102 protein-coding genes, 2 tRNA genes and 1 pseudogene (2 of these 105 cut by a window edge) are annotated in these 115343 nt (G+C 66.1%); 48 read left to right on the top strand and 57 right to left on the bottom strand.

Going from position 1 to position 115343, the window contains the following annotated elements; genetic code table 11:
• From cydB to A7D17_RS19945, 4 genes are all read left to right on the top strand, one after another.
• Positions 1–344 carry the end of a cytochrome d ubiquinol oxidase subunit II gene (gene cydB, locus A7D17_RS19960; protein WP_064510696.1) on the top strand. The gene continues 808 nt to the left of window position 1, outside the view, so only the last 344 of its 1152 coding nucleotides appear in the window; its start codon lies off the left edge, out of view; it ends in the stop codon at positions 342–344.
• 79 nt (positions 345–423) lie between these two features.
• Complete coding sequence (gene cydX / locus A7D17_RS19955) at positions 424–534, top strand: cytochrome bd-I oxidase subunit CydX (protein WP_064510695.1); 111 nt, start codon at positions 424–426, stop codon at positions 532–534.
• A 61-nt stretch (positions 535–595) separates the two neighbouring features.
• Positions 596–672, top strand: a tRNA-Pro gene (locus tag A7D17_RS19950).
• Between the two features lie 85 nt (positions 673–757).
• Positions 758–2023, top strand: coding sequence for an MFS transporter (locus A7D17_RS19945; protein ID WP_082862181.1), 1266 nt, complete (start codon positions 758–760; stop codon positions 2021–2023).
• Here the strand turns inward: A7D17_RS19945 and A7D17_RS19940 are convergent.
• The 13 genes from A7D17_RS19940 to A7D17_RS19880 form a co-directional block, all read right to left on the bottom strand.
• On the bottom strand, positions 2004–3917 hold the full coding sequence (locus A7D17_RS19940; protein ID WP_064510694.1) for a CocE/NonD family hydrolase: 1914 nt from the start codon (positions 3915–3917) through the stop codon (positions 2004–2006). The genes A7D17_RS19945 and A7D17_RS19940 overlap by 20 nt on opposite strands.
• A gap of 403 nt (positions 3918–4320) precedes the next feature.
• Positions 4321–5565, bottom strand: a complete 1245-nt coding sequence (locus A7D17_RS19935; protein ID WP_064510693.1) for a glutamate-5-semialdehyde dehydrogenase — start codon at positions 5563–5565, stop codon at positions 4321–4323.
• 131 nt (positions 5566–5696) lie between these two features.
• Positions 5697–6848, bottom strand: a complete 1152-nt coding sequence (gene proB, locus A7D17_RS19930; RefSeq protein WP_064510692.1) for a glutamate 5-kinase — start codon at positions 6846–6848, stop codon at positions 5697–5699.
• 13 nt (positions 6849–6861) lie between these two features.
• Positions 6862–7122, bottom strand: coding sequence for a YciI family protein (locus A7D17_RS19925; RefSeq protein WP_064510691.1), 261 nt, complete (start codon positions 7120–7122; stop codon positions 6862–6864).
• Positions 7122–7475, bottom strand: a complete 354-nt coding sequence (locus A7D17_RS19920) for a cupin domain-containing protein (protein WP_064510690.1) — start codon at positions 7473–7475, stop codon at positions 7122–7124. Before A7D17_RS19920 ends, A7D17_RS19925 begins: the two co-directional genes overlap by 1 nt.
• Positions 7475–8770 (bottom strand): argininosuccinate lyase, encoded by a 1296-nt coding sequence (locus A7D17_RS19915; protein ID WP_064510689.1) that lies wholly within the window; start codon positions 8768–8770, stop codon positions 7475–7477. The genes A7D17_RS19920 and A7D17_RS19915 overlap by 1 nt, the downstream gene beginning before the upstream one ends.
• Before the next feature lie 76 nt (positions 8771–8846).
• Positions 8847–9800 carry an N-acetyl-gamma-glutamyl-phosphate reductase gene (argC, locus tag A7D17_RS19910; protein WP_064510688.1) on the bottom strand — a complete coding sequence of 318 codons (954 nt, stop codon included), beginning with the start codon at positions 9798–9800 and terminating at the stop codon, positions 8847–8849.
• Entirely contained in the window at positions 9797–10408 is a 612-nt protein-coding gene (locus A7D17_RS19905; protein WP_064510687.1) for a GNAT family N-acetyltransferase, read from the bottom strand. Before A7D17_RS19905 ends, argC begins: the two co-directional genes overlap by 4 nt.
• 5 nt (positions 10409–10413) lie before the next feature.
• Positions 10414–11757, bottom strand: a complete 1344-nt coding sequence (locus A7D17_RS19900) for an acetylglutamate kinase (RefSeq protein ID WP_064510686.1) — start codon at positions 11755–11757, stop codon at positions 10414–10416.
• A 45-nt stretch (positions 11758–11802) separates the two neighbouring features.
• A complete protein-coding gene (locus A7D17_RS19895) occupies positions 11803–12903 on the bottom strand; it encodes an acetylornithine deacetylase (RefSeq protein ID WP_064510685.1) in 1101 nt (366 codons plus the stop codon).
• Positions 12904–13826: 923 nt separating this feature from the next.
• A complete protein-coding gene (locus A7D17_RS19890) occupies positions 13827–15068 on the bottom strand; it encodes an argininosuccinate synthase (RefSeq protein ID WP_425479647.1) in 1242 nt (413 codons plus the stop codon).
• Between the two features lie 52 nt (positions 15069–15120).
• Positions 15121–16152 carry an N-acetylornithine carbamoyltransferase gene (locus tag A7D17_RS19885; RefSeq protein WP_064510683.1) on the bottom strand — a complete coding sequence of 344 codons (1032 nt, stop codon included), beginning with the start codon at positions 16150–16152 and terminating at the stop codon, positions 15121–15123.
• Positions 16153–16462: 310 nt separating this feature from the next.
• On the bottom strand, positions 16463–16975 hold the full coding sequence (locus A7D17_RS19880; RefSeq protein ID WP_064510682.1) for a hypothetical protein: 513 nt from the start codon (positions 16973–16975) through the stop codon (positions 16463–16465).
• A gap of 155 nt (positions 16976–17130) precedes the next feature.
• On the opposite strand from A7D17_RS19880, the gene cysS reads away from it, so the two are divergent.
• The 3 genes from cysS to A7D17_RS19865 all read left to right on the top strand — a co-directional run bounded on the left by cysS (position 17131) and on the right by A7D17_RS19865 (position 20471).
• The gene (gene cysS / locus A7D17_RS19875) at positions 17131–18555 is read left to right on the top strand and encodes a cysteine--tRNA ligase (protein ID WP_064510681.1); all 1425 of its coding nucleotides are present in this window, start codon (positions 17131–17133) and stop codon (positions 18553–18555) included.
• 231 nt (positions 18556–18786) lie between these two features.
• Positions 18787–19224, top strand: a complete 438-nt coding sequence (locus tag A7D17_RS19870) for a SufE family protein (RefSeq protein ID WP_064510680.1) — start codon at positions 18787–18789, stop codon at positions 19222–19224.
• A complete protein-coding gene (locus A7D17_RS19865) occupies positions 19221–20471 on the top strand; it encodes an MFS transporter (protein WP_064510679.1) in 1251 nt (416 codons plus the stop codon). The genes A7D17_RS19870 and A7D17_RS19865 overlap by 4 nt, the downstream gene beginning before the upstream one ends.
• A gap of 101 nt (positions 20472–20572) precedes the next feature.
• On the opposite strand, the gene A7D17_RS19860 is transcribed toward A7D17_RS19865, so the two are convergent.
• Both A7D17_RS19860 and dksA read right to left on the bottom strand, forming a co-directional pair.
• Positions 20573–21595: a S41 family peptidase gene (locus A7D17_RS19860; protein WP_239692257.1), complete on the bottom strand. Its 1023-nt coding sequence runs from the start codon at positions 21593–21595 to the stop codon at positions 20573–20575.
• 151 nt (positions 21596–21746) lie between these two features.
• A complete protein-coding gene (gene dksA / locus A7D17_RS19855) occupies positions 21747–22775 on the bottom strand; it encodes an RNA polymerase-binding protein DksA (protein WP_064510678.1) in 1029 nt (342 codons plus the stop codon).
• Positions 22776–22859: 84 nt separating this feature from the next.
• Between dksA and yidD the strand changes: the two genes are divergently transcribed.
• The 7 genes from yidD (at position 22860) to eutC (ending at position 29966) form a co-directional block, all read left to right on the top strand.
• Positions 22860–23159, top strand: a complete 300-nt coding sequence (yidD, locus tag A7D17_RS19850; RefSeq protein WP_064510677.1) for a membrane protein insertion efficiency factor YidD — start codon at positions 22860–22862, stop codon at positions 23157–23159.
• Positions 23156–24505, top strand: a complete 1350-nt coding sequence (locus A7D17_RS19845; protein ID WP_064510676.1) for a dihydroorotase — start codon at positions 23156–23158, stop codon at positions 24503–24505. The genes yidD and A7D17_RS19845 overlap by 4 nt, the downstream gene beginning before the upstream one ends.
• A complete protein-coding gene (locus A7D17_RS19840; RefSeq protein ID WP_064510675.1) occupies positions 24505–25344 on the top strand; it encodes a M23 family metallopeptidase in 840 nt (279 codons plus the stop codon). Before A7D17_RS19845 ends, A7D17_RS19840 begins: the two co-directional genes overlap by 1 nt.
• A 173-nt stretch (positions 25345–25517) precedes the next feature.
• Positions 25518–25961 (top strand): VOC family protein, encoded by a 444-nt coding sequence (locus A7D17_RS19835; RefSeq protein ID WP_064510674.1) that lies wholly within the window; start codon positions 25518–25520, stop codon positions 25959–25961.
• Between the two features lie 413 nt (positions 25962–26374).
• Complete coding sequence (eat, locus tag A7D17_RS19830; RefSeq protein ID WP_064510673.1) at positions 26375–27739, top strand: ethanolamine permease; 1365 nt, start codon at positions 26375–26377, stop codon at positions 27737–27739.
• Positions 27736–29148, top strand: coding sequence for an ethanolamine ammonia-lyase subunit EutB (locus tag A7D17_RS19825; RefSeq protein WP_064510762.1), 1413 nt, complete (start codon positions 27736–27738; stop codon positions 29146–29148). Before eat ends, A7D17_RS19825 begins: the two co-directional genes overlap by 4 nt.
• Positions 29145–29966 carry an ethanolamine ammonia-lyase subunit EutC gene (gene eutC, locus A7D17_RS19820; RefSeq protein WP_064510672.1) on the top strand — a complete coding sequence of 274 codons (822 nt, stop codon included), beginning with the start codon at positions 29145–29147 and terminating at the stop codon, positions 29964–29966. Before A7D17_RS19825 ends, eutC begins: the two co-directional genes overlap by 4 nt.
• A 195-nt stretch (positions 29967–30161) precedes the next feature.
• Here the strand turns inward: eutC and A7D17_RS19815 are convergent, their stop codons facing one another.
• Complete coding sequence (locus A7D17_RS19815) at positions 30162–30452, bottom strand: hypothetical protein (RefSeq protein WP_064510761.1); 291 nt, start codon at positions 30450–30452, stop codon at positions 30162–30164.
• A gap of 277 nt (positions 30453–30729) precedes the next feature.
• Positions 30730–31233: a pyridoxamine 5'-phosphate oxidase family protein gene (locus tag A7D17_RS19810; protein ID WP_193395371.1), complete on the bottom strand. Its 504-nt coding sequence runs from the start codon at positions 31231–31233 to the stop codon at positions 30730–30732.
• 355 nt (positions 31234–31588) lie between these two features.
• Here A7D17_RS19810 and A7D17_RS19805 point away from each other — a divergent pair, with 355 nt between their 5' ends.
• Positions 31589–32770, top strand: coding sequence for a putative acyl-CoA thioester hydrolase (locus A7D17_RS19805; RefSeq protein ID WP_064510670.1), 1182 nt, complete (start codon positions 31589–31591; stop codon positions 32768–32770).
• Positions 32771–33267: 497 nt separating this feature from the next.
• On the top strand, positions 33268–34938 hold the full coding sequence (locus A7D17_RS19800) for a glycoside hydrolase family 28 protein (protein WP_064510669.1): 1671 nt from the start codon (positions 33268–33270) through the stop codon (positions 34936–34938).
• Between the two features lie 184 nt (positions 34939–35122).
• Here the strand turns inward: A7D17_RS19800 and A7D17_RS19795 are convergent, their stop codons facing one another.
• The 6 genes from A7D17_RS19795 to efp all read right to left on the bottom strand — a co-directional run bounded on the left by A7D17_RS19795 (position 35123) and on the right by efp (position 40188).
• Positions 35123–35812, bottom strand: a complete 690-nt coding sequence (locus A7D17_RS19795) for an isoprenoid biosynthesis enzyme family protein (RefSeq protein ID WP_064510668.1) — start codon at positions 35810–35812, stop codon at positions 35123–35125.
• Positions 35813–35840: 28 nt separating this feature from the next.
• A complete protein-coding gene (locus tag A7D17_RS19790; protein ID WP_064510667.1) occupies positions 35841–36530 on the bottom strand; it encodes a phosphoglycolate phosphatase in 690 nt (229 codons plus the stop codon).
• 88 nt (positions 36531–36618) lie between these two features.
• Positions 36619–37338, bottom strand: a complete 720-nt coding sequence (gene ubiG, locus A7D17_RS19785; RefSeq protein WP_064510666.1) for a bifunctional 2-polyprenyl-6-hydroxyphenol methylase/3-demethylubiquinol 3-O-methyltransferase UbiG — start codon at positions 37336–37338, stop codon at positions 36619–36621.
• 29 nt (positions 37339–37367) lie between these two features.
• Positions 37368–38705 carry a TRZ/ATZ family hydrolase gene (locus A7D17_RS19780; RefSeq protein WP_064510759.1) on the bottom strand — a complete coding sequence of 446 codons (1338 nt, stop codon included), beginning with the start codon at positions 38703–38705 and terminating at the stop codon, positions 37368–37370.
• Positions 38706–38722: 17 nt separating this feature from the next.
• Complete coding sequence (locus tag A7D17_RS19775; RefSeq protein ID WP_161946561.1) at positions 38723–39565, bottom strand: PA3715 family protein; 843 nt, start codon at positions 39563–39565, stop codon at positions 38723–38725.
• 56 nt (positions 39566–39621) lie between these two features.
• Positions 39622–40188 (bottom strand): elongation factor P, encoded by a 567-nt coding sequence (gene efp, locus A7D17_RS19770; protein WP_039407624.1) that lies wholly within the window; start codon positions 40186–40188, stop codon positions 39622–39624.
• A gap of 101 nt (positions 40189–40289) precedes the next feature.
• On the opposite strand from efp, the gene epmB reads away from it, so the two are divergent.
• Positions 40290–41318: an EF-P beta-lysylation protein EpmB gene (gene epmB, locus A7D17_RS19765; RefSeq protein WP_064510665.1), complete on the top strand. Its 1029-nt coding sequence runs from the start codon at positions 40290–40292 to the stop codon at positions 41316–41318.
• Between the two features lie 213 nt (positions 41319–41531).
• Here epmB and A7D17_RS19760 read toward each other — a convergent pair whose 3' ends face one another.
• Genes A7D17_RS19760 through A7D17_RS19750 form a run of 3 tightly spaced genes read right to left on the bottom strand, consistent with a single transcriptional unit; the run spans position 41532 to position 45391 of the window.
• Positions 41532–43649: a putative bifunctional diguanylate cyclase/phosphodiesterase gene (locus A7D17_RS19760; protein WP_064510664.1), complete on the bottom strand. Its 2118-nt coding sequence runs from the start codon at positions 43647–43649 to the stop codon at positions 41532–41534.
• The gene (locus A7D17_RS19755) at positions 43646–44575 is read right to left on the bottom strand and encodes a phosphate/phosphite/phosphonate ABC transporter substrate-binding protein (RefSeq protein ID WP_064510663.1); all 930 of its coding nucleotides are present in this window, start codon (positions 44573–44575) and stop codon (positions 43646–43648) included. The genes A7D17_RS19760 and A7D17_RS19755 overlap by 4 nt, the downstream gene beginning before the upstream one ends.
• Positions 44576–44626: 51 nt before the next feature.
• Positions 44627–45391 carry an RNA methyltransferase gene (locus tag A7D17_RS19750; protein ID WP_064510662.1) on the bottom strand — a complete coding sequence of 255 codons (765 nt, stop codon included), beginning with the start codon at positions 45389–45391 and terminating at the stop codon, positions 44627–44629.
• A 116-nt stretch (positions 45392–45507) separates the two neighbouring features.
• On the opposite strand from A7D17_RS19750, the gene A7D17_RS19745 reads away from it, so the two are divergent.
• Positions 45508–46341, top strand: a complete 834-nt coding sequence (locus tag A7D17_RS19745; RefSeq protein ID WP_005913068.1) for an inositol monophosphatase family protein — start codon at positions 45508–45510, stop codon at positions 46339–46341.
• Positions 46342–46738: 397 nt separating this feature from the next.
• On the opposite strand, the gene A7D17_RS19740 is transcribed toward A7D17_RS19745, so the two are convergent.
• Complete coding sequence (locus A7D17_RS19740) at positions 46739–47350, bottom strand: superoxide dismutase (RefSeq protein WP_064510661.1); 612 nt, start codon at positions 47348–47350, stop codon at positions 46739–46741.
• A 259-nt stretch (positions 47351–47609) separates the two neighbouring features.
• Between A7D17_RS19740 and A7D17_RS19735 the strand changes: the two genes are divergently transcribed.
• Both A7D17_RS19735 and A7D17_RS19730 read left to right on the top strand, forming a co-directional pair.
• Positions 47610–48050: a ribonuclease gene (locus A7D17_RS19735; protein WP_064510660.1), complete on the top strand. Its 441-nt coding sequence runs from the start codon at positions 47610–47612 to the stop codon at positions 48048–48050.
• Positions 48047–48472, top strand: a complete 426-nt coding sequence (locus A7D17_RS19730) for a barstar family protein (RefSeq protein WP_064510659.1) — start codon at positions 48047–48049, stop codon at positions 48470–48472. The genes A7D17_RS19735 and A7D17_RS19730 overlap by 4 nt, the downstream gene beginning before the upstream one ends.
• 495 nt (positions 48473–48967) lie before the next feature.
• Here the strand turns inward: A7D17_RS19730 and A7D17_RS19725 are convergent, their stop codons facing one another.
• Entirely contained in the window at positions 48968–50863 is a 1896-nt protein-coding gene (locus tag A7D17_RS19725) for an ATP-binding cassette domain-containing protein (protein WP_064510658.1), read from the bottom strand.
• Between the two features lie 103 nt (positions 50864–50966).
• Here A7D17_RS19725 and dbpA point away from each other — a divergent pair, with 103 nt between their 5' ends.
• Positions 50967–52343, top strand: a complete 1377-nt coding sequence (dbpA, locus tag A7D17_RS19720; RefSeq protein ID WP_064510657.1) for an ATP-dependent RNA helicase DbpA — start codon at positions 50967–50969, stop codon at positions 52341–52343.
• 131 nt (positions 52344–52474) lie between these two features.
• Here the strand turns inward: dbpA and A7D17_RS19715 are convergent, their stop codons facing one another.
• Together A7D17_RS19715 and A7D17_RS19710 are read right to left on the bottom strand one after the other, a co-directional pair.
• Positions 52475–53035 (bottom strand): adenine phosphoribosyltransferase, encoded by a 561-nt coding sequence (locus A7D17_RS19715; RefSeq protein WP_064510656.1) that lies wholly within the window; start codon positions 53033–53035, stop codon positions 52475–52477.
• Positions 53036–53129: 94 nt separating this feature from the next.
• Positions 53130–54686 carry a protein adenylyltransferase SelO gene (locus tag A7D17_RS19710; protein ID WP_064510655.1) on the bottom strand — a complete coding sequence of 519 codons (1557 nt, stop codon included), beginning with the start codon at positions 54684–54686 and terminating at the stop codon, positions 53130–53132.
• Positions 54687–54954: 268 nt separating this feature from the next.
• On the opposite strand from A7D17_RS19710, the gene A7D17_RS19705 reads away from it, so the two are divergent.
• Complete coding sequence (locus A7D17_RS19705) at positions 54955–55830, top strand: alpha/beta hydrolase (RefSeq protein ID WP_064510654.1); 876 nt, start codon at positions 54955–54957, stop codon at positions 55828–55830.
• A gap of 264 nt (positions 55831–56094) precedes the next feature.
• Here A7D17_RS19705 and A7D17_RS19700 read toward each other — a convergent pair whose 3' ends face one another.
• Both A7D17_RS19700 and A7D17_RS19695 read right to left on the bottom strand, forming a co-directional pair.
• Entirely contained in the window at positions 56095–56793 is a 699-nt protein-coding gene (locus tag A7D17_RS19700; RefSeq protein WP_064510653.1) for a glutathione S-transferase family protein, read from the bottom strand.
• 385 nt (positions 56794–57178) lie between these two features.
• On the bottom strand, positions 57179–57388 hold the full coding sequence (locus tag A7D17_RS19695) for a cold-shock protein (RefSeq protein ID WP_011037431.1): 210 nt from the start codon (positions 57386–57388) through the stop codon (positions 57179–57181).
• Between the two features lie 268 nt (positions 57389–57656).
• On the opposite strand from A7D17_RS19695, the gene A7D17_RS19690 reads away from it, so the two are divergent.
• The 4 genes from A7D17_RS19690 to A7D17_RS19675 all read left to right on the top strand — a co-directional run bounded on the left by A7D17_RS19690 (position 57657) and on the right by A7D17_RS19675 (position 62219).
• Positions 57657–58139, top strand: a complete 483-nt coding sequence (locus tag A7D17_RS19690; RefSeq protein ID WP_064510652.1) for a YaiI/YqxD family protein — start codon at positions 57657–57659, stop codon at positions 58137–58139.
• Between the two features lie 56 nt (positions 58140–58195).
• Entirely contained in the window at positions 58196–58744 is a 549-nt protein-coding gene (locus tag A7D17_RS19685; protein WP_064510651.1) for a YaeQ family protein, read from the top strand.
• Entirely contained in the window at positions 58741–59922 is a 1182-nt protein-coding gene (locus A7D17_RS19680) for a BaiN/RdsA family NAD(P)/FAD-dependent oxidoreductase (protein ID WP_064510650.1), read from the top strand. The genes A7D17_RS19685 and A7D17_RS19680 overlap by 4 nt, the downstream gene beginning before the upstream one ends.
• Before the next feature lie 227 nt (positions 59923–60149).
• Positions 60150–62219, top strand: a complete 2070-nt coding sequence (locus A7D17_RS19675; protein WP_064510649.1) for an EAL domain-containing response regulator — start codon at positions 60150–60152, stop codon at positions 62217–62219.
• Positions 62220–62441: 222 nt separating this feature from the next.
• On the opposite strand, the gene htpX is transcribed toward A7D17_RS19675, so the two are convergent.
• A complete protein-coding gene (gene htpX, locus A7D17_RS19670; protein WP_064510758.1) occupies positions 62442–63320 on the bottom strand; it encodes a protease HtpX in 879 nt (292 codons plus the stop codon).
• A 97-nt stretch (positions 63321–63417) separates the two neighbouring features.
• Between htpX and gluQRS the strand changes: the two genes are divergently transcribed.
• The 3 genes from gluQRS (at position 63418) to phaR (ending at position 65879) form a co-directional block, all read left to right on the top strand.
• Positions 63418–64317: a tRNA glutamyl-Q(34) synthetase GluQRS gene (gene gluQRS, locus A7D17_RS19665; RefSeq protein ID WP_064510648.1), complete on the top strand. Its 900-nt coding sequence runs from the start codon at positions 63418–63420 to the stop codon at positions 64315–64317.
• Positions 64318–64403: 86 nt separating this feature from the next.
• On the top strand, positions 64404–65144 hold the full coding sequence (gene phbB / locus A7D17_RS19660; protein ID WP_064510647.1) for a beta-ketoacyl-ACP reductase: 741 nt from the start codon (positions 64404–64406) through the stop codon (positions 65142–65144).
• Positions 65145–65303: 159 nt separating this feature from the next.
• A complete protein-coding gene (gene phaR / locus A7D17_RS19655) occupies positions 65304–65879 on the top strand; it encodes a polyhydroxyalkanoate synthesis repressor PhaR (protein ID WP_064510646.1) in 576 nt (191 codons plus the stop codon).
• A gap of 43 nt (positions 65880–65922) precedes the next feature.
• Here phaR and A7D17_RS19650 read toward each other — a convergent pair whose 3' ends face one another.
• The 6 genes from A7D17_RS19650 to A7D17_RS19625 all read right to left on the bottom strand — a co-directional run bounded on the left by A7D17_RS19650 (position 65923) and on the right by A7D17_RS19625 (position 73592).
• Positions 65923–66885, bottom strand: coding sequence for a TraB/GumN family protein (locus A7D17_RS19650; RefSeq protein WP_064510645.1), 963 nt, complete (start codon positions 66883–66885; stop codon positions 65923–65925).
• A 33-nt stretch (positions 66886–66918) separates the two neighbouring features.
• Positions 66919–67854: a DUF1684 domain-containing protein gene (locus tag A7D17_RS19645; protein WP_064510644.1), complete on the bottom strand. Its 936-nt coding sequence runs from the start codon at positions 67852–67854 to the stop codon at positions 66919–66921.
• Positions 67854–69728, bottom strand: coding sequence for a DNA mismatch repair endonuclease MutL (gene mutL, locus A7D17_RS19640; RefSeq protein ID WP_064510643.1), 1875 nt, complete (start codon positions 69726–69728; stop codon positions 67854–67856). Before mutL ends, A7D17_RS19645 begins: the two co-directional genes overlap by 1 nt.
• Before the next feature lie 138 nt (positions 69729–69866).
• Entirely contained in the window at positions 69867–71537 is a 1671-nt protein-coding gene (locus A7D17_RS19635) for an N-acetylmuramoyl-L-alanine amidase (RefSeq protein ID WP_064510757.1), read from the bottom strand.
• Positions 71538–71607: 70 nt separating this feature from the next.
• Positions 71608–72108, bottom strand: coding sequence for a tRNA (adenosine(37)-N6)-threonylcarbamoyltransferase complex ATPase subunit type 1 TsaE (gene tsaE / locus A7D17_RS19630; protein ID WP_064510642.1), 501 nt, complete (start codon positions 72106–72108; stop codon positions 71608–71610).
• Entirely contained in the window at positions 72105–73592 is a 1488-nt protein-coding gene (locus A7D17_RS19625; RefSeq protein WP_064510641.1) for a bifunctional ADP-dependent NAD(P)H-hydrate dehydratase/NAD(P)H-hydrate epimerase, read from the bottom strand. The genes tsaE and A7D17_RS19625 overlap by 4 nt, the downstream gene beginning before the upstream one ends.
• A gap of 24 nt (positions 73593–73616) precedes the next feature.
• On the opposite strand from A7D17_RS19625, the gene queG reads away from it, so the two are divergent.
• On the top strand, positions 73617–74684 hold the full coding sequence (gene queG / locus A7D17_RS19620) for a tRNA epoxyqueuosine(34) reductase QueG (protein ID WP_064510640.1): 1068 nt from the start codon (positions 73617–73619) through the stop codon (positions 74682–74684).
• 147 nt (positions 74685–74831) lie between these two features.
• Complete coding sequence (gene xseA / locus A7D17_RS19615) at positions 74832–76169, top strand: exodeoxyribonuclease VII large subunit (RefSeq protein WP_064510639.1); 1338 nt, start codon at positions 74832–74834, stop codon at positions 76167–76169.
• 393 nt (positions 76170–76562) lie between these two features.
• Here the strand turns inward: xseA and A7D17_RS19610 are convergent, their stop codons facing one another.
• Together A7D17_RS19610 and A7D17_RS19605 are read right to left on the bottom strand one after the other, a co-directional pair.
• Positions 76563–77810 carry an AcvB/VirJ family lysyl-phosphatidylglycerol hydrolase gene (locus A7D17_RS19610; RefSeq protein ID WP_064510638.1) on the bottom strand — a complete coding sequence of 416 codons (1248 nt, stop codon included), beginning with the start codon at positions 77808–77810 and terminating at the stop codon, positions 76563–76565.
• 468 nt (positions 77811–78278) lie between these two features.
• Positions 78279–80096 (bottom strand): SUMF1/EgtB/PvdO family nonheme iron enzyme, encoded by a 1818-nt coding sequence (locus A7D17_RS19605; protein ID WP_095522636.1) that lies wholly within the window; start codon positions 80094–80096, stop codon positions 78279–78281.
• Positions 80097–80244: 148 nt separating this feature from the next.
• On the opposite strand from A7D17_RS19605, the gene rnd reads away from it, so the two are divergent.
• A complete protein-coding gene (gene rnd / locus A7D17_RS19600; protein ID WP_064510637.1) occupies positions 80245–81339 on the top strand; it encodes a ribonuclease D in 1095 nt (364 codons plus the stop codon).
• Positions 81340–81617: 278 nt separating this feature from the next.
• Here the strand turns inward: rnd and A7D17_RS19595 are convergent.
• Positions 81618–81863, bottom strand: a pseudogene (locus A7D17_RS19595) (DNA polymerase ligase N-terminal domain-containing protein); the annotation flags it as partial.
• Positions 81864–82271: 408 nt separating this feature from the next.
• Here A7D17_RS19595 and A7D17_RS19590 point away from each other — a divergent pair.
• The 4 genes from A7D17_RS19590 to A7D17_RS19575 all read left to right on the top strand — a co-directional run bounded on the left by A7D17_RS19590 (position 82272) and on the right by A7D17_RS19575 (position 84453).
• A complete protein-coding gene (locus tag A7D17_RS19590) occupies positions 82272–82673 on the top strand; it encodes an H-NS histone family protein (RefSeq protein ID WP_003485983.1) in 402 nt (133 codons plus the stop codon).
• 87 nt (positions 82674–82760) lie between these two features.
• Positions 82761–82836 (top strand) — tRNA-Ala (locus A7D17_RS19585).
• Positions 82837–83011: 175 nt separating this feature from the next.
• A complete protein-coding gene (locus A7D17_RS24645) occupies positions 83012–83188 on the top strand; it encodes a hypothetical protein (RefSeq protein ID WP_064510635.1) in 177 nt (58 codons plus the stop codon).
• A 191-nt stretch (positions 83189–83379) separates the two neighbouring features.
• On the top strand, positions 83380–84453 hold the full coding sequence (locus A7D17_RS19575) for a GGDEF domain-containing protein (protein ID WP_064510634.1): 1074 nt from the start codon (positions 83380–83382) through the stop codon (positions 84451–84453).
• 416 nt (positions 84454–84869) lie between these two features.
• On the opposite strand, the gene A7D17_RS19570 is transcribed toward A7D17_RS19575, so the two are convergent.
• On the bottom strand, positions 84870–85379 hold the full coding sequence (locus tag A7D17_RS19570) for a chemotaxis protein CheW (RefSeq protein WP_064510633.1): 510 nt from the start codon (positions 85377–85379) through the stop codon (positions 84870–84872).
• A gap of 11 nt (positions 85380–85390) precedes the next feature.
• Positions 85391–87049, bottom strand: a complete 1659-nt coding sequence (locus A7D17_RS19565) for a methyl-accepting chemotaxis protein (protein WP_064510632.1) — start codon at positions 87047–87049, stop codon at positions 85391–85393.
• Between the two features lie 300 nt (positions 87050–87349).
• Between A7D17_RS19565 and A7D17_RS19560 the strand changes: the two genes are divergently transcribed.
• A complete protein-coding gene (locus tag A7D17_RS19560) occupies positions 87350–87970 on the top strand; it encodes a DNA-3-methyladenine glycosylase (protein ID WP_064510631.1) in 621 nt (206 codons plus the stop codon).
• On the opposite strand, the gene A7D17_RS19555 is transcribed toward A7D17_RS19560, so the two are convergent.
• Complete coding sequence (locus A7D17_RS19555; RefSeq protein ID WP_064510630.1) at positions 87910–92304, bottom strand: DEAD/DEAH box helicase; 4395 nt, start codon at positions 92302–92304, stop codon at positions 87910–87912. The two genes, A7D17_RS19560 and A7D17_RS19555, sit on opposite strands and share 61 nt — an antisense overlap.
• 362 nt (positions 92305–92666) lie before the next feature.
• Between A7D17_RS19555 and A7D17_RS19550 the strand changes: the two genes are divergently transcribed.
• On the top strand, positions 92667–93011 hold the full coding sequence (locus A7D17_RS19550; RefSeq protein WP_064510629.1) for a DUF3301 domain-containing protein: 345 nt from the start codon (positions 92667–92669) through the stop codon (positions 93009–93011).
• Between the two features lie 235 nt (positions 93012–93246).
• Here the strand turns inward: A7D17_RS19550 and A7D17_RS19545 are convergent, their stop codons facing one another.
• The 8 genes from A7D17_RS19545 to A7D17_RS19510 form a co-directional block, all read right to left on the bottom strand.
• Positions 93247–93579 carry a hypothetical protein gene (locus A7D17_RS19545; RefSeq protein ID WP_064510755.1) on the bottom strand — a complete coding sequence of 111 codons (333 nt, stop codon included), beginning with the start codon at positions 93577–93579 and terminating at the stop codon, positions 93247–93249.
• Between the two features lie 31 nt (positions 93580–93610).
• The gene (locus tag A7D17_RS19540; RefSeq protein ID WP_064510628.1) at positions 93611–94051 is read right to left on the bottom strand and encodes a ClpXP protease specificity-enhancing factor; all 441 of its coding nucleotides are present in this window, start codon (positions 94049–94051) and stop codon (positions 93611–93613) included.
• 78 nt (positions 94052–94129) lie between these two features.
• Positions 94130–94765, bottom strand: a complete 636-nt coding sequence (locus tag A7D17_RS19535) for a glutathione S-transferase N-terminal domain-containing protein (protein ID WP_064510627.1) — start codon at positions 94763–94765, stop codon at positions 94130–94132.
• Between the two features lie 700 nt (positions 94766–95465).
• Positions 95466–96224, bottom strand: a complete 759-nt coding sequence (locus A7D17_RS19530; protein ID WP_064510626.1) for a cytochrome c1 — start codon at positions 96222–96224, stop codon at positions 95466–95468.
• Entirely contained in the window at positions 96217–97476 is a 1260-nt protein-coding gene (locus tag A7D17_RS19525; protein ID WP_064510625.1) for a cytochrome b, read from the bottom strand. The genes A7D17_RS19530 and A7D17_RS19525 overlap by 8 nt, the downstream gene beginning before the upstream one ends.
• Complete coding sequence (gene petA / locus A7D17_RS19520; RefSeq protein WP_064510624.1) at positions 97476–98120, bottom strand: ubiquinol-cytochrome c reductase iron-sulfur subunit; 645 nt, start codon at positions 98118–98120, stop codon at positions 97476–97478. The genes A7D17_RS19525 and petA overlap by 1 nt, the downstream gene beginning before the upstream one ends.
• A 366-nt stretch (positions 98121–98486) precedes the next feature.
• The gene (locus A7D17_RS19515; RefSeq protein WP_064510623.1) at positions 98487–99467 is read right to left on the bottom strand and encodes a lytic transglycosylase domain-containing protein; all 981 of its coding nucleotides are present in this window, start codon (positions 99465–99467) and stop codon (positions 98487–98489) included.
• Positions 99468–99516: 49 nt separating this feature from the next.
• Positions 99517–100482 (bottom strand): helix-turn-helix transcriptional regulator, encoded by a 966-nt coding sequence (locus tag A7D17_RS19510; RefSeq protein WP_064510622.1) that lies wholly within the window; start codon positions 100480–100482, stop codon positions 99517–99519.
• Positions 100483–100587: 105 nt separating this feature from the next.
• On the opposite strand from A7D17_RS19510, the gene A7D17_RS19505 reads away from it, so the two are divergent.
• The 9 genes from A7D17_RS19505 to A7D17_RS19465 all read left to right on the top strand — a co-directional run bounded on the left by A7D17_RS19505 (position 100588) and on the right by A7D17_RS19465 (position 109771).
• Positions 100588–101229, top strand: coding sequence for a glutathione S-transferase family protein (locus A7D17_RS19505; protein ID WP_064510621.1), 642 nt, complete (start codon positions 100588–100590; stop codon positions 101227–101229).
• Positions 101230–101269: 40 nt separating this feature from the next.
• Positions 101270–102724 (top strand): tRNA (N6-isopentenyl adenosine(37)-C2)-methylthiotransferase MiaB, encoded by a 1455-nt coding sequence (gene miaB, locus A7D17_RS19500; RefSeq protein WP_064510620.1) that lies wholly within the window; start codon positions 101270–101272, stop codon positions 102722–102724.
• 654 nt (positions 102725–103378) lie between these two features.
• On the top strand, positions 103379–104365 hold the full coding sequence (locus A7D17_RS19495; protein WP_064510619.1) for a PhoH family protein: 987 nt from the start codon (positions 103379–103381) through the stop codon (positions 104363–104365).
• Between the two features lie 412 nt (positions 104366–104777).
• Positions 104778–105440 (top strand): hypothetical protein, encoded by a 663-nt coding sequence (locus A7D17_RS25140; protein WP_064510618.1) that lies wholly within the window; start codon positions 104778–104780, stop codon positions 105438–105440.
• Positions 105441–105494: 54 nt separating this feature from the next.
• Entirely contained in the window at positions 105495–105980 is a 486-nt protein-coding gene (gene ybeY, locus A7D17_RS19485) for an rRNA maturation RNase YbeY (RefSeq protein ID WP_064510617.1), read from the top strand.
• Positions 105980–106498 (top strand): hypothetical protein, encoded by a 519-nt coding sequence (locus A7D17_RS19480; protein WP_064510616.1) that lies wholly within the window; start codon positions 105980–105982, stop codon positions 106496–106498. The genes ybeY and A7D17_RS19480 overlap by 1 nt, the downstream gene beginning before the upstream one ends.
• 94 nt (positions 106499–106592) lie before the next feature.
• Complete coding sequence (locus A7D17_RS19475; protein WP_064510615.1) at positions 106593–107471, top strand: CorC family transporter; 879 nt, start codon at positions 106593–106595, stop codon at positions 107469–107471.
• Positions 107468–108754, top strand: a complete 1287-nt coding sequence (locus tag A7D17_RS19470) for a lipoprotein N-acyltransferase Lnb domain-containing protein (protein ID WP_064510614.1) — start codon at positions 107468–107470, stop codon at positions 108752–108754. Before A7D17_RS19475 ends, A7D17_RS19470 begins: the two co-directional genes overlap by 4 nt.
• A 15-nt stretch (positions 108755–108769) precedes the next feature.
• The gene (locus tag A7D17_RS19465; RefSeq protein ID WP_064510613.1) at positions 108770–109771 is read left to right on the top strand and encodes a magnesium and cobalt transport protein CorA; all 1002 of its coding nucleotides are present in this window, start codon (positions 108770–108772) and stop codon (positions 109769–109771) included.
• A 565-nt stretch (positions 109772–110336) separates the two neighbouring features.
• Here A7D17_RS19465 and A7D17_RS19460 read toward each other — a convergent pair.
• Complete coding sequence (locus A7D17_RS19460) at positions 110337–111701, bottom strand: NAD-dependent succinate-semialdehyde dehydrogenase (RefSeq protein ID WP_064510754.1); 1365 nt, start codon at positions 111699–111701, stop codon at positions 110337–110339.
• Positions 111702–111963: 262 nt separating this feature from the next.
• Here A7D17_RS19460 and A7D17_RS19455 point away from each other — a divergent pair, with 262 nt between their 5' ends.
• Positions 111964–112374 (top strand): hypothetical protein, encoded by a 411-nt coding sequence (locus tag A7D17_RS19455; RefSeq protein WP_064510612.1) that lies wholly within the window; start codon positions 111964–111966, stop codon positions 112372–112374.
• Positions 112375–112530: 156 nt separating this feature from the next.
• Here the strand turns inward: A7D17_RS19455 and A7D17_RS19450 are convergent, their stop codons facing one another.
• The 3 genes in view from A7D17_RS19450 to A7D17_RS19440 are tightly spaced (each overlapping or abutting the next) and all read right to left on the bottom strand, a layout consistent with a single transcriptional unit that may run on beyond the window.
• Entirely contained in the window at positions 112531–113379 is an 849-nt protein-coding gene (locus A7D17_RS19450; RefSeq protein ID WP_064510611.1) for an ABC transporter permease subunit, read from the bottom strand.
• Positions 113376–114287 (bottom strand): ABC transporter permease subunit, encoded by a 912-nt coding sequence (locus A7D17_RS19445; protein WP_064510610.1) that lies wholly within the window; start codon positions 114285–114287, stop codon positions 113376–113378. The genes A7D17_RS19450 and A7D17_RS19445 overlap by 4 nt, the downstream gene beginning before the upstream one ends.
• Positions 114284–115343 carry the 3' portion of an ABC transporter ATP-binding protein gene (locus tag A7D17_RS19440; RefSeq protein WP_064510609.1) on the bottom strand. It continues 71 nt past the right edge of the window, so the window shows 1060 of its 1131 coding nt (coding positions 72–1131); its start codon lies off the right edge, out of view; its stop codon occupies positions 114284–114286. The genes A7D17_RS19445 and A7D17_RS19440 overlap by 4 nt, the downstream gene beginning before the upstream one ends.

Below are 115343 nucleotides of genomic sequence, written 5' to 3'. Positions count from 1 at the left end.
CATTGCTGGCGCCACTGGTGGGCCTGCTCGGCCTGGCGATGAGCGCAGTGTTGTTGCGCGCCCGCCGCGGCGGCCTGGCATTCATCGCCTCCGGCAGCGCCATCGTCGGCATCATCTTCACCGTGGGCTTTGCGCTGTTTCCGTTTCTGCTGCCCTCCTCCACCGTCCCAAGCGCAAGCCTGACGCTGTGGGATGCCTCCAGCAGCCGGCTCACGTTATGGATCATGCTGCTGGCCACTACCGTGTTCATGCCGATCATCCTGGCCTATACCGCATGGGTGTACCGCGTGCTGCGCGGCAAGGTCACTGCCGACGAAGTGTCGGCCAATCCCAACGCGTACTGAGTCGCGCCGCTGCGGCACTGCGCGTGCGTTGCCGCGGCGGCTCGCCATCCCGCTTTCATCGACTTCAAGGAGCACACCGATGTGGTATTTCGCCTGGATTCTTGGCACCGGACTGGCTGCACTGGCCGCCGTGCTCAACGGCATGTGGTTCGAGGCACGCGAGCCGGAGCGCAGCCAACCGCCGCATTGAAAAATAGTTGCGGCAGATGCTTGTCGATTCCGCATTCCCTGTGTAACATACGCGGCTCCTTCGGGGTGTAGCTCAGTCTGGTAGAGCGCTACGTTCGGGACGTAGAGGTCGCAGGTTCGAATCCTGTCTCCCCGACCAGTTTCAAAACACAAAACCGGCCTCGCGCCGGTTTTGTGTTTTCAGGCGCCGCTGCACGGATGTGCACGGTGCGGATGGTCCTTGCATGTCTGTTGTCACTGCCACCGCCTCCCCGTCCGCCCAGTTGCGTGGTCGCGGCCTGGTGCTGGCTGCCATTCTGCTTTCTGCGTTCAACCTGCGCACCGCGGTGACCTCGCTGACGCCGCTGCTGGAACGCATCGCCGATGAGTACGCCTTCGGTGCGCCGACCATGGGCGCGCTGGGCATGTTGCCCACCGCTGCGTTTGCGTTGACCGGCGTCGCCACCCCTGCGGTCCTGCGCCGCCTCGGACTAGTACGTACCGCGCTGCTGTCGATGGCCTTGGCCACGCTTGGGCTGGTGCTGCGCCCGCTGTTGCCGGGCACCGGCGGGTTACTGTCAGGTTCGCTGGTGGCGCTGGCCGGCATGGGCATGGGCAATGTGGTGCTGCCGCCGCTGGTGAAACGCTATTTCGGCGAACGCGTGGGCCGGGTCAGCACGCTCTACATCACCGTGTTGCAGGTGGGCACCCTGCTGCCGGCGTTGCTGGCGGTGCCGGTGGCCGATGCGCTGGGCTGGCGCAGCTCGATGGTGGTGTGGGTGTTGCCGGCGTTGCTGGCGCTGGCCGCCTGGGCGCTGGTGCAGACCCATTCGGGACGCCTGCGCGCCACCGGCCCGGCTCCGGTCACCCCGACCCCCGAAGCCGAAGGACGGGTCGCGCGCACCGCGCTTGGCTGGAGCATGGCGGTGACCTTCGGCATGACCTCGCTGGTGACCTATTCGATGTTCACCTGGCTGCCCACGCTGCTGCGCGAGGCCGGTGCCTCGCCCGCCTTCGGCGGCACCATGGTTGCGCTGTTTTCGGCATTGGGCATGGTCGGCGCGTTGACCATGCCGGCGCTGGCGGTGCGCATGCGCAACCCGTTCCCGATCGTGCTGGTGTGTGCGGCCTGCCATCTGCTCGCGTTCGCGGGCCTGTGGTGGGCACCGCTGGCGGCGCCGGTGCTGTGGGTCACCTTGCTCGGATTGGGGCCCAGCACCTTCCCGCTGGCGCTGGTGCTGGTGAACCAACGCAGCCGCACCGCCGCCGGCTCGGCTGCGCTGTCCGGGTTCTCGCAGGGCATGGGGTATGCGATGAGCTGCCTGGGGCCGTTCCTGTTCGGCTGGCTGCATGCGCACCGCGGCGGCTGGACCTCGCCGTTCGTGTTCCTGGTGATCTGCATCCTGATCCAGCTGGTGGCGGCCTGGGTGGCCTGCCGCCCACAGTTGCTGGAAGACAGCTGGGCGCCGCCGGTACGCGGCGCCCGTGCGGTCAGCGCACCGGCAGAGTGATGTAGCTGGGCTGCTCGGGCGTCACGTAGACCCGCTGGGTGGCCTTCTGGTAGTCGCCCGGCTTGGCGAAGAAAATGTTCGGCACGTAGGTCTGCGGGTTGCGGTCGTAGAGCGGGAACAGGCTGGACTGCACCTGCACCATCACCCGGTGACCGGGCTGGAAGGTGTGGTTGGCGGTGGGCAGGCCGAACTCGAACGCCAGCGGCTGATTGGCCGCCAGCGGCTTGGGCGCGCTGAAACTCTCGCGGTAGCGCCCGCGGAAGATCGCCAGCGACACCGGCAACTCGTAGCCACCCATCTTGGGACTGGATGCCATCTCGTCCGGGTACACATCGATCAGCTTCACCACCCAGTCGCTGTCGCTACCGCTGGTGGAGGCCTGCAGATGCACTTCCGGTGCGCCGGCGATCTGCAGGGGTTCGGTCAGCGGCTCGGTGACGAAGGTCAGCACATCCGGGCGCCCGTCCACAAAACGCTGGTCGTGCACCAGCCAGGTGGTCCACATGCTGCGGTCGCCAAAATCCACCGGGCGCGGCACGAACGGCACCGGCTTGGCGGGGTCGGACACGTACTCTTCAAACGCGCTCTGCCCTGCAGCGGGCTTGTCGAACGACAGCTTGCCGCCGGCCTGCAGATACAGCGGTTTGCTCGGCGACGCACAGCCCTTGGCGCAACTGCGCGGCCAGGACTGCAGGCGATCCCAGCGGTTCTCGCCGGTGTCGTAGATGAACACCGGCGGCGTGCTCGCCTTGGGCGCGCCATCCACCAGGTAGTGGTCGAAGAACGGGCGCAAGACATCGCGGCGAAACTGACGCGCGGTGTCGCCATCGAAGTTCAAAGCGCCCAGGGAGCTGCCATCGTAGTTCACCTGGCTATGCCGCCACGGGCCCATCACCAGATAGTTGAGCGTATTGCTTTTGTCGCGCGGCTCCATCGCCGCATAGCTGTGGATCGCGCCCCACATGTCTTCCTGGTCCCACAGCCCCTGCAGCCACATCGTGGGCACCTTCAGCGGCGTGCGCGCCATCACCTTGTCCAGCGCCTGCTCCTGCCAGAACGCATCGTAGGCGGCGTGTTCGGTGAGCTTGTGCCACCACGGCAACTGCTCCAGGCCGGCGGCCTTGGCGAAGTCGCCGGCCGAGCCGGCACGCAGGAAGTTGCTGTAGTCGTCGTGGCCCTGCCGCGGAATGCCGACGCCCTTGCCGCGCTTGCTGAGCTGGCCGGTGAAGTAGTCGAAGTTGACCTGGCGGAAGGCGCCGTAATTGAACCAGTCGTCGCCCATCCAGCCATCGATCATCGGGCTTTCCGGCGCCGCCACCTTCAACGCCGGATGCGGGTTGGTCAGCGCCATCACCACGGTGAAGCCTTCGTAGGACGAGCCGATCATGCCGACCTTGCCGTTGGATTCGGCAACGTTCTTGACCAGCCAGTCGATGGTGTCCCACGCATCGGTGGCATGGTCCACCTCGCTGGGATTGAGCGCGCCACGCAGCGGGCGGGTCATCACGTAGTCGCCCTCGGAGCCGTACTTGCCGCGCACGTCCTGGAACACGCGGATGTAGCCGCCCTCCACGAAGATGTCGTCGCCGGGCGGCAGCAGATCCTTCATATGCGGCGAGGCCAGGCGCTCGCTACGGCCACTGGCGTCGTAGGGCGTGCGCGTCAGCACCATCGGTGCATGGCGTGCGCCCTTGGGCAGCACGATCACGGTGTGCAGCTTCACCCCATCGCGCATCGGGATCATCACCTCGCGCTTGATGTAGTCGTTGGCCGCGTCGGGCGCCACGAAGGGCTTGCCGGTGATGTCCGGCGTCATCGCCGAGGTCTGGGCGAAGGCACTGCCGGTGGCGGCGGCAATGGCAGTGGCGAGCAGGCAGGCGGCAAGACGGCGCATCGACAGACTCCAGATAGCACGGGGGCAACTGCCGACTGTAGGCAGGGGCCGGGCCGCCAGGGGAGTGTCAAAGGTCGTGGTTACGGCGTGCAGCGGCATGACTGACGCAGTGCTTGACTGACGGCCAGGCGGCGCTACCGGCGACTGCCCCCTGTCCTGCGGTGGTGGCGAGCTCCACGGACCTGGAACGTGCGGCGCACACGCCAATCATTGCGATGCGCATTGCAGCGGCCGTGCTACCGCTAGCTGTTTGGGTATCTGCGGCTCCGCTGCGGCTCCGTGTCGCGGTAGCTGCGGCCAACCACCTCCGTAGGGAGCTAACCGCAGCGCCTAACCCCAGCAATGCGCACGGACCTGCCTACCGGCGCAGACGAGCGCCACGCCAACGCCACCGCCGACGGCGTCAGTGCCGCACTTGCCCCTCGCCACGCACCACGAAACGCTCCACGGTGAGGGCCTCCAGGCCCATCGGCCCATACGCATGCAGGCGCGTGGTGGAAATGCCGATCTCCGCGCCCAGGCCAAGTTCGCCACCATCGGAAAACCGCGAGGAGGCATTGACCATCACCACCGCCGAGCGCAGCGACTGTACGAACCTACTGGCGTTGGCGGCGTCCTGGGTGGCGATCACTTCGGTGTGATCCGAACCGTGCCGGCGGATGTGCGCCAGCGCGGTGTCCAGGTCCGGCACCACGCGGATAGCCAGGATCAGATCCAGAAATTCGGCGGCGTAATCGTCTTCGGTGGCGAGCGCTATCTCCGGCAGCACTGCGCGTGTTGCTGCATCGCCACGCAGTTCGACGTTGCGCGCGCGCAACGCGGCGGCGGCGGCAGGCAGGAAGCGCTCGGCGATATCCGCGTGCACCAGCAGGGTTTCCAGCGCGTTGCAGGCCGACGGGCGACTTGCCTTGCCATCGACCAGCAGGCGCACCGCCAGCTCCAGGTCGGCCGAAGCGTCTACGAACAGATGGCAGACGCCCTTGTAGTGCTTGATCACCGGCACGCGTGCGTGCTCGGCAACGAAGCGGATCAGGCCCTCGCCACCGCGCGGGATCGCCAGGTCGACGATGTCGCTGAGCTGCAGCAGCTCCAGCATGGTCTCGCGGCGCAGATCCTGTACCAGCGTCAATGCTGCTTCAGGGACATCGGCCGCACGCAAGGCATGCTGCAACGCCTGCGCGATCGCGGTGTTGGAATGGATCGCTTCCGAACCACCCCGCAGGATCACGCCGTTGCCGGCCTTGATGCACAGCGCCGCCGCATCGGCAGTCACATTGGGGCGCGCTTCGTAGATCATCGCGATCACGCCCAGCGGCACGCGCACCTTTTGCACGCGGATGCCGTTGGGGCGGATGTCGTCGCGGGTGACCTGGCCGACCGGATCAGGCAGTTGCGCCACCTCACGCAGCGCGGCAGCGATGCCGGCCAGGCGGGTGTCGTCCAGTGCCAGCCGATCCAGCATGGCCGTGCCAGTGCCCTTGGCGCGGGCAGCCTCAAGATCGCGCGCGTTTGCGGCAAGGATCAACACCGCATCGGTTTCCAGCGCGGCAGCCATCGCCTCGAGCAGATCCTGCTTGGCCTGCGCGGAAAGCTGCGAAAGCACCTGTGCGGCATCACGACATTGCAGGGCGAGGGATTTGATGGTCATTGGGGGAATCGGGAGTGGGAAATCGGGAAGGGTAAAAGCGGGCGCCACCACTTTACTGCGACGACATCGGCAGCGGGAAAGTCAGCTGGAAACGTTGTTGCGATTCCCAACTCCCGATTCTCGATTCCCCGCTACAACAGCACCAGGTCGTCGCGGTGCACCACGTTCTCGCCGTAGCTGTATCCCAGCACGCTGTCGATCTCGCGCGAATGGCGGCCGGCGATGCGACGGATGTCCAGCGCCGAGTATTGGCTGACCCCGCGCGCCAGACAGTGCTCCCCACCGGCATCGCGCAGGCGGATCTCCACCATGTCGCCGCGACGGAAATCGCCTTGCGCACCGGCTACGCCGCCCGGCAGCAGCGAGGCGCCCTTGTCGCTGAGTGCGGTGGCCGCACCCGCATCGATCAGGATCGCGCCGGCTTCCACCGGTGCGTGCCGCAGCCAGTACTTGCGTGCGGCAATGCGCGTGCGCGCGGCGTGGATGCGGGTGCCGCGCAGGCGGTCCTGTGCCAGCCCGCGCACCACCTCGCCACTGCGTCCATTGAACAGATAGGTTTCGATACCGGCCGCGCCGGCCTTGGCGGCGGCTTCCAGCTTGGTGCGCATGCCACCGGTGCCCACGCTGCTGCCGCTGCCGCCAGCCATCGCCAATACCTCGGGCGTGAGGTCGGGCACCTCGTCGAGCGCGCGCGCCAACGGGTTGCTGCGCGGGTCGGCGCTGTATAGCCCGTCGATATCGGTAGCGATGAACAAGGCATCGGCATCGACCAGCGCAGCGACGATCGCGGCCAGGTTGTCGTTATCGCCCAGCTTGAGCTCGTCCACCGACACGGTGTCGTTCTCGTTGATCACCGGCAGCGCACCCAACCGCAGCAGCTCGCCCAGGGTGGCGCGCGCATTGAGGTAACGGCGGCGATTACGCAGGTCGTCGTGGGTGAGCAACACCTGCGCCACCGGGCGTTCGAAAAAACGCTGCCACAGTGCGATCAGTTGCGCCTGCCCGAGCGCGGCCAGCGCCTGCCGCGCGGCGATCGGCGCACCGATCTCGGCGGCCTTCGGCAGGATTGCGCGGCCGGCGGCCACCGCGCCGGAGGACACGATCACCAGTTCACGCCCGGCTGCCAGATTGGCCGAGACGAACTGCGCCAGCCCCAACGCAAAGCGCGGCGACAGACCGCCGCCATCGGCGGCGAGCAGGCTACTGCCGACCTTGAGCACTGCGCGTCGCCATGGCGGCAGCGCTTGCTCGATAAACGGCGAGGTGGTGGCAGGCGTGGTCATCGTGGCGAGAGGCTCAGTGCGTTTTCCATTCGTGGACGGTGAGCGTGGAGGCATCGCGCAGCACCAGTGGATCGCGCGCCACGATCTGCTGCGCCTGCTTTAGGCTGTCCACGTTGACCAGCACGTAGGCGCCGCCGCTGCCATCGCTGAAACCACCGGTCAGCTCCAGCTGCCCGGCCTCCCGCAGCGCCTGGAGAAATGCGCGATGCGGCTCCACCACATCCGCCGGGAACTGCGGCTTGCGCATCGCCAGCACCAGATACCGCATGGACATCAGCCAGCCTCCTTGTCGGGTGTTGCCTCGCTGCGACCGAACGGCGTGGAAATCACCAGAAAGCGCGCCTGTTCGTCGGAGAGATTGTGCATCTGGTGGGTGGAACCGGGCGGCACATGCAGGCTCTGTCCCGCGCGCAACACATGCTGCTCGCCGTCCAGCTGCAGCATCACTTCGCCAGCCAGCACATAGACAAAGTGCCGCGCGCGGCTGTGCCGGTGACGCAGTTCGGCTGCGCCGGGCGGCATGTGCTCTTCGAGCACGCTCAGGTTGGGGTCGCGCAACAGGTGCCAACCGTCGCTGGCTTCCCCCCAGGGGTAATGCTCGGCGGTGTCGGTGCTGATCATGGCCATCAGACCAGCGCCTGCCAGCGGGCCCGCAACACATCCAGCTTCAGGTCCGCCGCCGCACCGGGCGAGACACGCGCAGCCAGGCTGCCTTCCGGCGTGCGCCCCTGCCCTGCAGTGTCCGAGGCTTCGGCGGCCGCCTTGTAGGCATCGCGGAACGGCACCCCGGCCACGGCGGCTTCCACCGCCACATCGGTGGCGTACATGCCGGAATCGATCGCTGCCTGCAGCTTGTCCGGGCGCCATTCCAGGTTGGCCAGCAGGGCCGGCAGCAATTCCAGCGCGGCCAGGCCGCGGCCGAAACCGTGCACGATGGCGCCCTTGCTGCTCTGCAGATCGCGGTGATAACCGGACGGCAGCGACAGCAGTTGTTCGATCTCGGTTCGTGAGGCCGCCACACTGGCGTGGGTGGCCCGCATCAATTCGATGACATCGGGGTTGCGCTTGTTGGGCATGATCGAGCTGCCGGTGGTGTACTGCGCCGGCAACGCGACAAACGCGAACTCGCCACTGGTGAACAACGACAGGTCCCAGGCGATGCGCCGCAAGTCCAGGGTGGCGCTGCCCAGCGCCTCGAGCGCGGCCAGCTCGTACTTGCCCCGCGAGAGCTGCGCATAGATCGGCGAGACCTGCAGCCGCGCGAAGCCCAACGCGGCCGTGGTGTGCGCGCGGTCCAGCGGCAGATTGACGCCGTAACCGGCCGCGGTACCGAGCGGATTACTGTCCACCAGCTGCAAGGTGTCATTGGCGCGCACCGCGTTGTCGATGAAGGCCTCGGCCCAGCCGGCCCACCACATCCCCGCCGAAGACACCACCGCCCGCTGGATATGCGTGTAACCGGGCACCGGCAACGCCGCCTCGGCCTGGGCGCGGTCCAGCGCCACCTTGGCGATCTCGCTACTGAGCTCGGCCACGCGCTGCAACTTGTCCTTCAACCACAACCGCGTGGCCACCAGGATCTGGTCGTTGCGGCTGCGCCCGGTATGGATCTTGCGGCCGGCATCGCCCAGGCGCTCGGTCAGGCGCGCCTCGATGGCCGAATGGCAATCTTCGTACTGCTCGTCCAGCACGAATGCACCGCTGCGGAAATCATCGGCCAACACCGCCAGCTCGCGCTGCAGACCGGCCAGCTCGTCGGCGCCCAGAATGCCGATGTGCTGCAGGCCTTGCGCATGCGCCGTGCTGGCAGCGATGTCGTACAGGAAGAACTCGCGGTCCAGGATCACGTCGTCGCCGGCCAGGAAGGCCTGGATCTTGGCGTCCACCGCCACACCGGGTTTTTGCCACAACAGATTGGTCATTGGAAAGCGTCTCAAGATACATCGTCTGATTTAAAACCCCGCACATGGATGAGCGGGCTCTTGCGAGGGACTGGCATCAACGAATTGCAGTCAGCTCGTCCCAGCCCAGCGCACGATTGAGGTTCTGCATCGCCTGCGTCGCCGCGCCCTTGAGCAGGTTGTCCAGCGTCGCCACCACCACCACCCGCTTGTTACCGGGCGCCAGGGTGATGCCGCCGATCTGCACGCCGTGCCGGCCGGCGATGCGGCTGACCCAGGGCGCTTCGTCCACCGGCTCGATCAGCGGCTCATCGGCGTAGCGCTGCGCGTAGCGCGCCGCCAGCTGCTCGCGCGTCAGCGGCTGCTGCAGCCAGGCATTGACGGTCATGGTGATACCACGGAAATGCGGCGCCACATGCGGCATGAATTCCACCGGCACGCCGAGCTGCGCGGAGACTTCGCGCTCGTGCATGTGGTTGGTCAGTGCATACGGCATCAAGTTGTCGGCCAGCAGCTCGGGGTTGTTCTTGTCAGAGGGCGTGGTGCCGGCGCCGGAATAACCGGACACGCCGAAGCATTGCGGCGGGCCGGCCAGCTGATCCAGCAGCGGTGCGATCACCAGCTGCATGGCAGTGGCGTAGCACCCCGGGTTGCTGATGCGCCGTTGCCCGGCATAACGCGTACGGGTGAGTTCGGGCAGGCCGTAATACCAGGCCGGATCGAAGCGATAGTCGGCGGATAGATCGATCACCAGCGTCTGCGGCCTGGACGCATCGATCGCGGCCACGAACGGTTCGGCCTTGCCATTGGGCAGTGCCAGAATCACCACGTCGGCCGCCTTGGCGGCCACCGCGTCGGCGTCCAGACTTTCGAACCGCAGATCGCCGCGATAGCCGTCGTTGTGGTCGGCCACCGCCTGCCCGGCCAGTTCACGCGAGGACACGAAGACCAGCTGCAGATGCGGATGCGCCGCCACCAGCTTGATCAATTCCGAACCGGTATGCCCGCGGGCACCGACAATGCCGATGGTGGTGGTTGCTTGAACACTCATGCGTTTGCTTCCAGGCGGAACTGCAGGTGGCGTTTGACCCCGGCCCATTCCGTATCGATGATGGAGAACACCACGGTATCGCGCGGCGTGCCGTCGGCGTGGCGGGCGTGATTGCGCAGCACCCCGTCCTGCTTTGCACCGAGCCGCGCAATGGCCGCGCGCGAGGGATGGTTGAACCAGCTGGTCTCGAACACCACGCTCAGGCAATCCAGCGTTTCGAAGGCATGCTGCAGCAGCATCAGCTTGGTTTCAGTGTTGACGCCGGTGCGCTGCACACGCGGGGCGTACCAGGTGTAGCCGATCGACAGCCTGGGCACCGTCACGTCCAGCCCGTAGTAGCGGGTGCAGCCGACGATCTCGCCTGCCGCATTGCGCACCACGAAGGGCAGCATCCTGCCTTCGGCCTGCGCTGCCAACGCGGCGGCCAGGTAGTCGTCCAACTGCGCCGGTGCCGGCACGGCGGTGTACCACAGCCGCGACAACGCATCGTCTTCCAGCGCGGCACGCAGGCCGTCGACGTGCGCTGCCTGCAAGGGCTCCAGCGTCGCATGCTGCCCGCGCAGCGTGGGCAGCTCGCGCCACAGCAAGGGCAATTGGCTCCAGGTCATCGCGCTCAGCCCAGCAAGGTCGGCTGACGGGTGGCGCAATGCGCCACGCAGTGCTGGATCTGCTCGAAGTTCTCCAGCCCGTACCAGAACACCTTCCACTTCTCCTGCTTGATGCAGCCGTCGGATTCGGCGTAGTAGAAGATGTTGACCTGGTTGTTGTGACGCGAGCGCCAGAACAGCTGCGGGGTTTCCTCGCGCATCACGTTCCACACTGCCCGGCCCAGACCTTCGCCCTGCGCGTCGTCGAGGACGGCGAACTTGTCCAGATAGGTCAGCCGGCCTTCGCCGAGCTGGCCTTCGTCGGTGAGGATGACCGCGGCGCGATAGTTCTCGCTGACGTAGGCACGCAATAGCGTGGTGTTGGAAAAATAGTCCGGCACCAGGGTACGGCCGAAGCTGGATTCGATCAGCGATTTGAGCCGCGGCAGATCCAGCTCGTCCCAGGACGTGGCGCGCAGCACGCGCTCGCCCCGCCGCACCAGCGTGCCGGAGCCCTTGTGGGTGAACAGTTCCTTGGCCAGATCCGCCGGCCGGGTGATCGACACCGACGACTCCAGTGGCAGCCGGTCGAGCAGATCCTTGATCTGTTCGATCTTCACCCGCATGCCGCCGTTGATCCACGGCTGCTGCATCAGATGATCGTACTCGGTGGACAGGTTGATCGAATCGATCAGCTTGCCATCGGCATCCAGCAGGCCGCCGGTGCCGGTGAGAAAGATGATCTTGTACGGCTGCAGCTCCTGCACCAGTTCGTTGGCGGCAAAGTCCGCATTGACGTTGAGGATCTGCCCGCTGGGCGTTTCGCCCAGGCTGGTGATCACCGGGATCGAACCGGCCTGCAGGCTGGCTTCGATCGGTGCCAGATTCACCGCCTTGACCTCACCCACCAGGCCATAGGTCTGGCGATCCAGGTAGTGGGCTTCGAACACGCCGCCGGTGATGGAAGTAGCGCGCGCGCCGTTTTGCTGCAGCGCTTCCACCAGCTTGAGGTTGGACGCCTGGAACACCTTGCGCACGATCGCCAGCGCTTCGGGCGAGGTCACCCGCAAGCCGTTGACGGTCTGCTTTTCGATGCCGGCGGCCGACAGTTCGGCGTCCAGCTGCGGGCCCGCGCCGTGCAGCACGATCGGGGTCAGCCCCACTTCCTGCAGGAACGACAGCGACGACGTCAGTGCCTCCAGATCGTCGCGCAACACCGCGCCGCCAACCTTGACCACCGCAAAGCGTTTGGCGTCGAGCTGCGAAAACCGCTTGAGGTACTGGCTGATTTCCTTCGCGCTGGCCATGCTCGAAAGCAGGCGCACGATGGTTTGACGGGTCTGTTTGTGGGGCTGTGCTGGGAGGGACATTGCCGTGATCGAAAGAGGAAGGAAGCGCCAGGCGCAAAGGTTGGTTTAGCAGGAACCGTTGATGATGCGATGCACCGATTCGGTATAACGCTGCAGTTGTTCCAGCGTCACGAACTCATCGGCGGTGTGCGCCTGGGCGATGTCGCCCGGGCCGTAGACCAACGCGGTATAGCCGCCGGCCGAAAACAGCGAGGCTTCGGTCCAGAAATCCACCGCGTTGCCGATCGGCAGGTCCAGCGCATCGGCCACATCGCGCGCGGCCAGGCGACGCTCTTCGGCACGCGCAATGTCGCCGGACGGCAGGCTCGGGCCGCGAAAGGTTTCTTCGAACTGTGCCGCTGCCGGATCGGCAAAACCGGCGAAGGTCGCCAGCAGGTCGTCCACATCCATCGACGGCAGCGGTCGGAAACCGAAGCGCAGCTCGGCCGCCGGCGCGATCATGTTGGCCTTGATGCCACCGTCGACGCGGCCGATGTTGAAGCGCAGGCCGGTCAGCCCGCCGAAGCGTGCATGTGCCAGTGCCTCGACATGATCCAGCGCCTTGCCGCCCCAGCGCATCGCCTGATGCAAGGCGCTTGCCGAAGGGTCCTGCTTGCCCGACGCATGCCCGGCGCGGCCGGCAAAGCGCATCAGCACCGAACTGATGCCGCGATGCGCCAGCACCGCTTCGCTCATGGTCGGCTCGGCGACCAGCACCGCTTCATACGGCAATCCACGCGCCAGAAACGCCGCGATACAGCGCGGATCGTTGGCCTCTTCGTCGGAGGAAAACAGGAACGCCGCATCGCCGTCGCCGGCATTGGCCGCTGCCACCAACGCCGCCGCTGCGCCCTTGATGTCGCAGACACCCAGGCCGATCACGCGATCGTCGGTGCGCCGCATCACGTGTGGGTCGGCGCTCCAGTGTGGCGAATCCGGGACGGTGTCCAGATGCACGTTGAACAGATACGTTGGAGTTCCACGCACCGCATACAAGCTCACCGCCCCGGCGCCGTGGTCGATCACCTCGACCTGGAAACCGGGCAGCTGCGCGCGCAGGTAGTCAAAGATGCCGCCTTCGGCAGCGATCGCGCGAGGCGGATTGCGGGTGTCGAAGGACACCAGTGCCTGTAGATGCGTCAGTGTGTTGTCGAGCAGTGTGGTCATTGATCGCGTCTTATTGCGTCGGCAGCGTGGGTGGACTTTTTGATTGCGTCAGACAGCGTGTGGTTTGTCTTTCTAAAGCCATCTGCCCCTTCCCCCGCCTGCGGGGGAAGGGGCCCGACAGGGCGGATGGGGGCATGCAGCTCGTCGCCCTCATCCGGCGCTGTGCGCCACCTTCTCCCGCACGCGGGAGAAGGAAGATGCGTCAGTGTGTTGTCGAGCAGCGTGGTCATTGATCGCGTCTTATTGCGTCGGCAGCGTGTGGGTGGACTTTTTGATTGCGTCAGGCAGCGTGTGGTTTGTCTTTCTAGAGCCATCCGCCCTTTCCCCCGCCTGCGGGGGAAGGGGCCCGACAGGGCGGATGGGGGCATGCAGCTCGTCGCCCTCATCCGGCGCTGTGCGCCACCTTCTCCCGCACGCGGGAGAAGGAAGATGCGTCAGTGTGTTGTCGAGCAGTGTGGTCATTGATCGCGTCTTATTGCGTCGGCAGCGTGTGGGTGGACTTTTTGATTGCGTCAGGCAGCGTGTGGTTTGTCTTTCTAGAGCCATCTGCCCCTTCCCCCGCCTGCGGGGGAAGGGGCCCGACAGGGCGGATGGCGACATGCAGCTCGTCGCCCTCATCCGGCGCTGTGCGCCACCTTCTCCCGCACGCGGGAGAAGGAAGATGCGTCAGTGTGTTGTCGAGCAGCGTGGTCATTGATCGCGTCTTATTGCGTCGGCAGCGTGTGGGTGGACTTTTTGATTGCGTCAGACAGCGTGTGGTTTGTCGTTCTAACGCGCATCCATTTGACCCTTCCCCCGCCTGCGGGGGAAGGTGCCCGACAGGGCGGATGGGGGCATGCAGCTCGTCGCCCTCATCCGGCGCAATGCGCCACCTTCACCCGCACGCGGGAGAAGGAAGATGCGGGCTGCCTGCGCAGGTCACCTCAGCGGTTGACCTGCGCGTACAGCGTGGAGCTCATGCCGAACAGCTTGATGAAGCCCTCCGCCTCTTCCACGCCCCAATCCGCCGACTGCGCGTAGGTCGCGCCCTTGGTGTTGAGCAGGTGCGGCGAGCGCACCGCCACCGCATCGACGCGGCCACCGCGGGTTTCCAGCACCACTTCGCCGTTGACCTTGGACTGCGAGGACTTCAGGAATGCCTCGATGTCGGTCTTGAGCGGGTCGTGATAGAAGCCTTCGTACACCAGCTCCACCCACTTGCGCGCCACGTCCGGCTTGAAGCGGTTCTGCTGCTTGGTCAGCACCGCATCTTCCAGCGCACGGTGCGCGGTGAGCAGCGAGATCAGGCCCGGCGCTTCGAACACGATGCGGCCCTTCAAGCCAATGACGGTGTCACCGGTGTACACGCCGCGGCCCACGCCGTACTGCGCAAACAAGCTGTTGAGCTTGGCCAGGATCTTGGCGCCCGGCAGCGGCTTGCCGTCCAGCTCCACCGCTTCGCCTTCGACGAACTTCAAGGTCACCGTCAATGCGTCGGTCGGCCACGCACTGCGCGGCGCACACCAGCCACGCGCGCCCTCGCCCGGGGCCTCCCACCGATCGATCTCGCCGCCGGACATGGTCAGGCCCAGCAGGTTCTCATTGATGGTGTAGGCCTGCTGCTTGGCACGCACGCCGAAACCGCGCTCTTCCAGATACTTCTGCTCGTAGGCGCGGGTCTGGGTGTGTTCCTTCTGGATCTCGCGGATCGGCGCGACGATCTGGTAGTCGCCCAGCGCCTTCACCGCCAGGTCGAAACGCACCTGGTCGTTGCCCATGCCGGTGCAGCCGTGCGCGATGATGCGCGTGCCCAGTTCTTCGGCGCGCTTGAGCGCGGCATCGACGATCAGGTAGCGGTCCGACACCAGCAACGGATACTGGCCCTGGTAGCCCTCGCCCGCCCACACGAACGGCTTGACGAAGCCTTCCCAGATTGCCGGGCCACCATCGACAGTGACATGGCTGGCCGCACCCAGCTCGGCGGCGCGCTTCTCGATGAACTCACGTTCTTCGGCATCCACGCCACCGGTATCGGCAAACACGGTATGCACGGCGTAGCCGCGCTCCTGCAGATACGGGATGCAGAAGCTGGTGTCCAGGCCACCGGAGAACGCCAGGACGATGTCCTTGGTGCTGCCGGGAATCGGGAGTTGGGAATCGGGAATGGTGGAAGCAGTGCTCATCATCGTTTCCTTGGTACGTAAAAGTGGGGGTCAACGTTCTTGCTGTTGCGATTCTCTATTCCCGATTCCCGATTCCCGCTTGCGAAGCAAGCGCAGCCATGATCGCCTTCTGCACATGCAGGCGATTCTCTGCCTCATCGATGGCAATGCAGTTGGGCGAATCCATCACCGCGTCGGTGGCCTTGACGTTGCGACGCAGTGGCAGGCAATGCGAGAACACGCCGTTATTGGTCAGCGCCATCTTGCGCTCGTCAACGATGAAGTGCTGGTACTGGTCGCGGATCGGCTTTTCCGGTTCCCAGTTGCCGAAGAACGGCAGCGCGCCCCAGCTCTTGGCATACACCACGTCGGCACCGGCGTAGGCGCTGTCGATATCGTGGCTCACCTGCAGCGAGCCACCGCTTTCGGCCACGTTCTGCGCCGCCCAGCCCATGTAGCGCTCGTCCAGGATGTAGTCCGGCGTCGGGCACAGCAGAGTCACGTCCATCCCTAAGCGGGTGGCAATGGTCAGCGCGGAGTTGGCCACTGCGGTGTTGAGCGGCTTGGGGTGGTAGGTCCAGGTCAGCACGTACTTCTTGCCACGCAGATCGCTGGTACCGAAGTGTTCCTGCAGCGCCAGCGCATGCGCCAGCTCCTGGCACGGGTGGGTGATGGTCTCCATGTTGATCACCGGCACCGGCGAATACCTGGCAAAGCTCTTGAGCACCTGGTCCTCGCGGTCCTTGGACCAGTCGACGAACTTCGGAAACGCGCGCACGCCGATCAGGTCGACATACCGACCGAGCACGCGCGCCACTTCGGCGATGTGCTCTTCGGTGTCGCCATCCATCACCGTGCCCAGGTTGAACTCGATCGGCCACGCATCCTTGCCCGGCTGCAGCACCACCGCATGCCCGCCCAGCTGGAACGCGCCCAGCTCGAAGCTGGTGCGGGTGCGCATGGACGGGTTAAAGAACACCAGCGCGATCGACTTGCCCTTCAGCTCGCTTCCCAGCTTGTTGCGTTTGAACAGCGCGGCCTGGGTCAACAGCGCGTCCAGTTCGGCGCGGCTCCAGTCCTGGGTGTTCAAGAAGTGCTTCAGTGACATCGATCGATCCTTTGCTGCGTGCTGCTGCTGCGTGGTCCGTCAGGAGCGACGGGGTGCGCGACATGCGCGTTTCTTGCGGTTGAAACTTTTGTGACGCCAAAACGAAAAAACCCAGCCTGGGGGCTGGGTTTTCGAAAACAGGCAGCAAAACGCTCCGGTTACCCAGCGAAAATGTGGGATTCCGGTCGGCGGGCACGCGAAGTCATGCCGGAAGCCATCCGGGCGGCGCTGGTGTCGTGCTGAAAGGCGTTTGCTTGCATAGGGCGCGAATCCTCGCATGCATGCGGGCACCGCGCAACCGCTGGGCCACTCACCGCGGCGGGGCAACGATGGCGTCGGGGATATAGGGGGTCACCGAGACGCGGATCCGCAGCCGGTTACCTGGGTCCTCCGGCAGCCGCGAGCGGTATTTGGTGCCCTTGTAGACGTAGTCCACGTCGAACGCGATCGGCCGGCGGAACTCACGCGGCACTTCCACCACCTTGCAGTTGCGGCGCGTGCTGGTCGGCGGCACCGCGACCGGCGCGGCCGGCTCGGGGCGACGCGAGAACATTTCCTTGACCGAATCCACCATGCGGTTGATGCGCCCCTCGTCCTCGGCCGGCGCCACCGCAACCTGGGCGGCCTGCTCGGCCTCGCACTGCTCCTCGATCCGGGTGGCGCGCAAGGTCTGGTACACCGGCTCCACGTTCAATACCTGGGCGTAGTCGAGCTTGACGTTTTCGATCACGACGACCCGGTTTTTGACCTCGGGATCTGCCGCATGTGCCGGCATTATCTGCCAGGCCAGCACGCACAGCACGGAGAACGGGAAAAGTCGCATCAGGAGCAAGGTGGCGAAGCCAGGCAATACGTAAGTGTATGGAGCTTGTGATCTCCGGGGCTGAACGCAGCCCATCCGGTTGCCGGGCCACCCAACCGGTTCGCCGCACTGCTGCGACCGGCTAGAATCGCGAGGTTGCCCCTTTCAAGATGCCGATGAGCCTGCGCCTGCACAACAACCTGACGCGGCGGGTCGAACCGTTCGCGCCGCTCGATCCCGCCAGCCCCACCCTGTACGTGTGCGGCCCCACCGTCTACAACTACGCGCATATCGGCAACGCCCGCGGTCCGGTGGTGTTCGATGTGCTGGCCGCGCTGTTGCGGCGGCGCTATGGCGCGCTGCGCTACGCACGCAACATCACCGACGTGGACGACAAGATCAACGCTGCCGCGCAGGCGCAAGGCGTGCCGATCTCCGTCATCACCGACCGTTTCGCCGCCATCTATCGCCAGGACATGGCCGCGCTCGGTGTAGTGCCGCCGGACATCGAACCGGAAGCCACCGCGCATATCCCGCAGATCGTGGCGATGATCGAGCAGCTGATCGAGAGCGGACATGCCTACGCCGCCGAAGGCCATGTGCTGTTTGCGGTGGCCAGCTTCGATGGCTACGGCAAGCTGTCGCGGCGCGACCCGGACGAGATGCTGGCCGGCGCCCGCGTGGACGTGGCGCCGTACAAGCGCGACCCCGGCGACTTCGTGCTGTGGAAGCCGTCCAGCGACGAGCTGCCCGGCTGGGAGTCGCCGTGGGGCCGCGGCCGCCCCGGCTGGCATATCGAATGCTCGGCGATGGCCGCCGCCCACCTGGGCCCCACCATCGACATCCATGCCGGCGGCGTGGACCTGCAGTTCCCGCACCACGAAAACGAAATCGCGCAGAGCGAGTGCGCGCATGGCGGCGCCACCTTCGCGCGGTTCTGGCTGCACAACGGCATGCTCAATTTCAGCGGCGCCAAGATGAGCAAGTCGCTGGGCAACATCGAGACCGTGCACGACCTGATCGCCAGGCATCCGCCCGAAGCGCTGCGTTACGCTTTGCTGAGCGCGCACTACCGGCAGCCGCTGGATTGGTCGGACGGCTTGATCGAACAGGCCAAGAACACGTTGGACCGGTTGTACGGGACGTTGCGGGACGTGACCGCGCTGGACGCAGGCGACGCACCGGGCGGGAGCGCGTCACCGGCGATTCCCACCGAGGTGGAGGCTGCACTGGATGACGACCTCAACACGCCGCAGGCCTTGTCGATCATCGCCAGCATCGCCGCAGAAGCGCGTGCACTGCGTAGTCAGCTGGCACAGGACGCAGACGCCTCCGCGCGTCGCGCCGACTTGCGTGAGATCAAAACCCGGTTGCTGGGCGCAGGCCTGGCACTCGGGCTGCTCCAGCAGGACCCGGCTGCCTGGTTCTCGCGCGGCACCGATGCCGGCGACGATGCCCGCATCACCACCCTGGTCGAAGAGCGCAGCGCCGCGAAGAAGGCCAGGGATTTCGCCCGTGCCGATGCCATCCGCAAGCAACTCGCCGACGAGGGCATCGTCCTGGAAGACACCCCGCAAGGCGTACGCTGGAAACGCGCCTGACCGCTTGCCTGCGTCCTTCAGATCCTTCTCCCGCGCGCGGGAGAAGGTGCCCCGAAGGGGCGGATGAGGGTACGGGCGAAGCCACATGCATCGCTTTTTTTGAGATGGGCGAAGCCACCCGCATCGAATTCCGGCGAGGCTTCGCCCGTACCCTCACCCCACCCCTCTCCCGGCGGGAGAGGGGCCTTGACCGAACGCCCCCGGATTTTTGCGAACGATTCTGGAACCTTGATGACCAACTCCCCCTTCCCGCTCGAACCCACTGCCACCGAGGCGCAGGCCGCCATTGCAGAGGAGTTTTCCTTCTTCGGCGATTGGTCCGAGCGCTACCAATACCTGATCGACCTGGGTCGCAAGCTGCCCGCCTTCCCGGAGCAGTGGAAGACTGAAGAGCATCGCCTGCACGGCTGCCAATCGATGGTGTGGATCGTGCCCGAGGGCAGCGCCGAGCGGCTGGATTTCCATGCCGTCAGCGATTCGGCGATCGTGTCCGGCCTGATCTATCTCGCGCTACGGGTGTACTCCGGACGTAGCGCGCAGGACATCCTGGCGACCGAGCCGGACTACATCGCCGGCATCGGCCTGGCCAAGCACCTGTCGCCGACCCGCAGCAACGGCGTGGCCGCCATGCTGGCCTTCATCCGCGACACCGCACGCGCGCAACAGTGAGCGCGCCCGCACCCTCGCCCGCCGATTCGCTGCGCACGCTGTTTGCACATCCCGGCTTCGGCCTGGTCCTGCTGTATCGCGTCGCGGCGATGCTGTCGTACCAGATCGTGGCGGTCACGGTCGGCTGGCATATCTACGAGATCACCCGCAACCCGCTGTCGCTGGGCCTGATCGGGCTGGCGGAAATCCTGCCGTTCTTCTGCATCGCGCCATTTGCCGGTTACCTGGTCGATCACCTGCCACGGCGGCGGCTCGGCATGCTGGCGGTGCTGGGCCTGGTCAGCACCGCGCTGCTGTTGCTGGCGATCACGCATGGATGGCTGCCGGCGCAAGGCGTGTGGCCGATCTATGCGGCCATTGCGCTGACCGGGGCGGCACGCTCGTTCCTGTCACCGGTCTATAACGCCTTGTTCGCACGCGCGCTGCCACGCGAGGCCTACGCACGCGGCGCCAGCATCGGCAGCGTCACCTTCCAGGCCGGCATGGTGATCGGCCCGGCACTGGGCGGGGTGCTGGTTGGCTGGGGCGGCAAGGGCCTGGCCTACGGAGTGGCCGCCAGCGTGGCTCTGTTGGCGATCCTGGCACTGGCGCTGTTGCGCGTGGAAGAACCGATCAACGACGGCCCACGTGCGCCGATCTTCCGCAGCATCGCCGAAGGCGCACAGTTCGTACTCTCCAATCAGATCATGCTGGGCGCGATGGCGCTGGACATGTTTTCGGTGCTGCTGGGCGGCGCGGTGTCGATGCTGCCGGCCTTCATCCACGACATCCTGCACTACGGACCGGAAGGCTTGGGCATTCTGCGCGGCGCGCCGGCGCTGGGGTCGATCGTGGTGGGCGTCTGGCTGGCGCGACACCCGCTGCAACGCAATGCCGGACGGGTGCTGATGCTGTCGGTGGCCGGCTTCGGGCTCTGCACCATCGCCTTTGGCCTGTCCCGCCATTTCTGGCTGTCGGCCGCCATCCTGCTGGTGTACGGCATGTGCGACGGCGTCTCGGTGGTGGTGCGCCAGACCATCCTGCAACTGGCCACCCCGGATGCGATGCGCGGGCGGGTGTCGTCGATCAACGGCATCTTCATCGGCTCGTCCAACGAGCTGGGTGCCTTCTACGACGGGGTGATGGCGCGTCTGGTCGGACTGGTACCGGCCGTGGTCATCGGCGGCTGCGTCACGCTGGGCGTGGTGGCGACCACCGCCTGGAAGGCGCCGCGCCTGCGCAAACTGGACCTGCGCGAGCTGCAATAGGCGATGCTGCCTGGCGTGCGGTTACCCACGCGGCTCCAATGCATATCCTTTCCGATCCGCTACACGCCGCTCTGCACACACTGCAAGGCAACCGACACGCGCTAGTCCTGCCTTCTGCCGGGCTCCAGCAAGGCACGTAGCCCTGCAACTTCGTCGGGATTGGAGCTGGCCGCGATCAATCGCTCGATGCTCAGGCGGTAAGCGGTGTCCTGCGCCTGTGCGGCCGATACCGTGACGTCAGGCACCACGCCGCTGCCTTCCCAGTTGGTATGGGTGATCGGGCTGACCGACCTGGCGTAAGGCACCACCGCCACGAAATGCGCGCTGACCTTGAAACCGCGGCTTGGGTGCGCGCCGCCGCCGGTGCTCTCGCCGACAATGGTGGCGCGGCCCAGCGTCTGCAGCGCGTAGGCGAAATCCTCTGCGGCAGAAAAGGTCTGGCGGCTGGTCAGGATGTACAGCGGCTTGCGCCCGCCGAAAGCGCGGCCCGGCAGGCCGGGCGTGGTCCAGTATTGCTCGCTGCTGCCACTGCTGCGGCTGTAGATATCGTTCAGGCGCACGCGTTCGTCGAACAGATAGCTGGCCAGGTAGGCCACCATCGCCGGGTCGCCCCCGGCGTTGTCACGTAGATCGATGATCAGGGCATCGCTGTGAGCAACGAAATCCATCGCCGAACTGGCCGTGGCTGCGGCCAGATAGGGGTAGGCGAAGATGCGGAACTTCAGATAGCCGATATTGCCGGCCAGCCGCTCGACCTTGTCGAAGGCGAAGTTGTCGCGCGCTACTGCCGGCCGCGCGGCATCGAGTTCGGCGCGGCTGGGGGTTAACGGTTCGTCGCGCGCGGCCTCGGGGTGGTATTCCAGCCACAGATGGCCGTCGTGGCTGACCGCACGCAGGTCGTCGGTGAGCCGCTTGGCCAGCGCCGCCGGATCGGCGATGGCCGCATAATCGCCACGCGCCGCGTGTTGCCGCAAGGCCTGGCGCATGCGCTTGGCCAGGCCCGGGTCGATGTACTGTGCATCGAGCGCGTCGGCCACCGCTTGGGGGAGTGCACGCTGCTCGTTCTGGTCCAGCACCGGCGCCGCCTGCGCGACGCTGAAGGCCAGCGCGCAGGTTATCCCCATCAAGGTCGCTGCTCGCTGCATGTTGTCCGGCTCCTGCCACAGTTCCCGCGTCTCGGCACCGCTCTGTAGCCACCATACGCCACCTGGGCGCACCCGGCGACCCACAAAAAAGCCCCGCACGTGGCGGGGCTTTGGTCAGCCGGCAGGACGATCAGTCGCCCTGCTGCTTCTGCAGATGCTCCCAACGCTCCTGGGCGTCGATGGTGCGTTCGGCGGTCAGACGCGCTTCCAGGCGATCCAGGCCGATTTCTTCGCCGGTGTCGACACAGAAGCCGTAATCGCCGGCCTCCAGACGCTTGAGCGTGCTATCGATCTTGCCGATCAGCTTGCGATAACGGTCGCGGGTACGCAGTTCCAGCGAGTTCTCGGTTTCGCGAGTGGCACGCTCGGCTTCGTCGCCGATATCGCGCACTTCTTCGCGCAGGTTTTCGATGGTCTGCTTGGATTCTTCGACCAGGTCGTTGCGCCAGCTCTGCAGCCGCTGACGGAAGTATTCCTGCTGCAGCGTGCTCATGTACTCCTCGTCCGCCGCAGGCTTGTAGCCCTTGGGCAGGATCGGGCGACCAGTGGCCTCGTCGGTCTTGTAATCGACCACCTTGTACTTGGTCTTGGCCGCCGGGCTGGCCGGCTTGGAGGTCACGGCCACGGCCACCTTGCCGACCGGACGGGTCGCAGCGGGCTTGGCGGGGGATTCGGTTTTGGTTGGCGTTTTTGCGGAAGATTTCGAAACGGGCACGGGATTCTTAGGTGACGGGGTCGCAGGCTTTGCCGGCTTCGCAGGGACGGCCTTGGGGGCCGGTGCGGGCGCGGGCTTTTCAGCCTTGACCGGGACTGACTTGGCCGGAGCCGGCTTGGCGGCCGGCTTCGGTACGGACTTGGACGCCACCGGCTTGGCGGCCGGCTTGGCGGCAGCAGGCGCTGCCTTGGTCGCCGCCGGCTTGGCAGCGGTCGTCTTGGCGACAGGTTTCACGGGCTTGGTGGCTGCGGGCTTGGCGGCCGGCGCCTTCTTGGCAACGGCCTTGGTCGCAGGTGCCTTCTTGGCAGCAGGCTGCTTGGTCACCGGCGTGGCCTTCTTGGAGGCCGGTTTTGCAGCAGCAGGCGCCGCTGCCTTCTTCGCAACGGGTTTGGCGGACTTCTTGGCGGCCTGGACGGCCTTTTTTGCAGGTTTTTTAGCAGCCACGAAACGCTCTTCCTTGGTTCCCCCGGGGCCCGGGAAAGCGGGCCTTTATAACGTACCCCGCGGACCCCCGGCAACCACCTATTAATGCAACTGGCATATCATTGGCAAGTGATCTCACGCCTGCTCATTGCGCTGTTGCGCTTCTACAAGCTGTTCATCAGCCCGCTGCTCGGGCCGCGCTGCCGCTTTGCGCCCAGCTGCTCGGAGTATGCAATGACCGCCATCGGCCGCTTCGGCCCGCTGCGCGGATGCTGGCTGGCCGCACGCCGGCTCGGCCGCTGCCATCCGTTCCATCCCGGCGGTTTCGATCCGGTGCCCGACGCGCCCACGCCTTCTTCCTCGCCCCCGCCCTCTTCCTGCAGCTGCAAAGGACCTCATCCATGAGCCGAACCCTCATCATCAACGCCCGTCTGGTCAATGAAGGCAAGGAGTTCGACGCCGATCTCCTGATCGAGAGCGGCCGCATCGCCAGGATCGACAGCAAGATCTCCCCTGCTCCCGGCGACACCGTCGTGGACGCAGCCGGGCGCTGGGTATTGCCGGGCATGATCGACGACCAGGTGCACTTCCGTGAGCCGGGCCTGACCCACAAGGGCGACATCGCCACCGAATCCGGCGCCGCCGTGGCCGGTGGCCTGACCAGCTTCATGGACATGCCCAATACCAACCCGCCGACCCTGGACGCGGCCGCGCTGCAGTCCAAGTACGACGCGGCCGCCGGGCGCGCCTGGGCCAACTACGGCTTCTACATGGGCGCCAGCAACGACAACCTGGCCGCGATCCAGTCGCTGGACCCCAAGACCGCGCCGGGCATCAAGGTGTTCATGGGCGCCTCCACCGGCAACATGCTGGTCGACAACCCCGAGACGCTGGACGCGATCTTCCGCGACGCGCCGACACCGATCATCACCCACTGCGAAGACACCCCGACCATCGATGCGACGATGGCGCAGTACAAGGAAAAGTACGGCGATGCGCTGACGCCGGACATGCACCCGGACATCCGCTCGCGGCAGGCCTGCCTGAAGTCCTCGCAGCTGGCGGTGTCGCTGGCACGCAAGCACAACACCCGCCTGCACGTGCTGCACATCTCCACCGCCGACGAGCTGGGGTTGTTCGAGGCCGGCCCGCTGGTCGATGCCGACGGCAAGCTGCGCAAGCGCATCACCGCCGAGACCTGCATCCACTTCCTGCGCTTTGATCGCAGCGATTACGCGCGGCTGGGCAACCTGATCAAGTGCAATCCCGCGATCAAGGATCCCGAGGACCGCCTGGCGCTGATCCAGGCGCTGGCCGACGACGTGATCGACGTGCTCGCCACCGACCACGCCCCGCACACCTGGGAAGAAAAGCAGAAGCCGTACGCACAGGCGCCTTCAGGCCTACCGCTGGTGCAGTACGCGCTGGTCGCCGCGCTGGAGCTGGTGCATGAAGGCAAGCTGCCGATTACCCGCATCGTGCAGAAGTTCGCGCACGCGCCGGCGCAGCTGTTCGATGTGGAACAGCGCGGCTTCCTGCGCGAGGGCTACTTCGCTGATCTGGTGATGATCGACAACACGCCATTCACCGTGAAGCGCGAGCAGGTGTTGTCCAAGTGCGGCTGGTCGCCGTTCGAGGGCACCACGTTCCGTTCGCGCATCGCCGCAACCTGGGTCAACGGGCAACTGGTGTGGGACGGCGAGCAATTGGTCGGCAGCGCCGCCGGCCAGCGCCTGACCTTCGACCGCTGATGCGTGCAGTCGTGCTTGGCGCATGGCTGGCGCTTGCGCCGGCCGTGCTCGGCGCAGCCACTGCGCAAGCGCAGGCTGCCGACGAAGCCGGTGTGGTGTTCCCGGCCAGCGCCTCGCAGGGCGCGATGGTGATCGGCAAGGTGCCGGCCGGCAGCAAGGTGCAGTATGCCGGCCGTCACCTGCGAGTCAGCGGCTATGGCAGCGTGGTGTTTGGTATCGGCCGCGATGCCACTGGCCCGTTGCAGGTGCAGGTCACCCTGCCCGACGGCAGCCAGCGCACGGCCAGCGTGGCAGTGACGCCGCGCGATTGGCCCACCGAGCGCGTCAATGGCGTGCCGCCCAAAACGGTCAACCCGCCAGCGGCGATCGCCGAGCGCATCAAGCGCGAGCAGGCGCAGGTGACCGCGGCCCGCGATCGCGACGATGCACGCCCGGATTTCGCGCAGCCGTTCATCTGGCCCGTGCAGGGCCGGATCAGCGGCCGCTTTGGCAACGCGCGGGTCTACAACGGCCAGCCTGGCGCCGGCCATTCCGGCATGGACATTGCCGTGCCGACCGGCACGCCGGTCAAGGCGCCGGCTGCCGGCGTGGTGACCTTTGCTGCACCGGATCTCTATCTGACCGGTGGCACGGTGCTGCTCGATCACGGTTTCGGTATCAGCTCCAATTTCCTGCATCTGTCGCGGATCGACGTCAAGGTCGGGGACTGCGTGGAACAAGGCCAGGTGATTGCCGCAGTGGGGGCGACCGGGCGCGCGACCGGGCCGCATCTGCATTGGGGGATGAATTGGTTCGACACCCGCATCGATCCGTTGCTGGTGCTTGAGCGGGCGAAGTAGAGCGTTCGAAAGATCGCCTCTTGACGTGCGGTGGCATTGAAGACGCTGTTTTACGTTTTCTACAAGAGCCTACTTGGCCAACCCGGTCTTCTGCTGACTTGAGTTTCCTCACACAAATTATCGCGTCTCGGACGTACTGAAACGGAGCCGCAACAGTGGATAGCACTGCAGGCGTGGCCAACGTTGATCACATCGGGTTTGCCGTTTCATCTCTTGACGAGGCTATCCGGTTCTGGACCGAGGCCCTGGGGTTTACGCTCGAACGACAGGCAGAGATGGGCGGCGATTTCCTGCATCAGGTCACAGGCGTGGATGATCCGAGCGTGCGAACGGCAATCGTGAAGGCTCCGGACGGATTCATCGTCGAGTTGCTGCAATATTCCAAAGGTCGTCGGAATGGGCAGTCGCCGGACAGCGCGGGTGCGATCGGGGCCGCCCATCTGGCGCTGACCGTCCGGGACATCCATGCGGCCATCTGCCGTGTCGAGGCGGCCGGATGGAAGGCGAAGGGCAAGCCGCTGCCGATTCCGGGAGGTCCGAGAGCAGGAACGCTCACCGCCTACGTGTCTGGTCCCGACCATATTTCCATCGAGTTCATGCAGCCCGCTGGACCGTGACAGAACCGGCGCGCCCCAACTAGCGGCGCAGTCGTCAGCGGGATGACACCGAATGGTCGCATCCCCGCCGTTGATGGACCATGATCCCGATCCGCCTTCGCGTGCGGCTGCAGAGTCACTCTGCGACGACCCCACTATTTGATGCATCGCGACCACTGGATCAGGCCCCCTTAATTTAACAACGGGCCATACCCTGCGGCGCCAGAAGAAAAACGCAAACCACGACCATTGCGCCGGAACGCGACACACCCGGTCGGCGGCGACCTACCCGTTGTGCTTGTGTTCTCCAGCGGGCTTTACGGTATAACCGAAACGACCGTCGCGTCGCTGCAGGTGGACGCTTGAGTTGCTGACGGTCGGTCCATCGCTTCGGCGTCGGGCGTGCTTCGTCTCCCCTCCCCCAACTGCAGGAGATGTGCGACATGCGCAACGAGCAACTCAAGCCCACACTCGGCACTTGGCAGCTGTGGGGAATTGCGGTGGGCCTGGTGATTTCCGGCGAATACTTCGGCTGGAGCTATGGCTGGGGCACGGCTGGCACGCTCGGCTTCCTGGTCACCACCCTGCTGGTGGCGGTGATGTACACCTGTTTCATCTTCAGTTTCACCGAGCTGACCACGGCCATTCCCAATGCCGGTGGACCGTTCGCCTATAGCCTGCGCGCGTTTGGCACCTACGGTGGCATGCTCGCCGGCCTGGCCACGCTGATCGAATTCGTGTTCGCGCCACCGGCCATCGCAATGGCGATCGGTGCGTACTTGAATGTGCAATACCCCACGCTGGATCCGCGTGTGGCCGCCATTTGCGCGTATCTGGTCTTCATGAGCTTGAACATCGTCGGCGTTGCGATCGCGGCCACCTTTGAGCTGATCGTGACGTTGCTGGCAGTGATCGAACTATTGGTCTTCATGGGCGTGGTGGCACCGGGCTTCAGCGTGGCGCGCTTCGCCGCCAATGGCTGGGCCGGCAGCGACGTGTTCGGCCCGGCGGCGATTTCCGGCATCTTTGCGGCGATTCCGTTCGCGATCTGGTTCTTCCTGGCGATCGAAGGCGCGGCGATGGCCGCAGAGGAAGCCAAGGACCCCAGGCGCACCATCCCGCGTGCCTACATCGCCGGCATTCTCACCCTGGTGGTGCTGGCGCTGGGGGTGATGGTGTTTGCCGGCGGCGTGGGCGACTGGCGCCAGCTGTCCAACATCAACGACCCGCTGCCGCAGGCGATGAAGGCGGTGGTCGGCAATAGCTCGACCTGGCTGCACATGCTGGTGTGGATCGGTCTGTTCGGGCTGGTGGCCAGTTTCCACGGCATCATCCTGGGCTACTCGCGGCAATTCTTCGCACTGGCCCGCGCCGGCTTCCTGCCGCACGGGTTGGCCACGCTGTCGCGCTTCCGCACTCCGCACCGGGCGATCCTGGCCGGCGGCGTCATCGGCATTGCCGCAATCTGCAGCGACAGCGTGATCAAGATCCAGGGCATGTCGCTGACCGCGGCAATGATCACCATGTCGGTGTTCGGCGCCATCGTGATGTATGTGATGAGCATGCTGAGCCTGTTCAAGCTAAGACGCAGCGAACCGGGGCTGGAGCGCAGCTTCCGCGCACCGGTGTATCCGGTGGTGCCCGCGATCGCGTTGCTGCTGGCGCTGGTGTGCCTGGTCGCCATGGTTTGGTTCAACCCGATTGTGGCGCTGATCTTCGTTGGTCTGCTGCTGTTTGGCGCAGCGTGCTGCGTGCTGAGCCTGCGCGGCCAGGCCTCCGCGACGGCCAGCAGCAGATGAGCGGCTTTGCGTTCACGGCTGGCGGCGAGCAGTTCCGGTTTGCCGACCTCAAGACCTTGTTGGCCAAGGCCACGCCGGCGCGCTCGGGCGATCGGTTGGCCGGGCTGGCAGCCGAGTCGGGGCTGCAGCGCGTGGCAGCGCAGATGGCGCTGGCCGATCTGCCGCTGCGGCATTTCCTCGACGAAGCTGTGGTGCCTTATGAATCGGACGAAGTCACCCGGCTGATCGTCGACCAGCACGATGCGGCGGCGTTCGCTGCTGTCGCGCATCTCACCGTTGGCGGCTTCCGCGACTGGTTGTTGAGCGCGCAGGCCGACGAAGCCGCGCTGACCGCACTCGCCCCCGGGCTGACGCCGGAGATGGTGGCCGCGGTATCCAAGCTGATGCGGGTGCAGGACCTGATCCTGGTGGCACAGAAAACCCGCGTGGTCACTGCCTTTCGCAATACGCTTGGACTGCGCGGGCGCCTGTCCACCCGCCTGCAGCCCAACCATCCCACCGACGATGCCACCGGCATCGCCGCCAGCGTGCTGGATGGTCTGTTGTATGGCAACGGCGATGCAGTGATCGGCATCAATCCGGCCAGCGACAGTCTGGCCGCCACCAGCGCCTTGCTGCGCATGCTCGACGCGGTGATCACCGGCTACCAGATCCCCACCCAGTCGTGCGTGCTGGCGCACATCACCACCACCATCGAGGCGATCAACCGCGGCGTACCGGTGGATCTGGTATTCCAGTCCATCGCCGGTACCGAAGCCGCCAATGCCAGCTTCGGCATCAATCTGGCGCTATTGCGCGAGGGGTACCAGGCGGGTCTGTCGCTACGCCGCGGCAGCGTGGGCGACAACGTGATGTATTTCGAAACCGGCCAGGGCAGCGCGCTGTCGGCCAACGCGCATCACGGTGTGGATCAGCAAACCTGCGAAGTGCGCGCCTATGCAGTGGCGCGACAATTCAAGCCATTGCTGGTCAACACCGTGGTTGGCTTCATCGGCCCGGAGTATCTCTACGACGGCAAACAGATCATCCGTGCGGGGCTGGAGGATCATTTCTGCGGCAAATTGCTCGGTGTGCCGATGGGTTGCGATATCTGCTACACCAACCATGCCGAAGCCGACCAGGACGATATGGATGTCTTGCTGACCCTGCTCGGCACTGCCGGCATCAACTTCATCATGGGCATTCCCGGCTCGGACGATGTGATGCTGAACTACCAGACCACGTCATTTCACGATGCGCTGTATGCGCGTCAGGCGCTCGGTCTGCGGGCGGCGCCCGAATTCGAGCAATGGCTGGAACGGCAGGGCATCCTGCGACTGCAGCAGGACGGGCGGTTTGTACTCGGCAGCGAGGTGCCTGCAGCGTTTCGCCGTGCACTGTCGCATTTCCCCAGCGGATCACCGCAATGAGCGACCCCACAAGAGTTCCGCGCGATGCCTGGGCGCAACTGCGTCGGCTCACTCCTGCGCGCATCGCACTCGGACGGGTCGGTACCAGCCTGCCTACCGCAGCCCATCTGGATTTTCAGCTCGCCCATGCGCAGGCGCGCGATGCGGTGCATCTGGCGTTCGACCCGGCGCCACTGCAGGCCACGCTGGACCAACGCGGGCGCGCCAGCATCTTGCTGCACAGCGCTGCGATGGATCGACACGCCTATTTGCAACGCCCGGACCTGGGCCGTCGCCTGGCCGACGATGCTGCCACGCACCTGCGCGGGCTTACCGCCGTCCATGGCGGCGGGCAGGATGTCGTGGTGGTGGTCGCTGACGGGCTGTCTGCGCTTGCCGTGCATCGGCATGCGGCGACCATGCTCGAACAGATCGATGCCCTGGCTGCGCATGAGAATTGGTCGTTGGCGCCGGTGGTGCTGGTTGCACAAGGACGCGTCGCGATTGGCGACGAGGTTGGCGAATTGCTCCAGGCACGCGCGGTGATCGTGTTGATCGGCGAACGGCCGGGCTTGAGCTCGCCCGACAGTCTTGGCCTGTATCTCACCTACACGCCACGCGTCGGCTTGACCGATGCCGCGCGCAATTGCATCTCCAACATCCGCGCCGAAGGACTGAGTTACGCCGACGCCACACACAAACTTGCATTTCTGCTGCGCGAATCGTTCCGCCGCAAGTTGTCCGGTGTGCAACTCAAGGATGAAGCAGAACAACCGGCGTTGCCATCGGACGGGCCTGCCGATGCGGTGCCACGTACATTTTTGTTGCCGGACGCGTAAGGACCTGACCAGATAGGCTTGGGATCGATCTTGAGCAAGGTCGCTAGCAGCCATGCCATGTATGACATCCGTGCCAAACCAACGAAGGCGCAAGGCAAGGCGCATTGCGCACACCTTTACCACCGTGCCTTCATGAACACCCCTCATGAACACCCCTGGCGTGCACCGTGACGTGATGATGCCCGCCAATGGCCGCTACCGCAGCGCGCCATCCTGCGGGTTGCTTGCGGCATAGGTGCTGGTCCGCAGTTCGCTGTCATGCACATGACGCAATGCATTGCGCACGTCCTCGGGCAGTCGATCGACATCCAATAACACCTTGCCGGAATGCACGTCGCGCACCGCCGATACCGGCAGGACGAAATCGCCCCCATTTTCGATATTGATCACCAACTCGGTACCGTCGTTGCGAAGATCGCGCACCGCGCCAACGCCAATTTCGCCATCGCGTAAAAATACCATCTGGCCGATTTCAATCTGCTGCATGTCCGTCTCCTCGTTGAGCACTGCGACATAAGCGCGCCGTGCCTTGGCACACGATGATTGCGCCGCCCGGTGTTCTGAGCTGGTGAAGCACCGATCAGTGTCGCGTGGGCAAGTTCAACAAGGCGGCGATTGACACGGGTGCGGACAACCACGCCAAGGGCTCATGCACTGGCACGCGCTGCAAGCGGCACTCCTGCCCTCGGCGCGTGCAGATGACAAGTGCAGAGACACCATCGTGCATACGCGGCCGTTCCAGCCGCGTATGCGTGCGTGAACATCAGCGCAGTGGAACGTCCGCCACCTTGTCCTGATAGTCCTTCTTGGGGTCGATACCAAGCAGCACCTTGATACCGGCCAGCAGGCTGGACCCGTTGAGCCAGATTTGCGCATGATCGGGATCCAGGCGCAGCAGCGCCAGCTTGGGATCGTCCTTGCCGCCTTCGTACCAGGCAGCCACATGCGGATTCCAGAGGCGATCGATCACCGCTCGGTCGGTGTTTTCGCGCAACGAACCACTGATGCTGGCGAACAGATCATGTCCCTTGCTGCTGAAAGCGCCGATCACCCGCCGCCCCTGCCCCAGCATCGCAATCAATGCATTGTCCTTGGAGGTGAAAAACCAGATCGGGCCGCCGCTGTCGCCTTCGATCTGCGCGGTCATCGGACGTGCATGACCGTCTTCCACACCATCCAGGCCCAGCATCACGGTGCGATCGGCTTTCAAGGCTTTCCAGAATTTATCCTGCAGCTCTTTTGGATCGGTCATTTGCATTCCTGACATGCGCGTCTTACGCGGGTGATTGAGTCTGGAAGGCCGCGTGCCCACGGCATGTGATGACCAGCGCGTTGCATCGCCGCATCGACGCACGTGGGTACGCATGCGCTGGTATGCACGTTGCGACCTGGTCCTGATTCAAAGCGTGACCACCCAGCAAATCCTGCACATTGCTTCGCCCGGCCCGCCGCCAACAAGCGACCCCGGCAGTACCATCGCCCTGCCCCACAGGTGGCGACGTGTTTCAGCTCCCGTCCAACGACGACTGGCAACACATCCCATCTGACCGGTGGCTCACGCTGTGGCCAGCAACCGCTGGCAACCAACATGCATGCGTCCCTTTCCAAGAGAGCGCCACACCATGTCCGTCTCGCACGTTCGTACGACCTGCATTGCCGCTGCACTGCTGACGCTGGTCAGCGTCGATGCGGTGGCACTCACCGGCACCGCCACGCGGCCGCAGCTCACCAGCAGCGAAGCAAGCACCTATACGATCACCAGGGCGCTGGCCAAGGCCGGCCCGATCAACGCCCTGGTCACCGATAACTGGAATCCCACCGCAGGCGTTGCCCTGCTCAGTGCGGACTATGCCGTGGCAGCGGATGGCTCGACGCGTTACCGCAGCCTGCAGTCGGCCATCGATGCGGCAGTGGCGGCAGGTGGCAGCACCCGTCGCTACATCAGCATCAAGGCGGGCACCTATACCGAACTGGTGTGCGTGCCTGCCAATGCACCGCCATTGACGGTGTTCGGGCTTGGCACGTCCGCTGGCGATACCGTCATCCGTTTCAACAACGCCAACCCCACGCCCAAGCCGGCCGGCACGGCGAGCCATGCCTGTGCCAGCAATGCGTCGGCCACCACCGTAGGCACTTCCAACAGCGCGACGGTAACGGTACGCGCCGCCGACTTCCAGGCACGCCATTTGCGCATCGACAACAACTATGTCGAAGGGACTTACACCGACAACAACCAGTCGGCAGTCGCATTGGCGGTACGCGGCGACAAGGCCAGTTTCGAGGACGTGACGATCACCGGCAACCAGGACACCTTGTTGATCAGCGCGACCAACGCGGCCAACATAAATCGTGCGTATTTCAAGAACAGCACGATCGATGGCGATGTGGACTTCATCTTCGGCTCGGGTATCGGCGTGTTCGACACCGCCACCATCCGCTCCATCGGTGCGCGCCTGGGCAGCAGCCGTGGCGGCTACATCTTTGCGCCCAGCACGCGGCCAGGCACCACTTACGGCTTCCTGGCCATCAACAGCAGTTTTGTTGCCGTCTCCGGCTCACCCGACAACCAGACCTACCTGGGTCGTGCCTGGGATGAAGGCGTCAGCAGCCTGAGCGCGTACGTCAACGGTACATCGCCCAATGGCCAGGTCACCGTACGCGACTCCACCCTGGGCAGTCACATCCGCAAGACCGCACCCTGGAATGCTTCCACGGCAAGCCGGCCGTTCTGCATCAGCAGTTGCAGCAACTCGCCCAACCGCTTCTACGAGTACAGCAACAGCGGAGCCGGCGCCGCCAACTAGCAGTGGCGAACAACACCTAGCAAGCGGTGTCAGGCGGGTGTGGATGGCGCGCTTAAAACCCTGGTGTTCAAGGGGTACACCGATACCGAATAACGGTCATCCCGCCTGGCAACTGCGTAAGGCAAGTGACAGGCAGTCCGCCAGCGTGCCGGTAGGAGCAACGCAGTTTGAGGACCTGGACATAGCGCCTGTTTGCACCCGCGTGATGCAGTGTGCAAACAGGCGTTTTTTCAAGACATCGCCTTTCGCCGGCACGCAAACGGCCCGCCGTGAGACAACCATTTTCTTCGGGCGCGCGGCGCTGGATTCGCTCCACCGCCATCGGCGAACGCGCCAAGGCGCCACGCTGGCGCCTCATCGTGACCGCTCACGCGACACCATCGACACCATATTGCATGTAGCGCGACGACCGGCCAATGGTCACGCCACTGTCATGCATCGGGTTGATCCCGTGTCGAGATCGGGCACCGCCGTTCGTCCCGTTGGAGCACTCCCCCATGCACCCACCATCCACCATCCCCGCCTTGGCTCCACTGTCCCTGGCGCTGTTTGGCCTTGCAAGTTTTCAGGCATCTGCCAAGGGCCCCTCATCACAGGACCTGCCGGAGACCGCACACAGCATCTCGACCCGCTGGGGCGTTGTGCAGCAACCCACGCTGCCCAGACAGGTCTGCGCCACGCTCAAGGCCGCCCTGGTACCGGTCGCTGGCTCGCTCGATGCGCTGGACCAGGATCCCAGCCAATCCAGGCGCGATACGGCGCGCCTGCAGGCGGCCATCGACGATTGCCCCGCCGGCAGTGCGGTGCACCTGGTTCCCGGCGATGCCGGACAATCCGGCGTGTTGAGCGGCCCGCTCACCCTCAAAAGCGGCGTGACGCTGTGGCTCGACCGTAATGTCACCTTGTTCGCGTCACGCAATCCGCAGGACTACGACAACGGCCTGGGCACCTGCGGCACTGCCACCAACGACAAGGCCAAATCGTGTAATCCACTGATCCACGTGACCGGCGCAGCCGGCAGCGGCATCGTCGGCGCAGGCAAGATCGACGGCCGCGGCGGCAGCACACTCACCGCCGGCCCCAACGCCGGCAAAGCCAGTTGGTGGGACCTGGCCTATCTCAATGTCAGCAAGGGCCTCAGCCAGCATGTGCCCCGGCTGCTGCAGATCGACAACAGTACCGACGTCACCTTGTACGACATCACCCTGGAAAACTCGCCGAACTTCCACGTCATCAGCGACAACGTGGTGGGCCTGACCGCCTGGGGCATCAAGATTCTGGCGCCCAGCCTGGTGTATTCGCGCCCGGGCTATCACTGCCCGGCGGGGAGCACGCCCGACGTCAATCCGCATGCCACCTGCTTCACCCCGGAAACTGCCAAGAACACCGATGGATTCGACCCGGGGCAATCGAAGAATGTACTGCTGGCGTACTCGTATATCAGCACCGGCGACGACGGCGTGGCGATCAAGGCGGCCGCCAAGGCCAGCCGTGTCATCGCGTCGGAGAACATGCTCTTTGCGCACAACCAGTTTTATTACACGCACGGATTCTCGCTTGGCAGCGAAACCGACGCAGGCATGCGCCACATTGCGGTGCGTGACTTGAGCATCGACGGCTTCAATGCCAACGACGTCCTGCGCGACCCTTATGCGGCCAATGGCCTACGCATCAAGTCCGACGCCTCACGCGGCGGCCACGTGGACGACATCAGCTTCGAAAACATCTGCATGCGCGGCGTTGCCCGTCCGCTGGTGTTCGATGCCAATTACGCCAACCCGGCCACGCGCACCAAGCTCCCGCAGTTCACCGGCATTTCGCTCAGCAACGTGCACTCGCTGGGGTCGACGACGCTGGGTGGCGGCGAACTGAGTTTCTACGGATACCGCGACGCCAGCACCACCTTGCCGATCACCATCAGCCTGGACAACGTAGTGCTGGAAGGCGGCAAAATCACCTTTGCGCAACCGCATTTCGGTGGGCCGGCCAGCAATCCCGGGGCAACGCACTTTACCTTCAACGGTGGCCCGGTGAGTTTCTACGATCAGCTGACGTCATCGATGCCCAACGATGTGCAGCTGCAGGGCACGCCCGGGCCAGGCGCGCCACTGCAATGCAATGGCGCCTTCATTGCCCTGCATTCGGTGCTGCCGGATTCGCCGATCTAATGGCGTGTTCTGCGTATCGATGACCGCGTCTGCAGGTGATACGTGCTTGCTGTGGCCTGCCGGCCGCAGCAAGCAATCTGCCCCTGGTCTAAAACCTGGCGAACTCTGACCTTGCCCGCGGGCAGCACACGCTTACCCACTTGCACGATCGCCTCAGGCGACGCGCTGGCGGCCCCGCTCGCGCTCAGTCCGCACCGCTGGCGGCGCGCCAGCTATGCCACAACTGCTGGACCGGCGGCGGATAGGCAGGCTTGCCGGCCAGCTCGCGCTGCAGGCGCACGCGCGCCAGCCGCGACCACACCCGATGCGGGCGAGCCAGCGCCGGCTTGCGTGGCCAGGCCCGCAACAACTGCGTGCGCCAGGCCACGGCACTGACGCCGCCAGGTGCTGCGCTATCGCCAGCCACGCGCTGGCGCGCGTCCAGCCACTGCACTGCCACGGCCGTGGCATCGCTAGGCTGCGCACGCGTAAACAGCACCGCTTCGGCGGCCACTACCGCCTCGGCGAAGCCACGCAGTTGCTCCAGCGCCTGCGCAAGCGATGCGGGCTGCACCCGTGCGGCCTGCATCGCCGGCAAGCTATCGGCCAACTGTGCCCACGGCGCACGCACCGGCTCCAGCACGCGTCCCAGCGGATGCCGCGACCGTTGCTCGGACCAATCGCGCAGTTCCTGTTGCCACCACGCCAGCTTGGCATCGGCCGGCAATGGGTCGCCGGCGATGTTCATGATGTCTTCCCACTCCTGCAGCAAGGCGAACCAGGCGGCAGTCACGCGTCGCTGCGGTTCGGGAATGAAGGGTTCGGCGACCGACCATTCCGGCCAGCGGGTTCGCCACTTGTCGAGAAAACTGTCGAGGGCGCTGGATTGGCTCATGGCGGGTCCGGACAAAAACAAAAAAGGATCAGGTCTGCGGCCACGTCGCCGGGTCCCACAGCAACTGCGGCGTATCGACCAGCACATCGGCCTGCCAGCGCGCCGGCTCATCGTCGTGCAGGCGGTAGCCCCACAACACGGCAACCGACGGCATGACAGCCGCGCGTGCGGCGATGATGTCGCGCTCGTCATCGCCCACATAGACGCATTGCGCCGGCGCAACGCCGATGTGCTGCGCGGCGGTCAGCAGCGGCAACGGATGGGGCTTGCGCTCGGCCAGCGTATCGCCGCCGATCAACACGGCGCAGCGCTGCTGCCAACCCAGTTGCGGCAGGATCAGGCGGGCCAGGTATTCGGGCTTGTTGGTGACAATGCCCCAGAGGCAGCCGGCGCTTTCCAGTCGCGCCAGCAGGTCTTCGACGCCATCGAACAGCTGCGATTGCGTGCCGATCAAGGCTTCATAGCGGCTCAGGAATTCCGGCACCAGCACCGCACGCGCCTGCTCATCGAGCTCGGCAAAGGCTATGCCCAGCATCGCGCGCGCGCCCTTGGACACCACTGGCCGCAGCTGCTCCAACGTCACCGGCGCACGCTCGCGCGCCGCCAGCATCGCGTTGACGGTCGCCAGCATGTCCGGCGCACTGTCCAGCAAGGTGCCATCCAGGTCGAACAACACCGCCCGCGGAAATCTCACAGAACCACCGCCATGCCAGCGCAATCAGTCATCAGCGCGGAACCAGGAACTTTGAATCCACCGGCCAACCGCGGTTGCGATTCCCGACTCCCGACTCCCGATTCCCCACCTGTCACGGCCTCACCGCATACGCCAGATAATTGACCTCGGTACGCGAAGACAGCCGCGCGCGATTGCGCCACGGCTCGTACAGCATGCCGCTGACGTCCTCCAGCTGCAGCTCGGCTGCGCGCAACCACGCCGCCAGCTCGGACGGCTTGATGAAGTCCTTGTAGTGATGCGTGCCCTTGGGCAATAGCCGCGCGATGTACTCGGCACCGACCACCGCCAGCGCAAACGCGGCCGGGGTGCGATTGAGCGTGGACAGGAACAGCTTGCCGCCCGGCTTGAGCAGGCTGGCGCAGGCGCGAATGATCGCAGTGGGGTCCGGCACGTGTTCGAGCATCTCCATGCAGGTCACCGCATCGAAACTGCCGGGCTGTTCGGCCGCCAGGTCTTCGACCGACTGCACGCGATAGTCCACTTGTACGCCCGACTCCAGGCTGTGCAAGCGGGCGACTTTCACCAGCTCCGGTGCCAGATCGATCGCGGTCACCTGCGCGCCCAGGCGCGCCATCGACTCGCTGAGCAGGCCGCCACCGCAGCCCACGTCGAGCACGCGCGCGCCGGCCAGCTCCTGGCGCGCGGACACGTACTGCAGGCGCACCGGATTGAGCGCATGCAGCGGCTTCTGCGGGCCGTCGGCGTCCCACCAGCGGTTGGCCAGCGCGGCGAACTTGTCCAGTTCGGTCTGACGGAAGTTGCCGGAGGTGGTGGAGGTATCGGGATTCATAGGGAACTCCGTGAGTCGATGACGCGCGCTCAGGCGCGGACGGTGCGGATACGGTCGCGCCACTGGCGCGCATTGGCGACCAGGGCCGCGGTATCCATGTCGATGAGCTCGCGCTGCACCAGCTTGGGCTTGCCGGCGATCCACACATCGGTGACCTGGTGGCGGCCGGCGGCGTAGATCAGCTGCGACAGCACATGATGCAGCGGTTGGGTTTCCAGTGCAGCCAGGTCCACGCAGACCAGGTCGGCCTGCTTGCCGACCTCGATCGAACCGATCCTGTCGCCGAAGCCCAGGGCACGCGCGCCGCCTAGCGTGGCCGCACGCAAGGTGGTGGCCGCATCCAGCGCGGTCGCATCGTTGGCCACCGCCTTGGCCAGGATGGCGGCGGTGCGGTTTTCGCTGAACATGTCCAGGTCGTTGTTGCTGGCACAGCCGTCGGTGCCGATGGCCAGGTTCACGCCAGCACGCTGCAATGCACAGGCCGGGCAGAACCCGGATGCCAGCTTGAGATTGGATTCCGGGCAATGCACCACGCTTACGCCGCGCTCGGCGCACAGGTGGATTTCCGCATCGGTGAGCTGGGTCATATGCACCGCGATCAGGCGGTCGTTGACCAGGCCCAGGCGATCCAGCCGCGCCAGCGGACGCTGGCCGTATTGCTTGACCGAGTCGGCCACTTCCTGCGCGGTTTCATGCGTGTGCAGATGCACCGGCAGATCCAGCTGGTCGGCCAGCATGCGCACGCGCTCGAAGTTGGCATCGTTGACCGTGTACGGCGCATGCGGCGCGAACGCGGTGCTGATCAGCGGATCATCGCGCCACTGGTCGTGCAACTCGCCGGCGCGGGCGAAATACTCATCGTCCGACGATGCCCAGGCGGTGGGGAAATCGATGATCACCGCGCCCACCAGCGCACGGAAGCCGTGCTGCTTGTACACGGCGGCCTGCACATCGGCGAAGAAGTAGTTCTCGTTGACGCAGGTGGTGCCGCCGCGCAGCATTTCGGCGATGGCCAGCGTGGTGCCGTCGGCGACGAACTCCGGGCCGATCACCGCCGCTTCCACCGGCCAGATGTGCTGCTGCAGCCACACCATCAACGGCAGGTCGTCGGCCACGCCGCGCAGCAGCGTCATCGGGTTGTGCGTATGCGCGTTGACCAGGCCCGGGATCAAGGCCGCGTCCGGGCGCGAGACGGTCTGCTCGGGTGCAAAGCGCGTGCGTGCTTCAGCGGTCGGCAACACGGCAACGATGGCGCCGTTGCTGACCGCCACCGCGTGGTCTTCCAGCACCACCGCATGCGGTTCGATCGGCACGACATAGCCGGCCTCGATCAGCAGGTCGCAGGGTTCGGGCGGGGCATTGGTCATGAGCGGATCCATTGAGGTTAGTTACCGAACGGCCAGGGGTCGTTGGAGCGTGTCACAGGCACATAGCGCATGCCGTCGTAGCGCAGCACCTGGCGTTGGCGGTGCGTGCGTTCGGTGTCGTCCACACCCTTGACGGTGGTGGAGGTCACCAGATTGGCAGTCAGTGCAATGTCGGCGTAGCCGGCGTGGTCTGATGCGTCCATCGCCAGTGTCAGCGTACCGCGTTCGGTCACTACAGCCGTCGCGCCCCAGTTGCACGGCTCGCCTTTCACCCGCCGCCAGACACTCAGATCCCGCTGCAGCACCGGGCGCAGTCGGCGCCCTTCGCGTACCAGTAAGGTCAGCGCGTCGTTGCTGTCGAAATCCGGGCAACTGGCACCGCGCGCAACGCTGTGCACCACGACGCCAACCGCGCGCACGCGCTGAGCCAGGTCATAACGTGCGGTATCCAGGCGCAGACTGTCGGCAGCAAGCTCGAAGCCGGCGTCCTCGCCCATTTGCTGGGCGTACAGCGCCACCACCTCATTCGTGCCGGCATCGAGCATCGCAACGCGTAATTCAAGGTCGCGCTCGCCAGGCTCGGTGGTGGCATCGCCAGAAAACGCAATCGCCGCCAGCCGTATTGATGGGTCGTACGGCCACGCTTTGCAGGTCTGCGCCACCACGCGTTCGACCGGCACTGCGTCCACAGCGCCGCCAACCACCCCGGACGCCGCAACCGCCGCAACCGCCGCCACCTGCTGCGCGTGGCAGGCGGTGGCGGCGGTTTGCGCAAACGCCGGGCACGCCACAAGCGCGCCACTTAGAGCGATCAACAACACGTCGCGAGCTGCCGTTGTGTCAGCTGCTCTTAGCGCCATCAGGACACTGGCACTGCGTAGTGCTCGGCCGGGCCGGCGTCCCAGGCGCATCTGGATTACTTGACGCGCGCCGAGTATTCGCCCGAACGAGTGTCGACCTTGATCACTTCATCCTGGTTGACGAACAGCGGCACACGCACCACCGCGCCGGTCTCCAGGGTGGCCGGCTTGCCGCCGCCGCCGGAGGTATCGCCGCGCACGCCCGGGTCGGTCTCGGTGATCTTCAGCTCGACGAAGTTCGGCGGCTGCACCCAGATCGGCGCGCCATTCCACAGCGTCACGATGCAGTCTTCTTCGCCCTTGAGCCACTTTTCGGCGCCGCCCATGCCGGCCTTGTCGGCCTGCACCTGCTCGAAGGATTCCGGGTCCATGAAGTGCCAGTATTCGCCATCGCTGTACAGGTAGCGCATGTCGGTGTCGACCACGTCGGCCACTTCCACGTCGTCGGTGGCCTTCATGGTCATTTCCACCACGCGGCCGGACTTGATGAAGCGGTACTTCATGCGGGTGAAGGCCTGGCCCTTGCCCGGCTTGACGTATTCGGTCTCGGTGATGACCGCCGGCTCGTTGTTGACCAGGATCTTCATGCCGTTCTTGACGTCGTTCATGCCAACAGTGGCCATGGTGCAGCTCCTCGATAGACCACGACCCGCCACAGTGGGGGCGGGCCGGATTAGAATGGGGCGCCCGCCGCAACCGGCGGGCATTGGTTTTGTGACCGCACATGATAACCGCAGCCCCCCTCGCCTTACAGCCATCTCCCGCCACCGCCCTGCCGCCAACGCGCTGGCAGCAGCAGTGGCGCGACGCCGTGCGCGACCCGCGCGCGTTGCTGGCACTGCTGGGCCTGGATGCCCAGGCCGCCGGCATCAGCGATGCAGCCGCCGCGCAGTTCCCGTTGCGGGTGCCGCATGCCTTCGTGGCGCGGATGCGGCATGGCGACCTCGACGATCCGCTGCTGCGTCAGGTGCTGCCGCTGGATGCGGAAATGCAGCCGGTGCCGGGCTTCGGCCTGGATGCGGTGGGCGATGCTGCCGCCAAGACCGCGGCCGGAGTGATCCAGAAATACCACGGCCGCGCCCTGCTGATCGCCACAGGCAGCTGCGCGGTGCACTGCCGTTACTGCTTCCGCCGCCACTTTCCCTACGCCGAAGAAACCGCCGCGCGCGACGGCTGGCGCGAGGCCGTGGCCGCGATCGCCGCCGATGCGGACATCGACGAAGTGCTGCTGTCCGGCGGCGACCCGCTGTCGCTGGCCACGCTCAAGCTGGTCGAACTCACCGACGCGCTGGCCGCCATTCCGCATCTCAAGCGGCTGCGTATCCACAGCCGCCTGCCGGTGGTGCTGCCGGCGCGCGTGGATGCGCCTTTGCTGGCCTGGCTGCGCAGCCTGCCATGGCCGGTGGCGTTCGTGATCCATGCCAACCACGCCAACGAATTCGATGCCGAGGTGGATACGGCGATGCAGGCGCTGCGTGGTGCTGGCGCGCAGGTGCTCAACCAGGCCGTGCTGTTGCGCGGCGTCAACGACAGCGTGGACGCGCTGACCGCGCTGAGCGAACGCAGTTTCGCCGCCGGCGTGCTGCCCTACTACCTGCACCAGCTCGATCGTGTGGCCGGCGTGGCGCATTTCGAAGTGGACGACGCCCGCGCGCGCGCCCTGCATACGCAACTGGCCACGCGCCTGTCCGGCTACCTGGTGCCGCGACTGGTACGCGAAATTCCCGGCGACACCGGCAAGCGGCCGTTGTAACGCACGTGGACCGCAGGAACGCACCCGGGTGCGACGGGTTTCACCGAGAAACGCCCAATCGCGCCGGCATCCGGCACCGCAGCAACTGCGCGAAGTCTCCGGCGATAACCGCTGCAACCTCCCGACACAACACGCCACGTCGTCGGAGCGCACCCGGGCGCGACGGAGCAACACCGACAACGCCCGGCGCGCCCACGTGCACTCCGACGGTGCTCAGCCCGCAGCGATCAGCTTGACCACATCCACCGGGCTCAACGGGCGGCTGAACCAGTAACCCTGGCCCAGATCGCAGCCGCGCTCGCGTAGCAGATTGAACTGCGCCTCCTGCTCGATGCCCTCGGCCACCACCGTGATGCCCAGCGAATGCGCCATGTTGATGATGGCCGTGGTCAGGGCCAGGTCGTCGGGGTCGCGCTGCAGGTCGGCGATGAAGCTCTTGTCGATCTTGACCCCGTCCACCGGCACCTGGCGCAGATGGCTCAGGCCCGAGAAGCCGGTGCCGAAGTCATCCAGCCACACCTTCACCCCGGTGCGGTGCAGCTGGTCGAGCAGGCTGGCCGCCATCATCTCGTCGCCGATCACCGCCGTTTCGGTCAGTTCCAGGTGCAGGCGCGCGGCCGGCAGCCCGGATTCGGCCAGGCATTCGGCCACGGTGTCGATCAACGCCCCGCTGCGTAGCTGGCGTGGCGAGACGTTGACCGAAATGAACAACCCCTCGCCCACCATCGGCCATTGCGCCGCTTCCAGGCAGGCCGCGCGCAGCACCTTGGGGCCGATCACCTCGATCAGCCCGCTCTGCTCGGCGATGTCGATGAAGGTGGACGGCGCGATCGTGCCCAGCGCCGGATGTTGCCAGCGCAGCAACACTTCCACGCCCACCAGCACACGGTCGCTGGTGCGATAGATTGGCTGGTAGACCAGCCGCAGTTCGTCGCGCTCCCAAGCGCCGCGCAACTCATGTTCCATATGCACGCGACGCTCCACCGCATGATCGGCGGCGCGACTATAGAACCGGTGGCAGTTCTTGCCCGCCACCTTGGCCTGGTACATCGCGATGTCGCCGTTCTTCAGCAGCGCGGTGGCGTCGTTGGCATCGTCGGGGAACAAGGTGATGCCGATCGAGGTTCCCAGGAACACCTCGCGCCCCTGCACGTTCAACGGCCGGCTCAGTTCGTGCACCAGGCGTTCCGCCAGCTGCGCGGCCAGCAGGGCGACATCGCCGCTCTGCAGCAGGATCACGAACTCGTCGCCACCGAAGCGCGCCAGGATCGCGTCTTCCCCACCCAGCGCGGAGACCGCGCGGCTGATGCGGCTGGCGAACTGCAACAAGGCTTCGTCGCCGGCTTCGTGACCGAGGGTGTCGTTGACCCGCTTGAAATCGTCGATATCGGCGAACAGCAATGCCAGCTTGCTGTCGGTGCTGCGCGCGGTGTTGAGCAGGTAGTCCAGCCCTTCGCGGAAGCCCAGCCGGTTGGTCAGTCCGGTCAGCGCGTCGGTGTAGGCCATGTGGCGCACTTCGCGGTCGTGCCGGGCAATGCTCTCGCTCATGCGGCCGAAGGCGGAGATCAGCTCGCCGATCTCGTCATTGCGCGGATGCGGCGGCAGTTGCACCGCATAGTCGCCACGCTCGATCTGCCGCGCCGCCGCCGCCAGCAAGCGCACCGGCGCCACCAGCGTGCGTTGCACGTAGATCGCCAGCAATACCCCCAGCCCGACCAGCGCCGCCAGCAGCACCAGCAACCAGCCCAGGTCGCGCTTGCCGATCGCATTGAGGTTTTCGACCAGGGTCAAATTGGCGCCGGATTCGATCTTGCGCACCCGCTCGCGCGACATGCCCACGCGCACGCCACCGATGCGCTGGTCGCCGATCGTGATCGGCACCGTCACGTCCAGCACCTCGGGCGAGGATTGCAGCAACATCGCCTGCGCCGCCACCGCCTTGGCCGCGAGCGGGTCGTTCATGCGCTGTCCGTAGCGCTGCAGGTTGGGCGTGCCGTCGTGCACCAGCAGGCCGCGCCTGTCGAACACCAGCACGTACGTCACCACTTGCTGGCGCGACGCATTGCGCACCAGCGCCCCCACCGCGCCCAGGTCGGAGTAATACAGCGGGTTGGCCAGACCGGAGGCCAGCTCGGTCGCCAGCGTTTCGCCGCGGGTGCGCAGGCTGCGATCGAACAGCTCGTGCAGGATCTGCGCGCTCAGCCCGCGCACCTCGCGCTGCATCGCGCTCTGGCGTTGCAACAGCGACGCCAGGATCGCGCCGACGAGCAGCAGGGTCAGCGCCATGACCAACAGGAAACGTGCCTGCAACCCGAAGCGCACCTGACTCATTCCATTTCATTCCTGACGTGCTGCAAGCCGGTGCTCAATGCATCCAGATGCTTGCGACTCTCGCTATCCAGCGGGTAAAACGCGGTGGTACCGAAGAAACGCTTGAGCGCCGGGGCGGCCTTCGGGTCGGAGGCGGCCTGCAGCAACACCGCGCGCAGGCGGCGCTCCACTGCCGGGTCCATGCCGGAGCGCACCATCTCCACCGCCCGCGGCACCGGCGCGCTGCGGTACACGATGCGGAAATCGCGCTTGAACGCCGGCGGCAGATGCCGCTCGTCGTCCCAATCGAGATTGCTGAAGGCGCCGGCATCGATCAGGCGCTTGTGCACGAACGCGGCGATGTTCAATTTCGACCCGACCATCAGATAACCGACCGAGCCCAGCACCTGGGTATCGTCCGGCGAGAGCAGCACGTCGCAGGCGATGCCGTTGCGCATCAACTCCAGCATCGGCACCAGGTAACCACTGGTAGACGAGGCATTCTGCAACGCCAGGGTATGCCCGCGCAGCTGCCCGAGCGACTGGATCGGGCTGTCGCGGCGCACGAAGAACACCGTATGGAAGTCGCGCACGCCGCCACGCTCGGTCATCAGCAACGGGTGTGCGCTGTCGCGCTGCTCCAGCAACATGGCTGCACCGGTGGTTTCGCTGACCCAGTCGACCCGGCCGCGACGCAGGTAGCTGGACATCTGTCGCGCGTCCGGCGCCATCAGGATCTCGCCGCGGCGGATGCCCACCTCGCGCATGCGTGGCACCACGTAGTCCAGCAGCGGCTTGAGTTGATCGTAATGCGTTGCTGGATCATCGCTGATCCGCCCTAGCACCAATACCGAGGAAGGCGCTGCCGCAGCCGTCACGGCCAAGCCTGCCCCGGCGATCAGCCAGCAGGCAATCAGACACCATCGTAGACCGCGCAAAACGGACACTCCCCTAGAGCCGCGGACAGCCTAGCCGAATCTTTGAAGATGTGACAGACGTCAGTTTCCGGCCCGCTTGGCCAGCATGGCCATGCGCTGCGCATCGGACAGGATGCCGCGGATCAGGCGCACCTCCTGCTCGGTCATCTCGGCGCGCAGCAGCAGCCGGCGCAGCTTGCGCATCGCCGACTCCGGCGCTCGGCCCTTGTGGAAGTCGATCTCGTCCAGGGTGTCGCCCAACTGGCCGAACATGCCTTCCAGCTGCGCGTGACTGGCCGGCCCGTCACGCAGGCCGGTGGCCGCCGCGGGCGCCGGCTCGGCCTCGCCCGCGGCCAGCTGCGCCAGTCGCACTTCGTATGTCAGCACCTGCACCGCCGCCGCCAGGTTGAGCGAGCTGAACTGCGGGTCGGAGGGGATATGCACTGCCGCATGGCAGAGCTGCAATTCGTCGTTGGTCAGGCCGGTGCGCTCGCGGCCGAACACGAACGCCACCTCGGCCGGCTCACCGGCCTTGGCCAGGGCACGCTGCGCGCCCTGGTCCGGCAGCAACTCCTCCAGGGCTACCCGGCGCGCGCGCGCCGTGCAGCCGATCACCAGGGTGCAATCGGCCACCGCTTCGCCCAGGGTGTCGAAAACCGGCGCATCGCCGAGCACATCTTCAGCGCCGGCCGAGCGCCGGTAGGCGTCCTCGTCGAGCGCACGTTCCGGCGCCACCAGCACCAGCCGCGAGATGCCCATCGTCTTCATCGCACGCGCGGCGGCGCCGATGTTGCCTGGATGCTGGGTACCGACAAGGACGAAACGGATGCGCTGGGTGACAGACATGAACGGAGATTGGGGAGCGATTCGGTCGTAGATGGTAAACTGCGCGGCCGGCTTTGGCGCCGGACCGCTCTTTTACCTTCGTCATTGTCCATTCTGCCTTCACGGGAGCTTTAACCATGCAGAAACCCGCCGTCACCGTCATGGTCAAAGCCGCCCGCCTCGCCGGCAATGTGCTGTTGCGCGGTATCAACAAGCTCGATGCGCTCAATGTGGTGCAGAAAGGCCGCATGGACTACGCCAGCGAAGTCGATGCCGATGCCGAGAAGGTCATCATCAAGGAGCTCAAGCGCGGCTACCCCGAGTACGCCGTGTTCGGCGAAGAAGGCGGCGTGCAAGGTGGCAAGAGTGGGCGCTATACCTGGGTCATCGATCCGCTCGACGGCACCAGCAACTATCTGCGTGGCTTTCCGCATTACTGCGTGTCGATCGCGCTGGTGGAAAACGGCGAACCCACCGACGCGGTGATCTTCGACCCGCTGCGCAACGAGCTGTTCACCGCCAGCCGCGGTGCCGGCGCGGTGCTCAACGACCGCCGCATCCGCATTGCCGAGCGCAAGGACCTGGAAGGCGCGATGGTCCACACCGGCTTCCCGCCGCGCGAACGCGCACGCGCCAGCGCCCAGCTCAAGTGCGTGGACGCGCTGCTGGTGCAGGCCGAAGACGTGCGCCGTACCGGCTCGGCGGCTCTGGACCTGGCCTACGTGGCCTGCGGCCGTGCCGATGCCTACTTCGAAGCCGGCGTCAAGGCCTGGGACATTGCGGCCGGCGTGCTGCTGGTGCGCGAAGCCGGTGGCCGCGTCTGCGACTACAAGGGCGCCACCCCGCCGCGCATGGACAACATGGGCCCGGAAACCCAGCAGATCGTGGCCGGCAACATCAAGATCAGCGATGCGCTGCAGAAGGTCATCGTCAATACCGGCTACGCCCGCGAGTTCGACGCCAAGTTCTGATTTCCGCCGCCGACGGCAACGTCCGCGGCGCGTGTCGCTGCGACAGCAATACGCATACAAAAGGCCGGGATCGCTCCCGGCCTTTTGCGTTGGCCAAACCTGCGGCGACGCACTTGCAAGGGCATGCTTGCGCGACCAGGCATCATCGGCCAAGCCCTGCGCGTGCAGGTGCGCGACGACGAATCATGGATATTCGCCATGCCAGCACTGGCGCGGCGCCCAACCCTGGTTTCGACTGAGCCTGCGGCCACACTCTCCACAGGCGCGTGCTGGCGCACGATGGAAGGCCTCCGGGAAATCTGCTACGCAGCGCGCGCCTGGACGGAAAACTGGCCGCCATCAAGCAGAAGGCCGGGATCTCTCCCGGCCTTCCGACGTCACAGCGTCAGCACACGACTCACGCGATGGCAGCGTGGTAGCGGCGCTCGACTTCGTCCCAGTTGACTGCGTTATAGAACGCGCCGATATATTCCGGACGGCGGTTCTGGTACTTCAGGTAGTACGCGTGTTCCCACACGTCCAGACCCAGGATCGGGGCATTGCCTTCGAACAGCGGGCTGTCCTGATTGGCGGTGCTTTCCACCACCAGCTTCTTGTCAGGAGTCACGCTCAGCCACGCCCAGCCGGAGCCGAAGCGGCTGACGGCAGCCTTGGTGAACGCTTCCTTGAACTTCTCGAAACCGCCCAGGTCCTTGTCGATCGCCTTGGCGACCTCACCCTTGGGCTCGCCGCCGCCGTTGGGCGCCAGCACGGTCCAGAACAGCGAATGGTTGGCGTGGCCACCACCGTTGTTGCGCACCGGGCCCTGCAGGTTCTCCGGCAGGCTCTTCAGCTTGGAGACCAGTTCGTCGATCGGCAGGTCCGCGTACTCGGTCCCTTCCAGCGCCGCGTTGACGTTGTTGATATAGGTCTGGTGATGCTTGGTGTGATGGATTTCCATCGTCTGCGCATCGATGTTCGGTTCCAGCGCGTCGTAAGCGTAAGGCAACTGCGGGAGGGTGTAAGCCATGAGGGTCTCCTGGACTTGCCGCCCGGCGAAGACCGGGCGTTGCGGGGTAGATGGTAAGGACGGCAGCGGCGCTTACCAAGGGTGCAGGCAGGGAAACTTCATCCCATCGCGTGCCGCGCCGTCTTGGCTGCACACCTTGCACCATGCCCCGGTTACTTGCGCGTGAACCGGACCAGCGCGGCGATGCATTCAAAGTCGACACAGTCGCGCACCGGCATACTTGTTCTGCCGCACATATCGTCGCCTCCGGATTGTCTTCATGCGCAAGCCCGCTTTGCTGATCGTCGCCATCGTGCTGCTCGTGGCCGGGCTGTGGGGCATGCGTGCGCTACAGACGCCCAAGCCGCAGTTCGCGCCTTCACTCAATGCGCCGATCGCCGCGCCGGTGGCCGCACGGCAGGTGCCGCGCCTGCCCGCGTTTCTGCCGATCGAAGCCATGGCCACCATCGTGCTGATCCAGCGCGGCGGTCCATACCCGTATCCACAGGACGGCAGCGTGTTCGGCAATCGCGAACATCGCCTGCCCGACCGCCCGCGCGGCTATTACCGCGAATACACGGTGGACACGCCGGGCAGCGCAGACCGCGGCGCGCGCCGTATCGTCACCGGCGGCACACCTCCGCAGACCTGGTACTACAGCGACGACCACTACCAGACCTTCAAATCCTTCCAGGGCCCGACCCCGGAGCAGGCGCCATGAGCGCGGGCGATTTTGCACTGGATCTTTCCGACCCGCAGCAATCGGGTGTGTATCAAGCCGAGACCGACGACCTGGACACCATGGCAGCGCTCGCCCGCGACGCGGGCCTACGTATCATGCGTGTGGATCTGGCCAGCTGCAGCGACAAACACATGTTGCTGATGCGCCTGGCCACCCAACTGGACTTCCCGGCCAGCTTCGGTCGCAACTGGGACGCGCTCTCCGATGCCTTGCGCGACCTGGCCTGGCTGCCCGCATCACAGGGCTATGCGCTGTTGATCAACGGCGCAGACGCACTCGCGCGCACTGCACCGAACGATCGCAACACCTTGCTGGATATTCTCGATGAAGCGTCCTCTGCCTGGGCCGCGCGCGGCATCCCATTTGCAGCATTTGTGGCGCCTGCGAGTGCTTGCGACTGAGAGCGGCTAACAAACCCTCTCCAACGCTGCAGCGATGGCGGTAACGTCTTGGCCACGCGCGCCTTTTGACGAGCGACACTTAGATGCGATCAAAAGCGTGGTGAGTCGAGTGCGCGGCGCCCTCACCGCTCGCGGGACACGCCGTGAATCCGTCCGTGGAGGCTCGGTGGCCGCATCCATGCCGCCACACGGTCCCGCAATCGGTGAGGACACCGCACCAGAAAGATTACTGGCCGCTTTGTTGAAAACAATGCACACCGACCATCTCTACTGGCCCTTGCCCGCCTAACGTCGCGGGACCTCATGCGGCATGGATGCCGCGTAAGAGCCTACACGGACGGACTTGCGGCGTGCCCTGCGATGGTAGGCGGGCAAGGACCCTGCAACCAAGCCGCAGATCAGCCGCTCTACAAGTCATCTATCAGCTCGCGATGCTTGCTTGCCGCGCCTAAAAACCAAAAGAGACCGGCACGCAGGCGCACGCCAGTTGAGCTATCAACTATCCAGCTCGCTCCAGCGCGCGAACGCCGCATCCAGCTGCGCCTGTGCATCGCCCAGCGCGGCGGTATGCGCGGCCATCGCCGCACTGTCGCGCTGATAGAAGGCCGGGTCGTTCATCGCATTGGTGAGCGCTGCGACCTGTTGCTCCAGGCTGTCGATCAACGCCGGCAACTGCTCCAGCTCGCGCGCATCCTTGTAGCTGAGCTTGCGCTTGGGCGCAGCATCTGCAGCTGCCGCAGCAGGCGCCGCTGGCGTGGTCGCAGCCGCGGTGGCCGAGGCCTTGGCCACTGCCATCGCGCTGGTCGCCGGGCTGCGCCGCTGGCGCAGCGAATCGCTGTAGCCGCCGACGTAATCGCCGATCAGGCCATCGCCTTCCATCACCAGCGTGGAGGTCACCACGTTGTCGAGGAAGTCGCGGTCATGGCTGACCAGCAGCAGCGTGCCACTGTATTCGCCGAGCAATTCTTCCAGCAGCTCCAGGGTTTCCACGTCCAGATCGTTGGTCGGTTCGTCCATCACCAGCAGGTTGGACGGCTGCGCGAACAGCCTTGCCAACAGCAGGCGATTGCGCTCGCCACCGGACAGCCGGGTGATCGGCGCGCGTGCACGCTCGGGAGTGAACAAAAAGTCCTGCAGATACGCATGCACATGTTTGCGCTTGCCGTTGATCTCCAGGAAATCACGGCCCTCGGCCACGTTTTCGATGGCGCTCCAGTCTTCGCGCAGGGTCGAGCGGTACTGATCGAAGTAGGCAATTTGCAGATTGGTGCCGATGCGGATTTCGCCTTCTTGCGCCTGCAGATCGCCCAGCAGCAACTTGAGCAAGGTGGTCTTGCCGCTGCCGTTCGGGCCGATCAGGCCGATGCGGTCGCCGCGCTGGATGATGGTGGAAAAATCCTTGACCATCGTGCGCGCACCGAACGCGAAGCCGACCTCCTTGGCCTCGATCACCTTCTTGCCGGACGACTCGCCCTGCGAGACTTCCATGCGCACATTGCCGGTGAGCTCGCGTCGCTGCACGCGCTCGTTGCGCATCGATTCCAGGCGCCGCACGCGGCCTTCGTCGCGGGTACGCCGCGCCTTGATGCCCTGACGGATCCAGACTTCTTCCTGCGCCAGCAACTTGTCGAAGCGCGCATTCTCCTGCGCCTGCGCATTGAGTCGCTCTTCGCGGCGGCGCTCGTAATTGGCCCAGTCGCCCGGCCAGCTGGTGACCTGACCACGATCGATCTCGACGATGCGCGTTGCCAGCGCACGCAAAAAGCGCCGGTCATGGGTGACGAACAGCACGCTGCCGTTCCAGCCCTTCAGGAAGGTCTCGAGCCAGTCGATGGCTTCGATGTCCAGATGGTTGGTCGGCTCGTCCAGCAGCAGCACATCCGGCGAGGACACCAGCGAACGCGCCAGCAGCACGCGGCGCTTCATGCCGCCGGACAGCCGCGCGAACTGCGCATCGCCATCCAGTTCCAGCTTGGTCAGCGTCTCGCTGACGCGCTGGTCCAGCGCCCAGCCCTCGGCCGCGTCGATCTTGGCCTGCACCTTGCCGAACGCCTCGGCGTCGAACACCTCGGCATGGCTGAGCTGGTGGAACTCGGCCAGCCAGTGGCCCAACTCGCCCAGCCCATCGGCCACCACATCGAACACGCTGCCGCCGGTGCCCTGCGGCACCTCCTGCTCCAGCCGTGCAATGCGCACACCCTGCTGCACGCGCACTTCGCCGTCGTCGGGCCTGAGCTCGCCGGCGATCAGTTTCATCAAGGTCGATTTGCCGGCGCCGTTGCGACCGATCAGGGCGATACGCTCGCCCGGCTCGATCGTGAGGTCGGTTTTTTCCAGCAACAGGGGGCCGCCGACGCTGTAGTCGACGCTTTGCAGAGTGATTAAAGGCATGGCGCAATTGTACGGGAATCGGGAATGGTGAATCGGGAATGGAAAAAAGCCCTCGCCGTTGCGATTCCCGATTCCCCACTCCCGATTCCCGCTAAAATGCGCCATGAACGAATTCTCCGCGCTGCCGCTGTCGCCGGCCCTGGCCCCCGGCATCGACGCCCTTGGCTACACCGTCCTTACTCCCATCCAGGCGCAGAGTCTGCCGCCAATCCTGCAGGGGCTGGACGTCATCGCCCAGGCGCCGACCGGTAGCGGCAAGACCGCCGCGTTCGGGCTGGGCCTGCTGCAGAAGCTCGACCCCGCGCTGACCCGCGCGCAGGCGCTGGTGCTATGCCCCACGCGCGAACTGGCCGACCAGGTCGGCAAGCAACTGCGCAAGCTGGCCACCGGCATCCCCAACATGAAGCTGGTAGTGCTGACCGGCGGCATGCCGCTGGGACCGCAACTGGCCTCGCTGGAAGCGCACGACCCGCAGGTGGTGGTGGGCACGCCCGGCCGCATCCAGGAACTGGCCCGCAAGCGCGCCCTGCATCTGGGCGGCGTGCGCACGCTGGTGCTGGACGAGGCCGACCGCATGCTCGACATGGGCTTCGAAGAACCCATCCGCGAGATCGCCAGCCGCTGCGACAAGCACCGCCAGAGCCTGCTGTTCTCGGCCACCTTCCCGGACATCATCCGCACCCTGGCGCGCGAGATCCTCAAGGACCCGGTCGAAATCACCGTCGAAGGCGCCGACAACGCGCCGGAAATCGACCAACAGTTCTTCGAGGTCGACCCGACCTACCGGCAGAAGGCCGTGGCCGGCCTGCTGCTGCGCTTCAATCCCGAATCCAGCGTGGTGTTCTGCAATACCCGCAAGGAAGTCGACGAGGTGGCCGGCTCGCTGCAGGAGTTCGGCTTCTCCGCGCTCGCCCTGCACGGCGACATGGAGCAGCGCGACCGCGATGAAGTGCTGGTGCGGTTCGTCAACCGCAGCTGCAACGTGCTGGTGGCCAGCGACGTGGCCGCCCGCGGGCTGGACGTGGAAGATCTGTCGGCGGTGGTCAACTACGAGCTGCCCACCGATACCGAAACCTACCGCCACCGTATCGGCCGCACCGCGCGCGCCGGCAAGCATGGCCTGGCGCTGAGCCTGGTGGCACCGCGCGAAGCGGCGCGGGCGCAGGCATTGGAGGCAGAACAGGGCCAGCCGCTGAAGTGGTCGCGCGCGCCGTTGGCCACCGCCCGCCCGGCGCAGCTGCCGCAGGCGGCGATGACCACCTTGCGCATCGACGGCGGCAAGACCGACAAACTGCGTGCCGGCGACATCCTGGGCGCATTGACCGGCGAAGCCGGACTCTCTGGCGCGGCGATCGGCAAGATCGCGATCTACCCCACCCGCTCCTATGTCGCCATCGCGCGCGCGCAGGTCGCCAAGGCCCTGGCGCACCTGCACGCAGGCAAGATCAAGGGCCGCCGGTTTCGGGTCAGCAAGCTGTAATCAACGCGCGGCAGCGACCCTGCCGACCAACCGATCGGGCGGCGGCGATAGCGCCCGCCGCACGCTCCACAGGGATGCGCACGCTTGCGCATCCTGTTTTCAAAAAAAACCTGATCGGCAAGCTGCCTGGATCAATAGCTCAACGTAGCCAGCAACGGCACGTCATTGGCCCACTTCTCACGGCCCTGCAGCGCCAATAGTTCGACCAGCACCGCCGCGCCGACCACTTCCAGCTCCAGCTGTGCGGCCAGGCTCAGCGCAGCACGCAACGTGCCGCCGGTGGCCAGCACGTCGTCGACGATCAGCACGCGTGCGCCGCGCGGCAGCGCGTCTTCGTGCATTTCGATGCGGTCGGTGCCGTATTCCAGCGCGTACTCCTGGACCAGCGTACGCCCGGGCAGCTTGCCCGGCTTGCGGACCGGCACAAAGCCGGTGCGCAGTTCGCGCGCCAGCGCGGCACCAAGAATGAAGCCGCGCGCCTCGATCCCCAGCACCGCATCCAGCGGCGTGGTGCGCCAGGGCTGCGCCAGCTCGTCCAGCGCCGAGGCGAAGTCCGGACCGTCCGACAACAGCGGGGTGATGTCCTTGAAGACGATACCCGGCTTGGGAAAGTCGGCGATGTCGCGGATCCGGCCTGCCCAGTGATTGGGGCCGGAAGGGTGAGTGCCGGCGCAGCGGCTGCAATCAGTCATGGTGGTAGTGGCGTCATGGCCAGTGGGGACGCCCCTATTCTAGTTGGTGCACGCCGTTGACGCCGCCTTTACGGCATACCTGAATCTAAGCGCGTCAGGAACTGCACGACAGCATCGAACACCCGGCGCGATCGCGTGCCCACTCCGGGCGCCGTGCAGCGAATGCCTCGCGGCCTGGCTGATCGTCATAGGGCCGGCGCATGACCTCCAGCAGCTCCTGCACACCCGCCGGATCGCCCTGCTCGGCCCGGTCGATGGCCTGCTGCGCTAGATAATTGCGCAGGACGTAGCGCGGATTGGCCTGGCGCATGCGCGCCCGCCGCTGCTCCGGGCCCAGCGGATCCTGGCGCAGCCGCGCGGCGTAACGCTGCAGCCATTCCTGCAACGGCCCCAGCGCCGCCTGGCGTTGGTCGTGGTCGTAGAACGCGTCGCGCAGCAGTTCGGGATCGGGATGCTCGGCGGACACATCAATCAGGCCGCGGAAGGTCAGCGTCATGTCCATCTGGCCCTGCCGCATCAGCGCACGCAACGCATCGATCAGCGCCAGATCCTCGTCGCGGCACTCGGCCAGCCCGAGTTTGGCAGCGGTATCGCGGCGGTCGCAGGCCAGATAGGTGTCGCGGAACCGGTCCAACCCCTGCTGCAGCGCTGCGGCATCGGCAAACAGCGGCGCCAGTGCCTGCGCCAGCCGCCCCAGATTCCAGTACGCCACCTGCGACTGGGTGCCGAAGCGATACCGACGCCCCTGCGCGTCGGTGGTATTGGGCGTCCAGTCCGGGTCGTAGTCGTCGATCCAGCCGTAAGGGCCGTAATCGATGGTCAGGCCCAGGATCGACATGTTGTCGGTATTCATCACGCCATGCACAAAACCAACCCGCATCCAGTGCGCCACCATCGCTGCGGTGCGCTCGCAGATCTGCGCGAACCAATCGGCGTACAGCGTCTCGCCGGCCCCGGCCAGGACAGGAAAATCGCGCGCAATGGTGAACTCCACCCATTGCCGCAACAGCGCCAGATCCCCACGCGCACTCGGCAACTCGAAGTTGCCGAAGCGAATGAACGAGGGCGCCACCCGACACACGATCGCACCCGGCTCGCGTTGCGGGCGGCCGTCGTAAAACATGTCGCGCACCACGGCATCGCCGGTGGCGACCAGGCTCAATGCACGTGTGGTCGGCACACCCAGGTGATGCATCGCCTCGCTGCACAGGAATTCGCGGATCGACGAGCGCAACACCGCGCGACCATCGGCGCCACGCGAATACGGCGTGGGGCCGGCGCCCTTGAGCTGCAGCTCGTAGCGCCCGCCATCGACACCGATTGCTTCGCCCAGCGAAATCGCCCGGCCGTCGCCCAGTTGCCCGGCCCAGTGCCCGAACTGATGGCCGCCATAGTTGACCGCCCAGGGCTGCATGCCGGGGTACAGCGCATTACCGCCGAACACCTCGGCAAACTGCGCACTGCCGATCTCGGCCGCATCCAGCCCCAGCGCCTGCGCCATTTCCGACGAATGCGCGATCACCCGCGGAGCCGCAACCGGCGTCGGCAGGACCGACGACCAGGCTGCGGCCACCTCGCGGCGGCGCGGCCCTTGCTCCGGATCGCCGGGCAAGTCCCGGCGCATACGATTATCGAACTGCAACTGTGTCATGCGGGAAGCCTAGGCCACTCCGGGTGAATGCGACACTGCCCGCGCGGAATGGGGAGCTGCGCTGCTTCGCATTGCGAGAAGCAGCGAGCTCGTCCTGCACATGTCGGCGACAACCGATCGTCGCTAATGGGCGACTTCGCTGCAGTGGCTCACCAGACAACGGGGCCGCCACCGAATCGCATGGCCTTGCGGCCGCCGCGCCGATGCACCCCGCCCCATCCACCAACTCACCGATCTTCCCTCCGCCGTTTTCCTGACGACATCGCCCATGCCCTCTCGCGCCTTCCGTTGGTTTCGCCCCGCCATCCTGCTGCTTGGCTCGTTGGCCCTGACGGCCTGCAGCAGCGTGTTCTTCGGCGGCATCAACGCCGCCTCCAGCCGCGACGGCATCATCGAGCACCCGAACCAGGTCTTCGACACCACACATGGCCTGGCGCTGGATGTCTACCAACCGCAGGGCGCGGTCAATGCACCGGTGGTGGTGTTCTTCTACGGCGGCACCTGGAAGCGCGGCTCGCGCGCCAACTACCGTTGGGTGGGGCGCGCCCTGGCCCGCCAGGGCGTGGTGGCGATGGTCGCCGATTACCGCAAATACCCGCAGGTCGGCCTGCAGGGCTTCATGACCGATGCCGCCGGCGCAACCGCCTGGGGCTATCGGCATGCACAGGCGTATGGCGGCGATCCCACGCGGCTGGCCGTGATGGGCCACTCGGCCGGGGCGCACATGGCCGCGTTATTGGGCACCGATGCGCGCTGGTTGCATGCGCAGGATCTCAAACCAGGGCAGTTGTGCGGAGTCGTCGGATTGGCCGGGCCGTACGACTTCCTGCCGATGACCGATCCGGAGCTGATCGAGATCTTTGGCGATGCCCCGGCCGCGCAACGGCAATCGCAGCCGGTGGAATATGTCGGCGGCGATGAACCGCCGATGCTGTTGTTGCATGGTGACGCCGACCGCGTGGTCGAGCTGGAAAACAGCAGCTCGCTGCAGAAAGCGCTGCAGCGCAAGGGCGGCCTTGCCGAGATGAAGGTCTACCCGGGCATGGGCCATATGGGCATCGTGCTGGCACTGCGCAAACCGCCGCAACGCTCGGCAGTGCTGCGCGACACCCTGGAGTTCCTGCGCACCTGCAAGGCGCCGTGACGCGCGTGGCGAGCGCACCCACGCCTGTCGCAAGTGGCGCACCTTATCAATGAGTGATCCCTGATCAACACCCAGGTCCGAATCGGCAGTACCGCACGACCCTGGAAGCTCCGCACGCCTGCAAGGCGCCATGACGCCTGTGGCGAGCGTATCGACGCCCGTCGCAAGTAGCGCTCCTTCTCAAGGATTGGCCACTGATCAACGCCCAGACGGCGCTTACTCGTTGGCCGTCTGCGGTGCTATCCGGCGAGCACCAGCCCTGCGTCAATCGGCCGACTTGCTGCCCATCAGCTCGTACGGGCCGCCCTTCTTCAATGCAGCCTGATAGGCCGGCCGCGCCTGGATCCGTTCCAGAAAGGCACGCAGCTTCGGGTGCGGCTCCAGTCCACCACCACGTGCGGCTGCGGCCTGCACCGGGAAACTCATCTGGATGTCGGCGGCGGTAAAGCGCTCGCCAGCGAACCACTGGTGGGCCTGCAGCGATTGCTCCATCCAGCCCAGATGCAACTTGACCTGTGGGCCGACAAAACCCGACATCGCCTTGTCCACGATCGCACGCGCAACGGGTTTGGCGAAAAACGGCATCGGCGCGCTGCGAATACGGCCGAAGATCAACGTCATCAGCAACGGCGGCATCGCCGAACCTTCTGCGTAATGCATCCAGTAGCGGAATTGCTGCCGTTCGGGCGAATCGATCGGTCGCGCAGGGGGCGACAACGCGCATTCGGTGTCGTAGCGCTCGGTCAGATAGTCGAGGATGGCGCCCGACTCGGCGACGGTCAGCCCGCCATCCACGATCACCGGTGATTTCCCAAGCGGATGGATCGCACGCAGCGCCGCCGGTGCCAGCATGGTCTTGGGGTCGCGCTCGTGGCGCACGATCTGGTAAGGCAGCGCCAGCTCTTCAAGCAGCCACAGGACGCGCTGCGAACGGGAGTTATTGAGATGGTGAACAGTGATCATGGCAGCGGCCGCACACGGAAAGCGCCATCCTAACCAGCCTCGCGTCGTCGCTGCGCACACACCGAGCACGCACACGCCTTGAACACGTCGCCAGCAGATGCCCGGACGAGCCGGCCCCCCATTGCCCGCCGCTTGTGGCCGGACAAGTTGCTCCGACACAACGCACCATGCCCGGACAAGTGGGCTCCGACACGACGCGCCATGCGCAGAATTGAACACATCGCCCCGCCAAAGACGGCCGTCACCGCCGCAGCGCCTTCGCCAGCGCCTGGAGTGACAAGGCGACACGTGGACGCCGCGCCCACCGAAGCAGATCGACAGGCAATAAAAAACGCCGGGCGCTTGCGCGACCGGCGTTTTTGGCAACCTTACGGTTGCAGACGGATTAGACCGCCTGCACCTGGTCAGCCTGCATGCCCTTCTGGCCCTGCACGGCGACGAAGGAAACCTTCTGGCCTTCCTGCAGCGACTTGAAGCCGGTGCCCTGGATGGCACGGAAGTGCACGAACAGGTCCGGGCCGCTTTCCGGGGTGATGAAGCCGAAGCCCTTGGCATCATTGAACCACTTCACGACACCGTTCTGACGATCTGACATTTTACTAACTCCTGAACTTTTAGATGGATAAATCGCAGCAACCGAAAAACCGGCGCTGAGACTGAGTTGCAGGCGTTGGTAAAGCGGAACGATGGAGCGGGATCGAATGAGATCTAGCTACACCAGGCCACGATTCACGGTGACCCTTGCAAACACAGTGGGTGCACAGTACTCGTGTTTTATGTAAAAAGCGACACCTTCGGACAAAAGTTTTGCTGTCGGGCATGTTCCGACCGCCTGTCAGGCCATTTCCCTCCCGATTTCACAGATGAATACGCCCAACCCGGCAAGCCCGGCGCAGATCTGGGTGGATGCCGACGCCTGCCCTGCCGTCATCCGCGACATCCTGTTCCGCGCCGCCCAGCGCACCGGCATCCCGTTGACCCTGGTGGCCAATCACCACTTGCGCACCCCGGCCCTGGCGCATGTGCGGGCCCTGCAGGTTCCCGGCGGACCCGATGCGGCAGACGACGCCATTGCAGACCGGGTCCAGCCAGGCGACCTGGTGGTGACTCAGGACATTCCACTGGCGGCACGTGCGCTGGAGCGCGGTACGGCAGCAGTCAGCCCGCGTGGCGAGCCCTTTTCTCCGGACACTATTGCCGAAACCCTGTCGGCGCGTGGCTTTCTGGAAGAATTGCGCGGAGCCGGCGTGGTCACGGGCGGGCCACCGGCGCTGCATGCACGCGACCGCCAGGCCTTTGCCGCACAGCTCGACCGCTGGCTGGCACGGCAGCCCGCCCAACGCTAGCGTCCGCGCGCCAACCCGCGGGCGTATCATGGCCGCCCTTTGCACCTGGTTTCCTGATGGCTCTCACCGCCACCGTCCGCAGGGCGGAACTGCAGATCAGCGACATGGATCGCGGCTATTACGCCAACCATTCGCTGACCCTGGCCCAGCACCCTTCCGAAACCGATGAACGGCTGATGGTGCGGCTGCTGGCGTTCGCGCTGTTCGCCGACGACCGGCTGGAATTCGGCCGCGGCCTCAGCAATGACGACGAGCCGGACCTGTGGCGGCGCGACTACACCGGCGACCCCGACCTGTGGATCGACCTCGGCCAGCCCGACGAAAGCCGCGTGCGCAAGGCCTGCAATCGCTCACGCGAGGTGGTGGTCATCGGCTACGGCGGCCAGGCCACCGAAACCTGGTGGAAAAAGCATGCCAACGCCATGGGCAGGCACCGCAACCTGCGCGTGATCGAGCTCGAATCGCAGGCCACCGAGGCGCTGGGCGCGTTGATCCAGCGCGGCATGCGCTTTGACGTGATCATCCAGGACGGCGAAGTGCAGATGCTGGCCGACCATGGCAGCGTCACCCTGACCCCGATGGTGCGGCAAGCTCCGGCCGAATGAACATGCGGTGCGACGTACTGGTCATCGGCGCCGGTGCCGCCGGCCTGATGAGCGCCTTCACCGCCGGCCGCCGCGGCCGCCAGGTGCTGGTGATCGACCATGCCAACAAGGTCGGCAAGAAGATCCTGATGTCCGGCGGCGGGCGCTGCAACTTCACCAACACCGGCACCACGCCGGGCAACTTCATCTCCGCCAACCGGCATTTCTGCAAATCCGCCCTGGCACGCTACAGCCCAGGCGATTTCGTGGAACTGGTCGAACGCCATGGCATTGCGTACCACGAGAAGGAGCTGGGCCAGCTGTTCTGCGACATCTCGTCCAAGCAGATCGTGCGCCTGTTGCTGGACGAGTGCGAGGCGGCCGGGGTGCAGATCCGCACCCAATGCGAGGTGCAATCGGTGCAACGCGGCAGCGATGGGTTCAGCGTGCAGACCAGCACCGGCCGCGTACAGGCGCAATCGCTGATCGTCGCCACCGGCGGGCTGTCGATTCCCAGCATGGGCGCCAGCGGTTTTGGCTATGCGATGGCCCAACAGTTCGGTCACACGCTGCTGCCGACCCGCGCCGGGCTGGTACCGCTCACCTTGAGCGGCAAGCACCAGCAACGCCTGCAGGACCTGTCCGGGCTGGCCTTGCCGGTGGAAGCGCACTGCAACGGCGTCAGTTTCCGCAATTTCATGCTACTGACCCATCGCGGCGTGAGCGGGCCGGCGATCCTGCAGATCTCTTCTTATTGGCAACCGGGCGACGACCTGCGCCTGGACCTGCTACCCGGCCACGATGCGGCAGCCTGGCTGCGCGAGCAGAAGCAGCAACGCGGTGCCACCGAACTGCGCAACGTGCTGGGCGATGTGCTGCCGCGGCGCTTCGCGCAGCGGCTGTGCGAGGTCTGGCTGCCGGACAAGCCGGTGCGGCAGCTGGACCCGCCGCAGGTGCAGAGCGCGGCCGATCTGCTCGGTGCGTTTCCACTGATCGCCAGCGGAACCGAGGGCTACCGCACCGCGGAAGTCACCCTCGGCGGTGTCGATACAAATCAGGTCTCCAGTACGACCATGGAGTCGCGGCTGGTGGCTGGCCTGTACTTCGTCGGCGAGGTGCTGGACGTCACCGGCTGGCTGGGCGGGTACAACTTTCAGTGGGCGTGGGCATCCGGGCATGCCGCCGGAAGCGTGGCGTAAGCGCCACGACGAGGCATGCCGCATCGGCGACCGAGCACAAGATCGGTTCGCCTGGGACGACGACAGAGACGGCAATCGTCCACGCATCGCGCGCCGATCACCCTGCTCAGCGCGGTCACCGGCAGCCTAATCCTTGCGCCACGTCTCACACTGGATGCGGCATGATCCACACACATGGACGTGTCAAACCCCTTCGTGTATTAAAGCCCGTCTCTAGGGAGCCGCGCATGCAAAAAGGCAAAGATCTCACCCTCCGCCTGATGATCGTCGACGACAGCGTGGAGAGTGCCGAGACCATCGTCACCGCGCTGCGCAACGGCGGCATTGCAGTGCGTCCATCGCGGCCGCAGACCCAGGAGGAGCTGGCCAGCATGCTCTCAGGCCAGATCGATCTGGCCATCCAGGGCCAGGCCCAGCAGGTACCGATGAGCGCGCTGCAGGCGCAGATTGCAGGCAGCGGCAAGGACATTCCGGTCATCCTGCTGGCCGAGCGGATCGAAGAGAACGCCATTGTCGAGGCGGCTTCCCATGGCGTGCGTGCCATCGCCTTGCGTCATCGTCCCGAGCATCTGCTGGCGCTGGTGCGCTCGGAGTGGGCCGACCTGCAGGCACGCCGTGGCCTGCGCCGTATCGAAGCGCAGATGCGCGAGACCGAGCGCCGCTGCGATGCGTTGATCGCTTCCTCGCGCGACCCCATCGCCTACGTGCACGAAGGCATGCATATCCGCGCCAATGAGGCGTATCTGGAAATGTTCGGCTTCGAGTCGTTCGACGATGTCGAGGGCGTCTCGCTGCTGGACATGATCGCCGCGCAATACGTCGACGATTTCAAGCAGCTGCTGAAGGCGATGGCCAAGGGCGAGCCGCCGCCGGCGCAGTACAAGGTCGACGCACGCCGACTGGAAGGCGACACCTTCCCGGCGACGATGGAATTTGCCACCGCCACCTACGAAGGCGAGCCCTGCATCCAGGTGGTGTTCCGCCGCCGCGAGGAATTCGACCCGGAACTGGCGCGCGAGGTCGAAGACCTGCGCCAGCGCGACCAGGTCACCGGCCTGCTCAACCGCCCCACCTTCATGGTGGCGCTGGAACAGGCGGTGGCACAGGCCGGCCGTAGCGAAGGCCAGTCCGGCTTCCTGCTGATCGAGCCCGACCACTACACGCGCATCCTCCCCGAGATTGGACTGGACTCGGCCGATGCCCTGATCGCCGCGATGGCCGCACATGTGGCCGGCGTGGTAAATGAGAGCGTGGTGGCCGCACGCTTCGGCGAGCACAGTTTCGCACTGTTGATGGACGGCAACTACGCGCGCACCCATGCCACGGCCGAAGCCGTGCGCGATGCGTTTGCGCAACATGTCTTCAGTGTCGGCGCGCGCTCGGCCACGGTGACCGTGAGCATCGGCGGGGTGCAGATCGGCGAAAAGATCGCCAGCATCGGCCAGGTGCTCAATCGCGGCACCGAGGCGGTGCGCACCACCGCCGAGCTGGGCGGCAATGCGGTCAGCATCTACGACCCGGCGGCCTCGGACCGGGCCGAGGAAGAACGCATCGCGCGCTGGGTCGAACAATTGCGCGAAGCGCTGGTGGGCGACGGCTTCCTGCTGCACTACCAACCAGTGCTCAACCTGCAGGGCGAGCCATTGGAGCTGTACCAGGCCTTTCTGCGGCTGGAGCGCAACGGGGAGATGATGTCGCCGAACGCCTTCATGGCGATCGCCGAAGAACACGACCTGATCACCGAGATCGACCGCTGGGTGGTGGCGCGCGCGATCCGTCAGCTCGGCGAGCGGCAGCGTGCGGGCCACAAGACGCACCTGCTGGTGCGCATCGGGCCCAACTCGTTCTCCGATCCGCAGATGATCGACACGATCCGCGAGCAGTTGGCGGTATACGGCGTGCCGGGTGAACGGCTGTGGTTGCAGACCCCGGAATCGAAGGTGTTCACGCATCTGCGCAATGCCCAGCAATTTCTGGCGGCGGTATCGGCGATGGGTTGCAAGGTCGGGCTGGAACAATTCGGCTCGGGGCTGGACTCGTTCCAGCTGCTCGCACACTTCCAGCCGGCCTTCCTCAAGCTGGACCGCGGCATCACCGGCGAAGTCGCCTCGGCCCGCGAAAGCCAGGAGAAGATTCGCGAAATCACCTCGCGCGCGCAGCCGGCCGGTATCTTGACGGTGGCCGAGTTTGTTGCCGATGCGCAGTCGATGAGCAGCTTCTTCAGCGCGGGCGTGGACTATGTGCAAGGCGATTTCGTTGCGCCCACCGGGCCGTTGATGAACTACGAGTTCGGCTGAGGCAACCGAAAGCCGGTAACGCAGGAAACAAAAAACCCGCGCCTTGCGGGTTTTTTGTTTCCTTCAAGCCGATACGCTGTCGATGGGCTTGCGACCAGACGATGCAGCAGGCGGCTATTGCGTTGAGCGTGGGTGGCGCGCCCATGTGGCCGTTGCACCAATGATCGATACTGACCCCGGCGGCGCCTACCGCATCACACGCAGCCGCGATCTCGGGAACCGTTACAGTGCCGTGCCATTGGCCGCACGCAGCGCCGCAATGCGCTCGGTCAACGGCGGATGGCTCAGGAACAGACGACGCAACCCGTCGCCGACCGCGCCGGAGATACCGAAGGCCCGCACCTGCGAAGGCAAGGTGCTTTGCCCGTGATTGAGCGACAGGCGTTCCAGGGCAGAGATCATCTTGCCGCGGCCGGCCAGTTGTGCGCCACCGGCATCGGCGCGGAACTCGCGGCGACGCGAGAACCACATTGCGATCATGGTGGCGAACATCCCCAGCACCATCTCCAGCGCGAACACGATGATGTAGTAAGCGAAACCGCGGCCGCCCTCACGGTTGCCCGACAAGGCGCTGTCGATCACACCGCCAACCACGCGCGCCAGCACAATCACGAAGGTGTTCAGCACGCCCTGCAGCAGGGCCATGGTCACCATGTCGCCATTGGCCACGTGGGCGATCTCATGGCCGAGCACGGCTTCGGCTTCGTCCTGGCTCATGTTCTGCAGCAGGCCGGTCGAGACGGCGACCAGCGCGTTGTTGCGATTGGCCCCGGTGGCGAAGGCATTGATCTCCGGTGCGTTGTAGATCGCCACTTCCGGCATGCCGATGCCGGCGGCCTGGGCCTGACGCCGTACCGTCTCGACCAGCCAGCGCTCGGTCGGCGTGCGCGGCTCGGTGATCACCTGGGCGCCGGTGCTGCGCTTGGCCATGAACTTGGACAGCAACAGCGAGATCAAGGACCCACCAAAACCGAAGATGGCGCCCATCACCAGCAAACCGCTCATCTGCGCAGAATTGACGCCCAACACCGACATCACGACGCTGGCGAGCATCAACACTGCCAGGTTGGTCGCAAGGAACAGGAAAATGCGGTTGAACATGACGCGCGGGCTCCACTCGGATGGGATGAACTGCTGTGGATCTGCGGACATCACCGCTTGAAATCAAGCGCACACCTGACCGACGATTCAGCCGTCCATGCCCTCACCTTCCTACCGCGGCCGCTTCGCGCCCTCCCCGACCGGCCCGCTGCACTTCGGCTCGCTGCTGGCCGCCTTCGGCAGCTGGCTGCTCGCCCGCCATGCCGGTGGGCAGTGGTGCGTGCGCATCGAAGACATCGATCCCCCACGCGCCGAAGCGGGTGCGTCCGAGCGCCAATTGCGCACCCTGGCCGCCTTTGGCCTGATGTCGGACCTGCCGGTGATCCGGCAATCCGATCGCGACGTGCATTACACCGCCGCACTCACCACGCTGCTGGACGCCGGGCTGGCGTTCGAATGCAGCTGCAGCCGCGCCGATCTGGCCGGCATGGGCGGCATCCACCACGCCTGTGTCGCCCCCCTGGGCGCACGCCGCGCGGTACGTCTGCGGGTGCCGCCGCAGCAGCCGGTCGGCTTCGACGACGCGTTGCGGGGGCATGTGGTGCAGGACGTCCATGCGGAGGTGGGCGATGTGGTGCTGCGCCGGGCAGACGGCTACTGGGCCTACCAGCTTGCCGTGGTCGTGGACGATGCGGCGCAGGCGGTTACCGATGTGGTGCGCGGCGCCGACCTGCTCGATTCCACCCCGCGCCAGTTGGTGCTGCAGCGCGCCCTGGGGCTGCCGCAGCCGCGCTATCTGCACCTGCCGCTGATCCTGGATGCCGAGGGCCGCAAGCTGTCCAAGTCGCATGCTGCCCCCGCGCTGGACGATGCCGACCCGCTGCCGGCCCTGCGCGCCGCCTGGCAGGCGCTGGGACAGCCGCCTGCTGCACTGCCGCGGCACGGTGGCGTGGACACGCTGCTGCAGCAGGCCATGCAGCATTTTTCGCCGGATCTGCTGCCGGCAACACCCACGCTCGACCTGTCCATGCGCGCATCGCCCCCGCTGCGTGACTAGAATTGCGGCCCAGCACCGGCATCCGGGCGCGGCGCCTGCGCCACGGCCCTGATCGCCTCCAGTCTTACCTGCTCATTGGAGTCGTCATGACATCTCGCGTCGCATTGGTCACCGGCGGCACCGGCGGTATCGGTACCGCCATCTGCAAGCGCCTGGCCGATCAGGGCCATCGGGTCGCCAGCAATTTCCGCAACGAGGAAAAGGCCCGCGACTGGCAGCAGCGCATGCAGGCGCAAGGCTACGCGGTGGCCTTGTTCCGCGGCGATGTGGCCTCGTCCGAGCATGCGCGCGCCTTGGTGGAAGACGTCGAAGCGGCGCTGGGGCCGATCGAGGTCCTGGTCAACAACGCCGGCATCACCCGCGATACCACTTTCCACCGTATGACCGCCGAACAGTGGCACGACGTCATCAACACCAACCTCAACTCGGTGTTCAACGTCACCCGCCCGGTGATCGAGGGCATGCGCAAGCGCGGTTGGGGCCGGGTGATCCAGATCAGCTCCATCAACGGACTCAAGGGCCAGTACGGCCAGGCCAATTACGCCGCGGCCAAGGCCGGCATGCACGGCTTCACCATTTCGCTGGCACGCGAGAACGCGGCCTTCGGGGTCACCGTCAACACGGTCTCGCCCGGTTACGTCGCCACCGACATGGTGATGGCGGTGCCGGAGGAAGTGCGCGCCAAGATCGTGGCCGACATCCCCACCGGCCGGCTGGGCCGCCCGGAAGAGATCGCCTATGCCGTGGCGTTTCTGGTCGCGGAAGAGGCCGCCTGGATCACCGGCTCCAATCTGGACATCAACGGCGGCCACCACATGGGCTGGTAACGTTTGCTGCAACTTTGCGGTGCAGCATGGATTTGACCCAAAAACCATGCTGCGCAACATTTTTAATGTGTCCGCTTAAGCAAATAAGGCGGTTTGGCTGTTGCAACCGCTGCTGCGCTGCGCCATCCTGCGCGCACTATCAGTGTGAGTGAACGTTCCATGGCCGGACTTCGCATCATCAAAAAGTATCCCAATCGCCGTCTCTATGACACCGAGATTTCCAGTTACATCACGATTGAAGACGTACGCCAGCTGATCATCGATGGCGAAGAGTTCGAAGTCCGCGACGCCAAGAGTGGCGAAGATCTGAGCCGCGCGGTCCTGCTGCAGATCATCGCCGACCAGGAACAGGACGGCGAACCCATGCTCTCCACCCAGCTGCTCAGCCAGATCATCCGCTTCTACGGGGATTCGCTGCAGGGCTTCATGGGCAACTACCTGGAGCGCAGCATGCAGGTGTTCCTGGACCAGCAGCAGCAATTCCGCCAACAGATGGGCAACCTGCTCGGGCAGACCCCGTGGGCGATGATGAACCAGCTGACCGAGCGCAACCTGGAGCTGTGGCAGGAATTCCAGCGCAACTTTGGCGCCGGTTTCGGCCGTCCGGGTGGCCCTGGCACGCCGCCGAGCCCGCCTGGCGCAGGCAGCATGGGCAGCGGCCCGATGGGCACCGGCACACATGGCGCCTCGGGCAACCACACCGGCACCACGGGCAAGGCCCGCAACCGCGGGTGATCGACGGTTGCGCGTGGAGCCCGACGGCTCTACGCGCAAACCGTCAGCGGCCGGCCTGGGCAACGCAGGCCGAGCAGATCCGCTCCACGTGGTAGCCGCGGGCGCGCAAGCGCTCCACCACGCCATCATTGCCCAGCAGGTGCAAGGCGCCGACCACCACCAGCGTGGTTCCGCTGCCTTTGCCCAATTGCTTCTCCAACCGCGGCACCCAACGCGCATTGCGCTCGACGTTGATGTCCTGATACAGCGCCGGATACTGCCTGCGCATGTCCTCGGCCATCTGCGTGGTCAGCGTCTGCACGTCGCCGTTGCGCCAGGCCGCATGCAGCTGGCGCAGCTGGTCGGTGGTATCGGCTTCGTCCAGCGCTTCTTCCAGCAACTGGTGCTGCTCGGTGGGGGTCATGCCGTCGAGCAGGGTGAGCTGTTCCTCGGCGCGTTCCAGCCCGTCGGCCGGCTTGCCGCGGGACTGCGCCTGCTGCATCAGGTAATGGTCCAGGCCCGCGTTCGGGTCCATGCCCTGGCGTGCCATCTCGGCCAGGCTGATCGACAGCGCCACGAACCACGGCTTGAGCGACTGCAGCGCCTCGAGCGACATGCCGTGCTTGCGCGCATAGGCACTGAGTGCCTGCCAGGTCCTGGCATCCAGCGTGTCCTGCAGGGTGCGCCCGTCAGCACGCCGCGCCACCTGCAGCATGCGCCCGGCCAGCTCCGGCGATTGCGCATCGGCCGGCGGCAGCTCGAACACCAGGCGCTCGGCCTTGGCGAATGCCTGCATCACGTCCGGCGACAGCGGGTAGTCGCTGGGCTTGAGCACATGGAACGAGCCCAGCAAGTAGAGCGTGCCGCCCTTGCCGTCGACCTTCCACAGCAATGGTACCGGCGGGCCGGCAGGCGCATCGGCAGTCCCGCGCGCCCAGCCCGAGGCAGCTACCCCGCTCCATAGCGCCAGCACCAGCAGTGCCCCGCCCCACCAGCCAGCGAACCGCGCACGTCCACGCATCGTCATCGAAATTCCTGTCACCGCGTCCTCTTCGCCACGTCAGTGCGGCACCTTGTAGGTCTTCTCGCCCGCCGTGACCGCCAGATCGATGCGGTTTTCCGGTGGCGGCAATGGGCAGGTGGCAAATGGCGTGAACGCGCACGGCGGGTTGTAGGCGCGATTGAAATCCACCACCACGTGCCCGGAGGCGTCAGGCACCTCCAGGTCCAGGAAGCGCCCGGCCGGATAGCTGCCGTGCCCACTGGTGCGATCGGCGAATACCACGAAGCCCGGGCGACCAGGCTCGCCGATCGTCTCCAGGCGATAGCTCTTGCCGTCGCGTTCGAACTCGATCGCGCCGGCATTGGCCTGCTCGCTGGTGATGCCGACGATGTCAACGATCGGCAGGGTCTTGCCAACATCGTTGGGCACGTAACGCGCGCTGATGCGCCAGGACGGATCCACCGGCCAATGATCCAATCCGGTGAATGCGGTGCGCGATGGTGCATCGGCATGCTTGACCCGCAGCGCATAACGGTCGCCGCGATGAATGAGGCTGAGCACGCCCTTGCCGTCGTCGAACCGGATCAGGGTGGGCTGCGGATCGCGATCGGACTGGAAGCGGATCCTGCCGGTCAGCGGCTTGCCATCGACGGTGAGCGCGGCGCCGCGCTCGGGCACGAACCACACCGTCGTGCCCTCGGTCGACACCATGCCCATCTTCGGCGGCCCGACCGCCAGCCTGATGCCGCTGTCGGCACTGCGGCCGATGTAATGCGCCTTCAGCGTCAGCCAGTGCAGGCCGACCAGGCTGGTCCAGCCATCGGGTGCACGCAGTTCTTCCAGGCGGCTTTCGCGCCAGGCTGCGGTGTCGGCCAGAAAGGCCTTGTCCAGCACCACCGGCGCAGCCGCCGGCGGCGCGTCGCGGCCGCAACCGGCCAGCGTTGCCAGCGCCAGCATGACCACCCACCAGCTTCTCCCCCTGTGCACCGCCATTACCGCCCCCTGAGAAACCAACGATCGATTTCGCCCAGCGTAAACCGCGCCCAGGTGGGACGGCCATGGTTGCATTGGCCCGAGCGCTCGGTGGCTTCCATGTCGCGCAGCAAGGCATTCATTTCCGGCACGGTGAGGCGGCGATTCGCACGCACCGCGCCGTGGCAGGCCATGGTCGACAGCAGCTCGTCGCGGGCACTGGCGATGCGGCGGCTCTGGCCATGCTCGCGCAGATCGCCCAGCACGTCGCGCAGCAAGGCCTCCGGCTCGGCATTGGCCAGCAACGCGGGAATGCTGCGCACATGCAGCGATTGCGGGCCGGCGCGGGTGATGTCGAAGCCCAGGCTGGCCAGGGTGTCGGCTTCGCGCTCGGCGGTATCGGCCTCGCGCTCGCCCACTGCCAGCGTCATCGGCACCAGCAGCGGCTGCGCATGCAGGCCGATGCTGTCATGGGCGTTCTTCAGGCGTTCGTAGCCGATGCGTTCGTGTGCGGCGTGCATGTCCACCACGATCAGGCCTTCGGCGTTCTCGGCCAGGATGTAGATGCCGTGCAGCTGCGCCACGGCGTAGCCAAGCGGAGGCACACCGCTGTCTGCAGCAGTGGGCGGCAGACCGGTGCCGGAAACCACCGGCACATCGCTCGACGCCTGCGCGGCGCTGCCGGGCGGTGCGTACAGCGCACCATAGGCCGCGCGAGCCTCATCCACGCGCAGGCCGAGCGGTGTCTGCGACGGACGCCAGTTGGCATAGCCTGCCGAGCCACCGCCACTCCCCGCAGTGGGTCCATCACTGGCGCCACCACCACCGAAGTTCCCAGGCGCACCCGGCGCAGCCAGGGCGGCACCCGCGGCATCGCTGCCGAGACTGCCGGGCATGGCACCGGCGCGGGTCTGCGCCAGCGCGTCCTGCAAGGTGCGATAGACGAAATCGTGGATCAGTCGCGCCTCGCGAAAGCGCACCTCGTGCTTGGCCGGATGCACATTGACGTCCACCCGCGCCGGGTCCAGTTCCAGGAACAAGACGTAGGCCGGCTGACGGCCATGGAACAGCACATCGCCATAAGCCATCTTGACCGCATGCGCCACGCTACGGTCGCGCACCGAGCGGCCGTTGACGTAGAGATATTGCTGGTCGGTGCTGGCACGCGAGTAATGCGGTTGCGCCACCCAGCCGTGCAGGCGCAGGCCGGCGCCGCTGTGATCCACCCGCAAGGCCTGGCGCGCGAAATCCTCGCCCAGCGTTTCGCCCAGGCGCGCATCCGAATACAGATCGCCCGGCTTGTATCGGCGCGAAGGCTTGCCATTGTGCGAAACGCGCAATTCCACGTCCGGCCGCGCCAGCGCCAACGAGCGCAGCCATTCTTCGATATGTCCAAGCTCGGTGCGTTCGGCGCGCAGGAACTTGCGTCGCGCCGGCACGTTGAAGAACAGCTCGCGCACTTCCACCGTGGTGCCGGGCGCGTGCACATGCGGTGTCACCTCGCCCAGGCGCCCGCCTTCGATCTGCAGCGCAGAGCCATGGTCGGCATCGTGACGGCGCGAGATCAGGGTGAAGCGGCTGACCGAGGCGATCGACGGCAGCGCTTCGCCGCGGAATCCCAGCGTGGCGACGGTTTCCAGATCATCCAGCGAGGCGATCTTGCTGGTGGCATGCCGCGACACCGCCAGCGGCAGCTCGTCCGGGGTGATGCCGCCGCCATTGTCGCGGATGCGGATCAGCCGCACGCCGCCCTCTTCCAGATCGATGTCCACGCGGGTGGCGCCGGCATCGAGCGCGTTTTCGACCAGTTCCTTGACCACCGAGGCAGGCCGCTCGACGACCTCGCCGGCAGCGATCTGGTTGATCAGGATCTCGGGCAACTGACGGATCGCCATCAGCGCGCACTCCGGCGCAGGACGCGCGGCATGCAGAACATCGGGGGTGACACGGACAAGACAAACCTCGGCACGGCAACCCGGCGGCGCACAGGCGCCGACATCTCGGGAATCAGTGCCGAATGATAGCCGAGCGTGTCAGCGGCTGCCGCCGGCCACGGTGCCCGCCGCGGCATCTGCCTCGGCCTGCGCACGTGCCGCAAACAAGGTGCCCGGCGGCGGCTGGCGGGTGAAGAAGGTATCGATGCCATCCAGCACGGCAGCAGCGATCTTGCGCTGGTAAGCCGGATCGATCAGGCGACGCTCTTCGTCCGGATTGGAAATGAAGGCCGTTTCCACCAGCATGGCCGGCATGTCCGAGGTGCGCAGCACCGCGAAGTTGGCGCGCTCCAGCTGCGGCTTGTGGTTATTGCCGATGCGCTTGAGGCCACCCAGCACATGGCCGGCCGCGTCTTCGGACGCCTTCATGTGGCCGCTTTGCGCAAGATCCAGCAACACGTTGGCCAGGGTGCTTTCGGTCTGCTGCAGGCGCACGCCGCCGACCAGATCGGCGGCATTTTCCTTGTCGGCCAGCCAGCGCGCGCGTTGCGAAGAGGCGCCCTTGGTCGAAAGCACATAGACGGACGAGCCGGTGGCGCTGCGGTTTTCCGCCGCGTCGGCATGGATCGAGATGAAGATGTCGGCCTTGGCGGCACGCGCTTTCTGCGCGCGCATCGGCAAGGGAATGAACACGTCGGTATCGCGCGTCAGATAGGCCTTCATGCCTGGCGTGGCGTTGATCTGGCGCGCCAGCTCACGGCCCACGGCCAGGGTGACGTCCTTTTCGCGCTTGCCGGTGGGGCCCATCGCACCCGGATCCTGGCCGCCATGACCGGGATCGATGGCAACGATCAACGGCCGCATGCCGGGCGCCATCTTGACCCGCGACGCTTCGCTGGGCAGCACGGGACGCGGGGGCGCATCGTCATCGGCACTGGCAACGGCTGCGGCTGGCGCGGACATGCCCGCGGCTGCAGCTCCCGTCGGTGCGCTTGCACCATTGAGAATGGCGGCAGCAGTCGCGCCGCCGGCTTGACCGCCGGTGCCCGCGGCACGCGCAGGGCCAGCGGCAGGTGCCACCGCAGCAGCAGTGCCCGGACGCGGCGTCGGCACACCGGTAGCAATCGTCGTGGGCACCGCAGCCGGTGTCACGGTCGGCATGGCCGATGCAGGAACGGCAACAGCAACCGGAGTAGCAGCAGGCGGTGGAACAGGTGTGGGTGCTGGCGGCGGAGCGGAGACCGCGCGTTGCGCCGACGCAGCCAGTGCTGCGGTGGCGCGCGCAGCTTCTGCCTGTGCATTGAGCGGGCGTGGGGGCGGCAGCGCGCTTGCAGTGCCGGTCGCAGCAACTACAGTTGCGGCTACCGGGGTCGGATCGCCCGGCCACTCGATCACCAGCGTCGAAGCGCTGCCCAGGGTCTGCATCTGCGGCTTCAACGCGGTGACCGGGCTCGCGAGTTCGAACACCACGCGGAACGTGCCCGGCACCGGCTGACCCGTGCGCACCGACGTCACCAGGCCAGTGGCGGCCGGCAGTTTGAGGCCACGCGCTGCCGCCGAATCCGGGAAGTCCACCACCAGCCGGTTCGGGTTGGCCAGCGACAAGGTCTTGAAGCCACCGCTACCGGCGAGCTGGATCTCGGCCCGCGTGCCGGTGGCGCCGGTGGTCACGCCAACGTCCTTGATTTCGCCGGCCCAGGCAGCAAAAACCGCCAGGCTGAGGCTGGCGGTCAGGACGGAAAGGCAAACTTGGCGGATCCCCGGTGTCATGGCGCTGGATTCAATCATCCACGCATGTGAATTGCAAGGTGATTTCCCTTAATAATCCGTAACCTGGCGTTCATTCTTCCTGTTCGCCGGCAAAAAGGGGCTGCAACTCGACGTGACTGGCCAGCGCCTGCAGCCAGTCGCGTCCGGTTGTGCTACGGCCGATCAGGCGCACACGACGTCCGTCGCCGTCTACCGCCAGTTCCACATCCAGATCCACCGGTGGCAACGCGCCTGCACCGCGCTCGGGCCATTCGATCAACCACAGGCTGGCGCTGCCCTCGTCCAGGCCGAGGAAATCCAGTTCGCCCGCGCTGCCGATACGGTACAGGTCCAGATGCCAGGCTTCGTCGCCGGTCGCCAGTGGATAGCGCTCGATCAGGGTGTAGGTGGGACTGCGGATCGGGCCGCTGACGCCGAGCGCGCGCAGCAAGGCGCGCGCCAGGGTGGATTTGCCGGCGCCCAGGTCGCCATGCAGCTGTACCACCGCAGTGGCGGGCCGCACCGCCGCCAGTGCACGGCCCAGGGTTTCGGTGGCGTCGGCGTCGATCAGGTGGGCGTCGAGCGGGGTCATGGACGGGTTCCGGAGTTGGCAAGGCGGCGCAGCGACGGCAACAGGTCGGTCGGCAACAGCCCGCGCTCGCCCTCGCAGGCGGCCGCATCGCCGGCGCAGCCATGCAGCAAGGCGCCCAGGCTGGCGGCATCGAAGGGCGACCACCCCTGCCCCAGCAAGGCAGCAACCACACCGGTCAGCAGATCGCCCATGCCACCGACTGCCATGCCGGGGTTGCCGGCGTCGATGATGCGCGGCACTGCGTGCGGCGCAGCCACCACGCTGCCGGCGCCCTTGAGCACCACCACTGCGTCGTAGCGCTGCGCCAGCGCGGCGGCCGCAGCCAGGCGGTCGTGCTGGATGTCCCCGGTCGATACCCCGAGCAGGCGCCCGGCCTCGCCAGGATGCGGGGTGAGCACGCGCGGGCCACGCGCAGGAAGCGGATTGCCGGCCAGCAGGTTCAACGCATCGGCATCAATGACCAGCGCTGTGTCGGTCGCCAGCGCGGCCTGCCACAACGCCTGCGCCCAGGCGTCCTGGCCCAGCCCTGGCCCAAGCGCGATCACATCGGCGGCCTCGGCAAGGGCGGCGACTTCGTCGCCAGCCTGCACTGCGCGTGCCATCGCCTCGGGGCAGCGCGCCAGCAGCGGCGCGACATGCTCGGCCCGCGTGGCCACCTGCACCAGCCCGGCACCGCTACGCAGCGCCGCCTCGGCGGTCAACAGGATGGCGCCACCACTGCCGAGATTTCCGCCAATGCACAGCACCCGCCCGGACTCGCCCTTGTGGGTGTTGCGCCGCCGTGGGCGTAACTGCGCAGCCAGTGCATCGCTCTCCCAGCAGTGCGCGGCAGGCGCCAGCCCGTCGAATGCAGAGGGCGGCACGTCCAGCGATGCGATGCCGCGCTCGCCGCAATACTCCAGCGCATCGCCGGTATGCAGGCCGACGTGCGGCACGATGAATTGCAGGGTGGCCTCCGCACGCACGGCGGTGCCGAAAGCCATGCCGTGATCGGCATCGATGCCGCTGGGCACATCCAGCGCCAGGACCGGACGACCGGCCGCATTGATGGCCTCGATCAGCGCGGTGGTCGGCGTCTCCGATGCCCGATTCAGGCCGATCCCGAACAGCGCATCGACGATCACGTCGGCCTGCGCCAGTGGATACGGAAACAGTTCGATGGCGCCGCCCACCGCCAGGTAGTCGGTGCAGGCGCGCTGTGCCAGGACCGATCCAGGCCCGTGTCCGGGTAGATGCACCACCCGCACCTGGCGTCCGGCCCGCTGCGCCAGCCGCGCCAGCACATAGCCATCGCCAGCATTGTTGCCGGTGCCGCACACCACCACGATGCCGCGCGCCTGCGGCCAGCGTTCCAGCAGCCACTGCCAGGCGGCCTGGCCGGCGCGTTGCATCAGCGTGTAGCCATCGCCACCGAGCAGCGTGGTGGCCCGCGCATCGAGCGTGCGCGCGGCAGCGGTATCGTAAAGAGCAAGCGGTGCGTACATGCCGGGAATTCTATACTTGTCGCCATGTCCGCCGTCCTCGCCCGCCCCGACCCCACCGATGCTGCCGCGCGCATCCGCGTGCTTGCGCGCGAAGCGGGCTTTCAACGCTGTGGCATCACCGGGATCGAACTGGGCGAAGACGAAGCGCATCTGCGCAGCTGGCTGGCAGAAGGCCTGTACGGCACGATGCACTGGATGGCCCAGCACGGCGACAAGCGCTCGCGCCCGCAGGAGCTGGTACCGGGCACCTTGCGGGTGTTGTCGGTGGGCATGGATTACGGCCGCAAGGACGACACCGAAGCCTGGAACACCTTGCACGACGGCACCCGTGCCTATGTGGCGCGCTACGCCCTGGGACGCGACTACCACAAGCTGATGCGCAACCGGCTGCAGAAGCTGGCCGAGCGCATCCAGGGCGAGATCGGCACCTTTGGTTACCGCGTGTTTGTGGATTCCGCGCCGGTGCTGGAGCGTGCGCTGGCGCGCAACGCCGGGCTGGGCTGGATCGGCAAACACACCTGCCTGATCGATCGCAACGGCGGCTCGTGGTTTTTCCTGGGCGAGATCTATCTGGACCTGCCGCTGCCGATCGACACCCCGGCCACCGCGCACTGCGGCACCTGCACGCGCTGCATCGACATCTGCCCCACCCAGGCCATCATCGCCCCCTATCGCCTGGATGCGCGCCGCTGCATCGCCTATCTCACCATCGAACACGATGGTGCCATTCCCGAAGACATGCGCAAGCCGATCGGCAACCGCATCTTCGGTTGCGACGACTGCCAGCTGATCTGCCCCTGGAACAAGTTCGCCAAGCGCACCGATGAAGCCGACTTCCGCGCCCGCAACGACCTGGATGTGGCCACGCTGCCACAGCTGTTCGCCTGGAACGAGGCCGAGTTCCTGCAGCGTACCGAAGGCAGCCCGCTCCGCCGCAGTGGACACGAGCGCTGGTTGCGCAACATCGCCGTCGGCCTGGGCAATGCACCGGGCACGCCGGAGGTACTGGCGTCGCTGGAAGCACGCCGGCACGATGCCTCCGAACTGGTGCGCGAACACGTGGGCTGGGCGCTGGCGCAACACGGCCTGTAAGCCGCCTGCCTCCGGTTGAGCGGGCTGCGCTCCAGCGCCGGTGGCGGCCACGTCGTCACGCGCACCAGGCCATCGTTGCAGCCAGGGCGTCATGGCGTCCCCTCCGCCGATCACCCAGGATCTGCGCCGCTGCGGGATAATGCGGCGATGGCCGAACGCACCCAACAGATCCTCACCCCCAGCCAGCTCAACACGCTGGCACGCGACCTGCTCGAGGGCAGCTTCCCGCTGGTCTGGGTGGAAGCCGAACTGAGCAGCGTCACCCGTCCGTCGTCGGGGCATCTGTACTTCACGCTCAAGGATGCGCGCGCGCAGATCCGCTGCGCGATGTTCAAACCCAAGAGCACCTGGTTGAAATTTCAGCCCCGCGAAGGCCTGCGCGTGCTCGCACGCGGCCGTTTGACCCTGTACGAAGCGCGCGGCGACTACCAGCTGGTGCTCGACCACATGGAAGAAGCCGGCGAAGGCGCGCTGCGCCGCGCCTTCGACGCGTTGCGTGCGCGGCTGGCTGCCGAAGGCCTGTTCGATGCCGAGCGCAAGCGAGCCCTGCCCGCACACGTGCGCCGGTTGGCAGTGATCACCTCGCCCAGCGGTGCAGCGGTGCGCGACGTACTCAGCGTGCTGGCACGGCGTTTCCCGTTGCTGGAAGTGGACCTGTTGCCGTCGCTGGTACAGGGCGAGAGCGCCGCGGCGCAGATCACTACGCTGCTTCAACGCGCCGATGCCTCAGCGCGCTACGACGTCATCCTGATCACCCGCGGCGGCGGCTCGCTGGAAGACCTGTGGGCCTTCAACGACGAAGCGCTGGCGCGTGCGATCGCCGCCGCACAGACGCCGGTGGTGTCGGCAGTGGGGCACGAGACCGACTTCAGCCTCAGCGACTTCGTCGCCGACGTGCGTGCACCCACGCCTTCGGTGGCGGCCGAACTGCTGGTGCCCGACCAGCGCGAACTGCTGGCGCGGGTCCATCGCGCACGCACGCGCCTTGCCCAGCTGCAGCAGCATGCCTTGGGCAACGCGATGCAGCGGGCCGACCGGCTGGCCTTGCGGTTGCGTGCGCATCGCCCGCAGGCGCGACTGCACCTGCTGCAACGCCGCCAGGAAGACGCCGCACGCCGCCTGCACGGGCGCATGACCCAGCTGCTGGAACGCCTGCAGGCACGCCTGCAGCGCGGGCAGGCGCGGTTGCAGGCGCACACGCCGCAGCGCAATCTGGCCAGCCTGCAGCAGCGGTTGCGCGCCCTGCATCCGCAAGCCGCCATGCAACGGCGTCTGCAGCACGATCACTTAAGGTTGCGCAGCGTGGTGCGCTCGCTGGAAGCGGTGAGCCCGCTGGCCACCGTCGCACGCGGCTATGCCATCGTGACGCGCCCGGCAGACGGACAGGTGATCCGCAGCGCTGCCGAGGTAGCCCCGGGCGAGCGCCTGCGTGCACAGCTGGCCGACGGCAGCATCGATGTGCGCGTAGAGCCCGGCGACGACTGAGCGGCTGACAACACGAGCAGGCGTCAGGTTGGGTATGGACGGCGTGCTCAGAACCAGAGCGGATGCGTGGCACCTGCCGATTCGGAGCGGCGGCCACGCCCGCCTGACGGCCGCGCGACCATTTGACAGTTACCCGGCGTGGCGTGAAGACGCAGGATCTACCGCATCTGCGATAGGCCGCATCTCCGCCGCGCTCCCGCTGCGTCCGAACAGAGGCGGCTCCCGGACGGTTGCGCGACCGCCGGGCAGGCGCAGACGCTGCACTGAATTTTCCTGGACCGTTCGTGCGCTGCGCGTTCCGATTCCCGCGTCGTCATCGCCACCGACCCGAAGACTGCCCGCCACGTCTTTCCAGCCATGCTCATGGCGTGCCTGCAACGCGTCGCCTCCGACTCAGCCCCGCGCAGGCAGCTGCGCGGCATGCTGCCAGCCCTGCATCAGCAGGTTGGTCAGTACCACCGGGTCGTGATCGAAGTGATGACCACCCGGCCGCGAAACTACCTCCACGCCGCGTTCGCGCAGTTCGGGGCACAAGGTGTCCTTTTCTTCGGTGCCATAGATGCATTGCACACGCTGCAGGTTAAACGCCTGCAGTGCGGGCTCCACATCGCGCTCGGCATCGTTGTGCCAGCCCAGCCAGCCACCGACGCGCACCTTGAAATCGGCCTGGTGGCCAAGACCGAGCAGGCTGACGAATTGCACCGAGGCGCGCTGCTGTGGCGATAGATCCGGATAGGCGAACGGCAGCACGTCGGCCCCGAACGAATAGCCGACCAGCGCCACATGCTGGATATGCCAGCGCTGCCGATAGGCGGCGATAACCCGGTCCAGATCCGCGCCGATCTGCTGTGGCGTGCGGCTGGCCCAGAAATAGCGCAGGCTGTTCCAGCCGACCACCGACACGCCCTGTTGCTGCAACTGCGCGGCAATGCCCTTGTCCAGTTCGCGCCAGCCGCCATCACCGGACAGCATCACCACCAGGCGGTCGCTACCCGGCGCATGCAGTTCAACCAGCGGCAGATCGCCCAGGCCGTGTGCCTGCGCGGCCTGGAAATGGCCGCGCGTGGCAGCGGCGATCTGCATCGGGCTGGCGCCGTCCACCAGATCGTCCAGGAACCCCTGATTGGTATCGGGCACGTCGCGCGAGCACGCCAGCCCCGCGTCGGTACTGCCGGCATCGGCCACCACCGCGCCGCCGAGCACATCTGGCGCCGCCGAGGCCAGCGCCTGCCGCGCCAGCACCGCACCATCGCCCTGCCCCACCAGCACCGGCGGCAGGAAGGCATCCACATGCTCGGCACGCAGCAATTTCTTTCCCAGCCGTTCGGCGTCGTCGGCCAGCGAGCTGCAGGCGGCGTGATGCGAGCGCACGCGCTCGCGATAGCTGGCGGTATCGACCACCGCGACCAGCGCGCCATCGTTGCTCAGCATGTCGGCCAGTTGTTGCGTTTGCTCGGGGTGGCCGCTGTTGGGCAGCACTATCACCATCGCCTTGGGCGTGCCCTCGGGGCGGATGATCTCCACCGAACGGTAATGGCCGGCGGTGTTGCCGTCCTGCAGGTGCCGCGCCACGGCGTAGCCGCTACCGCCGATCAGCAGGATCGCCATGACCCAACGAAACAGTGTGATCCCCGTGCCCATCGCGGCAGTCCTTCAGAAGCGCTGGCGCTTCGACCACGCGGGAGCAGGCAGGTTCCAGAGGTCTCCACAGTGTGTTCACTGCGGTTAAGCCAGCCGGCGCGGCACCGATGGCAAGGCGGTCCCTGCCGCTGGTGGATCGGAGCGCCAGCGTGCCGTCTACCACCGTGGAAATCGCAGCGCCGCGGCACCGGGCAACCGGCAAACATCGGCCTGGGGCGGGTGCGCAGCATCGCAACTGCGGGTGCTGCAAGCGATGGGAGTATCAACACGCCCAGCCACGTCGCGCCGGTCCCAGTATCAAGCCGGGATGCGCTGCTGCCGCCTACATCTGTTCGTACCAGTGGCACGGGTCAACAAGCGCCAGCAGTTCGATGGCAGGGCGCAAAACTGCGGCTGCGCTAGCCGGACCTCCCCGGCTGATCCGCCGGCCACGCGGCATCCTGAAGACGGCTGACAGCAGAGCTGCTGCTAGATCCCGCGTGCCACCCGGAAGCCGATGCGTGCGCTGGTGGTGTCCGAGTCCTGCGACTGCCGCCAAGCCGCGCGCGTCTGCTGCGGCGAGTTGGCCCAGCTGCCACCGCGGATCATGCGCTGCCGGCAACCCGGGTTGAACCAGGCCGCGCCATCGCCCGGTGCGCGGCGATAGCTGGCGTGCCAGCAATCGGCCACCCACTCGCTCAGGTTGCCGCCCATGTCGTGCAGGCCCCAGGCGTTGGCGCGGAAGCTTCCGACCGGCGCCGGGCCCCAGAAGCCGTCGCCGTAGCCGACGAAGCCGTTGTTCCAGTGCCGGCCGCTGCGCGAGACATCGTTGCCGCCGGTGAAGTTGCCGGCATCGCGCGGCGGCGAGCCGGCATTGCCCCAGGGATACCGCCCGGTGGTGCCGGCACGCACCGCGTACTCGAATTCGGCTTCGCTGGGCACGTGGTAATGGCGGCCGGTCTGTTCCGACAGCCAGGCCGCATACGCTTCGGCGTCGCGGATGCTGACATGCATCACCGGGCTGTTGGGCGCGGCCTGCGCACCGTTGTAGTCGGACTGCCAGTCCACGCCGCTGCGGCGGATGAAGTTGCCGCTGCGCTCGTCGTACACCACCGAATGGCCGCGCCGGGTGGCGCGCGGACGCGCGCCGGTGGCTTCGACGAACTGACGGAACTCGGCCACCGTCACCTCGGTGATCGACAGTGCAAAACCGCGCGCAAAGCGCACGTAATGCGCCGGCCGCTCATTGTCGGACGCGCCCGGTTCGGCGTCGCCCGCGCCCATCTGGAGGGCGCCATGCGGCACCACGATCATCTGCGGGCCACGCCCGCCAAGCTTGAGCCCGTCGGTGAACACCTGCCCGGGGCGGAAGCTGCCGTAGTGGGTCGCCAGCTCCAGGCGGCGGCGCAGGTCGCCGGCCATCGCGTCGCCCGGGTCGGCGATGCGCAGCACCTCGGCCAGGGTTTGGCCAGCAGCCTTGAGCCCGCGCGGAGAGGTCAGGTCGTGCAGCCCGGCATCGTGCAGGGCGGCGATCTGCGCGCGGCGCAGGCGTTCGACCCGTGCGCGCGCATCGGCGATGGTGGGCGCGCGCTCGCGTACCTGCGCGGCCATCTGCAGCCAGTACCGGGCACCGATGAAGTCGCTGGCCTCGCCCGCGCGCTCGGCGCGCTCCAGCAGCCCGCTCTCCACCGCCGCCAGCCCCTGGCGGGTGCGCGGATTGTCCGGGTCCAGCTGCGCGGCATCGCGGAAGTTCGCCAGCGCGCCATTGCCGTCTTCGCCCAGCCGGCCCGCGCGTAAGTCGTCCTCGCCGGCGCGATTGAAGGCGAGCACGCGCTGGGCGGTTTCCACCTCGCGCTGCAGGGCACGCACCTTCGGATCCTGCGGCGCCAGCGCCATGCCGACGCTGGCCAGTTCACGCGCCTGGTGCAGCGCATCGTGCTGGCGATCGCTTTGGGCGATCAACGCATGGCCGCGCTCGATCAACCGTGCGCGTGCCCGTTCCAGACCACGCCGGCTGGCCGCATCCTTGCCGCCGGCACGTTGTTCGATCGCCAGATACAAGGGAATCGCATCGTCTGCGTCGCGATACAGGCGGTCGTCCTGCAGCGCCTGCTCGGCGCGCTTGCGTGCCTGCGGCAGCGGCTCCTCACCCAGGTCCACCACCGGCGGCTGCCACTGCACGACGGTCTCGGCCGATTCTTCGCCGCCGATCGACACGTTCGGCGTCGCGGGCTGCGCGGTCGCCGCTGGCGCGCGCGCAGCGGCCGGTGCAGGTGTCGGTGCGGGAGCACGCGAACAGCCGCACATGCTGAGCGCGACCAATGCCCACGCTGCGATCCGCTTGCCACACTTGCCCACCACCTGCTCCTTCCAGTGCTCTGCCGCACGACAGGCGATCGCGACGTTAGGCTATTCTGCGCGTTCTGCGCAAACCCTTGCTGTCGACGGAAATCACGTGCCCCATTGGATCACCCACCCCTCCGAGCTGAGCGAACGCCTGCAGGCATCGCGTCCTTCGCGCATCGGCCTGGATACCGAATTCATTCGCGAACGCACCTACTGGCCGCAGCTGGCGCTGGTGCAGATGGCCATCGGCGAGGAGATCCTGCTGATCGATCCGCTGATCCCGGGCATGAACGAAGCGCTCAGCGCGTGGTTGACCGCCACCGACATCATCAAGGTGATGCACAGCGCCAGCGAAGACCTGGTCACCTTCAAGTGCGCCTGCGGCGTGTTGCCGCGCCCGCTGTTCGATACCCAGATCGCCGCGGCGCTGGCCGGTGTGGGCGGTGGCATGGGCTACCAGAAGCTGGTGCAGGAAATCACCGGCACGCTGTTGACCAAGGGCGAAACGCGTTCGGACTGGATGCGGCGCCCGCTGTCGCCAGCGCAACTGGAGTACGCCGCCGACGATGTGCGTTACCTGTTTGCGATCCACGATGCGCTCACGCGCCGTCTCACCGAACAGAACCGCCTGGACTGGCTGGACGAAGATGCCGAGCGCCTGCTCGCCACGGTCGAGCACGATGACGGCGAGCGCTGGCCGCATGTGAGCCTGCGCACCGCACAGTTCCTGGAGCCGGCGGCGCAACGCCGGCTGCTGCGCTTGCTGCGCTGGCGCGATCTGCAGGCACGCCAGAGCGACCGCCCGCGTAGCTGGATCCTGGACAACGAGCTGGCCAGCCAGCTGGCACGCTTTCCGCCGGCCGACCTGGACGCGCTGCTGCAGCAGTTCGACAAGTTTCCCAAGGCGCCGCGCAAGCTGGCCAATGCGGTATGGGACGCGCTCAACACGCCGCTGCCCGACGAAGACCACGCGCCGCTGGCGCAGGCCGCCACCGATGGCAACAAGGCGGTGCTCAAGCGGCTGCAGGAAGCGGTGGCACAACGCAGCCGCGAACTCGGCCTGCCAGACGGCCTGCTGGCCTCACGCCGGCACCTGGAAAGTTTGATCGAGCAGCACGGCTGGCCGGCCGCGTTGGGGCAGTGGCGTCGTGCGCTGCTGGAAGCGCAGTTGCTGCCGTTGCTGGACGACGGCGCAGGCAACTAAGAGCGGGTGAACAACACGACTGCGCAGCCACCAGGTGTGCGCGGCCGCTGCTTGGTGTGGCATTGACCACTCCTGCAATTCGGTGCCGAGTGCACGATTTACGCCCACCTGACAGCGACTCGCCATTCTGTTCGCCGCTCCAAGCCGGCCACGCAAACAGAAGCCCGCAGCGATGCGGGCTTCTGTTATGTGCCGATCATCTCCCAGGGCTAGACGCGCCAGGAAAGCAGCAACTACCGCCTGGATACGCTGTGGATCTCACCCTCGAAACCGGCCTAGTCCACCGGGTGATCCTCCGCCTCCACTGCCATGCGCTTGACCTTGGGGTCGTCACTCGGCCCCTCGGGCACCGCCCAGCTCTTCAACGCATCGCCAACCTGCAGGCGAAAGTCGTAGTGCCGGCGGCTGGCCCGGTGCAGCTGCACCCCGAAGATCGCGCGCCGGCCGGCCGGCAGGGCCTTGCCCGGCTCCGGCTTGCGGGTCTTGTCGAAGCGGCGCTTGCGGCGGTAGTCGCTCAGGCTCATCGGCCGACGCCAGGCGCAGCGATGACGCGCGGCGCGATTCCGTCCGCAGCGGGACGCGCCCGCCTATCTGTGTCCATGACCATTGCGGAGTGCGCACGTTGCCTGCCAGCCATGTCGGCCCGCCGGGCAGCAGCACCGACAGCAGCGCAACCGGGGTCTGCGCGCCTGCGGCCGCGCGGATCGCCACGCATCGCACACTTGCCTCTATTCATGGTCGGGTTCGCCGGCATGGGCGTGTAAGCTGGGCATGCACGCAGCGACAATGCGAAAGCAGCCGAGCAGAGCCTGTGAAGAACTGCCGTCCTGTCGTGCATACCCCTTACCCGCAGCGGCCGCCCCCGGGCCGCATGTCATAATGGCGCGCGCCCTAGGGCGGCGTCTCCACTCTTATTCCGAGGCCATACCTCTGTGAGCAATACCTCTTCGAAACTGGATTCCATCGCGCAAGCCAAGGCCAAGCTGCTGGACGAGCTGCAAAAGCTGGAAGAACAGGAGAAAACCGAGCGCGCCAGCGAGGCATCCTCGGCGCATGCCACCATCGTGTCGCTGCTCGAACAGTTTGCCGGTCACTTCAACACCAAGCAGCGCAACGATATTGCCGCCTACCTGGGCACCACCGCTGCGCGCAAGGAAGTGGTCAAGAGCGGCCGCAGCGAAGTCAAGCCCAAGTACGAACTGCCGCATACCGGCGAAACCTGGTCCGGCCGCGGCCGCACCCCCAAGGCCTTTGCCGCATGGGAAGGTTCGGTGTCGTACAAGGAATGGAAGGCCAAGAACCCGGACCTCAAGTTCCCGCTGGTTCGCGAGTAATGCCTGTACGACCGTGTCCCTCGGCATGGTCGGCTGCGGTCCTTCGCTTGGCGAAGCGCGCGGCATGTGGTTAGAATCGAGACACGTGGGGCGGTAGCTCAGCTGGGAGAGCGTCGCGTTCGCATCGCGAAGGTCGAGGGTTCGATCCCCTTCCGCTCCACCACCGCATCAAGCAAAAGCCTCGAACGTCCGCGTTCGGGGCTTTTTGCTGCGGGCCGGGCGCCTCGCCGACAAATGTCACCGCGAGGGCGGTCGCCGCGCGGCCGCGTCCGCGCCATGGCGCCGGGATCACATCGCGCGCGTTACCGTGGCTGCAACCATCACGCAGGACCGCAGTCATGAGCAAGCATCCCCCCCAGCCCGACGACGTCGCCGACGATGCCAACGGCGTTGCCGAAAGCCGCGAATCGCGCAAGCAGGACGACACCGCCAAACAGCGCCCAGGCCAGGACGACCTGAAGGTGCACGACGAGCACAGCCGCCGCCCCAAGGGACAACGCGGTCAGGGCGAGTAACCGCCGAATTCTCTGGCCTGTTTGCGGACGCGACCGCATCGGCAGCGGCAACGCTATGGCAAGATCGGGTCAGGCGTTGGGCACTGGTGGCCGATGCGCAGCTTCCATCGTTCGGAACGAGCGCACCGGCGTTGCGTTGATGGATCCATTTTATTGACGGCGCCGCCGGCGCACTGCTTCGAAGGTCCTGCATGCAGATTCCAGACGCGCCTGCACTGAACCTGGTCCACGCCAGCCTGCTGCCGGGCGACTTCGCCGCCCATCCGGGCGCGCGGCTGCCGGCCAACGAAGACGAGCGCCTGGCCGCACTGCATGAGTACCAGTTGCTGGATACTCCGCCCGAGCCGCGCTACGACGCATTCACCGCCACTGCCGCAGCCACCTGCCGCACGCCGATGGCGCTGATCTCCCTGGTGGATACGCAGCGGCAATGGTTCAAGTCGCGCGTCGGCATGCAGCCGAGCGAGACGCCACGCACGCTCTCGTTCTGTGCGCACGCACTCCTGCAGCCGGACCAGGTGATGGAGGTCGCCGATACCCATCTGGACCCGCGCTTCGTCGACAATGCCCTGGTGACCGGCGAGCCGCAGATCCGCTTCTATGCCGGTGCGCCACTGCTCACCTCTGACGGCATCGCGCTGGGCACCTTGTGCGTGCTGGATCGGGCGCCGCGGCGTCTGTCCAGCGCAGAGCGCGATGCATTGCGGTCGCTGGCCCGCCAGGTGGTGGACACCATCCAATTGCGGCGTGCAGCCAGGCTTGTCGAACTGGATGCGCTACGCGATGCAAGTACCGGCCTGTGGAATCACGCCGGGCTGGAGCGCGCCTTGCAGGCGATGGCACCGACGTCGGGTCAGGCAGTGAGCGTGGCGCTGATCGACCTGGATGGCTTCAAACGGCAGCGTTTGCACGCCGGTGCAGCAGCTGCGGAGGCGACCCTGATCCAGGCCGCTGGCATGATCGAGGCCCGCCTGCCGCAGGACACCATCGTCGCGCGCCTGAGTGGCGACCGGCTGTGCGTGGCGCTGCCGGCGCCCCCGGCGACTGGTGCGCTCAGCGCAATCGACGGGATTCGACAGGCCATCGCAGAGGCACAGTGGCCTGGCGGCGCGTTGACCATCAGCGCAGGGCTGGTGGAAGCGACCCCGGACGATGCGTTGGAGACAAACGCGCTGCTGGCACGCGCACGGCATGCCTTGCAGCTGGCGATCATGGCTGGGCGTAACCGCGTGCAGCGCTTCACCGGATGGCAGCTGCACGACTGAGCAACCCGACGTGCCGGCGTGTCGTGGTGATCTGCCGTTGCGTTGAGCAAACGGTTTCACTTGAGAGGCCGGCTCGGTTGATCGCGGCATTGCCTTCGCAAGCGCGCTCAGCGCGTACTGACCATGCAGGCGCAGCCCATTGGCGACGTTGTCCATCGCGCACAGATCCATCGAGATGGTGCTCAGCGCTGTAACACGCTGATCTTGCCGACCGCTTCGCATGGCGCCGGTGGTCCGTCCAACATCCGCCGTGCTCGGGGCGCGCGTGGGCACCACAGGCCGACGTGGCCTACGGCACTCCACATCCCGACGTATCAGCAGACCATTGCCAGGCAGTCGTCGGATGTCGCGACTGCCCTTGTGCCACGCCAGCCGACAGTATCACCGGCACGTGGTACGACACCGGCAAGCGACGCTCAGGCCGCCAGCACCTCCGCGCTGCCGGCGATTTCCTCCACCTGCAGCACCTGCTCCATCTCCAGCAGCACCACGAAACGTTCGCCCACCTTGCCCATGCCGCGCAGCAGATCGCGGCGGATATGCGTTCCGAACGCCGGCGCCGCTTCGATATCCTGGTCGGCCAGTTCGATCACCGCGTTGACGGCGTCCACCAGCACGCCGATCACCTGGGTGCCCTGGGCCTGCTCGGTGGACAGGATCACGATGCAACTACGCTTGTTGATGGCGCTGTCGGCGCGTCCCAGCCGCGCCTGCAGGTCCACCACCGGCACCACCGCCCCGCGCAGGTTGATCACTCCGCGCACGCAGGCCGGCATCGATGGCACCGGCGTCGGGGTGCGGTACTGGATGATTTCGCGAATGCCGAGAATGCTGGTGGCAAACGTTTCGCCATCGAGCTGAAAGGTCAGGTACTGGGCGGCCGCATCGGCGTCGCCGGGCATTGCATCGGAAGTCTGTGCAGTCATCGATCGATCTCTCAGAAGCGAGCGAACTGGCCTTCGTCCGGGCCCTCGGACATCGCGTAGGCTGGCGCCGCGCTGCTGCGCCAGCCGCGCGCACCTGCGGCGCGTACCGGGCGTGCGGCGACCTGCTTGCCGCGCTTGGGCGGCATGGTCGCCGGCCCCTGCCCGCCCAGGCGGAAGAACGCCATGCTCTGCTGCAGCTGCTCGGCCTGCGCGCTCATCTCCTCGGCAGTGGCGGCCAGTTCTTCGGAGGCACTGGCGTTCTGCTGGGTGGTCTGGCTCAACTGCACCACCGCCGAATTGATCTGGCTGACACCGGACGATTGTTCTTCGGAGGCGGCAGAGATTTCCTGCACCAGATCCGAGGTGCGCTTGATGCTGGGCACGATGGTGTCCAGCAGGCGCCCGGCGCGATCGGCCAGTTCCACGCTGGAGCTGGCCACCTCGCCGATCTCCTGCGCCGCCACCTGGCTGCGTTCGGCCAGCTTGCGTACTTCGGCAGCCACCACCGCAAAACCCTTGCCATGTTCGCCGGCACGCGCCGCTTCGATGGCGGCATTGAGCGCGAGCAGATTGGTCTGATACGCGATGTCGTCGATGATGCCGATCTTCTGCGCGATCTGCTTCATCGCCTGGGTGGTGGCCACCACCGCTTCGCCGCCTTCGATGGTTTCCTTGGCGGCCTGGGTGGCCATGCCGTCGGTAATGCGTGCGTTTTCGGTGTTCTGGCTGATCGAGGCGGTCATCTGCTCCAGCGAGGCGCTGGTTTCCTCGACTCCGGCCGCCTGTTCGCTGGCCGCCTGCGACAGCGACTGTGCGGTGGCGCTGACTTCTTCGGAGGCGCTGGCCAGGGTCTCGGCGCTGGTATTCACCTCGCCCACCACCTGCGACAACTTCTGCACCATGGTGCGCATCGCTTCGAGCAGCTGCGCGGTTTCGTCGCGGCCGTGCACATCGATCTGCATGGTCAGGTCCCCTTCCGACAGCCCGTTGGCCACCGAGACGGCGCGCCGGATCGGGCCGGTGACGCTGCGGCTGATCACCACGCCCAGAATGGCGCCGAGCAGTACGCCACTGCAGATGATGGCGATCAACAGCTTGGAGCTACGCGCATGGATGGCGCCGGTTTCGGCGTTGGCAGAGGCCGCGCTGCGCTCGCGCAGGCCGCTCAGGTCGGTCATCAAGGTATCCACTTCGTCCGAGCTGGCGCGTACCGCACGCGAAAGCGCGGCCAGCTCGGGGTTGGCCTCGCGCAGTGCTTCGCGGTTGGCCGCTTCGATGAAACGCCCGCGTTCGTCCAGATAGGTCTGCCAGGCGCGATCGAACTGCGCCAGCTTGTTCTTGCCTTCCTCGGTCTGGAAGCTGTCGCGCGCACGCGCCATGTGGTCGACCACCTTGGCGGTGTACTTGTCGATGTTCTGCACATGCGACTGGCGCTCTTCCGCGCTGCTGGCCAGCAACAGGTTGGCGCGCGCGCGGCCGGCGTAGATCAGGTTGATGTTGGCTTCCTTGACGTTGGACAAGCCCAGCAATTCGCGCTCGTACAGCGAGGTCGACAGGTCGCTGATGCGGCCGGAGTTGGAATAGCCCACCCACCCGATGCATGCGCCGATCGCCGAAACGATCAGGAACGCCATGATCAGCCTGGTTCCGATTTTGAAGTTGCCTAACATTGGGGAGTTCTCGTGAGAATGATGCGTGGGCCACAGGCGCTGCAGTGACGACCGACGGTGCTGCGTGTGCCGATGGCGGCGATGCGGCTGGTCTAACCGATCGTTGATAGCTATCGGCGATGGCAAAACGCGCTTGAGATGTTTGCCGCCGTTAAACGGCTATTCATCCAGGTGGATATGCGCTTTTGTGACAGGGCAGACGCTCCTGCAGGCCACGATTCGGAAAACCCCTACCCCCGAGCGGTGGCCTGTCCAGGACAGTCCGCAGGGACATCACGAGCGCCTCGCTAGGCTTGCGGCATGCCGATCACGCCCCTGCCCCGCCATTTCTACGATCACGATGCGCGCGAGGTGGCCCCGCGCCTGCTCAACAAGCTGTTGGTCAGTTCCGATGGACGCCGGGGCCGCATCACCGAAGTGGAAGCCTATTGCGGCAGCGAGGATCCGGCGGCGCATTCGTTCCGGGGCATGACGCCGCGTACCCAGGTGATGTTCGGCGCCGCCGGCCACCTGTATGTGTATTTCATCTACGGCATGCATTGGGCGATCAACGCCGTCTGCGGCGGCGCGCCCGGGCACGCGGTCTTGATCCGCGCGCTGGAGCCAGTGAACGGTCTAGACACCATGCAGGCGGCGCGTGGCGGGGTGCCCATCAAGGTGCTGACCACCGGACCCGGCCGGCTGGCGCAGGCGTTTGGGGTGAGCGCGGCCGATAACGGACTGGACCTGACCGATGCCGCAGCGCGGCTGTGGATCGAAGACGACGGCCTGCCGCCGCCGGCCGCGCCGCTGGCAACGCCACGGATCGGCATCCGCAAGGCAATCGAGGCACCGTGGCGCTGGGTGGTGCCGGGTAGCCGCTATCTGTCGCGGCCGCTGCCGCGGACGACGGGTGCGCGCGCCACGCCACCGGGCGGCTGAGCCAACCACTGCTCCAGCGGCGTCGGTTCGGCGGCGCCGGGCCCGCGCTGCAGCAACTTCAGCGCCTGCGCGCCCTGCTCGGCGTCGAGTTCCTGCAACGTCTCGAAGCGCTCGGCCACCCACACTGCCATCGGCATGCCGTCCAGGTACGCCACCCGATTGCCCGGCATCCGCGCGACCCGCTCGCCGGGCAGCAGACTGCCGAGCAGATTGGCCGGGTCGCTTGCGCTGACGCAGACCCATTGGTGTTGCGGCGCCTGTGCGCGCACGCGGCGCAAGGCCGCAATCGCCTCCGGCAGCGCGAACTGCTCACCGGACAGACCGGAGATGAAACGGCCACCACGGATCTCGCCGCGCGCTTCCAGGCGTTGATACATGCGCAGCAACTCGCGCCACGGCGGCAGCCATGTGGCTTCGCGTTCCAGCAACCGCCAGCACACCACGCCATAGCGGCGCAGCAGCGTGCGGGCCACGTGTTCCAGCATGTCCTGGTGGCGTTCGCGGGCCTCCGCCAGTGGCAGGTCCGGCAACGCACGCACCGGCGCCCAGCGTCCGGCATCGCGAATGCCCAACGCGCTGGCGCGGCGGCGGTGACGCGACAACGCCGATGGCCGCTTGGACGCCGGTACCAGCAGCGCGCGCAGCCCGGCGTAGCTGTCGCAGTGCACCCGGCCGCGCATGACCAGTTCGCTCAGTGCATCTTCCAGCTCGGTACCCATCAGACGCGCGGTATCGGCAATTTCATCGAAGAATAGCGCGCCCTGCTGCTGCAATACCTCCGCCACGCGCTGCGCGCGCGAACCCAGCGGTTCTTCGTCGGCGGTACGCGCCAGGCCGCTCCAGCACTGCGCCTGCCGTCGCGACAGCAGTACGATCGGAGTTGACCGCAACGCAGCGCCGCTGCGGCCGCCACCGGGGCGCAGCCGCGCCCACACGGTGCGTCCAGCGGTGCACAGTTCATCCAGCCACGCCGGTTGGTAGTCGCGCACGCGTGCCGGCAGCAGTTCGGTTTCCCACAGCACCGCCGGTGCTTCGAAGCCTTCCAGCTGCCCCACCACGCCGGCCAGCGCATCGGGGCCGGCTACCCGGCCGGCGCTGTCCAGATGCTGCCATTCGAACAGGAAACGCGCGTAGTCGCGCTGCGACACCGGCTCGATCTCGCGCCGCAGCCGCCCCAGGGTGTAGCGATGGATGCGCGCCAGCAGGTGCCGCTCGCACCACTCTTCCGCCGCTGCCTGCGCGCTGAACCGCCCGGCCATGACATAGCCTTCGCGCTGCAGTGCCGCCAACGCCAGTGCAACGTCGGTCTCGGGCAGGCGCAGCGCGCGCGCCAGCGCCGGTACCTGCGCCGGGCCAACTGCCGACAGGCGCCCACGCAACAGCTCGCGCACGGCCCAATCGCGTTGCCAGTCGGCGACCTGGCAATCGAGCGGCGCCTGCAACGGCGGTTGCGCCGCTGCATCCGGGTACAACGGCATGCACCAGGCGATGCGCTCGGCGCTCACCCACAGCGCAGGCGCAGCGTCGATCGTCAGGCAACTGGCACGGCCATCGGCGACCAGTGCCGCCAGCCAGGCCTGCCACGATGGCTCGGTGGCTTCCTCGACCGGCAGCACGCCCAGACCCACCAGCGCCTCGTGCATTTCGTCGGCATCGCGCGGTTGCGGCCAGGCCTCTTCGCGTACCGCCGCGATCGCCTGCGGATCCAGTTGCCCCAGATCGTCGCTGCTCTGCGGCGTATAGCGGCGGCTCTGCACGGCCTGGGTGCGGCGCTCTTCCAGCGGCGCATCGTCCAGAAACGCGTACGGACGTGCATTCAAGGCTTCGGCCGCCAGCGGCGATGGCGCCGCCAGGTCGCGAGCCAGCAGCGTGATCGCACCGGATTCCAGACCACGCAACACTTGCAGCCATCCTTCGCTGTCCATGGCCTGGTGCAGGCAGTCCTCCAGTGTCTGCGCCACCAGCGGGTGGTCCGGCACCTCGCGCTCGCCGACCAGGTTCTCCGCGCACGCCACCTGGTCCGGGAACACCGTGGCCAGCAGGTCTTCGGACTTCATGCGTTGCAGCTGCGGTGCCACCTTGTTACCGCCGGTAAAACGCGGCAGCGCCATCGCATTGGTGGCATTCCAGCGCCAGCGCACGCCGAACAATGGCGCATCCAGCAATGCCTGGATCAGCACATGCTCGGCAGACGACGAATGCAGGTAACGGCCCACCTCCTCCAGCGCGAAACTGTGGCTGGTGGACAGCGCCAACACGATGGCATCTTCGGTGGCGGCAGCCTGCAGTTCGAAGTTGAAGGTGCGGCAGAAGCGCTTGCGCAGCGCCAGGCCCCAGGCACGATTGATACGGCTGCCATAGGGCGAATGGATCACCAGCTGGGTACCGCTGCTGGCGTCGAAGAAACGCTCCATCACCAGGCACTGGCGGGTCGGCATGGCGCCCAGCGCCATGCAGGCCTGCGCCAGATAATCCACCACCTGCTGCGCCGCTTCCGGCGCCATGCCCAACTCATTGCGCACCCAGGCGCGCGCGGCCGGATGCGGATTCGTGTCCAGCCGGGCCGCGATCTCGCCACGCAGACGCGACACGGCCATCGACAGCTCGTCGCTGCGGCCGGGTGCCTCGCCCAGCCAGAACGGAATGTTCGGCGGCGCGCCCTTGGCGTCCTCCACGCGTACGCGCCCGGCCTCCACGCGCAGGATGCGGTAACTGGCATTGCCGAGCTGGAACACATCGCCGGTGAGGCTCTCCACCGCGAAATCTTCATTCACCGTCCCGATCTTGTCGGCCTGCGGCTCCAGCACCACGCTGTAGTCGCCGGTTTCGGGAATGGTGCCGCCGGAGGTGAGCGCGGTCATGCGCGCACCGCGCCGCGCATGCAGCCGGCGATGCACCGCATCGCGATGCAGATAGCCTGCGCGCGGGCCAAGCCGGGTACTGAAGCCATCGCACAGCATGCGCACCACGCTGTCGAAGCTGGCGCGACTCAGCTGCGCGAACGGCCATGCCCGGCGTACCAGCGCAAACAACGCGTCTTCATCCCAGTCCTCGCAGGCTGCTTCGGCCACGATCTGCTGGGCCAGCACGTCCAGCGGCGCCAGCGGAATGCGCAGGGTATCCAGTTCGCCTCGGCGCACGCTGTCCAGCAATGCCGCGCATTCGACCAGTTCGTCGCGGGTCTGTGGAAACAGACGCGCCTTGGGCGTGCCGCCGACCTTGTGCCCTGAGCGTCCGGCGCGTTGCAGGAAGGTGGCGATCGAGCGCGGCGAACCGAGCTGGCAGACCAGATCGACATCGCCGATATCCAGCCCCAGCTCCAGCGAGGCGGTGGCCACCAGCACTGTGAGGTCGCCGGCCTTGAGCCGCTGCTCGGCCAACAGGCGCGTCTCGCGCGACAGGCTGCCATGGTGCGCTGCGACCCGTTGCTTGCCGAGCAGGTCGCCCAGATGCCGCGCGGCGCGTTCGGCCATGCGCCGCGTATTGACGAACACCAGCGTGGTGCGATGCCGCTGCGCCAGCGCGGCCACCTCGGCATAGACCTGCAGCCATTGATCGTTGGACATCACCACGCTCAGCGGCGTGGGCGGTAATGCCAGTGCCAGGTCGCGCGCCCGCGCATAGCCGATGTCCACGATCTCGCACTGCGGCGCTGCACCGTCCTCGCCCACGCCGACCAGAAATTTCGCCACCGTCTCGATCGGCTTCTGCGTGGCCGACAGCCCCACCCGCACGATCGGCCGCTCGGCCAGGCGCTGCAGCCGCTCCAGCGTCAGGCTCAGGTGGCTGCCACGCTTGTCGGCGGCCACCGCATGGATCTCGTCGACGATGACGGTACGCACGTGCCGCAGCGCATCGCGTCCGGACGCCGACCCCAACAGCACGTATAGAGATTCGGGCGTGGTGACCAGGATATGCGGCGGCACGCGCCGCGCCTGCGCGCGCTCGCGCTGCGGCGTATCGCCGGTACGCACCGCCGTACGCACCGCCACATCCGGCAGCCCGCTGGCAGCCAACGCCGCGCGGATACCCTGCAGCGGCGCCTCCAGATTGAGATGAATATCATTGGACAAGGCCTTCAGCGGCGATACGTAGACCACACGGGTTTCGTCCGGCAACGCGCCACCATTGTCCAGGCCGTCGCGGATCAGGCCATCGATGGCGGCGAAGAACGCAGTCAAGGTCTTGCCCGATCCGGTGGGGGCGGCCACCAGCGTATGCCGCCCGGCCTGGATCGCCGGCCACGCCGCACTCTGCGCCGGTGTGGGCGCAGCAAAGGTCTGCGCGAACCAGCCGGCGACCACAGGATGAAATTGCTGCAGAACAGGATGCATGGGCGATACCAGTCGCAGGTGACCCGCCCAGGCGGCAGGCCGAATGGGGTCAACGCGGAATCTAAATTCAATGCGGAAACGTCCCTGTGAGGTGGCGCCGCTGCGGCACGGATGCAAGCCGGCATCTGCAGCAGTGGTGAACGGATTCACGGGCGTCTGCTGCCGACCTCACCCCCTTCCCTCGCTCACCAGGCAACCTCGAGAAGGCAGCGTCACAAAGGCGAGGCCGTCCTCTCCGCGGCACGCGTGGTGCCGGTCACGCGACTGAGCCTTCGACGCCGCCCCCGACATCGCCGCGTCGATCAGTGCAGGACCACGGCTTTGCGATTGTCGAGCAAGCAAGGCCATGGCACATTGGCGCCATGCCTAGTCTCATCGTCTTCATGATCGTTGGCGCGGCGATCGTCGCGTTCTGGAACTCCTCGCGTGCCGCCGCCGAACGCGCCGAGGTGCTGGGCCGCAATGCCTGCCGTGCCGCCGATGTGCAGTGGTTGGATCAAAGCGTGCACTCCACCGGCATCCGCCTCTGCCGTATGCCCACCGGCTGGCTGGGGTTCGAGCGGACCTTCCGCTTCGACTATTCCTACGACGGCGTGGATCGCCACAGCGGCAAGCTGGTGCTGCGCGGCGATCAACTGATCGCCTTCACCGGCCCGCAGGTGGCCAGCGTACGGGCGTTGCATCCCGAGCAGGAGCGCCTGGAATGAGGCAGCGCACGCTGTAACGCGTGGAGCACGACCGCGCACGCTGGACGCTGCTAAAGCGCTGCAGCAACGCGCGTCACTGTCATCGACTGGTCAGATCTGCGGCCAGATCTGCCAGGTATTCCAGCACGTGCCCGGTTCGCCGCCGGCGCTCGTCCTTCATGGACGCAGCGAGATAATCGCGGCGAAAAGAGCCGAGAAGATCCGTCGCTTGATGGGCACCGCACGTCCAGCTTGTTCACTTGCCAGCCGTCAAATCCTCGGGCACTGGCTCGTAGCCATTGCCCCTGCCGCTCAGCCAGCGTAGTTCCCGCTTGCCTTCAGCGCGCAGATGCAATTGCGCAAACACGCACAGCGGCCGCGCAAGATCGGCAGCCTTCAGTGGGCGCGATTTGCCTGCGACTTCGAGAGTGAGAAAGTGCGCTTCATCGGGCGTATCGGTATAGCTGCGTGCGATCAGGCAGGCCGCACCGTCGGTGAAGCGATAGAGGTCGTACTCGTAATAGTAGTCGTATGCGCCGGACGCGTCCGGCTCACTGCAATCGACATGACGGGTGCGCTCCACTTGTATTGGAACGCTCCCCTCGCGCACGCCGGCCGACCTACTTGACCACGCGCAGATGCGGACGCTTGCCGCCACTGGGTGGCTCGTCCGGGCTCGGCGCACTTGGCGGCGGCGCGCCGGGATCGGGCGGCTCGCTGCTGGTACCGGGGATGTCGTCCGGCAACGCCATGCCCTGCCCGGTCTCGCGCGCATACACCGCCAGCACGGCGGCCATCGGCACCATCACCGGGTGGCTCACGCCACCGAAGCGCGCAGTGAAGCTGACGCTTTCGTTATCGACCTGCAGCCCAACCACGGCGCGCTCGGCGATATTCAGGACAACACGTCCATCCTTGACGGCGCTGGCAGGCACCTGCACGCCAGGCAGCCCTGCGTCCACCAGGACGTGCGGCGTCATGCCGTTATCGTTGATCCATTCGACCAAGGCCCGCAGCAGGTACGGGCGATGGCTGGTCATGCGGGGGAAATCTTCGCTCATGACGTCATTTTACCCGGACACGGCCCGCAGCGGCGGCCACGCAGTCGCAACACGGTCTGTTGGCATACAGCCGTCGCATCAGCCCGGCAGGTCGCGCAGCTTCTTTTCCTGCTCGGTGAGGCTGCGGATGAAGCCGGGGTTGCGGAAGATCCGGTTGCCGTAGTCTTCGATCGCCTTGCCGTCCTTGGGCAGGCTGATTTCCAATGCGTCCAGTCGCCAGATGATCGGCGCCATCGCGCAATCGGCCAGACTCATTTCCGGGTTGAGGAAGAACTTGCTGGCCTTGAACAGCGGCACCGATGCGGTGAGCAGTTCCTTCAGGCGCTTGCGGCCGGCTTCGGCCTGGGTCTTGTTGCCGAGCTGGATCGCCTGCACCTGCGGCACCCAGTCGTGCTCGATGCGCAGCATCGCCAGACGCAGGCGCGCACGCGACAGCGGGTCGACCGGCATCAACGGCGGATGCGGGTAGCGCTCGTCCAGGTATTCGCTGACCACCGATGCGGCGTACAGCACCAGGTCGCGCTCGACCAGGGTCGGCACCGAGTGATAGGGATTGAGATCGATCAGATCTTCGGGGGGATTCTGCGGGTCGACCGGCACCAGGTCGTAGGTCACCCCTTTCGCCGCCAGGACCAGACGGACCCGGTGGCACAACACGTCATCGTTGGACGAAAACAAGGTCAAGGTATTCCGCATACGCACACTCGTCGCCATTCAAGGCTCTCCGACGACCGGAATCCGCCGGCCGCATCGGCGCGGCCGGCCCAACGCCGACCGTCACCACGGTCTATCGAGTGTGCAATCACGTCACGCAAAAGCCAAGAGTGATAGGGCTTATTCATGCTCGGACAGCGGATGCCGTTGCGGGGATTGTCAGCGACACGTGGTGATGTGCGCCGTTCCTGCATGCTGATGCATCCTTTGGCTCGCGATCGAGAGGCCGACGCCTGCCGGCGCCCACCATCGCGCAGCAGCAGCCAAAGCGACAGTGGCCGAACGGTTGACCTGGATGTCTTGGGCGCGATCCTTGTCTGCAAAACCGCGTTGCTATTGCAGGCGTGCGGCCGGCTCATGCACCGAGCGCCACGTCGATGCAGGGATACGCAGTGTGCGTAGATCTAGCGCGCCGCTAGCGCCGGGCGGCCGATGCTTCTGCCATGCTGGTTAAGCCCACCCTTGGCCTGACGATCTCCGCATCGCGGGCTGCTTGCATGGCGCGCGGGCGGAATTCGCGCAGCAAGGTGCACATGTCATGTCTCAGCGTTCTCGCACCAAGCGCAATCCGCCGGTGATACAGGCATGCCTGGTTGCACCCCTCACCCACCCCTCTCCTGAAGGGAGAGAGGCTTGCATCTCCAGCGTCGCGCCTGAAGTCTGCTGCGCCGCCTGCATTGATCAAGGCCTTACGTCCCGATCAGTGCACGTCCTTCCAGTATTCCTTCTTCAGCAGGTACGCCATGAAGGTGAGGAACACCAGGAACAGGATCACCCACACACCCATGCTTTGCCGCTTCAGCGCAGCCGGCTCGCCCGCGTACTCGAGGAAGTTGGCGATATCGCGCACGGTCTGGTCGAACTCCACCGGCGTCTGACGCCCCGGCTGCCCCAGCTTCAGTGCCTCCACCGGCTTGTCGCCGGTGGCCTTGTCAGCCGGGCCGAATTGCGCCTGCTGCAGACCTTGCAACTCCCACAGCGGGTTGGGCATCGACGCGTTCGGGAACAGCTGGTTGTTCCAGCCCAGCGGGCGGGTCTGATCCAGATAGAACGACTTGAGATAGGTGTAGACCCAGTCGGTACCACGCACGCGCGCGATCAGGGTCAGGTCCGGCGGCGCCTTGCCGAACCACTTGGCCGCCGCATCGTGCGGCATGGTGCCCTCGATATGCTCGCCGACCTTGGCGCCGGTGAAGTTGAGGTTGCTCATGACCTGCGCTTCGCTCAGACCCAGATCACTGGCCATGCGCGAATAGCGCAGGTATTTCAGCGAATGGCAGCCGGAGCAGTAGTTCATGAACAACTGCGCGCCGCGTTGCAGCGATGCGCGGTCGCTCAGGTCGTTGCCGGCCTGCTGCACCTTCCCGCCTTCGGCCGCGATTGCTCCTGCGGCCAGGGTCAGGCCACATAGCAGTGCGGCCACGCGCGACTTCCATGACGTCACGTTGGGATTAGTCATGGGTGGTCACCCGCTCCGGCACCGGCTTGGTCTTGTCCAGCCGTGTCCACACCGGCATGGTGATGAAGAAGGCGAAGTACAGGAAGGTCAGCACCCGGCCGACGTAGGTCTCGTGCGCGTCGGTGCCGGGACCGGAACCGATCACGCCCAGCCACACGAAGCACACCACCAGCACACCCAACGCCGCCTTCGAGATCCAGCCGCGATAGCGCACCGAGCGCACCTTGGCGCGATCCAGCCACGGCACCAGGAACAGGATGGCGATCGCCGAGAACATCACCAGCACGCCACCGAGCTTATTGGGCACCACGCGCAACATGGCGTAGTACGGCGTGTAGTACCACACCGGCTTGATGTGCTCAGGCGTTACCAAGCGGTTGGCCTCGGTGAAGTTGTCATGCTCCAGGAACAGGCCACCGAAGGCCGGCGCGAAGAAGATGATGAAGGCCGCAATCAGTAGCAAAAAGCCGACACCGACCAGATCCTTCACCGTGTAATACGGATGGAACGGAATGCCATCGGCCGGCTTGTGCGCATCCCAGCGATTGCCCTTGGGGCCCTTCTTGATGTCCACGCCATCGGGGTTGTTAGAGCCCACTTCGTGCAGCGCGCCGATGTGCAGCACGATCAGCAGCAACAGCACCAGCGGCAGCGCGATCACATGCAGCGCGAAGAAGCGGTTGAGCGTGGCATCGCCGGGCAGGTAATCGCCCATGATCCACTCAGTCAGCCCGTTGCCGATCACCGGAATGGCGCCGAACAACGAGATGATGACCTTCGCGCCCCAGAACGACATCTGTCCCCAGGGCAGCACGTAGCCCATGAAGGCTTCGGCCATCAGCACCAGGTAGATCAGCATGCCCAGGATCCACACCAGCTCGCGCGGCTTCTGGTAGCTGCCGTACATCAGGCCGCGGAACATGTGCAGATACACCACGATGAAGAACAGCGAGGCGCCGGTACTGTGCATGTAGCGGATCAGCCAGCCCCACTCCACGTCGCGCATGATGTATTCGATCGAGGCGAATGCGTCGGCGGCGCTGGTCTTGTAGTGCATCGTCAGGAAGATGCCAGTGACGATCTGGTTGACCAGCACCACGATGGCCAGCGAGCCGAAGTAGTACCAGAGGTTGAAGTTCTTCGGCGCGTAGTACTCGCTGACATGCTTGCGGTACATGGGCATCAGCCCGGGCGCGCGTTCGTTGACCCACTCGAACACACCGTTGGCGGAACGGACCAGGATATTGCTCATCACGCAGCCCCCGTGCTGTTGGCCGACTTGCCGGCAGCCTCTGGATCGACGCCGATCACCAGGGTGTTGTCGTCAACATAATGGTGTGGGGGCACCAGCAGATTGATCGGTGCAGGCACGCCATCGAAGACGCGGCCGGACATGTCGAAGCGCGACTTGTGGCAGGGGCAGAAATAGCCGCCTTTCCACTGCGGGTCGTAGGGCTCGGGCCGGATCTCGGCCACCATTTCCGGCGAGCAACCCAGATGCGTGCACAGCCCGACCAGCACCGAGATATCGGATTTGATCGAGCGGTACTCGGGGTTCTTCAGCACATACTCGGGCTGTTGATCCTTGTTCTCGGACTTGGGGTCCTTGAGCCGATCGTCCAGCGACGGCAATGCATCGAGCATCGCCTTGGAGCGCTTGACGATCCAGATGGGCTGACCGCGCCATTCCAGAACCAGGCGTTGTCCTTCCTGCAAGGCGCTGATGTCGGCGGTCACCGGGGCGCCGGCCAGTTTGGCCCGTGCACTGGGATTCCACGACTTCACGAACGGAACTGCCACAAATCCTGCTCCGACCGCACCGACCACGGCCGTTGTCGCGGTCAAAAACCGACGACGCCCGGTATCGGCAGGTGCGTTAACCCCATCGTTGGCCATCCGGCTCTCCGATCTTGATTAGGTAGCGTGAGGCTGCCAACGGCTGGCGGGGGGTCCAGCCGCGATGAATCGACCGCAGTGTAGCGGAACGCTTAATGCACAGACAATGCAATGTACGCAGTCGGAGCCATGCGATGCAATGGCCGCTGTGCGAGGTCACTGTTCGTTATGCGTGCGCGGCCGGATACGTGACTGCATGGCTGTGACGCAGTGCGCGGCGCGGTCGCATTGCAACAGCAAACATGACGCGGCGTTGCATCGCCGCTGCGCATGCAGCAGCGGCGATCAGGCGGGGCGCTATGGCGACATCACGGCAATGATCACGGCCCCCCGTCTGCAACGCGCAATGGGCGCGCAGTCGGCTGCTCAGTTGGCAGTGGCGGTCTGTCCGCGATAGCGCCCGGCCAGCAGGCCGACGCGTTGCACATAGCGCTGGGTTTCGCTGTACGGCGGCACGCCACCGTAGCGATCCACCGCACCTTCGCCGGCGTTGTAGCCAGCCGCGGCCAGGGTCAGGTCGCCATTGAACCGCTTCAGCAACCACGACAGATATTGCACGCCGCCGCGAATATTTTGCGATGCATCATAGGCATCGCTGACCCCGAAGCGCCGCGCGGTTCCCGGCATCAACTGCATCAGTCCCTGCGCGCCGGCGCGGCTGAGTGCCAGCGGGTTATAGGCGGACTCGGCATGAATGATGGCGCGCACGATCGCCTCTTCCACACCGAACTCGCGCGCCGCCGAAGCAATCTCCTGCTGGTAGGCAGCCGTGTTGAGCCGGATCGCACCGAAGTTGACGCCCGGCTTGGCACCGCAGGCGTAGCAGGTCTCGATGAAACTGTAGTGGATGGTGCGCAGGCCCTCGATGCTGGCGACCTGGCGTGGGCGAGCGCTGGTGTAGTGGCGCACGCCATTCTTCATATAAGAGTAGACCTGCCCGCTGACCACCCGGCGAGGGTTGACCGCCGCCGGTGCAGCGGTAGGCACGATGGAGTTGGCGCTCTCGGCAGCCGGCAACGTACGCGGCACCGACGGCGCAGCGGCCTCGGCTGTGCGCCGGGGCTGACTGATGATGGTGGCAGGCGCGCCACTGTCGATGTTGGCGACCGGGCGCGCCGCTGCCTGCGACAGCGCCGGCGCCGGGCCCACGGGCGTGGCGTGCGCTCGCCGGACCGACCGATCGGGCGTGTAGCTGCTGATGACGCTGCAGGTGGCGCCGCTCTGGCGCTTGCTGAGATAGCTGGTGATGCCGTCGCCGCTGACACACTTGTACAGCGTGCCGGCGCTGGCCGGCGCAGCCGACAACGTGACAAGCAACAGCCCCAGCAATCTTGACATCCCCTTCATGCGGCGGAGTGTCCCAGCTTGCCCGGGGCTTGCCAAGAGGCCGCGCCACTCAGGCCGACGGCCGGTCCAGTCGCGCCCGCAAGCTGTCCAGGGCAGCGAGCAACGGCGTGCGCATCCCGGGCGGGGCGATCGCCTCGAATGGAATCTCCAGCACCAGCAGGTTGGCCACCAGCGCCGGTACGCTCGGGGCGCCCAGCCCCAGCCAGCAATGCCCGGCCCCGTCGGCTTCCAGTGCACCCAGCCACGGCGGGATCTGCGCTGCCAGCGTTTCCAGCGATCCGGGCAGGCGGACCCGTACGCGGCAGGGGAACGGTGCCTCGCCGATGGCCTTGCGCAGCAGCTGGAGCGGTTCTTCGGGCAGCGCGCGCGCGGCGAATTGCGCACCGGTCGGCAAGGCCTGATCGATGCGGTCCGCGCGCAGTGTTCGCCAGTCCTGGCGTTCGCAGTCCCAGGCCAGCAGGTACCAGCGCCGCCCGTAGTTGACCAGCAGCGCCGGCTCGACGCAGCGGATGATGGCCTCGCCGGAGTGGCGCCGGTAGTGCAGCCGCAGCGTGGTGCGGTCGCGGCATGCGCCGGCCAGTTGCGCCAGCACTGTCGCGTCCACCAGGGTGTCGGCTTCGCCCAGCGGCATGCTGGCCATGGCGGCGTGCGCGGCACTGGCACGCTGACCACTGCGCCGCGGCAGCAGCGGGTCGAGCTTGGCCAGTACGCGGGTAGCGGCCGCGTCCATGCCACGGATGGCCGGCGTGGCCGCGCGCAAGGCGATCGCCACGGTCAACGCTTCTTCTTCCTCGAACAACAGCGGCAAGGTGGCCGCGCCCTGCCCCAGCCGGTATCCGCCCCCGCTGCCCGGCGCCGCATGCACCGGGTAGCCCAGTGCGCGCAGGCGATCGATGTCGCGGCGCAGGCTGCGCGGGTGCACCTCCAGACGCTCGGCCAGGGCAGCGCCCGGCCAGCTCCGTCCACCTTGCAGCAGGGATAGCAGTCGCAACAGACGGGCAGCAGTCGAGGCCATGACGAAACGGTATTGCGGACAGAAACTGTCCGCAAGCGCTCCTTAGCATCGTCATATCAGCCATCACTGATCGACCACCCCACCCCGCCGCCCAAGGAGATCGCAATGTCGGACGACCGCCACATCACCCTGTTCCACAATCCCCGCTCACGCTCGCGCGGCGTGCTGGTGCTGCTGGAAGAACTGGGCGCCAGTTACAGCCTGCAGCACATCGACCTGGAACAGCAGCAGCAGCGCACGCCGGAGTTCCTGGCACTCAACCCGATGGGCAAGATCCCCACCATCGTCCATGGCAGCTGCGTGATTACCGAGCAGGGAGCCATCTATCAGTATCTGGCCGAGCTGTATCCGGAAGCCGGCCTGTCGCCGGCGCCGGGCGACGCCGACCGGGGCGCCTACCTGCGCTGGCTGGCGTTCTACGGTTCGGCCTTCGAGCCGGCGATCATCGACCTTGCGCTCAAGCGGCAGGCGCCGCCGCGCTCGCTTTCGCCCTACGCCGACGCCGCCACCGTGCTGGCAGTGGTCGATGCGCAGCTGGCCAAGGGCGACTACCTGCTGGGTGCACGCTGCAGTGCGGCCGACGTGCTCTGGGGCGGCGCCCTGGCATGGATGAAGGAATTCGGCCTGATCGACCCACCGGCGCCCACTCACGCCTACATCGCCCGGATGGCCGCGCGCCCGGCGGTGGCACGTGCCGAGGCGGTCGACCACCGCGCCGGTGCGGACGCTGCCGGCACAAGCGGGTAAACTGCGCGGCTTCGTTCACCACCCGCCTGGAATAAGCGCCATGCCCGGGACATCCGTTTCCGACCTGTCCACGGCCACCGCCGTGGACGCTCCCGCCCTCGTGCCGTTGCCGGTCTCCCGCCCGGCAGCGCCTGCCGTGGTGCGCGGCAAGCTGTACATCAAGACCCACGGTTGCCAGATGAACGAGTACGACTCGGCCAAGATGGCCGATGTGCTCGCCGCCGCCGAGGGCCTGGAGCTGACCGACAACCCCGAAGATGCCGACGTGGTGCTGGTCAATACCTGCTCCATCCGCGAAAAGGCGCAGGAGAAGGTGTTCAGCCAGCTGGGGCGCTGGAAGGCGCTGAAAGCCGGCGGCAAGCCGGTGATCATCGGCGTGGGTGGCTGCGTGGCCTCGCAGGAAGGCGAAGCGATCGTCAAGCGCGCGCCCTATGTGGACCTGGTGTTCGGCCCGCAGACCCTGCACCGGCTGCCCGAACTGATCCGCGCCCGGCGCGAATCCGGCAAGTCGCAGGTGGACATCAGCTTCCCGGAGATCGAGAAGTTCGACCGCCTGCCCGAGCCGCGTGCCGAAGGCCCGTCGGCATTCGTATCGATCATGGAAGGGTGCTCCAAGTACTGCTCATTCTGCGTGGTGCCCTACACCCGCGGCGAAGAAGTCAGCCGCCCGTTCGAGGACGTACTGGTGGAAGTGGCGCAGCTCGCAGCGCAGGGCGTGCGCGAGATCAACCTGCTGGGCCAGAACGTCAATGCGTATCGCGGCGCGTACGGCGCCGATGCGGGCGAGGCGGCGCAGTACGCCGATCTGGGTCTGTTGATTCGCACCATTGCGCAGATCGAGGGCATCGGCCGCATCCGTTTCACCACCTCGCATCCGCTGGAGTTTTCCGATTCGCTGGTGGATGCGTATCGCGACGTGCCGCAGCTGGCAAATTATCTCCATCTGCCGGTGCAGGCTGGCAGCGACCGTATCCTGTCGGCGATGAAGCGTGGCTACACCGCGCTGGAATTCAAATCCAAGATCCGCAAGTTGCGCGCGGTACGTCCGGATATCTCGATCAGCTCGGACTTCATCGTCGGCTTCCCCGGCGAGACCGAGGCGGACTTCGAAAAGACCATGAAGCTGATCGAGGACGTAGGCTTCGACCAGAGCTTTTCGTTCGTGTATTCGCGCCGTCCTGGCACCCCGGCCTCGGACCTGCACGACGATACCCCCGAGGCGGTCAAGCAGGCACGCCTGGCAAGATTGCAGGCGCAGATCAGCGCGCATGCGGCCGGCATTTCGCAATCCATGGTTGGCAGCGTGCAGCGCGTGCTGGTGGAAGGCCCGTCGCGGCGCGACCCGAACGAGCTGACCGGCAAGAGCGAGAACATGCGCCCGGTGAATTTCCCGGGCAATCCGCGGCTGATCGGCCAGTTCGTCGATGTGCTGATTACCGAGGCGATGAGCAATTCGTTGCGCGGACGCATCCAGTTGGACGATAGCGCGGGCTGATGCCGGTGCGGATGCTGCATGGCCGATGCCGTGCTACGGCATCGGCTGCAGGCCGCGCCGATCGATTGCACTGGATGCAACCAGCTGACGCGGGCCCCGGCCTGCATTGATACCGATCTGAGTGCAGTGCGGAGCGCGCAATGCACTCCGTTGACTGCGCTTGCGTCACTGCAACGGTGAGTGTCGCGTTGCGCGCCATGCGGATGCATCGACCAGCTGGTGGTGACCTCACCCGGTTGTACGGCCATCTGCATGTCCAGCCCTCTCGCACAACCATCGCAGCGGCACAGGCGCCTGGAGCGATTCCGGGCACTGGTGAAAATTTCACCAGCAAACCGCCATGCCTTGCGACAGAAGGCGCGGCGGCACTTACCCACAGGCTTTCCGGATTCGATCCACATCGGGTGTGGACAACCCATCCTGCACTGGCGATTTTTTCGCCACCACCCTGCCGAACCTTGCGCCAGTAGGGCTGGCAACTTCTATCCACAGGTTAGTGAGGCGTGACTCCACAGCGATTGTGGAAAACCCGGCCGCACGGCAAACGTTCCTGGACGCCAGGGCGCCGGCCGCCGGTGTGTTGGTGGGATCACACCCTGCGCGCTACCCTCACCTGCCGCCCTACCGACGCCGCCCGCGCTGTCCGATCCGACCATGAACGCCCTTTCCTATCGTGATTTCACCCTGCAGCCCGAAGACACCGAGCGCCTGGCCAACCTGGCCGGCCCCTTCGACGCGCACCTGCGCCAGATCGAACTCAAGCTCGGCGTGGAGATCGCCAACCGCGGCAACATCTTCCGCGTCACTGGCTCGGAGCCGGCGATCACCGCCGCCCAGGAGCTGCTGACCGCGCTGTACGACGAAGCGGCCTCGATCACCTTCGACAACCATGCCATCCACCTGCGCCTGAACGATGCCAATGTCGAGCACGTGGTCGAGCGCGCGTACCAGCCGCAGGACGTGGCGATCAAGGTCAAGCGCGGCACCGTGCGCGGCCGTGGCGCCAACCAGGCCAAGTACCTGCATGCGATCGCCACCCACGACATCAACTTCGGCATCGGCCCGGCCGGCACCGGCAAGACCTTCCTGGCGGTGGCCAGTGCGGTGGAAGCGCTGAACGAATCACGCGTGCAGCGCCTGATCCTGGTGCGCCCGGCCGTGGAAGCAGGCGAGAAGCTCGGCTTCCTGCCCGGCGACCTCAGCCAGAAGGTCGACCCCTACCTGCGCCCGCTCTATGACGCGCTGTACGAAATGCTGGGCGTGGAAAAGGTGGTCAAGCTGCTGGAGAAGAACGTCATCGAGATCGCCCCGCTGGCCTACATGCGCGGCCGCACGCTCAACGACGCCTACGTGATCCTGGACGAGGCGCAGAACACCACCATCGAACAGATGAAGATGTTCCTGACCCGCCTGGGTTTCGGCTCCACTGCGGTGGTCACCGGCGACCTGACCCAGATCGACCTGCCCAAGCACGTCAAGTCCGGCCTGCGCGATGCGATCGAGGTACTGCGTGACGTGGAAGGCGCCAGCTTCACCTTCTTCGAAGCGCGCGACGTGGTACGCCACCCGCTGGTGCAACGCATCGTCACTGCTTATGAGAAGCGCGATCAGACCGAAAAGCCTGCCGAACCTGCAGCATGAAGCAGGCTGGCGGGAGGTGACCGCGGATGCCCTGCTCGGCACGACTTGGTGCAACGCGGGGCAAGCGGGGAAACCTCCAGGTAGCGCGCGGTCATCGCACACCCCCTCGCGCCAGTTGATCCGCAACGGCACTGGGCCAGACACACCAACCGGCCGCGTGACGGCGATACACTTGCGGCATCGTTCTGCACAGGAGGTGCACATGGTCGGATGTCGCGTGTTGTTCTTCGCCTGCATGCTGGGCATTGCTCCAGTTGCGTTATCGGCCGCGCCGGATGAGCCCCCGGCAGCCTCGCGCGCTTACATCGAAACCAGTTACCTGGCCGCGCCGAGGAACGTTGGTCCATTTACGCTCGCCCGCAGCTCCTACAACCCGGCAGCCAAGGTCTCGGGGGCTGGATTCCATTACGCGATGGCTGGGCATCCGGAGTTGAATATCGATGTCTTCGTTTATCCAGCCGGGCAACGCGCTCAAGCCGAGGCCATCGAGCACGGCATGATCGCCTTTCGCAAGGACCTCGCCGCGGCGCGCACACAAGGCACTTATTCGCGGCTGGACGAGCTGGACCAGGGCAGGTTCGTGTTGACCAGCGACGATGCCCCGAAAAACACGCCGGCCAATGCAGTGGATGCCAAGGTGATCGCGGCGATCGCGGATGCCGAGCGCATCGTTGGGGAAAAGTTGCGGCTCAGCATGGACCTATCGTCGCCGGGCATGCCGCTACTGTCCAACGGCTATCTGTTCTACAAGCAGCTGTACTACATCAAGGTGCGGGTGTCGGCAGCGCAGCAAGCAATCGCGCAGACCAGTTTCGACGCACTCGCCGACCAGGCTGCGCGTGCGCTCGTACCGGCCATCCAGGTCAGCAATATTGGCAGGTGCGCGGACCTGACCGTCCACCTCGATGCCAAGGCCACGCCAGAGCAAGGCGCCGTAGAGATGGCGCGCCAAATCAAGACTCATCTGGGCTTCAATTGCCACGGCTCGACCAAGCAGGCCGGCATCGAAGAGCTGGTCCAGACAGCCGAGGTGATCGAAATCGCCTACGACCCCAGCGAGTGGAAGTCGCAGTGAGGCAACACACGCGCGATACTGTGGCTCCTGTCTGAGCTCAATGCTGGTATCGCCATGACCAAAGGTCCGGTCCGCCTCGACGTCGCCGTCAGTTATGCGTTGCCACGCGCAGGCCTGCCGTCGGCGGTGAGTTTTCGCAAGTGGGTGGCTGCCGCGCTGAAGGGTCGTATTCGCGAGGCCGATCTGGCGGTGCGCGTGGTCGACGAGAAAGAAGGCTGCTCGCTCAACCATCACTACCGCGGCAAGGATTACGCCACCAATGTGCTGAGCTTCCCGGCCGAACTGCCGGAGGGCCTGCCCAAGGGCATCAAGATGCCGCTGCTGGGCGACCTGGTGATCTGCGCGCCAGTGGTGGCGCGCGAGGCCGCAGAACAGGGCAAATCGCTGGCCGCGCATTACGCGCACCTGACCGTGCACGGCACCTTGCATCTACTGGGCTGGGACCACGAAGACGACAAGGAGGCCGATGCGATGGAGCAACTGGAACGCGAGATCCTGGCCGACCTGGGGATCGAAGACCCCTACGCGGGAGAGCGTTGATGCGCGCGCTGATCGCAGTGAGCTGCCTGCTGCTGAGTCCGGCAGCGGTACTGGCGCAGGGCGCGCCGGTACGCCCCGACCTGCCGGCGCTGATCGAATGCCGCCAGCGCATCGGCGACTTCACTGCATTGGCACCGGTGCTGGCCGACCCGCTCAAGGCGGTGGCGCTGGGCTGGACGCCGCTGGAGCAGTCCAACCTGTTCATGACCGAATACACCCTCAACACGCCCATCAGCGTGTTCGGCCACAGCACCAACCACATCGCCTTTTCCGGCGCCAGCATCATGGCGATCCTGGACCTGCCCGATCCGCGCCCGCTGGCCAAGCAACTGGACCTGGAACTGGGCGTGGATAACGCCGACAAGATCATGTACGGCCGCGAGCTGGTCAGCGAAGACACCACCAACCCCAAGACCGGCGAGGCGATGATCGAATCGGTGGTGCTCAGCGTGACCAACGTCAAATCGCACCCGGGCAAGACCGTGGTGGGCTGCGGCTATAGCCTGGACCTGCCCTGAGACCGGCACCGGGCACCGCGTCCACGGCGTCCCGCCGGCTTCCTGCTAGACTGCAGCCTAATGCCTGGTCCGCCGGGTGCCGTCCCCCGTCACGATGTCCGAAGACGACAGTAGCTACAGCTCAGAAACTCCCGAAAAACGCCGCAGCTGGCTCGAACGCCTGAGCGCGGCCTTCTCCGGCGAACCCCATACCCGCGACGAACTGGTCGCATTGCTGCGGACCGCCGAACAGGACGGTCTCATCGCCGCAGACACCTTGCGCATGATGGAAGGCGCGATCTCCGTCGCCGAGCTCACCGTGGGCGATGTGATGATTTCGCGCTCGCAGATGGTCTCGCTGCCGGTGGAAGCGCGCTTCATCGACCTGATGAAGCAGGTGGTCGAATCCGGCCATTCGCGCTTCCCGGTGCACGGCGAGAACAAGGACGAAGTGCTCGGCATCCTGCTGGCCAAGGACTTGTTGCGCGGCGTGGTTGCCGACAACGGGCCCGGCAACGTACGCGAGCTGCTGCGCCCGGCGGTGCTGATCCCCGAGTCCAAGAAGCTCAACGTCCTGCTCAAGGAATTCCGCCTCTCACGCAACCACATGGCGATCGTGGTGGACGAGTACGGCGGCGTTGCCGGCCTGGTCACCATCGAAGACGTGCTGGAGCAGATCGTCGGCCAGATCGACGACGAGCACGACGACGCCGAGGAGGAGAATTCGCTGATCGCCATCCAGGCCGATGGCCGCTACGTGGTCGACGCGCTGACGCCGATCGAAGACTTCAACGAGCGCTTCGGCGCCGAGTTCCCCGACGACGAGTACGACACCGTCGGTGGCCTGGTCACCGATGCGATCGGCCATCTGCCGGAAACCGGCGAGGAACTGACGCTGGGACGCTTCGCATTCCGCGTGGCCAAGGCCGACGCGCGCCGCGTGCACGCCTTCCACGTCACCATCCTGCCGCCCGACCCGCAGGACGACGCTTGAACCAGGTCGCCCGCAGTGCCTGCACGGCGCCGCAGCGCTGCGACGCCCGGCGGTGGCTCGCCTGCTGGGCGCTGCTGCTCCTGATCACGTTGCTGGCAGCGCCGCGTGCAATGGCCCAGGCTGTGCAGGGCGAGGCTGCCCAGGGCATTACTGCAGTTGCCGCACCGGCGCCGCGCGTCGGCGTGGTGACCATGCAACCCGGCGAAGTGTTCTTCGAACGCTTCGGGCATGACGCCATCGTGGTGGTCGACCCACTCACCCAGCAGGCAACCTCGTACAACTTCGGCTTTTTCGACCCGAGCGAGCCGGACTTCGTGCCGCGTTTCGCACGTGGCGAAATGATGTACTACCTGGTGGCGCTGCCGCTGGAAGAAGACCTGTCGCAATACCGCAACGTTGGCCGTGGCGTCAGCGTGCAGTGGCTGGATCTGCCGCCCGAGCAGGCGCGCGCGCTTGCCGATGGCCTGGCTGTCCGCAGCCGGCCGGAAAACGCCCGCTATCACTACGATTATTTCGAAGCCAACTGCGCCACGATGGTGCGCGATGCGCTCGATCGCGCCATGGGCGGCACGCTGAAATCGCAACTGGCCGGCCGCTCGCGCGGCAATACCTACCGCAGCGAAGCGGTGCGCCTGGCCTCCCCTGCCCCCTGGATGTGGCTGGGCTTCGACCTGGGCTTGGGTCCGTACGCCGATCGCCCGCTATCGCGCTGGGAAGAAGCGTTCGTGCCGATGCGCCTGGCCGACAGCCTGACCCAGGTGCACAACAGCGCCGGCCGGCCGTTGGTGCAATCCACCCAGGTGCTGCTGCCGCACCGTGTCGCGCCCGAGCCTGCCGAACAGCAGCGACATTGGTGGCCGTGGTTGCTGGCCGGCGTGCTGGTGGCCGCCGGCGTGCTGGCGCTGCGTCGCCGTCAACGTCTGCTGGCCGGGCTTGCGCTGCCGTTCTGGCTGCTGTGCGCCATCGGTGGCGGCCTGCTGGTGTATCTGTGGGGCTTTACCGCACATCAGTCCGCGTGGGCCAACCGCAATCTCTTGCTGGTCAATCCACTGTGTCTGCTGCTGTGGGTTGGTGGGATCCGGTTGCAGCTGGGCCATCGGCCGGGCCGCTGGTTCACTGTGCTGTCCTGGCTGGTGGCCGCCGGGTCGCTGCTGGCACTGGTGATCCACTGGCTGTCGTTCCAGGCCCAGGACAACCTGCAGTGGGTGATGCTGCTGTTGCCGATCCACGCCGCGCTCGCGATCGCCCTGCAGCCGCGCGACGTGTCGCTCTCCCGGCGCTGACCTGACGATGCGCCCATGAACCACCACGGCCGCCATCCCGACAATCCGTCCTGCGTCATCACCTGCGCGTACTACGACGGCGACGGCGAGCGGCACGACATCAGCCTGGAGCAGATCAGCGACGTGCTGGAACGTCCGGACGGCTTTGTGTGGGTTGGCCTGTACGAACCGCAGGAATCGGTGCTGCACAAGCTGCGGGACGAGTTCGGCCTGCATGACCTGGCGATCGAAGACGCGCTCAAGGCGCACCAGCGCCCCAAGGCCGAGAGTTATGGCAACTCGCTGTTCGTGGTGGTCAATACTGCCCAGCTGGTCAACGAGCGTATCCGTTATGGCGAAACGCATGCATTCCTGGGCAAGCGGTTTCTGCTGACCGTGCGCCATGGCGCATCGCTGTCGTACACGCCGGTGCGGCATCGGGTCGAGCGCGAGCCGGCCATGCTGCGCATGGGTGCCTCGTTCTGCCTGTATGGCGTGCTGGACTTCGTGGTCGACAACTACCTGCCGATCATGGACGAGTTCCGCGACACGCTGGAGCGCCTGGAAAAGGACATCTTTGCCGACGACTACAAGCGCGAGACGGTGGTGCGCCTGTATGAGCTCAAGCGCGAACTCAACAAGATGCGGCTGGTGGTGGCGCCGTTGCAGGACGTGCTCTCGCACCTCAAGCGCAACCCCGGCTCGCTGATCCACTCAGAAGTTGGCATCTACCTGCGCGACGTGCTCGATCATGCGGTGCGCATCAACGACGCCATCGACACCCTGCGCGAAATGCTGGGTACCGCACTCAGCGTCAACCTGTCGATGGTGACGCTGGCACAAGGTGAGACGGTCAAGCGCCTGGGCGCCTGGGCCGCCCTGCTGGCCGCACCCACGCTGATCACCAGTTGGTACGGCATGAACTTCACCCACATGCCCGAACTCGACAAGCCCTACGCCTACCCCTTGCTGGTAGGCGGCATCGTCGCGTCCTGCCTGGTGCTGTATCGCCTGTTCAAGCGGGCGCGGTGGCTTTGAGCTGGGAATCGGGAATGGGGATTCGGGAATGGGTAGAGCGGGTTTCCTGACTGCTGATTGTTCGCTTCGGCGCCGAGCTGCTGGATATTTCTAACTATCAGGTCTTCGCCCCTGCTTCTAAATATTGGCTATTAGCTTTTTAGTTTTTGGAATTGGCTCTAGCTTACCCTCGCCCTAGAGCGAGCCGAGAACCGGAGCCACGCGTGGCCGAAGAGGCGCCCTGTCTGAGCGTAGCGAGTTTGGGCGCCGTGCCGCGGTGGCGAGGAGCGCAGGGGAACGGTGCGACTCCATCGCACCGGATCGCGTCGGGCGATATGGTTTTGGTTACTTTTGCCGAAACAAAATTAACCCGTGCCGCAAGGCACGGAAGCGTTCGCCTGAGGCCTCTGCTTCTGCCTGAGGCCTCTGCTCAAGACTCTGCGCTACCAGGTGCTTTTTTAAGCAACAATCAACCATCAAGTGCGACCCGCACCCTCATCCGCCCTTCGGGCACCTTCTCCCGGCGGGAGAAGGGAAGCGCCCCGGCCTTTGCGAATCCCGAATCCCGAATCACCAATCCCGGCCCTCAAGCCACATAGATCGTCTTGATGTTCATGAACTCGTGGATGCCGTGATCGGCCAGCTCGCGACCGAAGCCTGAGCGTTTGATGCCACCAAACGGTAGCCGCACATCGCTCTTGACCACCGAGTTGACGAAGGCTGCGCCGCATTGCAGCTGCTGGGCGACGCGTTCGCCGCGCTTGGCGTCCGCCGTCCACACGCTGCCGCCCAGGCCGAAGCTGGTGTCGTTGGCCACGCGCACCGCTTCTGCTTCGTCGGCCACTCGAATGATCGAGGCCACCGGGCCAAAGAATTCCTCCTCGTACGCCGGCATGCCAGGGGCGACCTGGTCGAGGATCGTGGCCGGGTAGCCTGCATGCGAGCCCGATACCGGTTTGCCGCCCAGCAATACCTTGGCGCCCTTCTCCACGCTGGCCTGCACCTGCTTGTGCAATTCGTCGCGCAGGTCGGCGCGTGCCATCGGTGCGAGCGTCGTGCCTTCCTGCTGCGGGTCACCGACCACACGCCTGGATGCAGCGGCGACAAAGCGCTCGATGAACTGGTCGGCGATGGCATCGACCACGATGAAGCGCTTGGCCGCGATGCAGGTCTGCCCGCTGTTGTCGAAACGCGACTGCACCGCCGACTCCACCGTGTGCTCCAATTCCGCATCGTCCAGCACGATGAAGGCATCGCTGCCACCCAGTTCCATCACGCACTTCTTCAACTGATCGCCAGCGTTGGCAGCGAGCGAGCGCCCGGCGCGTTCGCTGCCGGTCAAGGTCACCGCGGCAATCCGGTCGTCGCGCAGGACATCGGCGGCCTGGTCGTTGTCGATGTGCAACACATCGAACACGCCTGGCGGAATACCGGCGGCGTCCAGCACCTGCTTCATGGCATCCGCGCAACGCGGCACATTGCTGGCGTGCTTGAGCAGCGACACGTTGCCGGCCATCAGGCCGGGCGCCAGGAACCGAAATGCCTGCCACAACGGAAAATTCCAGGGCATTACCGCAAACACGCAGCCCAACGGCTCATAGCGCACATAGCTGGACTGCGCCTCGGTTGGAATCTCGTGCGGCGCCAGGTACTCGGCCCCATGATCGGCGTAATACGCACAGGCCTGAGCACACTTGTCGACTTCGGCCAACGCCTCGTGGCGCAGCTTGCCCATTTCGACGGTCATGATGCGTTGCAGGTCATCGCGCCGCCTGGTCAACTCTTCGCCGACGCGTCGCAGCAACGCGCCGCGCTCGACCAGCGGCAACGCGGCCCAGGCCGGAAATGCCTTGGCCGATGCGGCCAGGCGCGCTTCGATGCCGGCAGCGTCCAGGGTGTGCTGGGTGTGCTCGACCTGGCCATTGGCCGGGTTGACGGTGTCGTAGGGCATGGCGTTCTCCAGTAGCAAGGCGGCCATGCTAGTCGCCGGAAAGTTGTAGCCGCGTCACAGCCGGCTGAAATCAGTGCAACGCTGTGTTTTCCGCTCCCGCGACGCGATGCCGCACTCCATCGTGCAACGCGCACCGTGCGGCCTCTGAAGAGCGCCTGCAGCACCATGGAACGGAAAGAGGCCTGCCCTGGCCCATGTGTCAATTACGCAAAGTGCTCTAGCATCGCGCAGTTGAAAGATCCATTCATGGAAGACCACCACGATGCGCCGGAATCTGATTGTTCTGGTTGTCCTTGGCACCAGCGCGTGCCTGCCTGGATGCGCCGCCGTCCAGGACCTGTTGCGTGGCCCCCGGCCCGGACCGGCCGGGTTTGTCACCGTGAATTGCACCAGCCTGCAGCCCGATCCCGCGCAACCTTGCGAGGAAGAAGCGCAGCAGGCCTGCGCGGACACCGCCATCCGCCAACTCATCACCGCGCGTTCGTCGCCGAACCTGGTTGCGATCTTTCCCGAGAAGCGAACGTCCAAGAACGACGACAAGAACAACCGCAAGGAGCGCGCCGACGAGCAACCCGGCGTCGAGCAACACGGCTATGCCATCAGGGCCGAATACCAGTGCTACCTGACCAAGCCAGAGCCCTGGGACAACGGTTACACGCCACCGGCCAGGTAAGAACCGCCGATCACACTGCTGTGTTCATCAGCGGCAAGCGCAACGAGCGCCCGGAGGCGACCTGCAGCGTCCGCATCTATCGGCGCCATGAGCGTCTACGCCCATCTGGCGGACGAGTGCCGAGGGTGCATTCACCGCATGAACGCGAAAGCATGCTCAGGCAATCGCTTGCTGTGCCAGCTGCTGATCGCGCAGGCGGCGTTTTTCGCTGCGCGCCAGCAGCCACCAGCCGATCACCGCGGCAATCGAGACTGCCAGCACCATCAGCGTGGCCAGTGCGTTGATCTTGGGGCTGATGCCCAGCCGTACCGACGAAAACACCTTGATCGGCAGCGTGGTGGAACTGGGCCCGGCCAGGAAGCTGGCGATCACCACATCGTCCAGCGACAGCGTAAAGGCCAGCAGCCAGCCCGAGGCCAGGGCCGGAGCGATGATCGGCAAGGTGATCAGGAAGAACACCTTCAGTGGCGTTGCGCCCAGGTCCATCGCGGCCTCTTCCAGCGAGCGGTCCAGCTCCTGCAGGCGCGAAGAAATCACCACCGTCACGAACGACACGGTGAAGGTGACGTGCGCCACCCAGATCGCCACCGCGCCGCGTGGCGCGATGCCGAGCACCCCGCCCATCGAGACCAGCAGCAACAGGATCGACAGCCCGATGATGACCTCCGGCATCACCAGCGGCGCGGTGATCAAGGCACCGAACACGGTCTTGCCTGGGAATCTGCGCATGCGCACCATCGCCATGGCCGCCATGGTGCCGAGCACGGTAGATGCGCAGGCGGTCCAGAACGCGACTTCCAGGCTGACCCAGGCCGCGTCCAGCAGTTGCCGGTCGCGCAGCAATTCGCCATACCAGCGGGTGGAAAAGCCGCCCCACACCGTGGCCAGGCGCGAGGCGTTGAACGAGTACACCATCAGCAACAGGATCGGCAGATACAAAAAGCCGAACCCCAGCGCGAGCACGCTGCTGCCCAGTACGCGCCCACCGCGCGAGGCGCGCATCATGTCAGCCGCCCTTCGAGCTCGCGCTGCTGGTAACGGTGGAAGATCACGATCGGCACCAGCAGCACCAGCAACATGACCGTGGCCACCGCTGCGGCCACCGGCCAGTCGCGATTATTGAAGAATTCGCCCCACAACACGCGGCCGATCATCAAGGTGTTCGGGCCGCCGAGCATTTCCGGAATGACGAACTCGCCCACCGCAGGAATCATCACCAGCATGCAGCCGGCCACGATGCCGTTGCGCGACAGCGGCAAGGTGATGCGCACAAACGCCTGCCACGGACGCGCGCCAAGATCGTAGGCCGCCTCCAGCAGGCGCTGGTCGTGCTTGACCAGGTTGGCGTACAGGGGCAATACCATGAACGGCAGGTAGCAATAGACGATGCCGATGTAGGCGGCGATCGGCGTGTACAGCAACTGCAGCGGCTGCCGGATCACACCGATCGCCAGCAACGCCTGATTGAGCAGACCATTGCCATCGAGGATGCCGATCCATGCGTAGACACGGATCAGGAACGAGGTCCACGACGGCAGCACCACCAGCATCATCGCCACGTTGCGCGTGGCCAGTGGCAGGCGTGCGATCACATACGCCATCGGATAGCCGATCAGCAGCGCCAGTGCGGTGGAAATCGCCGCGATCTTGATCGAACTCAGGTACGCGGCCACGTACTGGCTGTCGCGCAACAGCACCAGATAATTGCCCAGATGCAACTTGACGCTCACCGCGCCATCGGCCGCAGACGCGAACAGCGGCGTGTACGGCGGCATCGCGGTGGCGCGCTCGGCAAACGAGATTTTCAACACGATCAGGAACGGGATCGCGAAGAACACCAGCAACCAGAGATATGGCGCGGCGATCACGCCCCAGCGCGCGCCCGGCACCCCGCGACGGAACAGGCGCGTCATGCGGTGAGCACCACGCCGTCGTCCTCGCCCCAGCCCACCCACACCGCATCGCCCCAGGTCAGCGCTTCGCTGGCCCAGCGCTGGCGATTGGCGAAGTTGGCCATCAGCTTGACCCCACTGGGCAGGCGCACGTGGTAGACCGAATGGCTGCCGAAGTAGGCGATATCTTCGATCACGCCTTGCGCCTTGTTGCAGGACTGCGCCGGCTCGTCCTTGCCGATGGCGAGCTTTTCCGGGCGCAGCGCAAACGCCACCGCCTGCCCTTCGAAGCCGGTGATGCCATGGCCGATCCGGATCGGGGCGTCGAAGGCAGGCGTCTTCAAGGCGACGTAGTCCGGTTGATCCTCGGCAATGACCGCATCGACCAGATTCACCGAACCGATGAATTCAGCGGCGAAGCGATTGGCCGGCTGTTCGTAGATTTCGTCCGGCGTGCCGACCTGCTGGATCCAGCCCTGGTCCATCAGCGCGATGCGCGTGGCCATGGTCATCGCCTCTTCCTGGTCGTGAGTCACCATCACGCAGGTGACGCCGGAGGTCTCGATGATGTTGACCAGTTCCAGCTGCATCTGCGAGCGCAGCTTCTTGTCCAGCGCGCCCATCGGCTCGTCCAGCAACAGCAGCTTGGGCCGCTTGGCCAGCGAGCGCGCCAGCGCCACCCGTTGCTGCTGGCCCCCGGACAACTGATGCGGCTTGCGCCGGGCCAGCGCGCCCAGCTGCACCAGCTCCAGCATCTCGCCGACACGGGCGGTGACCGCCGCCTTCGACAGCCCTTCCTGCTTGAGCCCGAAGGCGATGTTCTGCTCCACGCTCATATGCGGAAACAGCGCATACGACTGGAACATCATGTTGATCGGCCGCTCGTACGGCGGCAGCGCGTCGATGGGCTGGCGATCCAGGGTGATGCGCCCCTTGGTGGGCCGCTCGAAACCGGCCAGACAGCGCAGCAAGGTGGATTTGCCACTGCCCGACCCGCCCAGCAGCGCGAAGATTTCGCCCTTGCGGATCTGCAGGCTGACGTCGTCCACCGCAACGAAGCCATCGAACTCCTTGCGC

Source organism: Xanthomonas floridensis, from assembly GCF_001642575.1.
Taxonomy (GTDB): Bacteria; Pseudomonadota; Gammaproteobacteria; order Xanthomonadales; family Xanthomonadaceae; genus Xanthomonas; species Xanthomonas floridensis.
Note: the sequence above shows the minus strand (reverse complement) of the source record. Positions and strands in the feature narration are given on the sequence as shown.

Bases quoted from the DNA above. Each gene is read 5' to 3' on its own strand.
- cydX (WP_064510695.1), top strand. From the start codon at position 424: ATGTGGTATTTCGCCTGGATTCTTGGCACCGGACTGGCTGCACTGGCC.
- A7D17_RS19945 (WP_082862181.1), top strand. From the start codon at position 758: ATGTCTGTTGTCACTGCCACCGCCTCCCCGTCCGCCCAGTTGCGTGGT.
- A7D17_RS19940 (WP_064510694.1), bottom strand. From the start codon at position 3,917: ATGCGCCGTCTTGCCGCCTGCCTGCTCGCCACTGCCATTGCCGCCGCC.
- A7D17_RS19935 (WP_064510693.1), bottom strand. From the start codon at position 5,565: ATGACCATCAAATCCCTCGCCCTGCAATGTCGTGATGCCGCACAGGTG.
- proB (WP_064510692.1), bottom strand. From the start codon at position 6,848: ATGACCACGCCTGCCACCACCTCGCCGTTTATCGAGCAAGCGCTGCCG.
- A7D17_RS19925 (WP_064510691.1), bottom strand. From the start codon at position 7,122: ATGTCCATGCGGTATCTGGTGCTGGCGATGCGCAAGCCGCAGTTCCCG.
- A7D17_RS19920 (WP_064510690.1), bottom strand. From the start codon at position 7,475: ATGGCCATGATCAGCACCGACACCGCCGAGCATTACCCCTGGGGGGAA.
- A7D17_RS19915 (WP_064510689.1), bottom strand. From the start codon at position 8,770: ATGACCAATCTGTTGTGGCAAAAACCCGGTGTGGCGGTGGACGCCAAG.
- argC (WP_064510688.1), bottom strand. From the start codon at position 9,800: ATGAGTGTTCAAGCAACCACCACCATCGGCATTGTCGGTGCCCGCGGG.
- A7D17_RS19905 (WP_064510687.1), bottom strand. From the start codon at position 10,408: ATGACCTGGAGCCAATTGCCCTTGCTGTGGCGCGAGCTGCCCACGCTG.
- A7D17_RS19900 (WP_064510686.1), bottom strand. From the start codon at position 11,757: ATGTCCCTCCCAGCACAGCCCCACAAACAGACCCGTCAAACCATCGTG.
- A7D17_RS19895 (WP_064510685.1), bottom strand. From the start codon at position 12,903: ATGACCACACTGCTCGACAACACACTGACGCATCTACAGGCACTGGTG.
- A7D17_RS19890 (WP_425479647.1), bottom strand. From the start codon at position 15,068: ATGATGAGCACTGCTTCCACCATTCCCGATTCCCAACTCCCGATTCCC.
- A7D17_RS19885 (WP_064510683.1), bottom strand. From the start codon at position 16,152: ATGTCACTGAAGCACTTCTTGAACACCCAGGACTGGAGCCGCGCCGAA.
- A7D17_RS19880 (WP_064510682.1), bottom strand. From the start codon at position 16,975: ATGCGACTTTTCCCGTTCTCCGTGCTGTGCGTGCTGGCCTGGCAGATA.
- cysS (WP_064510681.1), top strand. From the start codon at position 17,131: ATGAGCCTGCGCCTGCACAACAACCTGACGCGGCGGGTCGAACCGTTC.
- A7D17_RS19870 (WP_064510680.1), top strand. From the start codon at position 18,787: ATGACCAACTCCCCCTTCCCGCTCGAACCCACTGCCACCGAGGCGCAG.
- A7D17_RS19860 (WP_239692257.1), bottom strand. From the start codon at position 21,595: ATGGGGATAACCTGCGCGCTGGCCTTCAGCGTCGCGCAGGCGGCGCCG.
- yidD (WP_064510677.1), top strand. From the start codon at position 22,860: ATGCAACTGGCATATCATTGGCAAGTGATCTCACGCCTGCTCATTGCG.
- A7D17_RS19845 (WP_064510676.1), top strand. From the start codon at position 23,156: ATGAGCCGAACCCTCATCATCAACGCCCGTCTGGTCAATGAAGGCAAG.
- A7D17_RS19840 (WP_064510675.1), top strand. From the start codon at position 24,505: ATGCGTGCAGTCGTGCTTGGCGCATGGCTGGCGCTTGCGCCGGCCGTG.
- eat (WP_064510673.1), top strand. From the start codon at position 26,375: ATGTGCGACATGCGCAACGAGCAACTCAAGCCCACACTCGGCACTTGG.
- A7D17_RS19825 (WP_064510762.1), top strand. From the start codon at position 27,736: ATGAGCGGCTTTGCGTTCACGGCTGGCGGCGAGCAGTTCCGGTTTGCC.
- eutC (WP_064510672.1), top strand. From the start codon at position 29,145: ATGAGCGACCCCACAAGAGTTCCGCGCGATGCCTGGGCGCAACTGCGT.
- A7D17_RS19815 (WP_064510761.1), bottom strand. From the start codon at position 30,452: ATGCAGCAGATTGAAATCGGCCAGATGGTATTTTTACGCGATGGCGAA.
- A7D17_RS19810 (WP_193395371.1), bottom strand. From the start codon at position 31,233: ATGTCAGGAATGCAAATGACCGATCCAAAAGAGCTGCAGGATAAATTC.
- A7D17_RS19805 (WP_064510670.1), top strand. From the start codon at position 31,589: ATGTCCGTCTCGCACGTTCGTACGACCTGCATTGCCGCTGCACTGCTG.
- A7D17_RS19800 (WP_064510669.1), top strand. From the start codon at position 33,268: ATGCACCCACCATCCACCATCCCCGCCTTGGCTCCACTGTCCCTGGCG.
- A7D17_RS19795 (WP_064510668.1), bottom strand. From the start codon at position 35,812: ATGAGCCAATCCAGCGCCCTCGACAGTTTTCTCGACAAGTGGCGAACC.
- ubiG (WP_064510666.1), bottom strand. From the start codon at position 37,338: ATGAATCCCGATACCTCCACCACCTCCGGCAACTTCCGTCAGACCGAA.
- A7D17_RS19780 (WP_064510759.1), bottom strand. From the start codon at position 38,705: ATGACCAATGCCCCGCCCGAACCCTGCGACCTGCTGATCGAGGCCGGC.
- A7D17_RS19775 (WP_161946561.1), bottom strand. From the start codon at position 39,565: ATGGCGCTAAGAGCAGCTGACACAACGGCAGCTCGCGACGTGTTGTTG.
- efp (WP_039407624.1), bottom strand. From the start codon at position 40,188: ATGGCCACTGTTGGCATGAACGACGTCAAGAACGGCATGAAGATCCTG.
- epmB (WP_064510665.1), top strand. From the start codon at position 40,290: ATGATAACCGCAGCCCCCCTCGCCTTACAGCCATCTCCCGCCACCGCC.
- A7D17_RS19760 (WP_064510664.1), bottom strand. From the start codon at position 43,649: ATGAGTCAGGTGCGCTTCGGGTTGCAGGCACGTTTCCTGTTGGTCATG.
- A7D17_RS19750 (WP_064510662.1), bottom strand. From the start codon at position 45,391: ATGTCTGTCACCCAGCGCATCCGTTTCGTCCTTGTCGGTACCCAGCAT.
- A7D17_RS19745 (WP_005913068.1), top strand. From the start codon at position 45,508: ATGCAGAAACCCGCCGTCACCGTCATGGTCAAAGCCGCCCGCCTCGCC.
- A7D17_RS19740 (WP_064510661.1), bottom strand. From the start codon at position 47,350: ATGGCTTACACCCTCCCGCAGTTGCCTTACGCTTACGACGCGCTGGAA.
- A7D17_RS19735 (WP_064510660.1), top strand. From the start codon at position 47,610: ATGCGCAAGCCCGCTTTGCTGATCGTCGCCATCGTGCTGCTCGTGGCC.
- A7D17_RS19730 (WP_064510659.1), top strand. From the start codon at position 48,047: ATGAGCGCGGGCGATTTTGCACTGGATCTTTCCGACCCGCAGCAATCG.
- A7D17_RS19725 (WP_064510658.1), bottom strand. From the start codon at position 50,863: ATGCCTTTAATCACTCTGCAAAGCGTCGACTACAGCGTCGGCGGCCCC.
- dbpA (WP_064510657.1), top strand. From the start codon at position 50,967: ATGAACGAATTCTCCGCGCTGCCGCTGTCGCCGGCCCTGGCCCCCGGC.
- A7D17_RS19715 (WP_064510656.1), bottom strand. From the start codon at position 53,035: ATGACTGATTGCAGCCGCTGCGCCGGCACTCACCCTTCCGGCCCCAAT.
- A7D17_RS19710 (WP_064510655.1), bottom strand. From the start codon at position 54,686: ATGACACAGTTGCAGTTCGATAATCGTATGCGCCGGGACTTGCCCGGC.
- A7D17_RS19705 (WP_064510654.1), top strand. From the start codon at position 54,955: ATGCCCTCTCGCGCCTTCCGTTGGTTTCGCCCCGCCATCCTGCTGCTT.
- A7D17_RS19700 (WP_064510653.1), bottom strand. From the start codon at position 56,793: ATGATCACTGTTCACCATCTCAATAACTCCCGTTCGCAGCGCGTCCTG.
- A7D17_RS19695 (WP_011037431.1), bottom strand. From the start codon at position 57,388: ATGTCAGATCGTCAGAACGGTGTCGTGAAGTGGTTCAATGATGCCAAG.
- A7D17_RS19690 (WP_064510652.1), top strand. From the start codon at position 57,657: ATGAATACGCCCAACCCGGCAAGCCCGGCGCAGATCTGGGTGGATGCC.
- A7D17_RS19685 (WP_064510651.1), top strand. From the start codon at position 58,196: ATGGCTCTCACCGCCACCGTCCGCAGGGCGGAACTGCAGATCAGCGAC.
- A7D17_RS19680 (WP_064510650.1), top strand. From the start codon at position 58,741: ATGAACATGCGGTGCGACGTACTGGTCATCGGCGCCGGTGCCGCCGGC.
- A7D17_RS19675 (WP_064510649.1), top strand. From the start codon at position 60,150: ATGCAAAAAGGCAAAGATCTCACCCTCCGCCTGATGATCGTCGACGAC.
- htpX (WP_064510758.1), bottom strand. From the start codon at position 63,320: ATGTTCAACCGCATTTTCCTGTTCCTTGCGACCAACCTGGCAGTGTTG.
- gluQRS (WP_064510648.1), top strand. From the start codon at position 63,418: ATGCCCTCACCTTCCTACCGCGGCCGCTTCGCGCCCTCCCCGACCGGC.
- phbB (WP_064510647.1), top strand. From the start codon at position 64,404: ATGACATCTCGCGTCGCATTGGTCACCGGCGGCACCGGCGGTATCGGT.
- phaR (WP_064510646.1), top strand. From the start codon at position 65,304: ATGGCCGGACTTCGCATCATCAAAAAGTATCCCAATCGCCGTCTCTAT.
- A7D17_RS19650 (WP_064510645.1), bottom strand. From the start codon at position 66,885: ATGACGATGCGTGGACGTGCGCGGTTCGCTGGCTGGTGGGGCGGGGCA.
- A7D17_RS19645 (WP_064510644.1), bottom strand. From the start codon at position 67,854: ATGGCGGTGCACAGGGGGAGAAGCTGGTGGGTGGTCATGCTGGCGCTG.
- mutL (WP_064510643.1), bottom strand. From the start codon at position 69,728: ATGGCGATCCGTCAGTTGCCCGAGATCCTGATCAACCAGATCGCTGCC.
- A7D17_RS19635 (WP_064510757.1), bottom strand. From the start codon at position 71,537: ATGACACCGGGGATCCGCCAAGTTTGCCTTTCCGTCCTGACCGCCAGC.
- tsaE (WP_064510642.1), bottom strand. From the start codon at position 72,108: ATGACCCCGCTCGACGCCCACCTGATCGACGCCGACGCCACCGAAACC.
- A7D17_RS19625 (WP_064510641.1), bottom strand. From the start codon at position 73,592: ATGTACGCACCGCTTGCTCTTTACGATACCGCTGCCGCGCGCACGCTC.
- queG (WP_064510640.1), top strand. From the start codon at position 73,617: ATGTCCGCCGTCCTCGCCCGCCCCGACCCCACCGATGCTGCCGCGCGC.
- xseA (WP_064510639.1), top strand. From the start codon at position 74,832: ATGGCCGAACGCACCCAACAGATCCTCACCCCCAGCCAGCTCAACACG.
- A7D17_RS19610 (WP_064510638.1), bottom strand. From the start codon at position 77,810: ATGGGCACGGGGATCACACTGTTTCGTTGGGTCATGGCGATCCTGCTG.
- A7D17_RS19605 (WP_095522636.1), bottom strand. From the start codon at position 80,096: ATGTGCGGCTGTTCGCGTGCTCCCGCACCGACACCTGCACCGGCCGCT.
- A7D17_RS24645 (WP_064510635.1), top strand. From the start codon at position 83,012: ATGAGCAAGCATCCCCCCCAGCCCGACGACGTCGCCGACGATGCCAAC.
- A7D17_RS19575 (WP_064510634.1), top strand. From the start codon at position 83,380: ATGCAGATTCCAGACGCGCCTGCACTGAACCTGGTCCACGCCAGCCTG.
- A7D17_RS19570 (WP_064510633.1), bottom strand. From the start codon at position 85,379: ATGACTGCACAGACTTCCGATGCAATGCCCGGCGACGCCGATGCGGCC.
- A7D17_RS19565 (WP_064510632.1), bottom strand. From the start codon at position 87,049: ATGTTAGGCAACTTCAAAATCGGAACCAGGCTGATCATGGCGTTCCTG.
- A7D17_RS19560 (WP_064510631.1), top strand. From the start codon at position 87,350: ATGCCGATCACGCCCCTGCCCCGCCATTTCTACGATCACGATGCGCGC.
- A7D17_RS19555 (WP_064510630.1), bottom strand. From the start codon at position 92,304: ATGCATCCTGTTCTGCAGCAATTTCATCCTGTGGTCGCCGGCTGGTTC.
- A7D17_RS19550 (WP_064510629.1), top strand. From the start codon at position 92,667: ATGCCTAGTCTCATCGTCTTCATGATCGTTGGCGCGGCGATCGTCGCG.
- A7D17_RS19540 (WP_064510628.1), bottom strand. From the start codon at position 94,051: ATGAGCGAAGATTTCCCCCGCATGACCAGCCATCGCCCGTACCTGCTG.
- A7D17_RS19535 (WP_064510627.1), bottom strand. From the start codon at position 94,765: ATGGCGACGAGTGTGCGTATGCGGAATACCTTGACCTTGTTTTCGTCC.
- A7D17_RS19530 (WP_064510626.1), bottom strand. From the start codon at position 96,224: ATGACTAATCCCAACGTGACGTCATGGAAGTCGCGCGTGGCCGCACTG.
- A7D17_RS19525 (WP_064510625.1), bottom strand. From the start codon at position 97,476: ATGAGCAATATCCTGGTCCGTTCCGCCAACGGTGTGTTCGAGTGGGTC.
- petA (WP_064510624.1), bottom strand. From the start codon at position 98,120: ATGGCCAACGATGGGGTTAACGCACCTGCCGATACCGGGCGTCGTCGG.
- A7D17_RS19515 (WP_064510623.1), bottom strand. From the start codon at position 99,467: ATGAAGGGGATGTCAAGATTGCTGGGGCTGTTGCTTGTCACGTTGTCG.
- A7D17_RS19510 (WP_064510622.1), bottom strand. From the start codon at position 100,482: ATGGCCTCGACTGCTGCCCGTCTGTTGCGACTGCTATCCCTGCTGCAA.
- A7D17_RS19505 (WP_064510621.1), top strand. From the start codon at position 100,588: ATGTCGGACGACCGCCACATCACCCTGTTCCACAATCCCCGCTCACGC.
- miaB (WP_064510620.1), top strand. From the start codon at position 101,270: ATGCCCGGGACATCCGTTTCCGACCTGTCCACGGCCACCGCCGTGGAC.
- A7D17_RS19495 (WP_064510619.1), top strand. From the start codon at position 103,379: ATGAACGCCCTTTCCTATCGTGATTTCACCCTGCAGCCCGAAGACACC.
- A7D17_RS25140 (WP_064510618.1), top strand. From the start codon at position 104,778: ATGGCTGGGCATCCGGAGTTGAATATCGATGTCTTCGTTTATCCAGCC.
- ybeY (WP_064510617.1), top strand. From the start codon at position 105,495: ATGACCAAAGGTCCGGTCCGCCTCGACGTCGCCGTCAGTTATGCGTTG.
- A7D17_RS19480 (WP_064510616.1), top strand. From the start codon at position 105,980: ATGCGCGCGCTGATCGCAGTGAGCTGCCTGCTGCTGAGTCCGGCAGCG.
- A7D17_RS19475 (WP_064510615.1), top strand. From the start codon at position 106,593: ATGTCCGAAGACGACAGTAGCTACAGCTCAGAAACTCCCGAAAAACGC.
- A7D17_RS19465 (WP_064510613.1), top strand. From the start codon at position 108,770: ATGAACCACCACGGCCGCCATCCCGACAATCCGTCCTGCGTCATCACC.
- A7D17_RS19460 (WP_064510754.1), bottom strand. From the start codon at position 111,701: ATGCCCTACGACACCGTCAACCCGGCCAATGGCCAGGTCGAGCACACC.
- A7D17_RS19455 (WP_064510612.1), top strand. From the start codon at position 111,964: ATGCGCCGGAATCTGATTGTTCTGGTTGTCCTTGGCACCAGCGCGTGC.
- A7D17_RS19450 (WP_064510611.1), bottom strand. From the start codon at position 113,379: ATGATGCGCGCCTCGCGCGGTGGGCGCGTACTGGGCAGCAGCGTGCTC.
- A7D17_RS19445 (WP_064510610.1), bottom strand. From the start codon at position 114,287: ATGACGCGCCTGTTCCGTCGCGGGGTGCCGGGCGCGCGCTGGGGCGTG.